Source organism: Vibrio sp. E150_011, from assembly GCF_053544015.1.
Map to the genome: position 1 here is coordinate 57,672 of NZ_JBHFOL010000007.1, position 115,343 is coordinate 173,014.

At 43.7% G+C, this 115,343-nt stretch carries 92 protein-coding genes and 3 pseudogenes (1 of these 95 only partly in view); 63 read left to right on the forward strand and 32 right to left on the reverse strand.

Translation table 11 applies throughout. The annotated features are described in order from the left end of the window. Positions 1-1,079, forward strand: the 3' portion of a protein-coding gene (locus ACE1OE_RS12645; protein ID WP_449211291.1) for a hybrid sensor histidine kinase/response regulator. 970 nt of this gene lie to the left of the window's left edge; 1,079 of the gene's 2,049 nt are visible here — the last part of the coding sequence; the start codon falls outside the window, past its left edge; its stop codon occupies positions 1,077-1,079. A gap of 250 nt (positions 1,080-1,329) precedes the next feature. On the opposite strand, the gene cqsA is transcribed toward ACE1OE_RS12645, so the two are convergent. The 3 genes from cqsA to clcA form a co-directional block, all read right to left on the reverse strand. Next, on the reverse strand, positions 1,330-2,511 hold the full coding sequence (cqsA, locus tag ACE1OE_RS12650; protein ID WP_449211292.1) for an alpha-hydroxyketone-type quorum-sensing autoinducer synthase: 1,182 nt from the start codon (positions 2,509-2,511) through the stop codon (positions 1,330-1,332). Between the two features lie 212 nt (positions 2,512-2,723). Further along, on the reverse strand, positions 2,724-3,692 hold the full coding sequence (locus ACE1OE_RS12655; RefSeq protein WP_372061259.1) for a TDT family transporter: 969 nt from the start codon (positions 3,690-3,692) through the stop codon (positions 2,724-2,726). Between the two features lie 111 nt (positions 3,693-3,803). Then, positions 3,804-5,204: a H(+)/Cl(-) exchange transporter ClcA gene (clcA, locus tag ACE1OE_RS12660; RefSeq protein WP_449211293.1), complete on the reverse strand. Its 1,401-nt coding sequence runs from the start codon at positions 5,202-5,204 to the stop codon at positions 3,804-3,806. Between the two features lie 528 nt (positions 5,205-5,732). On the opposite strand from clcA, the pseudogene ACE1OE_RS12665 reads away from it, so the two are divergent. Further along, positions 5,733-6,333, forward strand: a pseudogene (locus tag ACE1OE_RS12665) (CobW family GTP-binding protein); the annotation flags it as partial. Between the two features lie 68 nt (positions 6,334-6,401). Beyond that, a pseudogene (locus ACE1OE_RS12670) lies at positions 6,402-6,734 on the forward strand (GTP-binding protein); the annotation flags it as partial. A 148-nt stretch (positions 6,735-6,882) separates the two neighbouring features. On the opposite strand, the gene ACE1OE_RS12675 reads toward ACE1OE_RS12670, so the two are convergent. Further along, positions 6,883-7,830: a LysR family transcriptional regulator gene (locus ACE1OE_RS12675; protein WP_449211294.1), complete on the reverse strand. Its 948-nt coding sequence runs from the start codon at positions 7,828-7,830 to the stop codon at positions 6,883-6,885. Between the two features lie 332 nt (positions 7,831-8,162). On the opposite strand from ACE1OE_RS12675, the gene gltS reads away from it, so the two are divergent. The 10 genes from gltS (at position 8,163) to ACE1OE_RS12725 (ending at position 19,294) form a co-directional block, all read left to right on the forward strand. Continuing rightward, positions 8,163-9,389, forward strand: a complete 1,227-nt coding sequence (gltS, locus tag ACE1OE_RS12680) for a sodium/glutamate symporter (protein WP_372061264.1) — start codon at positions 8,163-8,165, stop codon at positions 9,387-9,389. Between the two features lie 81 nt (positions 9,390-9,470). Then, the gene (locus tag ACE1OE_RS12685; RefSeq protein WP_449211295.1) at positions 9,471-10,091 is read left to right on the forward strand and encodes a glutathione S-transferase N-terminal domain-containing protein; all 621 of its coding nucleotides are present in this window, start codon (positions 9,471-9,473) and stop codon (positions 10,089-10,091) included. Between the two features lie 184 nt (positions 10,092-10,275). After that, positions 10,276-10,962 (forward strand): type 1 glutamine amidotransferase domain-containing protein, encoded by a 687-nt coding sequence (locus ACE1OE_RS12690; RefSeq protein WP_449211296.1) that lies wholly within the window; start codon positions 10,276-10,278, stop codon positions 10,960-10,962. 402 nt (positions 10,963-11,364) lie between these two features. Further along, positions 11,365-13,002: a putative bifunctional diguanylate cyclase/phosphodiesterase gene (locus tag ACE1OE_RS12695; RefSeq protein ID WP_372061267.1), complete on the forward strand. Its 1,638-nt coding sequence runs from the start codon at positions 11,365-11,367 to the stop codon at positions 13,000-13,002. A 207-nt stretch (positions 13,003-13,209) separates the two neighbouring features. Then, entirely contained in the window at positions 13,210-13,629 is a 420-nt protein-coding gene (gene rbsD / locus ACE1OE_RS12700; protein ID WP_449211297.1) for a D-ribose pyranase, read from the forward strand. A 28-nt stretch (positions 13,630-13,657) separates the two neighbouring features. After that, positions 13,658-15,163, forward strand: a complete 1,506-nt coding sequence (gene rbsA, locus ACE1OE_RS12705) for a ribose ABC transporter ATP-binding protein RbsA (RefSeq protein WP_449211298.1) — start codon at positions 13,658-13,660, stop codon at positions 15,161-15,163. Further along, positions 15,160-16,140: a ribose ABC transporter permease gene (rbsC, locus tag ACE1OE_RS12710; protein WP_449211299.1), complete on the forward strand. Its 981-nt coding sequence runs from the start codon at positions 15,160-15,162 to the stop codon at positions 16,138-16,140. The genes rbsA and rbsC overlap by 4 nt, the downstream gene beginning before the upstream one ends. A gap of 137 nt (positions 16,141-16,277) precedes the next feature. Continuing rightward, complete coding sequence (gene rbsB / locus ACE1OE_RS12715) at positions 16,278-17,156, forward strand: ribose ABC transporter substrate-binding protein RbsB (RefSeq protein ID WP_102470296.1); 879 nt, start codon at positions 16,278-16,280, stop codon at positions 17,154-17,156. A gap of 197 nt (positions 17,157-17,353) precedes the next feature. Then, the gene (gene rbsK, locus ACE1OE_RS12720; protein ID WP_449211300.1) at positions 17,354-18,274 is read left to right on the forward strand and encodes a ribokinase; all 921 of its coding nucleotides are present in this window, start codon (positions 17,354-17,356) and stop codon (positions 18,272-18,274) included. An 18-nt stretch (positions 18,275-18,292) separates the two neighbouring features. Beyond that, a complete protein-coding gene (locus ACE1OE_RS12725; protein ID WP_449211301.1) occupies positions 18,293-19,294 on the forward strand; it encodes a substrate-binding domain-containing protein in 1,002 nt (333 codons plus the stop codon). 222 nt (positions 19,295-19,516) lie between these two features. Here the strand turns inward: ACE1OE_RS12725 and ACE1OE_RS12730 are convergent, their stop codons facing one another. Continuing rightward, positions 19,517-20,659, reverse strand: a complete 1,143-nt coding sequence (locus tag ACE1OE_RS12730) for an iron-containing alcohol dehydrogenase (protein WP_449211302.1) — start codon at positions 20,657-20,659, stop codon at positions 19,517-19,519. 128 nt (positions 20,660-20,787) lie between these two features. After that, positions 20,788-21,396 (reverse strand): hypothetical protein, encoded by a 609-nt coding sequence (locus tag ACE1OE_RS12735; RefSeq protein WP_449211303.1) that lies wholly within the window; start codon positions 21,394-21,396, stop codon positions 20,788-20,790. A 211-nt stretch (positions 21,397-21,607) separates the two neighbouring features. Here ACE1OE_RS12735 and ACE1OE_RS12740 point away from each other — a divergent pair, with 211 nt between their 5' ends. Further along, complete coding sequence (locus ACE1OE_RS12740; protein ID WP_449211304.1) at positions 21,608-22,549, forward strand: ParB/Srx family N-terminal domain-containing protein; 942 nt, start codon at positions 21,608-21,610, stop codon at positions 22,547-22,549. A 375-nt stretch (positions 22,550-22,924) separates the two neighbouring features. After that, a complete protein-coding gene (locus ACE1OE_RS12745) occupies positions 22,925-24,505 on the forward strand; it encodes a BCCT family transporter (protein ID WP_449211305.1) in 1,581 nt (526 codons plus the stop codon). A 196-nt stretch (positions 24,506-24,701) separates the two neighbouring features. On the opposite strand, the gene ACE1OE_RS12750 is transcribed toward ACE1OE_RS12745, so the two are convergent. The 3 genes from ACE1OE_RS12750 to ACE1OE_RS12760 form a co-directional block, all read right to left on the reverse strand. Continuing rightward, positions 24,702-25,265, reverse strand: coding sequence for a cytochrome b (locus ACE1OE_RS12750; protein WP_102470135.1), 564 nt, complete (start codon positions 25,263-25,265; stop codon positions 24,702-24,704). 422 nt (positions 25,266-25,687) lie between these two features. Then, a complete protein-coding gene (locus ACE1OE_RS12755) occupies positions 25,688-26,320 on the reverse strand; it encodes a response regulator (protein WP_102470136.1) in 633 nt (210 codons plus the stop codon). Beyond that, positions 26,317-27,696, reverse strand: coding sequence for a sensor histidine kinase (locus ACE1OE_RS12760; protein WP_449211306.1), 1,380 nt, complete (start codon positions 27,694-27,696; stop codon positions 26,317-26,319). The genes ACE1OE_RS12755 and ACE1OE_RS12760 overlap by 4 nt, the downstream gene beginning before the upstream one ends. A 683-nt stretch (positions 27,697-28,379) precedes the next feature. Here ACE1OE_RS12760 and ACE1OE_RS12765 point away from each other — a divergent pair. The 10 genes and pseudogenes from ACE1OE_RS12765 to ACE1OE_RS12810 form a co-directional block, all read left to right on the forward strand. Further along, a complete protein-coding gene (locus tag ACE1OE_RS12765) occupies positions 28,380-28,745 on the forward strand; it encodes an ATP synthase subunit I (protein WP_241903185.1) in 366 nt (121 codons plus the stop codon). Then, positions 28,745-29,515, forward strand: a complete 771-nt coding sequence (gene atpB / locus ACE1OE_RS12770; protein ID WP_372061288.1) for a F0F1 ATP synthase subunit A — start codon at positions 28,745-28,747, stop codon at positions 29,513-29,515. The genes ACE1OE_RS12765 and atpB overlap by 1 nt, the downstream gene beginning before the upstream one ends. A 61-nt stretch (positions 29,516-29,576) precedes the next feature. Continuing rightward, positions 29,577-29,813, forward strand: coding sequence for a F0F1 ATP synthase subunit C (gene atpE / locus ACE1OE_RS12775; RefSeq protein ID WP_005306237.1), 237 nt, complete (start codon positions 29,577-29,579; stop codon positions 29,811-29,813). A 42-nt stretch (positions 29,814-29,855) separates the two neighbouring features. Continuing rightward, positions 29,856-30,326 carry a F0F1 ATP synthase subunit B gene (locus tag ACE1OE_RS12780; RefSeq protein ID WP_102470140.1) on the forward strand — a complete coding sequence of 157 codons (471 nt, stop codon included), beginning with the start codon at positions 29,856-29,858 and terminating at the stop codon, positions 30,324-30,326. 11 nt (positions 30,327-30,337) lie between these two features. Then, complete coding sequence (locus ACE1OE_RS12785) at positions 30,338-30,880, forward strand: F0F1 ATP synthase subunit delta (RefSeq protein WP_102470141.1); 543 nt, start codon at positions 30,338-30,340, stop codon at positions 30,878-30,880. Positions 30,881-30,892: 12 nt separating this feature from the next. Beyond that, positions 30,893-32,431 (forward strand): F0F1 ATP synthase subunit alpha, encoded by a 1,539-nt coding sequence (gene atpA, locus ACE1OE_RS12790; RefSeq protein ID WP_102470142.1) that lies wholly within the window; start codon positions 30,893-30,895, stop codon positions 32,429-32,431. A gap of 26 nt (positions 32,432-32,457) precedes the next feature. After that, positions 32,458-33,312 carry a F0F1 ATP synthase subunit gamma gene (atpG, locus tag ACE1OE_RS12795; RefSeq protein ID WP_372061293.1) on the forward strand — a complete coding sequence of 285 codons (855 nt, stop codon included), beginning with the start codon at positions 32,458-32,460 and terminating at the stop codon, positions 33,310-33,312. Between the two features lie 20 nt (positions 33,313-33,332). Then, positions 33,333-34,718 (forward strand): F0F1 ATP synthase subunit beta, encoded by a 1,386-nt coding sequence (gene atpD, locus ACE1OE_RS12800; RefSeq protein WP_102470144.1) that lies wholly within the window; start codon positions 33,333-33,335, stop codon positions 34,716-34,718. Positions 34,719-34,730: 12 nt separating this feature from the next. Then, positions 34,731-35,174, forward strand: a complete 444-nt coding sequence (locus ACE1OE_RS12805) for a F0F1 ATP synthase subunit epsilon (RefSeq protein ID WP_102470145.1) — start codon at positions 34,731-34,733, stop codon at positions 35,172-35,174. Between the two features lie 593 nt (positions 35,175-35,767). Then, a pseudogene (locus tag ACE1OE_RS12810) lies at positions 35,768-38,098 on the forward strand (chitinase C-terminal domain-containing protein); the annotation flags it as partial. Positions 38,099-38,278: 180 nt separating this feature from the next. On the opposite strand, the gene glgC reads toward ACE1OE_RS12810, so the two are convergent. Beyond that, complete coding sequence (gene glgC, locus ACE1OE_RS12815; RefSeq protein ID WP_277869441.1) at positions 38,279-39,520, reverse strand: glucose-1-phosphate adenylyltransferase; 1,242 nt, start codon at positions 39,518-39,520, stop codon at positions 38,279-38,281. Between the two features lie 327 nt (positions 39,521-39,847). On the opposite strand from glgC, the gene ACE1OE_RS12820 reads away from it, so the two are divergent. Genes ACE1OE_RS12820 through ACE1OE_RS12840 form a run of 5 tightly spaced genes read left to right on the forward strand, consistent with a single transcriptional unit; the run spans position 39,848 to position 45,026 of the window. Further along, positions 39,848-40,591, forward strand: a complete 744-nt coding sequence (locus ACE1OE_RS12820) for an outer membrane lipoprotein-sorting protein (RefSeq protein ID WP_372061325.1) — start codon at positions 39,848-39,850, stop codon at positions 40,589-40,591. 31 nt (positions 40,592-40,622) lie between these two features. Beyond that, the gene (locus ACE1OE_RS12825; RefSeq protein ID WP_449211307.1) at positions 40,623-41,894 is read left to right on the forward strand and encodes an ABC transporter permease; all 1,272 of its coding nucleotides are present in this window, start codon (positions 40,623-40,625) and stop codon (positions 41,892-41,894) included. Next, positions 41,884-43,119 (forward strand): ABC transporter permease, encoded by a 1,236-nt coding sequence (locus ACE1OE_RS12830; RefSeq protein ID WP_449211308.1) that lies wholly within the window; start codon positions 41,884-41,886, stop codon positions 43,117-43,119. Before ACE1OE_RS12825 ends, ACE1OE_RS12830 begins: the two co-directional genes overlap by 11 nt. An 8-nt stretch (positions 43,120-43,127) precedes the next feature. Next, complete coding sequence (locus ACE1OE_RS12835; protein ID WP_449211309.1) at positions 43,128-43,820, forward strand: ABC transporter ATP-binding protein; 693 nt, start codon at positions 43,128-43,130, stop codon at positions 43,818-43,820. A 15-nt stretch (positions 43,821-43,835) separates the two neighbouring features. Beyond that, positions 43,836-45,026: a hypothetical protein gene (locus tag ACE1OE_RS12840; RefSeq protein WP_449211310.1), complete on the forward strand. Its 1,191-nt coding sequence runs from the start codon at positions 43,836-43,838 to the stop codon at positions 45,024-45,026. A 69-nt stretch (positions 45,027-45,095) separates the two neighbouring features. Here the strand turns inward: ACE1OE_RS12840 and idi are convergent, their stop codons facing one another. Continuing rightward, positions 45,096-45,641: an isopentenyl-diphosphate Delta-isomerase gene (idi, locus tag ACE1OE_RS12845; RefSeq protein ID WP_102470152.1), complete on the reverse strand. Its 546-nt coding sequence runs from the start codon at positions 45,639-45,641 to the stop codon at positions 45,096-45,098. A 271-nt stretch (positions 45,642-45,912) separates the two neighbouring features. Between idi and ACE1OE_RS12850 the strand changes: the two genes are divergently transcribed. Beyond that, positions 45,913-46,062, forward strand: coding sequence for a hypothetical protein (locus ACE1OE_RS12850; RefSeq protein WP_198593099.1), 150 nt, complete (start codon positions 45,913-45,915; stop codon positions 46,060-46,062). A gap of 119 nt (positions 46,063-46,181) precedes the next feature. Here ACE1OE_RS12850 and ACE1OE_RS12855 read toward each other — a convergent pair whose 3' ends face one another. The 6 genes from ACE1OE_RS12855 to ACE1OE_RS12880 form a co-directional block, all read right to left on the reverse strand. Beyond that, positions 46,182-47,372 (reverse strand): MFS transporter, encoded by a 1,191-nt coding sequence (locus ACE1OE_RS12855; protein WP_449211311.1) that lies wholly within the window; start codon positions 47,370-47,372, stop codon positions 46,182-46,184. A 113-nt stretch (positions 47,373-47,485) separates the two neighbouring features. Next, positions 47,486-48,001 carry a hypothetical protein gene (locus ACE1OE_RS12860; RefSeq protein ID WP_449211312.1) on the reverse strand — a complete coding sequence of 172 codons (516 nt, stop codon included), beginning with the start codon at positions 47,999-48,001 and terminating at the stop codon, positions 47,486-47,488. A 326-nt stretch (positions 48,002-48,327) separates the two neighbouring features. Next, entirely contained in the window at positions 48,328-49,593 is a 1,266-nt protein-coding gene (locus tag ACE1OE_RS12865; protein ID WP_449211313.1) for a quaternary amine ABC transporter ATP-binding protein, read from the reverse strand. After that, positions 49,593-50,486, reverse strand: coding sequence for an ABC transporter permease (locus tag ACE1OE_RS12870; protein WP_102470156.1), 894 nt, complete (start codon positions 50,484-50,486; stop codon positions 49,593-49,595). The genes ACE1OE_RS12865 and ACE1OE_RS12870 overlap by 1 nt, the downstream gene beginning before the upstream one ends. A gap of 449 nt (positions 50,487-50,935) precedes the next feature. Then, on the reverse strand, positions 50,936-51,946 hold the full coding sequence (locus ACE1OE_RS12875; RefSeq protein WP_449211314.1) for an ABC transporter substrate-binding protein: 1,011 nt from the start codon (positions 51,944-51,946) through the stop codon (positions 50,936-50,938). A 92-nt stretch (positions 51,947-52,038) separates the two neighbouring features. Continuing rightward, on the reverse strand, positions 52,039-52,920 hold the full coding sequence (locus ACE1OE_RS12880; protein WP_449211315.1) for a DMT family transporter: 882 nt from the start codon (positions 52,918-52,920) through the stop codon (positions 52,039-52,041). A gap of 91 nt (positions 52,921-53,011) precedes the next feature. Between ACE1OE_RS12880 and ACE1OE_RS12885 the strand changes: the two genes are divergently transcribed. Continuing rightward, on the forward strand, positions 53,012-53,890 hold the full coding sequence (locus ACE1OE_RS12885; RefSeq protein ID WP_372061307.1) for a LysR family transcriptional regulator: 879 nt from the start codon (positions 53,012-53,014) through the stop codon (positions 53,888-53,890). Positions 53,891-53,957: 67 nt separating this feature from the next. Here the strand turns inward: ACE1OE_RS12885 and ACE1OE_RS12890 are convergent, their stop codons facing one another. From ACE1OE_RS12890 to ACE1OE_RS12900, 3 genes are all read right to left on the reverse strand, one after another. Next, positions 53,958-54,854 carry a hypothetical protein gene (locus tag ACE1OE_RS12890; RefSeq protein WP_449211316.1) on the reverse strand — a complete coding sequence of 299 codons (897 nt, stop codon included), beginning with the start codon at positions 54,852-54,854 and terminating at the stop codon, positions 53,958-53,960. A 351-nt stretch (positions 54,855-55,205) separates the two neighbouring features. After that, positions 55,206-56,402 (reverse strand): porin, encoded by a 1,197-nt coding sequence (locus ACE1OE_RS12895; RefSeq protein WP_449211317.1) that lies wholly within the window; start codon positions 56,400-56,402, stop codon positions 55,206-55,208. A gap of 410 nt (positions 56,403-56,812) precedes the next feature. Next, complete coding sequence (locus ACE1OE_RS12900; RefSeq protein ID WP_449211318.1) at positions 56,813-58,048, reverse strand: porin; 1,236 nt, start codon at positions 58,046-58,048, stop codon at positions 56,813-56,815. Between the two features lie 577 nt (positions 58,049-58,625). On the opposite strand from ACE1OE_RS12900, the gene ACE1OE_RS12905 reads away from it, so the two are divergent. The 5 genes from ACE1OE_RS12905 (at position 58,626) to ACE1OE_RS12925 (ending at position 65,693) form a co-directional block, all read left to right on the forward strand. Next, positions 58,626-59,534, forward strand: coding sequence for an aldo/keto reductase (locus ACE1OE_RS12905; RefSeq protein ID WP_449211319.1), 909 nt, complete (start codon positions 58,626-58,628; stop codon positions 59,532-59,534). 552 nt (positions 59,535-60,086) lie between these two features. Then, positions 60,087-61,754 (forward strand): SgrR family transcriptional regulator, encoded by a 1,668-nt coding sequence (locus ACE1OE_RS12910; protein WP_449211320.1) that lies wholly within the window; start codon positions 60,087-60,089, stop codon positions 61,752-61,754. Between the two features lie 131 nt (positions 61,755-61,885). Continuing rightward, the gene (locus tag ACE1OE_RS12915; RefSeq protein ID WP_449211321.1) at positions 61,886-62,977 is read left to right on the forward strand and encodes a YcjF family protein; all 1,092 of its coding nucleotides are present in this window, start codon (positions 61,886-61,888) and stop codon (positions 62,975-62,977) included. Beyond that, positions 62,964-64,622, forward strand: coding sequence for a GTPase family protein (locus ACE1OE_RS12920; protein ID WP_449211322.1), 1,659 nt, complete (start codon positions 62,964-62,966; stop codon positions 64,620-64,622). The genes ACE1OE_RS12915 and ACE1OE_RS12920 overlap by 14 nt, the downstream gene beginning before the upstream one ends. Before the next feature lie 66 nt (positions 64,623-64,688). Next, positions 64,689-65,693, forward strand: a complete 1,005-nt coding sequence (locus ACE1OE_RS12925; protein WP_449211323.1) for a Gfo/Idh/MocA family protein — start codon at positions 64,689-64,691, stop codon at positions 65,691-65,693. A gap of 124 nt (positions 65,694-65,817) precedes the next feature. On the opposite strand, the gene ACE1OE_RS12930 is transcribed toward ACE1OE_RS12925, so the two are convergent. After that, on the reverse strand, positions 65,818-66,078 hold the full coding sequence (locus ACE1OE_RS12930) for a DNA polymerase III subunit epsilon (protein WP_102470168.1): 261 nt from the start codon (positions 66,076-66,078) through the stop codon (positions 65,818-65,820). Positions 66,079-66,526: 448 nt separating this feature from the next. Between ACE1OE_RS12930 and ACE1OE_RS12935 the strand changes: the two genes are divergently transcribed. Beyond that, positions 66,527-67,270 (forward strand): class I SAM-dependent DNA methyltransferase, encoded by a 744-nt coding sequence (locus ACE1OE_RS12935; RefSeq protein ID WP_449211324.1) that lies wholly within the window; start codon positions 66,527-66,529, stop codon positions 67,268-67,270. Positions 67,271-67,371: 101 nt separating this feature from the next. Here the strand turns inward: ACE1OE_RS12935 and ACE1OE_RS12940 are convergent, their stop codons facing one another. After that, on the reverse strand, positions 67,372-68,415 hold the full coding sequence (locus tag ACE1OE_RS12940; protein WP_449211325.1) for an NAD(P)H-dependent flavin oxidoreductase: 1,044 nt from the start codon (positions 68,413-68,415) through the stop codon (positions 67,372-67,374). Positions 68,416-68,785: 370 nt separating this feature from the next. On the opposite strand from ACE1OE_RS12940, the gene ACE1OE_RS12945 reads away from it, so the two are divergent. Together ACE1OE_RS12945 and ACE1OE_RS12950 are read left to right on the forward strand one after the other, a co-directional pair. Then, a complete protein-coding gene (locus tag ACE1OE_RS12945) occupies positions 68,786-70,249 on the forward strand; it encodes a hypothetical protein (protein WP_449211326.1) in 1,464 nt (487 codons plus the stop codon). A 187-nt stretch (positions 70,250-70,436) separates the two neighbouring features. Further along, entirely contained in the window at positions 70,437-70,598 is a 162-nt protein-coding gene (locus ACE1OE_RS12950) for a hypothetical protein (protein WP_157933726.1), read from the forward strand. A gap of 182 nt (positions 70,599-70,780) precedes the next feature. Here the strand turns inward: ACE1OE_RS12950 and ACE1OE_RS12955 are convergent, their stop codons facing one another. Beyond that, on the reverse strand, positions 70,781-71,182 hold the full coding sequence (locus ACE1OE_RS12955; RefSeq protein ID WP_372061368.1) for a DUF6515 family protein: 402 nt from the start codon (positions 71,180-71,182) through the stop codon (positions 70,781-70,783). A gap of 257 nt (positions 71,183-71,439) precedes the next feature. Here ACE1OE_RS12955 and ACE1OE_RS12960 point away from each other — a divergent pair, with 257 nt between their 5' ends. Next, the gene (locus ACE1OE_RS12960) at positions 71,440-72,120 is read left to right on the forward strand and encodes an SDR family oxidoreductase (RefSeq protein ID WP_449211327.1); all 681 of its coding nucleotides are present in this window, start codon (positions 71,440-71,442) and stop codon (positions 72,118-72,120) included. Between the two features lie 12 nt (positions 72,121-72,132). Here the strand turns inward: ACE1OE_RS12960 and ACE1OE_RS12965 are convergent, their stop codons facing one another. Beyond that, a complete protein-coding gene (locus ACE1OE_RS12965) occupies positions 72,133-72,849 on the reverse strand; it encodes a GntR family transcriptional regulator (protein ID WP_449211328.1) in 717 nt (238 codons plus the stop codon). Between the two features lie 183 nt (positions 72,850-73,032). Between ACE1OE_RS12965 and ACE1OE_RS12970 the strand changes: the two genes are divergently transcribed. Beyond that, complete coding sequence (locus tag ACE1OE_RS12970) at positions 73,033-73,464, forward strand: glycine zipper family protein (protein ID WP_372061365.1); 432 nt, start codon at positions 73,033-73,035, stop codon at positions 73,462-73,464. Positions 73,465-73,473: 9 nt separating this feature from the next. On the opposite strand, the gene ACE1OE_RS12975 is transcribed toward ACE1OE_RS12970, so the two are convergent. From ACE1OE_RS12975 to ACE1OE_RS12990, 4 genes are all read right to left on the reverse strand, one after another. Next, positions 73,474-74,253 (reverse strand): response regulator transcription factor, encoded by a 780-nt coding sequence (locus tag ACE1OE_RS12975; RefSeq protein ID WP_449211329.1) that lies wholly within the window; start codon positions 74,251-74,253, stop codon positions 73,474-73,476. A gap of 172 nt (positions 74,254-74,425) precedes the next feature. Then, positions 74,426-75,415 (reverse strand): efflux RND transporter periplasmic adaptor subunit, encoded by a 990-nt coding sequence (locus tag ACE1OE_RS12980; RefSeq protein ID WP_449211330.1) that lies wholly within the window; start codon positions 75,413-75,415, stop codon positions 74,426-74,428. After that, a complete protein-coding gene (locus ACE1OE_RS12985) occupies positions 75,412-75,924 on the reverse strand; it encodes a magnesium transporter (protein ID WP_102470177.1) in 513 nt (170 codons plus the stop codon). Before ACE1OE_RS12985 ends, ACE1OE_RS12980 begins: the two co-directional genes overlap by 4 nt. 183 nt (positions 75,925-76,107) lie before the next feature. Continuing rightward, positions 76,108-77,673, reverse strand: a complete 1,566-nt coding sequence (locus ACE1OE_RS12990; protein WP_102470178.1) for an arylsulfatase — start codon at positions 77,671-77,673, stop codon at positions 76,108-76,110. Between the two features lie 173 nt (positions 77,674-77,846). On the opposite strand from ACE1OE_RS12990, the gene ACE1OE_RS12995 reads away from it, so the two are divergent. Genes ACE1OE_RS12995 through ACE1OE_RS13025 form a run of 7 tightly spaced genes read left to right on the forward strand, consistent with a single transcriptional unit; the run spans position 77,847 to position 85,566 of the window. After that, complete coding sequence (locus ACE1OE_RS12995) at positions 77,847-78,833, forward strand: AAA family ATPase (RefSeq protein WP_372061363.1); 987 nt, start codon at positions 77,847-77,849, stop codon at positions 78,831-78,833. Between the two features lie 14 nt (positions 78,834-78,847). Then, on the forward strand, positions 78,848-79,810 hold the full coding sequence (locus ACE1OE_RS13000; protein ID WP_449211331.1) for a DUF58 domain-containing protein: 963 nt from the start codon (positions 78,848-78,850) through the stop codon (positions 79,808-79,810). Further along, a complete protein-coding gene (locus tag ACE1OE_RS13005) occupies positions 79,810-80,313 on the forward strand; it encodes a DUF4381 domain-containing protein (protein WP_449211332.1) in 504 nt (167 codons plus the stop codon). Before ACE1OE_RS13000 ends, ACE1OE_RS13005 begins: the two co-directional genes overlap by 1 nt. Next, positions 80,300-81,523 (forward strand): vWA domain-containing protein, encoded by a 1,224-nt coding sequence (locus ACE1OE_RS13010; protein ID WP_449211333.1) that lies wholly within the window; start codon positions 80,300-80,302, stop codon positions 81,521-81,523. Before ACE1OE_RS13005 ends, ACE1OE_RS13010 begins: the two co-directional genes overlap by 14 nt. Next, complete coding sequence (locus tag ACE1OE_RS13015; RefSeq protein WP_449211334.1) at positions 81,516-83,252, forward strand: vWA domain-containing protein; 1,737 nt, start codon at positions 81,516-81,518, stop codon at positions 83,250-83,252. Before ACE1OE_RS13010 ends, ACE1OE_RS13015 begins: the two co-directional genes overlap by 8 nt. Further along, positions 83,242-84,591 carry a BatD family protein gene (locus ACE1OE_RS13020; RefSeq protein WP_449211335.1) on the forward strand — a complete coding sequence of 450 codons (1,350 nt, stop codon included), beginning with the start codon at positions 83,242-83,244 and terminating at the stop codon, positions 84,589-84,591. Before ACE1OE_RS13015 ends, ACE1OE_RS13020 begins: the two co-directional genes overlap by 11 nt. A gap of 60 nt (positions 84,592-84,651) precedes the next feature. Further along, on the forward strand, positions 84,652-85,566 hold the full coding sequence (locus ACE1OE_RS13025) for a LysR family transcriptional regulator (RefSeq protein ID WP_449211336.1): 915 nt from the start codon (positions 84,652-84,654) through the stop codon (positions 85,564-85,566). 206 nt (positions 85,567-85,772) lie between these two features. Here ACE1OE_RS13025 and ACE1OE_RS13030 read toward each other — a convergent pair whose 3' ends face one another. Beyond that, the gene (locus tag ACE1OE_RS13030) at positions 85,773-86,558 is read right to left on the reverse strand and encodes a formylglycine-generating enzyme family protein (protein WP_449211387.1); all 786 of its coding nucleotides are present in this window, start codon (positions 86,556-86,558) and stop codon (positions 85,773-85,775) included. A 232-nt stretch (positions 86,559-86,790) separates the two neighbouring features. Here ACE1OE_RS13030 and ACE1OE_RS13035 point away from each other — a divergent pair, with 232 nt between their 5' ends. Both ACE1OE_RS13035 and ACE1OE_RS13040 read left to right on the forward strand, forming a co-directional pair. Next, on the forward strand, positions 86,791-88,143 hold the full coding sequence (locus tag ACE1OE_RS13035) for an anaerobic sulfatase maturase (protein WP_449211337.1): 1,353 nt from the start codon (positions 86,791-86,793) through the stop codon (positions 88,141-88,143). A gap of 8 nt (positions 88,144-88,151) precedes the next feature. Then, positions 88,152-89,213, forward strand: a complete 1,062-nt coding sequence (locus tag ACE1OE_RS13040) for a hypothetical protein (protein WP_449211338.1) — start codon at positions 88,152-88,154, stop codon at positions 89,211-89,213. An 80-nt stretch (positions 89,214-89,293) separates the two neighbouring features. On the opposite strand, the gene bcsG is transcribed toward ACE1OE_RS13040, so the two are convergent. Beyond that, the gene (gene bcsG, locus ACE1OE_RS13045; protein WP_449211339.1) at positions 89,294-90,910 is read right to left on the reverse strand and encodes a cellulose biosynthesis protein BcsG; all 1,617 of its coding nucleotides are present in this window, start codon (positions 90,908-90,910) and stop codon (positions 89,294-89,296) included. Positions 90,911-91,061: 151 nt separating this feature from the next. Then, entirely contained in the window at positions 91,062-92,489 is a 1,428-nt protein-coding gene (locus ACE1OE_RS13050) for a BcsE family c-di-GMP-binding protein (protein ID WP_449211340.1), read from the reverse strand. 277 nt (positions 92,490-92,766) lie between these two features. On the opposite strand from ACE1OE_RS13050, the gene ACE1OE_RS13055 reads away from it, so the two are divergent. Genes ACE1OE_RS13055 through ACE1OE_RS13075 form a run of 5 tightly spaced genes read left to right on the forward strand, consistent with a single transcriptional unit; the run spans position 92,767 to position 102,994 of the window. Next, positions 92,767-93,492, forward strand: a complete 726-nt coding sequence (locus tag ACE1OE_RS13055) for a cellulose synthase operon protein YhjQ/BcsQ (protein WP_449211341.1) — start codon at positions 92,767-92,769, stop codon at positions 93,490-93,492. A gap of 1 nt (position 93,493) precedes the next feature. Then, complete coding sequence (bcsA, locus tag ACE1OE_RS13060) at positions 93,494-96,040, forward strand: UDP-forming cellulose synthase catalytic subunit (protein ID WP_449211342.1); 2,547 nt, start codon at positions 93,494-93,496, stop codon at positions 96,038-96,040. 9 nt (positions 96,041-96,049) lie between these two features. Further along, positions 96,050-98,281, forward strand: coding sequence for a cellulose biosynthesis cyclic di-GMP-binding regulatory protein BcsB (gene bcsB / locus ACE1OE_RS13065; RefSeq protein ID WP_449211343.1), 2,232 nt, complete (start codon positions 96,050-96,052; stop codon positions 98,279-98,281). Then, entirely contained in the window at positions 98,274-99,401 is a 1,128-nt protein-coding gene (gene bcsZ, locus ACE1OE_RS13070) for a cellulose synthase complex periplasmic endoglucanase BcsZ (RefSeq protein WP_449211344.1), read from the forward strand. The genes bcsB and bcsZ overlap by 8 nt, the downstream gene beginning before the upstream one ends. Before the next feature lie 50 nt (positions 99,402-99,451). After that, positions 99,452-102,994 carry a cellulose synthase subunit BcsC-related outer membrane protein gene (locus ACE1OE_RS13075; RefSeq protein ID WP_449211345.1) on the forward strand — a complete coding sequence of 1,181 codons (3,543 nt, stop codon included), beginning with the start codon at positions 99,452-99,454 and terminating at the stop codon, positions 102,992-102,994. A gap of 96 nt (positions 102,995-103,090) precedes the next feature. Here the strand turns inward: ACE1OE_RS13075 and ACE1OE_RS13080 are convergent, their stop codons facing one another. Next, entirely contained in the window at positions 103,091-105,499 is a 2,409-nt protein-coding gene (locus ACE1OE_RS13080) for a metallophosphoesterase (protein WP_449211346.1), read from the reverse strand. A 246-nt stretch (positions 105,500-105,745) separates the two neighbouring features. Here ACE1OE_RS13080 and ACE1OE_RS13085 point away from each other — a divergent pair, with 246 nt between their 5' ends. From ACE1OE_RS13085 to ACE1OE_RS13115, 7 genes are all read left to right on the forward strand, one after another. Beyond that, complete coding sequence (locus tag ACE1OE_RS13085) at positions 105,746-106,270, forward strand: hypothetical protein (RefSeq protein ID WP_102470196.1); 525 nt, start codon at positions 105,746-105,748, stop codon at positions 106,268-106,270. A gap of 494 nt (positions 106,271-106,764) precedes the next feature. After that, complete coding sequence (locus ACE1OE_RS13090) at positions 106,765-107,718, forward strand: TerC/Alx family metal homeostasis membrane protein (RefSeq protein ID WP_449211347.1); 954 nt, start codon at positions 106,765-106,767, stop codon at positions 107,716-107,718. Between the two features lie 285 nt (positions 107,719-108,003). Beyond that, positions 108,004-108,195: a hypothetical protein gene (locus tag ACE1OE_RS13095; RefSeq protein ID WP_102470198.1), complete on the forward strand. Its 192-nt coding sequence runs from the start codon at positions 108,004-108,006 to the stop codon at positions 108,193-108,195. A gap of 497 nt (positions 108,196-108,692) precedes the next feature. Continuing rightward, entirely contained in the window at positions 108,693-109,922 is a 1,230-nt protein-coding gene (gene pepT / locus ACE1OE_RS13100) for a peptidase T (RefSeq protein WP_449211348.1), read from the forward strand. A 27-nt stretch (positions 109,923-109,949) separates the two neighbouring features. Further along, the gene (locus ACE1OE_RS13105) at positions 109,950-110,807 is read left to right on the forward strand and encodes a mechanosensitive ion channel family protein (RefSeq protein ID WP_449211349.1); all 858 of its coding nucleotides are present in this window, start codon (positions 109,950-109,952) and stop codon (positions 110,805-110,807) included. A 121-nt stretch (positions 110,808-110,928) separates the two neighbouring features. Next, positions 110,929-112,062 carry an efflux RND transporter periplasmic adaptor subunit gene (locus ACE1OE_RS13110; RefSeq protein WP_449211350.1) on the forward strand — a complete coding sequence of 378 codons (1,134 nt, stop codon included), beginning with the start codon at positions 110,929-110,931 and terminating at the stop codon, positions 112,060-112,062. Further along, positions 112,063-115,215: an efflux RND transporter permease subunit gene (locus ACE1OE_RS13115; RefSeq protein ID WP_449211351.1), complete on the forward strand. Its 3,153-nt coding sequence runs from the start codon at positions 112,063-112,065 to the stop codon at positions 115,213-115,215. Positions 115,216-115,343: the final 128 nt, after the last annotated feature.

Genomic DNA, 115,343 nt, shown 5'->3' on the forward strand with positions numbered 1-115,343 from the left:
ATAGAGGTGCTGAGCGATTTACCATCTCAATCCGCTCTAAAAAAACCGGTGATGGCTACAGTTTACTCGTTAAAGATACAGGGTTAGGTATTGAACCTGATCTGATTAAGAATATATTCGAAGATTTTTATACGACAGGAAAAAATGGCACATTTGGGCTTGGACTCTCTTTTTGCAAAAAAGTGATGACGTCATTTGGTGGTCAAATTAAGTGTCGTTCGATTCAAGGGAAGTGGACAGAGTTTGAACTTAAGTTTCCTTATTACGCTTCAAGTACCATTAATCATATTAAGCTTGATCTTATGAAATCAAAATCCCTTCTTTATATTGGTCAAGATAGCTCAATGATCAAAGAAAAGCTCAATACGATTGGTGCAAGCACCGATCTCAGTGTTAAAACGGTATCGATGGCAGAAGCATCGACGTATGAAGAACATCAATTTGAATATAACTTGATTATTATTGATGGTCGATTAGACCGGGATGGCTGGGCATTAATGTCACGCCTTGAAGGAAAACTCTCATTTACTGAGGCAAGAATCGCCTTTTTACATGATCCCCTTGACGTACGAAACTTGTACTTTCAACGCTACGTCACCATTGAACTGTTTGAGTGGCAAAAATTCTTTGATAACCCTAGTGCTTCATTAGACTATTTAATGTTTGATGCCTTTCGTGAAGTTGATGAAGTCCCTTCTTATAACGAAATTTCAAGTCAACGCACGGTTATGATTGTCGACGATAATCATTCTTTACGTTCTATTACCACAATTATGCTAGAGAAGCAGGGCTTACATGTACTGCAAGCTGAGAATGGGCAGGTCGCACTTGATAAGCTGGCAACGGAATCGGTGGATCTGATATTGATGGATATCGAAATGCCCGTTCTTGACGGCTTAAGTGCAACTAAAATTATTCGAGAATCTAACACCGCCTATGCCTCAGTACCCATCGTGGGTTACACGGGTGACAAAAGTGAAGAGACCATTGTAAAAATAAACGAATATGGCATGAATGACTATGTCGTAAAACCGACGCCTAAAGATGAGCTTATAGACAAAGTAGCGGCTTGGATTTAAATGCTACCCATTTCCCCTAGCGCCTTTCACGCTAGGGGCGTACGTAATCGTGTTAACGCTTTGTATGACGCGCTTTACACGTAGTCACTTATCTAGCAAGAGTGACATTACTAGGTGCTCATTGTGACCAAATGCCTATTAGTCACCAAACATCTATTAGGTTCCCAACATATATTAACTTCCCAACACATATTAACTACCAAGCACCTAACAGCTAACGAGTGCTTGATCGTTTCCTAGTATTTAATCGTTAATCAAAAACCAATTCGGGATTGTCCCATGCTTGCTGACAAACGTTGATTACACGATTTAATTCCTCAAGTGTATGCTCGGCATTAACAGAAAAGCGTAATATGTGCTTTCCATTTGGCGTTGCTGGTGGACAAAAGATTGAACCAAAAATGCCATGACTCTCAAAGAAGTTGCGTACTTTAAGCGTGTTCTGAGCATCACCAGTATCTAAACCAAAGATTTGCGATTCACTGCGAATATCAAACCCAATACTTCGTAAACGACGACCTAAGTATTCTGCATTGTCTTTTAAGGTTTTACGTCGTTGGTCAGCCGCAACAATGACCTCCAATGTCGTTTCTAAGCGTTTCATTTCATACGGCAGCATAGCCGAACTAAATATTGCCGGATAAGCGACCATAGGAATACAGTAGGCTGTTTTCTTGTTTGCCAGAATAGCGCCGGCTCGGTAAGAAAAGGTTTTCGCTAGGCTTGCTGTAATGAAATCTACATGTTCTGTTAATCCAAGCTCTGCGACCAGTCCTGCTCCTTTTGGTCCATGTGTGCCTAACGAGTGTGACTCGTCGACGACTAGTGCGCATTCGTGTTCGTAGGATATAGACACAAGGTCAACTAAAGGAGCAATCGTTCCTATCGTGCTGTAGATTGAGTCAACTAAGATGATGCCTGGGCCATTTCTCTTGATTTGTCTATTTAGATGACGAGTATTGTTGTGCATAAAAGGAAAGATTTTTGCGCCAGCTATACGCGCGCCTTCCCATAACGATGCGTGGGCAAAGAAATCGATGTACACATTTGTATCTTTATTGCATATCGCCTGAAGTAAATTAATGTTTGCAGTCCAACCCGATTGCGCGACCAAGCAACTCTCAAATCCGGTAAGTTGTGCGAGTTTTGTTTCAAATGCCGGTTTTTTATCACTACCAAGCAGAAAAACCCCCGACATTAATAGGCTTTCATCATTGTCTTGGATGGCTTGGATATGTGCATTTTTAATGGTTTCGTTACTGTTGAGACTTAGGTAATCGTTAGTTTGCATGACGACATCACCAGATTTCGGTTGCATACCACAGATAATTGGTTTTTTATCGGCATTCGAATGAATACGATCTTCAATGAAAAAATCATGCTTTTGAGTAATAAAATCAGGGAGAGCCTTTTTAATCTGAGTTAAGTGCATAACAGTATTCTCTGTGTAATTGAAATTATAAGTCGGCCGATGTATTTATTTATTGCCGATCAGAGAGTTGCTGTCACTAGCCAAATACTTATTATTTGGTGATGGTTGCAGAATGAGCTATAACTTATATTAATATGTTTATTTTGCTTATACCGATAGGGGGTCTAAGTGTTGCAAACCTTTTGTGCTTTCAGATGTTACTGATAAAAACATCACTTTCTGGCAGGGTATTTCAATTCTGGCCAATACATAAAAATAAAGCCAATACTTACCCAAATAACTGCAAATGTTGCAATGGTGAGTTCAAGAAAGCCAAAGTTGTGTAACCAGTGCCAATGAGGGTATTCGACCTCAAAAAACGAGGTGAGTCTGTGCATCGCAATTGAGCTAATGACGGATGGAAACGTGATTGCTGCAATAGAGGGTTGAAACTTAAGTCTCAAGAGTCGGAAGTAGCATAGGTAGATCATCAATGTCATCGTGATCGCGATACCTGCGAGTGCTCCCGTCAGTATGGGATCTGGCTCATCGAAGTTGATGAGGTAGGCGGACAATGTCAAATTAATGGGCGCCGCCATTATCGCGAGCGTAGGCCTTGCTCTCTTTTTTAGTACGCCTTCAAATACCAAACGATATAAGACAAGAGGAAGCATGAAGAAATAGATGCCAATGCAGATGCTAGCGATCGTTTCCGAATAAACCGTATGGCCAAACTGGGTTCCGGCCAACGAGCTACTTATTAATCCAACAGGATATAAGAACCAACTAGGGACGATGTTTGCTATCTTAAAATTACGTAACTGATAAAAGAAAAACAATAACGCTAGAGTAATATGTAACGTTAAAGCTGCGAACCAAAGTGGATAGGCAACAAGTGGTAATATTACGGCCAAATAATCACATAGTATTAATAATGCCATGCTCATTGGCGCCATTAAGCTACCGGTCAATGAATGTTTAATATCAGCCGAAAATATATGCTTGTTCAGGAGGTACTTTAATAAAACGGGGATGAGTAGAAAAGCCCCAATCGCAGCTAAAATGGGTTGAATTTGTTTACCAATACTAGGGAGGTACAGTGCCCATGCGTGCCCAAGGCCAATTATCCCAAGAGCCAATGAGGCCTGAGATGTTGGGACATTATGAAACTGAGTTAATCGTTTTACAGCGGTTATATCCATCGGCACTCAATCAGGTCTCTTGTTGTCATCCTTGTAAAAACTGCTTATGAGCTTTCGTCATATTAGCAGTCTAGCCGTCTGATTGTACCGTATTTTAGCTGTAAAAGCGCCTTAGTTTTCTTTGCTGGGTAGATCTTCTTGTTTTAGCTTTGTGTTCTTAAGTGTGCGATGTAATAACTGACTGTATATTGGTTGCCCACCCAGCATTTGCGCAACAATGGTGGCACCTAGAGCGGTGATAATCAGTGGCAAGATTAAGTGATAATTGTTAGTCATCTCGATAACCAATAAAATACCAGTAATGGGAGCGCGGACGGTCGCAGAGAAAAGGGCACCCATACCGGCAATAGCAAAGACGCCTGGTTCAATAGGCAAATCAGGAAAGATAAGTTTCGCCATTAAACCAAAGGCATAACCGAATGACGTACCGAGTGCGAGCATAGGGGCAAAAATACCACCTGGCGCGCCTGAACCAAAACAAATTAGAGTCGTGAGTACTCTGCCAATAAACAGAACAAAAAGAAATCCGGCACCAAAATCACCATTAGTGATATTAGGTATTAACCCAATGCCACCACCTGTGAGCTCGGGAATATATAAAAGCAATAAACCAAATGATCCGCCAATTAACGATCCTGTAATTAAAAATCGTTTTAAATCATTTTTGTGTAGTTTGGCAAAAAGATCTTGAAAAAGAGTAATTAATCGATTGAAGGCTACTCCAAAAACACCGAACAAGGCTCCTAATACAAGGAATAGCCAAAGGACTTGCATGCTGGGTGAGTCATATTGAGGCATCGTGATAACGGCATCTTGGCCATTGATGGTACGAAACACAATCGTTGCGGAAACCGCTGAAATAAGAACGGCTTTAATCGAGATTAATGAATACCTAAAGTGGGGCCGCATTTCTTCGACGACAAACATAATGCCAGCGAGTGGAGAGTTAAACGCAGCTGCAAGCCCGCCAGCAGCCCCTGAGGCAAGTAAAGTGTGTCGACTATCATCATCTTTGACGCGGAAAATATCCGTGACCATACGAGCGAGGTTTCCCCCCATTTGAACGGTTGGGCCTTCTCTACCAAGCACCATACCTGATCCGAGAGCGCCTAGCCCGCCAAAAAATTTCACCGGGAGCACCCGCCACCAGCGGACGGGTCTCATATTATCCATTGCACCTTCTATCTCTGGTATACCCGAGCCTGCGGCTTCTGGTGCAAATTTGTGTACAAGAAAATAGCCAACGAAGGCGAGGCATGCACTGATTAAAAATGCGGATGCCCACAGAGGGAGAACTGAGCCAATCTCGTCTTTTAGCCACTCTGTGCGAGTGTCGGTTACAAAATGAACGCCCAGTTCAAATAAGGTTCCGACAAGCCCGGCGAGAATGCCGACAATGCAAGACAAGAACAGAACTGAAATCGGTGTTTTGTCTCTAGAGAGAAATTGATTAATCGTTTCTTTGGGCACGCGTGCAAGTAACGATTGTTTAAATCTTTCTCTCTTAGTCATTGCGTGGTTGGCCTTTTGAGGATGTAAATTGATATGAGTATTGTTAAACAAAATTATACGAATTCTATGGGTTTACAACAGTGACAAGTTTGCAAAGTAGTATTGCAATATTAGTGAGGTCTTGGGGCACTGCAAGTTATTAGAAAAAAATCATCAAGAAAAAATCCGTTTTCCTTGTAATTAAGCCATTATGGTCCATAGTTAAATCGTAGGGTATGTATTCGACAAGCACGGAGGATTTGAACCCCTACGTACAATTTGGAAGTGAAGATTCACACATACTACCGCCTCGTAAATTATCTCAGCAGCTAGTTTTGCTTTGAGATTCGCAAACTCACGATTGAGTAACGAGGGTCAAGGCGCACGCAAAGTGCGCCTTTTGTCGTTTAAGGCATACTGCCTGTGCTGCTGAAAGAATGTGTGTTCTTTTTTGTTCAACGAACAACATAAGTTTCTACATTTTGCGATCTATGATGAATGGCAAATATGTTTATACTGATGGCATATTTTCGTTTTAATGGATTGATTATGTCTATACAACAAGTTCCTACCAATATCATCACTGGATTTCTTGGTGTAGGAAAAACGACGACGATTCTCAACTTGTTGAAGAATAAGCCAAAAAATGAACACTGGGCGGTTCTAGTCAATGAGTTTGGTGAAATCGGCATTGATGGTGCCCTAATGGCAGAAGGTGGGGCGTTGATCAAAGAGGTGCCTGGTGGTTGTATGTGTTGCATGGCCGGGGTGCCGATGTCGGTAGGGATCAACGCACTACTTCGGCAAAAGCCAGACCGTTTAATCATCGAGCCCACCGGATTGGGGCATCCCAAGCAGGTCATTAAAACATTAACCTCAGAACAGTATCAAAGTTATGTGGATTTGAGGGCAACAATCACGCTTGTCGACCCAAGATACTTATCCGACGATAAGTATCTGTCGAACAATAACTTCAATGATCAGCTTACCGCAGCTGACGTTGTCGTAGGCACTAAAGTTGACCAGTGCAGTGCCGAGGATGTCGACGTGTTTAATGATTGGGTGAGTGTTCAAGAACCGGCGGTGATTTTTCATCAGCTTATTAAGCACGGGCACCTACCGGTAGAGGTTTTGGACATTGAGCGCCGTTCCACAACGAGCTCGAAAGGCAATGTGGCAACGGTTATCCATGACGAACATGACCATAGTGATATGGACCCTGTTTTTGAACTGCCACCTCAACACGCATTCATTCGTAAAGAAAACAAAGGACAAGGTTATTATAGCTGTGGCTGGATCGTTGGTTCAGAGCATCTATTTGATTTTGACCAGTTGTTCTCTATGCTCAGTGATTTAACGGCGGAGAGGGTTAAAGCGGTCGTTAACACAAATAAAGGTTGCTACGCGTTTAATGTGTCCAACCGAATTGTCTCGGTAAATGAGATTTCACTGGAAGGATATGAATCTAGAATAGAGGTTATCGACAGCCAACTGCTTCCTTGGGGAGACCTAGAAAGCATATTATTGTCACTGTGTGGTCTAAAACCATAAGCGCCCAGAATACCATGTCGTTATTCGCGCGACATGGTATTCAAATGTCATGCATAGTGACTTTACGTCAGAGGTGGTCAGCCAAAGTCTACTAATTCAGCGCCTATTAACGCGACACTCGTTAACTGAAGGCTTATTATTGCATACCTCAACGGTACATAGACTTATAGTTGGGTACAAAAGCTTCCCAAAATGCGGGCTCGCCAATATGCTCTTGCACCGCTCGAATAAACGCACTGACGAGCAGTGTGTGTTTTCTATGTGGATACACAGCATAGATGCCAGTTTCTCTCGTTGATAACGCGTAATCAGTGAGTAGTGGTGTGAGGCCAAGCTCATCGATTGGCGCTTCTAGATTAAACAGATCAATGAGAGAGTAGCCTAACCCGTCTCGAATGGCGCTGACCATCGTTCTTACGTCGCTCACCTTGTAATTCCCCTGCATTTTATACGTCTTCATTGTATTGCCATACGGCTTGTCACTCATGCTGAAAGTATCGAGGCTGATATCACCATTGCTATAAATCACGGCAGGAAGTGCCAGTAATACTTCGGGAGAATCGGGCATCCCATGTTGTTCAATGAACTGGTGTGATGCGACCAATGCAAAATTGGTATTGGCAATTTTCCGCGCGATGAGGTTTGATTCGGTAAGTTTTCCAATGCGAAACGCGACATCAAAATGGTCAGCGATGATGTCAGCCCGTTTGTCATCGAGCAACAACGTAACCTTAACGTCGGGATACTGCTTCATGAACGTTGTAATTACAGGTTGAAGATATTGCTGACCAAAAAAGATGGCGGAGCTGATTCGAATAATGCCTTTGGGCTCAGATTGATAGGAATCGGCAATCCCTTGGATTTGTTGCAGTGTCTCTCTCAGCACATGTGCTTGCGCCAATATTTCTTCTCCAGCAGAAGTGAGTGAAAAAGAACGAGTCGAGCGGTTAAGCAATTGCACTCCAAGGTGGAGCTCTAGCTTTTTTATCTGTTTCGATAAGGCCGAATTATCCATATCGTGCAATGCCGCTGCCTTAGCAAATGAACCTTGCTGGACGACATCGACAAAAAGTTGCAGCTGATGAGAAATGGACATAGGAATCCCTTAACGTAACTAATTGATAGAGGCATATATATTACTGACCCTACAAAAGAATAGCCATTAATTGGTGAGTCGCACTATGTTTTGATAACAACGCAGGAACTGGGATTGAGTTAGGTAACGGCGTGTTAAATATGCTGATGCTTCGCAAATGTTCTTGCTTGATAACATCGCGGGTCGGCTAGTTTTAATTCGATGACAGTTGCCGGATGTGGACAAAGTGAAAGCGACTGATTAATACGAAATAAATATATAAAAATGGTTGGATAGGAGCGTGAATAAAGGCATGATATTTATTAACAAATGTCTAACAGGAAGTAAGATTTATGATTATTGAGAACGGTGTGATTCACATTGATTCGTTCATGGCTGTCACGATGGGGATTATCGTACTGTTTGTCGGTCGAAGACTGACACAAGTTATCGGTTTTTTAAAAGAATTTAGCATCCCAGAGCCTGTCTCTGGTGGTATTGTATTCTCTGTAGTGTTCGCACTGTTTCACATGGCCACTTCTATAGAAGTGAATTTTGATTTGATGGCGCGCGATCTATTACTGGTTTACTTTTTCACCACCATTGGTATTAATGCCAGCCTGGGTGATCTGATGAAAGGGGGCAAGCCACTTGTTATCCTGTTAGTCATCACAATAGGCTATATGTTGATTCAAAACATTACAGGTATTACTGTCGCAACCGCATTTGGGTTAGAACCTATTGCTGGCTTATTGAGTGGAACGGTTTCGCTGATCGGAGGACATGGGACCGCCATTGCTTGGGCGCCGAAAATCCAAGAGCAATTTGGGTTGGAAACCGCAATGGAAATTGGTATTGCCAGTGCGACGTTCGGTTTAATTCTTGCCAGTATCATGGGAGGGCCCATCGCTAAGTTTTTGATTAACCGGTATGACCTTAAGCCGTCCGAAGAAGAAGCCATGGATGTTGGCATATCTGATTCAGAGCCTAATACTAAGATCACGTCCTACGACTTCTTAGATGCTATGTTGGCGATACACACCTGTATCATTGTGGGTGTGCTTTTAAATGAGGGAGTTGAGCAATTAGGCCTTCAGTTGCCTTTGTTCGTGACGTGCTTGTTTGCTGGTATTATCTTATCCAATCTGGTGCCTCATAATTATCCTCGCCTTACTGGCACAAAGTGGCCAGCGAATAAGCCGTCAGTTGCGCTAATCGCCGATATTTCACTAGGGGCATTCTTAGCAATGTCGTTGATGAGCATGCAGCTATGGACGTTGGTTGATCTTGCTGGACCAATATTCGCTATCTTAGGCGCGCAATTTGTTATCGCAATTTTAGTTAACCTATTTATCATTTTTCCTGCGATGGGTAAGAACTATGATGCAGCGGTTATTTGTGCCGGATTTGGCGGGATCTCATTGGGTTCAACGCCAACAGCGATGGCAAATATGTCTGCGGTTGCCCAAAAATACGGAAACTCACATCAAGCGTTTATTGTCGTACCGTTGGTATGTGCGTTCTTTATTGATTTAGCGAATGCGTTCATTATTCCTTATTTTATGGGAATACTAAGTTAGGCATAACAGAATACGAATCTACAGGTGAATAAGGTTGTACTCACTTGCACGGCATTTATTACGCGAATAAAGGGAAAGGTCATGAAATTATATGGATCGGCGGTAACGATTAGTAGCAAGAGGCTTGAGATTTTTTTGAGCGAGATTGGTGTATCAGGCATTGAGCGTATAGAAATTAATGTTAGAGAAGGCGCCAATCTAACGGCAGAATATCAAGAAAAAAGCGTTAACGGTAAAGTCCCATTACTTGAGCTTGATGATGGCGTTTGCATCGCTGAGACCATCGCGATATGTCGATATTTCAATGACATTACGCCCAATGAGCTAAATCTGTTTGGCTCGACACCATTAGAGCAAGCTCAAATTGAAATGTGGAACCGGATTGTTGAGATTGATGGTATTCAAAATGCATTTCAAGCGTTTCGTAACACGTCAGGTTTATACAGTGACAGAGAAAACTGCGTGAAGGAGTGGGGGGTAGAAGCAAAACACCGCGTTGAGCTGTTTCTCCCCAAGTTGGATATGCAGCTTGGTAAGTCTGATTATGTTGCGACAACGCATTATTCGATAGCGGATATCAGTGCTTATATTTTGGTATTTGTAGCCAGCAAAGCCTTAGGGATTGGGGTTCTAGACTCATATTCGAATATCAGACGTTGGTATGAGGTTGTAACAGATCGAGCTGCGATACAAAGTAATTGAACCGCTAAAAATTAAGCGATTGAATGACATTGAGTAATAAAAAAGAAGCCTTTTGGCTTCTTTTTTTGTCGATGCTCTAACCTGATTTTGTTTGAATTATCACTTAAACTCGCTAAGTTTATAAGGTGGCTTTAAGACAAAATGAGTAAACGACAACGTGGGTATGCAAAGCAAAAGAATAGTAATGGTGATCACCTCCCAACAATACCTGGGGTATTCATCAACACCAACGGGTCTGTGGCTCGATCAATTCATTATTTCTTATTATACGCTGGTCGACCGCGGTGTTGCGGTCACCTTATGTTCTTTGAAAGGTGGTCAAGTGCCCATTGATCCACTTAGCGTTACCTTATTAGGTCAGGATTTAGGCTGTTCCCGTGATGAGGTGAAGCGTTTTGAAGACGATATACGCGTACAAGAAAGTCTAGCAGCCACACATTTATTAAGTCATATAGACCCTAAAGACTATTCTGCTGTCGTTGTTATGGGAGGATATGGAGGCTTGTGTGATTTATCCTGCGACCCTGACGCGGTTTCTTTATTAGATAACTTTTACAGCCAAGACAAACTAATTTGCACCGTAGGCCATGCCAGTGGGGTTTTGATTAATGTATCCGATCTAGAGGATCAACCTATTGTGGCAGGCAAGAACGTCACTGGATACAGTAATAAGGAAGAAATGAATACTGGAAGAGCAGAAATGGTGCCTTTTTTGGTCGAAGATGAGCTCATTCGTCGTGGGGCAAAATTCCATCAATCCAATGAGGGGGGAGCACATGTTGAAATGGACGGATTGTTGATTACTGGGCAAAATTCAGCAAGCTGTAAAGAGGCAACGTTGGCACTCTTGGGCAGACTCAATGAAGGATAAAATCTCTGATGTTGTATTCTGCTTCGCTCACCATATGCCTGCATATAGACGGATTTTTTATCCAACAAGCGCATACCGTCTACAAGAAAACAATGTCCTCATGTAAGGCTTAACGTACAAAACCTTAATCACAAAATGCAGCGGCTCCAACTTTAGCGAATCAAACTCTTCGTCGCTTAAGCTTTAATTACTCAAGAAGAAACGGATACTTATTGATATCAACTGGCTAATGTGAACGTTCAATTGGAATTATTCTTAGCTTGGTTGCTAATAATTAATATCGATATTTCAGTTTTTCGTCAAATTATTGTTGTTAAAGCTACAATAATTTGACGTTTCATTTGATGTTGATTCCATTAATATTTATGATGACTCGATTAATCTAATTGGGTTTCTTCTGCAGTGGATCACATATCGCCAAAATCGACACTTGAATTGCCATTCGACTTGATAGCGAGCGCAATGCAACATTGTGCGGCTGCGATATTGATTACCGACGTGAAAGCAAGCATCAAATATGCAAATAACCAGTTTTACGAACTAACGGGTTATTTGCCTGAAGAGGTTATTGATAAGAATCCTAATTTATTGAAATCAGGGAACACCGACCCTGATGTTTATCGTCAAATGTGGTCTCAACTGCGACAAGGTAAAGCTTGGTACGGCGAGCTTATTAATCGCAAGAAAAATGGCACATTGTTTATTGAAAAGGCTCAAATTAGTCCTTTTAGCTATGAAGGTGATACCTATTACATTGCGGTGAAGCGTGATATCACACTAGAAAAAAACATGACGGAAAAACTCAGTGATCTTGCCTATTTCGATGCGCTGACGCGGTTACCAAATCGCACGTCCTTTTTTGACCATCTGCAGTCTTTTCTTATCGACCCGTCCCAATCAACGGATTGCTATTCCTTGTTATTGATTGATCTTAATGAATTTAAGTCAATCAATGATAGTAAGGGGCATGATTATGGCGACTTGTTTTTGCAAACGGTGGCCCGACGCTTTAAAAATGTGATTGACGATGAAGGCATCGTAGCGCGACTAGGCGGAGACGAATTTGTTGTATTACTTCCTAATTGTGATGCTAACGTTGCCAGCGTCTTAGCCCAGCGGCTAATTGAAGCGATAGCCTACATCGAAATCGGTAACAAGTATGAGCGCGGTTCGGCCGCGATCGGTATCACGACGAATACATCAAGAACGATTCCGTCGAGCCTTTTATTAAAGCAAGCGGATCTTGCGATGTATCGTGCAAAGCAGTGTCAGGCGAATTGGCTGTGTTATACCGACCAAATGGGGGAGCAGTGGGGTCGAAAGAAAGCGCTCGCCAAACGACTTTCTGCCGCGATTGAGCAACATCGTTTGGAAGTGGGGTTCATACCTGTCGTTGACTTAGCCAACCACTCTGTAGTGAGCTATAAGAGTCGGCTAGATTGGCAAGATCAAGTCTTCGGGTTAGTCGATCGTTTCGAATTCATTCCCATAGCGGAAGAAAGCCAGTTGATTCGAAAACTGAATCTATTCACCATTGAACAAGCCTGTAAATACGCATCGGTTGGTGCGTTAAAGACAGTAGCAGTCAAGGTCTCGTCAAAGAACTTTGGTCATGGCGGGTTTGTTGATGAAGTTGTGCAAATTTTGCGTCGATATCATTTGCCCGGCCATTGCTTGATATTGGAGGTCTTTGAAGAGATGCTTTCTAAGAAGCGAAGCATTGATGAGCTGTATCAATTGGTTGATTACGGATGCCAAATCACCGTTGCCGATTTCGGGATGGGGCACATTTCGATCTCCGATCTCCGTGATCTTCCCATTCAAAAAATCAAAATCAGTGCGTTGTTGACCCAAGAGATTGCTGGCGATGAATCGGTAAAGCAAGTCGCAAAGGCTATCGTTGGTTTAGCCAATTTGCTCGACATCGAGACGATTGCCGAAGGCGTTGAGAACGAAAAACAATGGGCATCATTGAGTGCCATCGGCTGTCATTTTGCTTCAGGCAGTTATGTCTCCCGTCTAGTGCAACACGACGCTTAACCTCTAAATTATCCCCTAGATTACAGAATTTGAAACCATTCACGGAAATCGTATCGATACGTTTCGATGAAGTGACAACCATCACATTTCATTATTATCCTTCTCGAAATTTAAATTTCTGACGTTAGGATTATTCCATCGATACGTTTCGATGTAATGTGTTTTCGCATTATATCGACACCTTAAAATTACCTCACAGGTCGCATCATGAAAAAAAGTGCACTCATTAACTCAGAGCTTTCTTATATCGTTTCAACCTTGGGTCATACCGATGAAATGACCATTTGCGACGCGGGTTTGCCTATTCCTGACGACGTTCAGCGTATAGACCTGGCACTCACGTTAGGCATACCGTCTTTTCTCGATACGGTTCGGGTGTATTTATCGGAGGCTCAGATTGAAGGTGTACTACTGGCGGAAGAGTTCAAAACGGTTTCACCTGAATTGCATGATGCCTTGATGGAGATGATAACCAGCGAATCACAGGCGACGAATAAAACCATCGCTATACAGTATGTTTCGCATGAAGAATTCAAAGTAAGAACGCAGGCTTCGAAAGCGATTGTTCGCACTGGTGAATGCACACCGTATGCCAATGTTGTCTTTCAATCTGGCGTTGTTTTTTAAATAGCTTATGCGTGAGCAGGACTGTCCTATGTTGAAACCCATACTACAGCTGAGTGAAATTGAAAAAGCCTTTCCTGGCGTTAAAGCGCTTGATAAAGCGAGCCTTAACGTTTACCCAGGAAAAGTGATGGCGCTTCTTGGTGAAAATGGCGCTGGTAAATCGACCCTGATGAAAGTGCTGACCGGCATTTATTCAAAAGATGCTGGTGACTTGTACTACCAAGGAGCAGAAGCATCATTTGAAGGCCCAAGAGAGTCACAGCAGGCGGGTATTAGTATTATTCACCAAGAGTTAAATCTTATTCCGGAACTTACCATTGCGGAAAATATTTACCTTGGTAGGGAAAAAACGAATGCGTTTGGGCGCATCAAATGGCACGAGATGTACGCCGACGCCGATCAATTACTGGCACGTCTCAACGTAAAACATAGTGCCAAGACTCTGCTCGGTGAGCTTAGTCTTGGTGAGCAACAGATGGTTGAAATTGCGAAAGCTCTGTCATTTGAATCAAAAGTTATCATCATGGATGAGCCAACAGATGCGCTCACTGATACAGAAACGGCGTCATTATTTAACGTGATTAATGAGTTGCGAGCGCAAGGTTGCGGCATCGTTTACATTTCTCATCGATTAAAAGAAATTTTCGAGATCTGCGACGATATTACGGTACTAAGAGATGGCAAATTTATCGGTCAAACCGTCGTGGCAGAAACAAATGAAGACGCGTTAATTGAGATGATGGTTGGTCGAAAACTCGATGAACAATATCCACGCATTAACGCAACCCATGGCAAGCAAAGCCTGGAAGTGAGAGGAGTATCGGGTACTGGAGTACGTGATGTTAGCTTCCACGTTGATCAAGGCGAAATATTGGGTGTATCAGGCTTGATGGGAGCCGGACGAACCGAGTTGATGAAAATGATATACGGTGCCTTAAAACGTGACTCGGGTGACGTAGTACTTTACGGAAAATCAATCAACCCGATTAGTCCGCAAGAAGGCTTGGCCAATGGCATCGCTTATATCTCAGAAGATAGAAAGGGTGACGGTTTAGTACTTGGATTGTCGGTAAAAGACAACATGTCTTTGTGCACACTAGAGCAATTATCTAAAGGGTGGCAACTTCAACACGCTGATGAGGTCATCGCAGTGGAAGATTTCATTACGCTCTTCAACATTAAAACCCCAAGCCGCAATCAAATTATTGGTAACTTATCGGGTGGTAACCAGCAGAAAGTCGCGATAGCAAAGGGCTTAATGACGAAACCTAAGGTATTAATTCTGGATGAACCCACCAGAGGGGTGGATGTTGGGGCCAAAAAAGAAATTTATCAGCTAATTAATAAATTTAAGGCTGACGGCATGAGCATTATTTTGGTGTCCTCTGAGATGCCTGAAGTCCTTGGAATGAGTGATCGAATTATGGTCATGCATGAAGGACGGGTGAGTGGTGAATTTATGGCAGACGAAGCAGACCAAGAAAAATTACTGGCATGCGCTGTAGGTAAAAAAGTAAGCGAGGCAACAGCATGAGTAACAAAACGATGAGTGTAGCAACTGAGAAGAAAGCGAACGTCTTCAATAAAGAATGGCTGATTGAACAAAAGTCTCTAATAGCATTAATCTTTTTGATTGTTGTGGTGTCATTTTTAAACCCAAACTTTTTTACTGTCGATAATATTCTTAATATTCTGCGCCAGACATCGATCAACGCGATTATCGCTGTCGGTATGACGCTCGTCATTTTAACGGCTGGCATCGACCTGAGTGTTGGTTCGGTTTTGGCTCTATGTGGCGCTTTTGCGGCCAGTTTGATTGGCATGGAAATCCCAGTAATGGTTGCTGTGCCTACGGCCCTCGTGGCGGGCGCGGCACTTGGGGCAATCAGCGGGATTATTATCGCCAAAGGTAAGGTTCAAGCGTTTATCGCGACGTTAGTGACCATGACGCTATTACGCGGTGTCACCATGGTCTATACCGACGGCCGACCTATCTCAACGGGTTTTACTGAAACGGCGGACGCATTTGCTTGGTTTGGGACTGGTTACGCATTGGGTATTCCTGTTCCGGTTTGGTTAATGGTATTGGTGTTTGCTTCCGTGTGGTACCTGTTAAATCATACTCGCTTTGGTCGTTATATTTACGCACTTGGTGGCAACGAATCCGCAACGCGTCTATCGGGCATTGATGTCGATAAAGTGAAAATAGGCGTCTATGCCATTTGTGGTTTATTGGCGGCGCTTGCTGGGATCATCGTAACGTCAAGATTATCCTCGGCGCAACCAACAGCAGGTATGGGTTATGAATTGGATGCTATCGCTGCGGTGGTATTAGGCGGAACAAGCCTGATGGGTGGCCGTGGCCGAATTATGGGTACGTTGATTGGGGCGTTAATTATTGGCTTCTTGAACAACGCACTTAACTTACTGGACGTCTCATCTTATTACCAAATGATTGCTAAGGCAGTGGTCATTCTCCTTGCGGTATTGGTCGATAATAAAAACAAATAGAGTTTGTACCCCAACTTGAAGCCATTTATACGTGGCTTTAAGTTAAGAAATAGAAAATAGAAACAGAACATCGCCTCTGCTAAAGAGGTAAAAACTGATTAGAAATACCCCCTACACATAATATAAAGGAATAGACCATGAAAAAACTGGCAACGCTTATCTCAGCAGCTGTACTATCAGCTTCTATGTCTGCGACCGCAACGGCGCAAGATACGATGGCAATTGTGGTTTCAACATTGAATAACCCATTCTTCGTGACGATGAAAGATGGGGCAGAAGCGAAGGCCAAAGAACTTGGCTATAACCTTATCGTGTTGGACTCACAAAATGACCCGAGTAAAGAGCTTTCCAATGTGGAAGATTTGACGGTCCGTGGTGTAAAAGCAATTTTGATTAATCCTACGGATTCTGATGCTGTTTCTAACGCGATTCGGATGGCTAATCGCTCAAACATTCCAGTACTGACTCTAGACCGTGGTGCAAGCCGTGGTGACGTTGCAAGCCACATTGCTTCTGATAACGTTGTTGGTGGCGAAATGGCTGGCCATTTCATTATGGAAAAAGTGGGTGAAAAAGCAAAAGTTATCCAATTGGAAGGCATTGCGGGTACATCGGCTGCACGTGAACGTGGCGAAGGCTTTATGAATGCCGTTAAAGGTTCACAAATGGAATTATTAGCCAGTCAACCTGCTGATTTTGACCGTACAAAAGGTCTTAACGTTATGGAGAACTTGTTAGCAGCGAATCCTGATGTACAAGCGGTTTTCGCTCAAAATGATGAAATGGCATTAGGAGCATTACGCGCGGTTCAAGCCTCTGGTAAAGACATCATGATTGTTGGTTTTGATGGTACGGACGATGGTATTGCTGCCGTTAAACGTGGCAAGCTTGCCGCTACTGTGGCGCAACAACCTGATATGATTGGTGCTTTAGGTGTAGAAACAGCTGCGAAACTACTGAAAGGCGAAACAGTAGAAACGTATATCCCGGTACCTCTTAAAATTATCAACGAATAAAACGGGAAAAGTTGGTGGCGGATTAGAACTGTTAATGAGTTACCAACCGTTATGTTTAGTGCCCCTTTCTTATGGGATTGGGGCGCGATACTAAATCGTCATGACTAGATACATAATAATGAATAGATAAATCAGAGTATTTTGGAATGGATGGTTATTCCAAAGTTTTCTTATTCCTAGGTTACAAGGAACATCATATGAATAAACTCGTCGTATTGGGTAGTGTGAATGCTGACCACGTTTTACAGGTGCCTTCTTTTCCAAGACCTGGAGAAACGTTACATGGCCGTCGTTATCAGGTGATTCCCGGCGGCAAAGGAGCCAATCAAGCGGTCGCTGCAGCTCGATTGGGCGCTGATATTGGGTTTATCGCATGCGTCGGGGATGATCCGTTTGGTCTCAATATTAGACGTTCGTTTGAAGATGATGGGATTCATGTCGAAGGCGTAGAAATTGTGGCTGGGACACCAACGGGTATCGCGATGATTCAAGTCTCCGACAGTGGTGAAAACAGTATTTGTATTTCAGCGGAAGCGAATGCAAAGTTGATTAAGGAACGGGTTGAACAGCATAATAATCAAATTAAACACGCTAGCTATTTACTGACACAGCTAGAAACGCCTCTTGATGGTATTGAATATGCGGTAACCCTTGCCAAACAATCTAAAACGAATGTCATTCTTAATCCAGCACCAGCACGTGAATTACCGGACTCAATATTATCCTGCGTTGATGTGATCACGCCTAATGAAACAGAAGCGGAAATCCTGACGGGTATCACCGTATCGGATGATGAGTCGGCACAACAAGCCGCGAACGTTTTGCATCAAAAAGGGATTGAGATCGTCATGATCACGCTTGGTTCACAAGGCGTGTGGCTCAGTCAAAATGGGCGTGGAACACGAATCCCAGGCTATAACGTCGACGTGACAGATACGACGGCAGCGGGCGACACATTTAATGGGGCGTTCGTGACTGCGTTATTGCGTAATGAGAGCATAGAAGACGCGATTATGTTTGCGCACGCAGCCGCGGCAATATCTGTTACACGATTTGGCGCACAAACGTCAATCCCTACATTGGATGATGTCAATGCATTTATTCGGCAACAAGGTTAAGACAGAGAGCATTACGTAATGGCTACGATGAAGGATATTGCAAAACAGGCTGGCGTATCGACCTCAACGGTGAGCCATGTCATCAATAAAACACGCTTTGTAAGTGAAGAGATTTCAGACCGTGTTAATCAAGTTGCGAAAGAGCTTAATTATGCGCCCTCTGCGCTTGCTCGCAGTTTGAAAATGAATCGAACGAGAACAATAGGCATGCTAGTGACAACCTCGACGAATCCATTTTTTGGGGAAGTGGTCAAAGGGGTTGAGCGCAGCTGCTACCATGAAAATTACAATCTCATTCTGTGTAATACCGAAGGCGATACGGAAAGAATGCTGTCGTCCATTGATACGCTGATGCAAAAGCGTGTCGATGGATTGATCTTGATGTGCTCGACCTTGGAAGGGGAAAAGATTGATATCTTTGATAAGTACCCTTCGACACCAGTGGTTGTCATGGACTGGGGACCAATTCATTTTGAAAGTGATAAGATCCAAGACAACTCCTTTCTAGGGGGCTACCTTGCCACTAAGCATTTGATTGATTCTGGTCATACTGAGATTGGCTGTATCACTGGACCACTCGATCGCCACCAAGCGCAAATGCGTTTTGAAGGTTACAAAAAAGCCATCGAAGAAGCGAACATTGTCGAGAACCCAAACTGGATTGTTGAAGCTGACTTTGAATGTGAAGGTGGGGCGCAGGCATTGGATATCCTGATGGAGCGAGGTCCTTTACCTACATCTTTGTTTGTATGTAATGACATGATGGCGATGGGTGTGATTAATGTCGCTAATCAGCGAAATATATCGATCCCCGAGCAATTGTCGCTTATTGGGTACGATGATATTCACATCGCTAAATTTATGACACCAGCTTTGACTACAATTCATCAACCTAAATATCGCTTGGGTAAAGTTGCCGTGGAAACCTTACTTGATAAGATAGAAAAACGAGTACAACAAGCCGGTTTGATCCAACTAGAACCAACGCTAGTCGTCAGACAAAGCGTTAGAGCGCTTTGAAATTGAGCACTAAAGCGACGATGTACAATAAACCTAATATGTACAATGAGCCGATTAAGTGCAATAAATCGATTAAGTGCAATAAACCGGCAAACTACATTAAATCGACAACGTTATTTTTTGTGTAGAAAGAGTCTCTTGGTGTATTCCTATTAAAAAGGGCCAGATAAATCTGGCCCTTTTTTGATCCATCGCTAGTGGTCTGATTGCTCAGTTATTGAACTAGAGTGCTTTAACTAATATCTCACGCGCGACATCTAATGTGATGGCTTGATGTTCACCCAGTGCAAGGTAACCATTTTGTTTTAGCTTATCGACGATCTGATCAATTGCCTCTGATTTGTCTCCCGGGACTTCAGATAATACGGTGTCAACATTCAAGCTGATATAGAAGCTTTCAATGGCATCGATCGTTTCTTCAGCCAGTGTTGGTTTATCGGTAAGACCGAAGACATTACGGCCCATCTGCTCAAGTTTACCGCGTTTCGCTTCAATCTGGTTACGAAGTAGAGATGGCTGAACAATGGCCAAAGAACGAGCGTGGTCGACATGCCAAAGCGCGGTCAATTCATGACCAATCATATGTGTTGCCCAGTCTTGAGGCATACCCGCACCGATAAGACCATTAAGAGACTGATTGGCAGTCCACATTAGATTCTCACGCCAAGCATCATCTTGTTGACCAAATTCTTTTCCAAGTGTGAGCAAGTTTTTGAGTAATACTTCGGCGTAGCCGTCTTGCACCATATTGCCTGTAGGGAAAGTGATGTACTGTTCACAGACATGGACCCAAGCATCAACAAGCCCGTTGATAAGCTGCCTTTCTGGAAGTGTCTTCATTGCATTGGGATCAAGTACCGCAAATACAGGACGGACAGCGGGAGACATGAAGCCCAATTTTTCATTGGTGGCACGTTTAGTCACGACCGCGCCCATATTGGATTCAGAACCAGTGGCAGGAAGCGTTAGGATCGCGCCAAGTGGAATAGCGGTTTCGACCGTATATTTTCTCGTCACCAAATCCCAGCTGTCGCCGTCGTGCAGTGCCGCTGCAGCAATGTACTTAGAACCATCAATCACTGAACCGCCGCCAACGGCAAGAATAAAATCGACAGACTCAGACTTGGCTAATGCGATGGCTTTATCAAGAGTTTCTTTTGTTGGATTGGCTTCAACGCCGGAAAACTCGATCCAGCTGTGCTCGCTCAGGGCAGATACAACCTGATCATAAATACCATTGGTTTTAATGGAGCCGCCGCCATAGACAACAAGTGTTTTGGCTTGCTTTGGAATGCTGCTTGAAATTGTACTTATTTGACCTTGGCCAAAGTGAATTACCGTGGAGTTTGAGTAGCTAAATTTCATTGCGAAGTTTCCCTTATTTTCTACGTCGCTGATTGCGCATCCGTAGAGTGTATAGTCTAACCTCTTAACATAATGGGGGGCGATTAATCAGGGTTCAAGGGCAACCCTGATTATATGATTCAAACGCGCTAGTTACATTTGGCTGGTTTACCCGCGATTTGACGTTCTTGAAGAAGCTCTTGATGCAATGACGCCAACTGTGTTTTCGCGTCGTCAGCATTGTCAACGGAACTGCTTATTTGAACGAATTTATTGACAGCGACATCGACGCCTGAAGCGTTATTGCGGTCATAATCAATCAGTGCCTGCATCGCCACTCCCGCTTCTTGATAGGATTGTTGCGACGCTTTTTCTGCCGCAATTGCAGAGCGAAAAGCAGCATCATATTGGCATGACACGAGGGCATTCACTGAGGCATCGACATCGGGCCCAAAATCGAGCGTTGGTTTTGTTGGTTTTACGGTTTGTGCTGCTTGCTTTGCTTCTTCTTGTTGGTCCTTTGAATAACCATCAACAGCTCCAGCGGTTCCGCCAGCGAGTGCGCCCGCGGTCACGTTGCGACTTAATCGATAAGTGTCCACTTCACCGTCAACGATTAGATCGGTCAGCGCCCCTAACATGCCAGCTGAAACCGCGCCTACTGCCGCGCCTTCAGCTGCACCTTGCGTGGTGTTCGCACCACAGCCGTAAAGAAACGTAGATAAAAGGGTGAGCACGAAAACTGATTGTTTTCTCATTGTGGGATTCCTTGGTAAGTTATTGTTATTGAAGAAGTGTAGGACGAAATTTGAGTGATAACGTCAGTTTTAGATAAATAGGGTATATTTTTGTGACGTCATTCCGTTAAAAGGGGACATTATCATGTTCTAAACCGTCGCTTGACGTGGTAATTATTCTGTCATGTTATTGAATTAAGTTAATGATAAACAATGGTTATTGGAAATTATAATGTCAATATACTTTATGCGTGCACTGATGACGTTTGCTTTGTTTGCTATCCCAGCCGTCTACGCTGAAACAATATCTAAAGACGGGCAGCAAAATGCGCTGCAGGAAGGCCATGTCATCCAAGTCTCGTTGAGTGAGCTTCTACCGACACAACCCGCTATTGGCTATGATCAGGTGTTTTATAAACTTGGTCGGTTTGACCAAGACAAAAAAAAGCTATTTGATGAGATTTGCGATACCAACGGACAAGACGGACTCAAAAACTACGATGATCGGTCTACTGTGAATGACGCGAACTCTTTTGAATGTAAAGACCAAATTGGCTCCCATAAGAAAGACATGAAAACCATTGCTATCGCACCAAACGGATCTTATTACCTAACGGACGGGCACCATACATTTAACGTACTTTGGGACATACCAGAAGGCGGCGAAAACTTTAAGGTTTATGTGGTGATTGATAAAGATTATCGAGGCCTAACTTCCATGAGTGCATTTTGGGATGAGATGGTTAAAGATGGCAATACTTGGTTAAATGATAGCGCTGGCTATGCTATCGAGCCTCAGCAATTGCCGTCATCACTGGGAATGAATAACTTTGAGAATGATCGATATCGAGCGTTGATGTACTTCTCGCGAGATATCGCTTGGAATAAACCTAAGTTGCCGGTGCCATTTCTGGAATTCTATTGGACTAAAGAAATCCGTAATAACGTTGACCTCAGTGAGTTCGACCTCACGACTAAATCGGGTTATTCGCGTGCTATTATTCAAGTCAGTCACGCTATCTTAGCCGTTCGTACGGACGATGTCGGTGGCTCAGGGAAGACACCGACTCAAATGGGACAATTTACATCTTTTAGTCAAAAAGCGCTGGATAAAACCCTTAGAGCAGGAAAAGGGAAGGTCAGTTACATGCTTAACTATAAGAACGCATTTTAAACGTTAATCAATGAAATATTTTGAATGCGCACCTCCAATTGCTTGGGGCGTGTGCTTTTCATTTGTTTTTTAAAGGGGAGGATAGCGTATTGTGTTTTTTTTCCTGATATTTGTTAATTATATTAATAAGATCCACCTACTTTTCAGAGGCTATATTAGGTGGTGAAGAGATAGTTAGAACACGTAACAATATTTAGTCCTTAACGCTTGGTGTATTGGTGGGATTTTCGTCTAAAAAGTAACCAATTTGAACCATTTTACAACATGTGTTAGTATTTTTGCGAAATTAATCATTAGTGCTCTAACTAAAAAGGAGAGCGGTTTTGTTGTTTTACTATTTAAGTAAAACATGTAGGAAACGTATTAGTTGTATTTATGGATAAAGAAATAAAGAAATATAGTATCGAAACGACTGACTATCAGGTTGGTCAAGATAACATTCAAAAATGGGGGTTTGATATACACAACCCCGTCTTCGGCACCAGCGCTGCCCTCGTTATTCTCTGCTTACTGTCTCTCATGGTCGTTGAACCTTCAACGGCGCTGAAAACGCTTGATGCTGTTAAAAACGGTATTCTCAATAAATTTGACGCCTTCTTTATGTGGTCGGCAAACTTTTTTGTCTTATTCGCGACTGTGTTGTTACTTTCGCCGTTTGGTAAAATCCGCATTGGTGGTAAAACGGCAACGACCGATCACTCTACGATATCTTGGTTGGCGATGCTGTTCGCCGCAGGTATGGGTATTGGGCTGCTCTTTTGGGGTGTCGCCGAACCGACAGCCTACTTTACGGATTGGTTTGGAACGCCATTAAATGTCGAACCTAATACCGAGGCTGCGAAATCACTGGCGATGGGCGCGACGCTCTTCCATTGGGGGATTCATGGTTGGGCTATCTATGCCATTGTCGCATTGTCGTTAGCATTCTTTGCTTACAACAAAGGTCTTCCGCTGTCGATTCGCTCCGCGTTTTATCCGATATTTGGTGACCGAGCTTGGGGTTGGCTAGGGCATGTCATCGATATTATGGCAGTACTGGCAACCCTTTTTGGCTTGGCGACATCGCTTGGCCTTGGTGCACAACAAGCAACAAGTGGGATTAACTATGTATTCGGCCTTGATGGCGGAATCGGTATGCAGCTTGGTGTGATTGCCTTTGTCACCATGATTGCTGTTATGTCAGTGGTTCGAGGTATTGACGGGGGCGTGAAGGTATTGAGTAACGTCAATATGATCGTTGCGTTCCTGTTACTTGCTTTCGTTATTGCGGTTAGCTTTGATGTTGCTATTGCATCGTTATGGACGACAACGCTAGGTTATGTTGAGAATATTATTGCTTTGAGTAACCCTCACGGGCGTGATGATACCGTCTGGATGCACGGTTGGACAGTATTCTATTGGGCTTGGTGGATCTCATGGTCTCCGTTTGTAGGCATGTTTATCGCTCGTGTTTCAAAGGGACGTACCGTTCGTGAGTTTTTGTTAGCGGTTATCTTTATCCCGACGACAGTGACATTAATCTGGATGGCTGTCTTTGGCGGCATCGCGATTGATCAAGTGATGAATCATGTGGGTGAACTGGGGGCATCTGGGTTAACAGATATATCTTTGACGCTGTTCCATGTATATGACGCGTTACCATACGGCGCGATATTGTCTGTCATTTCGATTGTATTGATTTTGATTTTCTTTATTACGTCATCTGATTCCGGCTCGCTTGTCATCGACAGTATTACATCTGGTGGCAAAATTGATGCTCCAGTGCCACAACGAATCTTTTGGGCGTGTATTGAAGGTGCCATTGCTGGTGTCATGCTTTGGATTGGTGGTAAAGAAGCTCTGCAAGCATTGCAATCAGGTGTGGTGACAACGGCATTGCCATTTACGTTTGTCCTGTTACTAATGTGTGTGAGCTTGATAAAAGGTTTAAGAACGGAGCTTTCAGCGTATAAATAACTTGAACGTTCATTGTTAGGGCTCGAGCTAAATCACTTAATCAATCACATGATTAAGTGATGCTGAGCTTGGTTAGCTCCGCTTGAAAGTGTGTGCTAGCGACAAAAAGAAGGGGCCATTTGGCCCCTTCTTTTTGTCTAAATTTTGTCGTTTTATTTGTAGCGAGTGGCCGTACTGTTACCTATTTAGAGAACGATTAAGACAGTTTAGCGCCAAGCATTCGCCGTAATGTCCCATCTTTATCTACGACATGGTGTTTAACCGCGCCAACCACATGTAATATGATCGCACCAATTAAGGCGTACCCAACCCAATAGTGTGCACCATGAGCAATAGAATATAACCCTTCGTTTAGCGGAAGGACTTTCTTAGGGTTATCTGGATCGATATTTTTAGGTATTAATTCTAACCCAAAAAATTCGACGCCAAAGCCACCTAATGCTGAGTTGAGAAAGCCAGATATAGGCATGATAAGCGTACCCAAAATTAAAACCCAATGTACCGCATGGGCTAAGATATGCTCAATTTTGCTGTAGTGTCCGACAGGTGTTGGCCAGCCGTTTTTCATGCGCCAAACTACTCGGAGAAGTACAAACCCAAAGATCAATAATCCAAATGATTTGTGCCATGGGAACAAAGCAAAAGCTTTGTTTTCAACCATATAAACACCAATAGCAAGTAGCCCTATCATTGTTAAGCCCACTAACCAGTGTAGTAGCAGGGTCATCGGAGCGAATTGGCTTGCTGTGTCCTTTTTCATGTGAGTTACCTAAATATTGTAGAAAAATAATCCTATCAACATTAACCATAGGTTATCAATTAAGGGCCCACAAGAAACGACAGAGTTACAGTTAAATAGTGTTCATAAAGCCGGCGCAATGTTTATTCCTTTGTTATTGCATTTATTGCATTTATTGCATTTATTGCTCGGTTGGTCCGTGAGTAGACGTCCGATGCTTTGGATAACATTGAAGAGTCGAAGTCGACCGGGCCGGATGTAGAATCACGCTGTAGGGCCACCCAAGTGAACAAATATAAATAAAAAGGGCGCCTAGGCACCCTTCTTATTACAGACCCAATCGCCACCATAATTTCATTTGCGAAGGTAATTCACTTTGCGAAGAGAGTTGAATTATGGTGGCATTGAGTGCACAGCGTAAAATGAACACATCGACAATATCACTACTGAAGCATACTGGTGTATACCTGCTGGCCTAGGCTCGTTAACGTGTAGACACGGTTATCGCTCTTGGTGACTAAGCCGCAGTTAAGTAGTTGTCTGAGGTGAAAGTTGAATTTGGTGTGATCTTCAATACCTACAATTCTGCATAGGTCCATGAACTTTATCTTGTGGTGAATTTTGAGCTGACGAACCACCGCTCGACGAATAGGGTTGGAAAGGGCGCTAAATACTTGGTCACGAGACTCAACATCGTAAGTCTCTTTTGGTGAGCGTACGGCATGCACTCGTTTTAAGGTCACCGACAATGCTGACAAATTAAAAGGTTTTGTCAGAAATTCATCCGCGCCTTTCTTCATTGCGTCTACGGCGATATCCACGGTTGCAAAAGCGGTGGTTATGATCACACCGATATTAGGTTGAAAGCGTCGTAGTGTAATTAACGCATCGATGCCGGTCATACCGCTCATGACAACGTCGAATAAGGCTAAATCAAAAGGCTGTTCTTTAGCCAAGTCCAAAGCATCTTCTGCGCTTTCACAAGATTTAACGTCAAACCCTTCGGCCATCAATGCTTCTTCAAGTACTTCTCGTAGGTCTTTATCATCTTCGGCTAACAGTAATCGTAGTTTCATCTTTGGGCTCCTGGTAGTGTTAATTCAACGAGTAATCCAGGGCAAGCATTGGAAAACTGAATTGACCCGTTGTGTTGTGTTGCGGCTTGTTTAACTAAAGCGAGTCCCATTCCGGTACCTTGACCAATAGGTTTGGTTGTGTAAAAAGGTTGGGTTGCTTTACTGAGTGTTGCTGGTGTCATGCCGGTTCCCCAATCACGAACCTTAATGATCACCTTGTCTTTGTGTTGGATGGCGTAAACAGCCAACCTTTTATTTTGCGAACTGGCGTCAATTGCGTTAGAGATAAGATTAACCAACGCTTCTTCAAGTAATGCTTTGTCACCAGATACAAAAATGTTTTTAGAAGTATCAAGGTTGAGTTCGTAGCTGGTAAGTCGATATTGCAGTAGGTCAACTGCAGATAGAATCACTTCTTCAACCGCGATTTTCTCATGTGCGATTGGTCGTTGATGAGAATATCGCAATACCTCTTGGCTGATATGGGCTGCGCGTTCAAGGCCACGACGGATACGGCTCACATTTCGCTTGGTCGTTTCACTATCGTGTAAATTCTGCTCTAGCAAGTCACAACTCATTAGTGCGCTGCTGATTGGGGTCTTAATCTCGTGAGCAACGGCGGATGATAACTCACCTAACTCTTTAAGCTTTTGGTTTTGAAGAGACAGCGATAGGGCCTCTTCGATCTGTTGCTTTCTCTCAATATCAAATACTTTAAGTGCTTGCCATAAGGCTGCAAGGAGTGCGACAGCGCCAACACAACGAAATATCAACACCCAATGCCCAACGTGTTCAGACATGAGTCCACTTCCGATGCCATAGATAAAGAAAGCGATGCCGGATAAGAAGAAATAGCCGTGCTTGGGTATTTGTTTCTGAAGCATAATGCGTGAATATTGGATTAAGGCGCTACCCGCTACGGTGCTAGCAACAAATCCAAACACGATACGGGTAAAGTGTAGGAGGTCATCATAATAAGCGACGGGTTCGTAGTTTACGTACTGATAAATAAAATTCACAAAGTAAATGACAACGATCACGCCCCAACCTTGACGAATCGCTCGCGCATAAGGGCAGTCAATAATATCTAGCATTTTCCAGGCAAACAGATTAAGAGGTAAGAGAGCGATCAGGAGTTTGCCTATTAATAATAACTTTAAAGGACCTGTGATGATTGATTCTTGCTGGTAGATGACAAGGTAGAGTTCTGACCACTCATGAAAACCCAGTATCAAACCGGCGGCGCCAAGGTAAGGTAATACCCTTGCGATCCGAATTGTGCTTTTGGATGTATCTCTAAATAGAATAGAAAAATACAGAGTGATGAACGCTAGTCCGTAAACGAGATAAATTTTAAATACGAAGAGAGTGTTCATTGATGACATTTTTTATAAAAAGTGATGGTGCTGTTATAGCACCCATTGATGTGATCTTGATCACTGATAACTTACTTTCTATTTTTGGTTTTTAACGAAATTAGATGGGGATTTTAAAATACTCTATTTAAACATGTGCTTAGGGATTGATCGTGGTTTTTGAGTTAAGAGTAGTTCGTTGTGAAATGATTTTTTAGAGAGTTGATCGTTAAAATTGGTAATCAAAATAAATGATAATCACCCTTTTATTACCCGCGTACATAAACAGATAATAAAAGGGTGAGAATTAAATTTAACCTAAATGCTGTAAAGGTGAATTTAAATTATCATATTACACTAATTATATTTAACTACTTTTTGTAACGCCATTTTTAATGGAGGCACATCCTTGTGGTTTTGCTTTGTCTGTAAGGATTTTGCTTACGTGATAAATTTAAACCTTTCCCTATTTAAATTCAATAAATAGTAACCTTCAAAAATGGAATTATAAGTTACGCATGTTTTTAATTTTATTGATTTGAAGTTGTGTGTATATTTCCTCTCATTGGAAACACAAGGTGATTATGTTTTTCAATGTTTGGGAATAAAGTTATCAATTGGTAATATTTATTGTTAATTTTATTTATCATGCTAACAACTATTAAGGGTTAACTATGCAAGCTAATATGACTGGCGATGACATAATGTTAGCTGGGAAGAGGATATTATATAGTCAGTTAATAATAGGGTCGATATTTTTACTCTATGAGGTTTTCTTTAAAGACAAAGTAAACCTGGAGTCAGCGTTAACCGGTATGGTTATCGCGATAGTACCTTCATTAATTGGTATGATTTTCGCTTCATTTAAAGCTAAATATAGACCAAAACAAAGTCTGAATGACTTAATGCAATTGAGTCGAAATATTAAAATCATATATACAATAGTCATGTTTATTTTGACGTTTCGATTCATGGCATTGAGAAATGTGACGGTGTTAGCTGCTTATTGCATTACAGTGTTAGGGTTCTTTATCAGTCCTCTATTCAAAGATAAGCAGGAGAACTTTTAATGGAACATGTTCAATCAACACATGATTATATCGAACATCACTTAACCTTTTTGACAGTAGGTGAGGGATGGAGTGCAATCAATCTAGACTCTATGATTATGGTATGGTTGCTGGGATTGACCTTTATAATCGGCTTTCGCTATGCCGTTTCTAAAGGAACGAGTGGAGTACCTGGTCGATTCCAGTGTTTGGTAGAATTGGTGTTTGAGTTTGTTGAAGGTCTTGTAAAAGAAATCTTCCAAGCTCAAGATAAAATCATTGGCCCTCTGGCTTTAACGATATTTGTTTGGGTATTTTTAATGAATGCCATCGACCTTATACCTATTGATTTTATTCCGGCCTTTACTCGAGCAATCGGTGTGTCTCACTTTAGAGATCTGCCTTCTGCAGATGTGAATGTTGCTATGTCCATGGCATTGGGTGTTTTTATCTTAGTATTAGGGTATTCATTCAAATACAAAGGGGTAATAGGATTCTTTAAAGAATTAACAACGCAACCATTTTCTCATCCATTATTATATCCGGTTAACTTATTACTTGAGTTAATAACCTTGATATCTAAACCAATTTCCTTAGGGTTAAGATTGTTTGGGAATATGTATGCAGGTGAGATGATATTTCTACTTATTGCATTGATGCCTTGGTGGATGCAATGGGCACTGAGTGTTCCTTGGGCTCTATTCCACATATTGGTAGTTGTACTACAAGCGTTTGTTTTCATGGTTCTCACCATCGTCTATATGGGTATGGCGGTTGAAGAACATCATTAATTTTTAAATTTATTGGTATTTAATTACCACTTATTTGTTATTTTTATTGTTAGGAGTTGTTATGGATATTGTTAGTGCTGTTCTATACGTTGCAGGTGCACTATTAATCGGTCTTGGAGCTGCTGGTGCAGCAACAGGTATTGGTAACCTTGCGGGTAAATACTTAGAAGGTGTTGCTCGCCAGCCGGATCTTACGCCGATGTTGCGTACTCAATTCTTTATTATGATGGGTCTAGTTGATGCGGTACCAATGATTGGTGTTGGTATTGGTCTTTATATCATCTTCGCTGTTGCTTAATTCAGAGTCAGTATTTGAACTAATTAATTAGGTGAGGATGTTATGAACCTTAATGCAACCATGTTGGGTCAAGCAATCTCTTTCGTTATCTTTGTTTGGCTTTGTATGAAATATGTATGGCCACCATTGGTAATATTGCTTGATGAACGCCGAGAAGAAATCGCGGTAGGTCTTCGAAATACAGAAGCGGCGGCAAAAGAGTTGGAACTCTCTAAAGCGAACGGTGAATGTTTAATTGCGGAGGCGAGAGAAAAAGCCCAAGCCATTATTGATTTAGGTCAGCAACGCCAGAATTTATTGGTCGAGCAGGCTGCAGAAATGGCGAAGCAGGAAAAGAATCGAATAATCGCTGAAGGTCGAGCTGAAGTAGAGAATGAAAAAACTCGCCTACGCCAGGAACTAAAAGCAGAGATGGCTGATTTGGTGATTGAAAGCGCAAGTAAGCTTATTCGCAAGAATCTCGACTCAAAAAGTAACCGCGATCTTGTTGACCATATGATCAGCGAAATATAGAGGTAAGTCTTATGAACGATTTTACTTCTATTGCTCAACCGTACTCCAAAGCAGCATTTGACTTTGCTAAGCAAGAAGGACTCCTTGATGAGTGGGGACAAGCATTTGGGTTATTAAAGCTTGTCGCCAATCAACCTGCGGTGATGACTGTGATTGATGACCTTGAAGAGCAAGGCTCAGAGCAGGTGTTGTTAGATATGATCCTAACCACTTGTAATGAATGGCTAAGTCAATACGTGAAGAACTTTCTCAAAGTAATGGCAGAGAACAAGCGTCTGAAATTACTAGCGACCGTGATTACTGTGTTTTTTGAGCTCAAAGCAGAGCATGAAAAAACCATGGAAGTGACAGTTTATAGTGCAGAGGTTTTAGAGCTAACTCAGCTTGATGCGATGAAGCATGCTCTTGAGGCCAAATACGGTAAAGCGGTTCGAATCGCGCAAGAAATTGAGCCATCGCTAGTAGGCGGTGTTGTGATTAAAGCTGGTGAGCAGGTGTTAGATGGCAGTATTCACTCGTCTCTTAGCCGCCTCGCTATCAACCTACATACGTAGTAGGGGAAAAATATGCAATTAAATTCTAATGAAATAAGTGAACTGATCAGAGAGCGCATTGCCAATTTTGATATGGCAAGTGAAGCGAGAAATGAAGGCACCATCATTTCGGTCAGTGACGGTATTATTACCATTCACGGGCTTGCTGATGCCATGCAAGGTGAAATGATTGAGCTTCCGGACAATCGTTACGCGTTGGCACTTAACCTAGAACGTCACTCCGTTGGTGCGGTGGTTATGGGCCCTTATGCCGATTTGTGTGAAGGGATGAAGGTTCGAGGTACCGGTCGTATTTTAGAGGTACCGGTGGGCCCTGCATTGCTTGGTCGCGTTGTTAACACTCTAGGTCAGCCGATTGATGGTAAAGGTGACATTAAAGCTGAGCGTCATGATCCAGTAGAGGTCATCGCGCCGGGTGTTATCGAGCGTAAATCCGTGGACCAACCGATTCAGACCGGCTACAAAGCCGTTGATGCCATGGTACCCATTGGTCGTGGACAACGTGAATTGATTATCGGTGACCGCCAAACCGGTAAAACTGCAATGGCAATTGATGCCATCATCAACCAACGTTCGACTGGCGTGAAATGTATCTATGTGGCGATTGGTCAAAAAGCGTCCACTATTTCTAACGTGGTTCGTAAGCTGGAAGAGCATAACGCGCTAGAAAACACGATTGTCGTTGTCGCGTCAGCGTCAGAGTCAGCGGCTCTGCAATACCTTTCACCTTATTCAGGCTGCACGATGGGCGAGTACTTTCGTGACCGTGGTGAAGATGCACTGATTATCTACGATGACCTCTCTAAACAAGCGGTGGCGTACCGTCAGATCTCATTGCTGTTGAAGCGCCCACCGGGTCGAGAAGCCTTCCCTGGTGACGTGTTCTACCTTCACTCACGTCTATTAGAACGAGCTGCGCGAGTTAATCAAAGCTATGTCGAGCACTTTACTAATGGTGAAGTGAAGGGCAAAACCGGCTCACTGACTGCACTGCCTATTATTGAAACCCAAGCAGGGGATGTGTCTGCGTTTGTTCCTACCAATGTAATTTCAATTACAGATGGACAAATATTCTTGCAAACCCAGTTATTTAACTCAGGGTTGCGACCAGCGGTTGACCCAGGTATCTCGGTATCTCGAGTCGGTGGTGCTGCGCAAACCAAGATCATTAAGAAGCTGTCTGGTGGTATTCGTACTGCACTGGCCCAATACCGAGAGTTAGCCGCGTTTGCGCAGTTCTCGTCAGATCTTGATGAAACAACACGCAAGCAACTTAATCACGGTGAAAAAGTGACTGAGTTGATGAAACAAAAGCAATACGCACCTATGTCCGTTGCTGAGCAATCATTGGTTATTTTTGCTGCAGAGCAAGGCTACTTAGAAGACGTATCCATTAAGCAGGTTGCAGGGTTTGAAGAAGGGCTAATTGCCTTCGCTAAACAAACCGCACCCAAACTTATTGAAGAGATAGATCGTAGTGGTGATTACAACAAGGACATCGAGACTCAACTTCGAATTGTTCTTGAAGAGTTCTCCGCGCTGCAATCGTAATTCCATCAACGAAGTAGGAGTCAGCAATGGCAAATACCAAAGAGATACGCACCAAGATCTTGAGTATACAAAGTACTCAAAAGATAACGAGTGCGATGGAAATGGTGGCAGCAAGCAAAATGCGTAAGGTCCAGGACAATATGGAAGCGTCACGACCTTATGCACAGAACATGAGAAAAGTGATCAGTCATGTGTCATCAGGCACCTTGGAATACAGTCATCCGTATTTGCAAGAACGAGATGTAAAACGCGTGGCGTACATCATTATCTCTTCTGATCGCGGTCTTTGTGGCGGGCTTAATACCAATTTGTTTCGCAAAGTATTAGGTGAAATGCAGCAATGGCGACAACAAGGCGTTGAGGTGGACACGACACTGATTGGCTCGAAAGCAATTAGCTTTTTTCAAGCTTCCGGTCATGTCATTGCGCAAACCTCTGGGCTTGGTGACCACCCACAACTGAAAGATATGCTTGGTACCGTGCATGCCATGATGGAGCACTATTCAGAAGGGCAGATAGACCGACTTTATCTCGTCTATAGCCAGTTTGTGAATACCATGACGCAGCAACCTACGGTGACGCAACTTCTGCCGTTCCCAATGGAAGAAGAGAAAACAGAGACGCGCTGGGATTACATCTATGAACAAGCGCCGCGAGACATACTGGATCACTTGATGCTTCGTTATGTTGAGTCACTGGTTTATCAAGGTGTGGTAGAGAGCATCGCTTGTGAGCAGGCTGCACGGATGATTGCGATGAGGTCGGCGTCAGATAACGCGGTACAACTTATCGATGATTTGCAGCTGGTCTTTAACAAAGCGCGCCAAGCAGCCATCACACAAGAGCTCAGCGAAATTACCGCTGGTGCCCAAGCGGTGTAACAGAATTTAGAGGTTTGATTATGAGTATTGGCAAAATTGTCAAAGTTATCGGCGCGGTCGTTGATGTAGAGTTTGAACAAAACCACAGCCCGCGAGTTTACGACGCACTGAGATTGATTGGTGAAGAACACACGTCTTTGGTGTTAGAGGTTCAGCAACAAATGGGCGGCGGTATCGTTCGTTGTATCGCCATGGGTACGTCAGATGGCCTGAAACGCGGACTTAAAGTTGAAACGACGGGCAGTGCTATTACCGTTCCTGTGGGTGAGGAAACCCTTGGGCGTATTATGAACGTACTAGGTGAACCTATTGACGAATGCGGTCCCATCGGTGAAAAACAGAATTATGAGATTCACCGCAGTGCGCCAAGCTACGAAGAACAAGCGAACAGCAATGAGTTGCTAGAGACGGGCGTTAAGGTGATCGACCTAATTTGTCCTTTTGCTAAGGGCGGTAAGATCGGTCTCTTTGGTGGCGCGGGGGTTGGCAAAACAGTCAACATGATGGAGCTTATCAATAACATAGCGAAAGCGCACTCCGGGTTGTCTGTTTTTACAGGCGTAGGCGAACGTACTCGTGAGGGCAATGACTTTTATTATGAAATGAAAGATGCGGGCGTTCTCGATAAAGTTGCCATGGTGTACGGGCAAATGAATGAGCCTCCTGGTAACCGACTTCGTGTTGCGTTAACGGGTCTGACAATGGCAGAGCGCTTTCGTGATGAAGGTCGTGACGTACTGTTGTTTATTGATAATATCTACCGTTATACGCTGGCAGGAACGGAAGTGTCAGCTTTGCTTGGCCGTATGCCATCAGCCGTAGGTTATCAACCGACACTTGCAGAAGAAATGGGTGTACTTCAAGAGCGAATTACGTCTACCAAATCGGGTTCGATTACGTCTATTCAAGCCGTTTATGTTCCTGCTGATGACTTAACCGATCCATCACCTGCTACGACGTTTGCTCACTTGGATGCCACCGTTGTGTTGTCTCGTAACATCGCAGCATTGGGTCTGTACCCAGCGATCGATCCGTTGGATTCTACGTCTCGCCAACTTGACCCGCTTGTTGTTGGTCATGAACATTATGACATTGCCCAGTCAGTACAGAAAACGTTACAACGTTACAAAGAGCTTAAAGACATCATTGCGATCTTGGGAATGGACGAGTTGTCTGAAGAGGATAAACGTTTGGTGTCTCGTGCTCGTAAAGTAGAGCGTTTCTTGACACAACCGTATCACGTGGCAGAGGTGTTTACTGGTCAACCTGGTGTCTTTGTACCGTTAAAAGATACCTTAGCCGGATTCAAAGGTCTCTTAAATGGTCAATATGACGACATCCCAGAACAAGCATTTATGTATTGCGGTTCGATTGATGAAGTCTTAGAAAAAGCGAAGACGCTTTAGTGAGGTAGCACGATGGCAATTGGTGTTTCGCAACGAACCTTCCAGCTTAATGTCGTGAGCGCTGAAGGCACGTTATATTCTGGCCCCGCTCATGCTATTGCGGTGACGGGTGAAGATGGTGAGTTAGGTATCCGTCCGGGGCATTCGCCACTCATCAGCAAGATCAAACCCGGTGTGGCAAGGATCTTGGGTGACATAAAAGAATCAGAGACGATTTTATACGTGTCAGGCGGATTGATAGAAGTTCAGCCCGATGTGGTGACGGTACTTGCTGATACGGCATTGCATGGTAAAGAAATCGATAAGGCTAGGGCAGAGACCGCAAGGCGAGCCGCAGAAGAGAATATCAATAAATACACCGATGATATTAACTTTGCGCAAGCACAACTTGAACTAGCAAAAGCGTTAGCTCAGCTACGAGCGGTTGAACTGACGATGCAACAGCTACGTCGTTAATCGGTAACCACCACCGTTACTTCGTCACGCTAGCCGTTAACCAAAAACGTTAATGGTAGTTAAAAAATAAAGGCCTTATGCCTTCCTCGAAGAGTGAGGGCATAAGGTTTTTTTTCGATTTCATTTTGAGAATAGTTTTTGGTTAAGGATTAACGAGTAAGCATGCAGTGATTAACACGACCGCTCTCTTGGTATGAAGTGTCGGTGACAAAAGGTGGATAAAGAAGACAAACAGCATATTGTGCGGCCCTAGCGATGTGTTCTCGATGCAAAATAAGTGTGATGGAATTGCATTGAAATGGCATTTTATTGCGAGTCATTCTTGTTATTCAGTGAATAAAAATATCAATAAGGTTAAAAAAGAGACACTTTATTTTCTTCAGAGCTAAAGTGATGTTGTGATGTGAGCGTTATGTTATCAGGTTGTTTATCTCTATGTGTGGGTAAACCACCAATAACATCAGCATGACCAACTACTTATGGAGAAAATACAAATGGAATTCACTAATAGCCTTCAACGTACTAGAAAGTGGGGCAAAGTCAGCATGTTAGCGGCTATCTGCTCAACATCTTTCCACATGCAAGCGAATGCGGTGCCTGTAGTTCACTCAGAATGTCGACCAGACGGGCTCTACAAAACGACGGACATCGATGTGCCATATTGTACCGCTTACGATACCGAAGGGCGTGAAATTATGGGGGCGGATCACCCCAGACGTGTGATTGGGTACTTTACTAGTTGGCGTGCAGGGGATGATCCACAATCCTCTTATTTGGTGAATGATATTCCGTGGGAGCAATTGACTCATATTAACTATGCCTTTGTCAGTATTGGCTCTGATGGCAAAGTGAACGTAGGTGACGTGAATGACCCTAACAATGCGGCCGTTAATAAAGAATGGCCAGGCGTTGACGTTGACCCTGTGCTCGGTTTTAAAGGGCATTTCGGCGCACTTGCCACGGAGAAGAAGAAACATGGCGTAAAAACCCTTATCTCCATTGGTGGTTGGGCTGAGACAGGCGGTCACTTTGCTACGGATGGCAGCCGCGTGGCAGATGGTGGCTTCTATACTATGACCACCAATGCCGATGGCTCGATAAACCAGCAAGGTATTGAAACCTTTGCGACTTCAGCCGTAGAAATGATGCGAACCTACCAGTTTGATGGGCTGGACATCGATTATGAATACCCAACCTCCATGGCTGGGGCTGGCAACCCGGATGACGTTGCGTTTTCAGAATCTCGTCGTGCTTATTTGATGAACTCTTATCACGTACTGATGAAAGTGCTACGTGAAAAACTCGATGCAGCCAGTGCCCAAGATGGTACACATTATATGTTGACGATTGCCGCGCCATCTTCAGGGTATTTGCTTAGAGGGATGGAAACGATGGCCGTGACCAAGTACTTGGATTACGTCAACATCATGTCTTACGATTTACACGGTGCGTGGAATGATCACGTTGGTCATAATGCGGCCTTGTTTGACACAGGAAAAGACTCTGAATTGGCGCAATGGAACGTCTATGGTACAGCCGCATATGGAGGTATTGGCTACCTCAATACCGACTGGGCATACTATTATTTCCGTGGCTCGATGCCTGCGGGACGCATCAATATTGGTGTGCCTTATTATACACGTGGCTGGCAAAATGTGACGGGCGGAACGAACGGGCTTTGGGGGCGAGCACCTTTGCCTAATCAAGCCGAATGTGCTGCAGGTACAGGTGAAGGGGAGAAGAACAATTGTGGCTATGGGGCATTAGGCATTGACAACATGTGGCATGACAAGGATGCAAATGGGATAGAAATGGGCGCGGGCTCGAACCCAATGTGGCATGCGAAGAATTTAGAAAAAGGCATTATGGGCTCTTATGCCGCCGCCTACGGCCTTGATCCCGTTAATGACCCTGATGATGTCTTGTTTGGCAACTATACTCGCCACTATGACAGCGTCGCGGTTGCTCCGTGGTTATGGAATGCCGATAAAAATGTATTCCTCTCCACTGAAGACGTGGACTCCATTAATGCTAAGGCTAATTACGTCATCGATAAAGAAATTGGCGGGATTATGTTTTGGGAACTGGCGGGGGACTACAACTGTTACCTCTTTGACGTGAATGGTAACCGTGGTGCGATTGACCTAAGTGAACAAGCCTGTGCGACTGGCAACGGTGAATATCACATGGGTAACAGCATGACAAAAGCCATGTATGATAAGTTCCTGAGCGCCACTCCCTATGGAAATACTGTCGCAACCGGTGCGGTCCCGACCGAAGCGGTGGATATTTCAGTCGAGATTGGCGGCTTCAAAGTGGGGGACCAAAATTACCCAATTAACCCAAAAGTCACCTTTACCAATAACACCGGTAGTGATATCCCAGGCGGCACCGAGTTCCAATTTGATATTCCCGTCTCCGCTCCAGATAATGCCAAAGATCAATCGGGTGGCGGGCTTAAAGTCATTGCTTCAGGGCATACGCGCGCCGACAATATTGGCGGGCTAGACGGTCCAATGCATCGCGTCGCATTTACGCTGCCAAGTTGGAAAAGCTTACCAGCAGGTTCAGCCTATGAACTCGATATGGTGTACTACTTGCCGATCTCTGGGCCGGCGAATTATACCGTCAACGTAAATGGTGCAGAGTATGCTTTTGCATTTGAGCAACCTGACTTACCGATTGGTGATTTAACGATCGGTGGCGGTAATCCTGGTGATGGAAACGGTGGGACGCCCGGCACGTGTAGCTCTACTGGTGTCAATGCGTACCCTGATTTTCCGCAAACGGATTGGCAGGGCTTGCCTAGCCATGCAAGTGGCGGAGATCAAATGAGTTATAATGGTGTGATATACAAAGCTAAATGGTGGACAAACTCGATTCCTGGTAGCGATGGAAGTTGGGAAGAGGTCTGCGTACTTTAAATTGGCATGTCATGGATTGATATTGTCCGTAGTGCACTAGCATAGTGCATAAACCCGTCCTATCTGCAGAGTGTTTTCAGATAGGGCGGGTTCGTATCAGAGCTAGCAGGTTTAACTACGATGACAAGGCTCGTGTTTTATACGCCACTAAGTTGATTCGCTTATTGTCACCATGAGTAATTAGCTAAAAACATAGCTCTCCGGTATAACAACGACGCCTTTCTCCGAAATAGAGAACCTTGCTGCATCTTCGGTGTGATTAAAACCAATGACGGTATTATCAGGAATAATCACGTGTTTATCGATGATGCAATTTGCCACTCGGCAGTGTTCACCAACCGTTACACCATCAAATATAATGCTGTCCGCCACCGTAGCGCCGTCATTGATTCTCACATTGGAAGATAAGATAGAACGATGCACGGATCCCCCAGAATTCACCACACCATTGGAGATGATCGAGTTAATAAATATCCCTTCGTTACCCGTCACTGACGATACCGTTCTAGCTGGTGGTAATTGAGGCTCGTAGGTGCGTATTCCCCAGTTGTTTTGGTACAAGTTCATTGGGGGAACGGGTTCGAGTAGGTCCATATTAGCCTCATAAAATGAGTCGATAGTCCCTACATCACGCCAGTAGCTATCTTTCGCCACTCGTCCCACTTCTTCGCCAAAATGATAGGCGTAGACACCCAAACTATCGATAAGCTTAGGTATTAAATCATGCCCAAAGTCATGACTTGATGACTCTATTTCGGCATCGTCGTTTAACGCATCTTTTAAGGCTTTCATATTGAACACGTAGATGCCCATCGAAACGAGCGCCTTATTTGGGTCGTTTGGCATTGAGGCGGGATCAACGGGTTTCTCTTGGAAACTGACAACTTGTTGGTGGTGATTAGTTTCAATGACACCAAATGCAGAGGCGTCTTCTCTTGGAACATCCATACACGCAATGGTAAGCTCCGCTCCGGTTTCTTTGTGTGCTTCAACCATTGCGGCGTAGTCCATACGATAGATGTGGTCACCAGAGAGTACAACAACATATTCAGCATCACTTCGAGACAACAACCACATGTTGTGATAGATCGCATCCGCCGTCCCTTCGTACCATTTCCCACCTTTACGCATTTGAGGCGGAACGACGGTAATAAACTCTTTCAATTCGGGGTTAAAAATCGACCAACCGTCACGGATGTGTTTATGCAATGAATGAGACTTGTACTGTGTCAGCACCAATATCTGCCTTAAACCAGAGTGGAGGCAATTGGTTAAGGTGAAATCAATAATTCGATACTTACCACCAAAAGGCACTGCTGGTTTTGCTCGATCATCTGTTAAAGGGTAGAGACGCGAGCCTTTCCCTCCTGCGAGTACGATAGTAAGAACATCTTGCATGATAACTCTCCTTGTTTGGTGCAGAACTCTGGATTGGGGGGCGCACTGAAACTAATTTGTGGTCGAATCGACATTTTTAGTTGCCTTAATAGAGTTAATACAAGAATTACGCCAATAGGTAACGCTTTGAAAAATAGTAATAAGATGATTGGGCGCGTGTAATTTGCACCACATTAACTGCCTATTTAGGGCGCTTGCTCCATTCTGGTGCGCGGTGTAACTAAAAGACAATTAGGGACCCATATATGGAACGTTTGTGTTCCATATTGGTGAGATCACACTTATTACTCCCTGAAATTGTTATAGTTTATTTGTTATCATGAGATATTAAGGTCACAATTTATGAGATTGATGTCACTCATCGCGTCTATTGCACTATGCATAAGCAGTACAGTCACGCTTGCACAAACACCGACTGAGATTGTTGAAAAGTCTGATCAGTCTATGCGTGGTGAATCGAGTTATTCTGAATTAACGATGCGAATCATTAGGCCTAATTGGACGCGAAGCATGAGCATGAAAAGCTGGACCAAAGATAAATCGTTATCATTGGTTTTGGTTACCGCGCCTGCAAAAGATAAAGGCTCTGCATCATTAAAGCGAGATCGCGAAATGTGGAATTGGATCCCTAACATTGAGCGGGTGATAAAAATTGCACCTTCGATGCTTGGTCAATCTTGGATGGGATCGGATTTTACCAATGATGATTTGATCAATCAGTCGTCAATTGTCGTGGACTACTCTCATCAATTAGTTCGGGAAGATACCTTTGATGGCGTGAAGGTGTGGGTGATTGATGCAATAGCAAAGCCTGACGCACCAGTAGTCTGGAGTAAGGTGAGGTTGTGGGTGTCACAAGCAAATTTCCTGCAACGTAAAGCAGAATTTTATGATGAGTTTGATGAAAAGGTGAGTACCATGCAGAGTTTTGATGTGAGGCAGTTAGGTGGCCGAATGGTCGCGACTCGCATGGAAATGGCTCCAGCAGACAAACCGGGACAAAAAACTGAGATGATAACGCATGCCGCATTATTTGATTTTGCGATAGAAGATAGCTTCTTTTCTCAAAATCAAATGAAAGCCCTCCGAGACTAACCTGTTACTGACTTAAGTCGAGGGAATATTGATGTTGATAAAACTGGCATGGCGAAATTTATGGCGACAAAAGCGACGGACGATCTTAACGGCGTCTGCACTTGCACTCGCGTTAGTCCTGTCATTGTTAACAAGAAGCTTTCAAGAAGGGAGCTATAACACCAATATTGATAATACCGCTCGTTTTTATACCGGTTTAATTCAGCTACAGGCGACAGGTTATGCCGATAACCCAAGTATTGATGATCTATTGTCAGGTGATATCCATCAAATGAATCAACTTACGGCGATGCCGTCGATTGAGTTTGTCCTCCCGAGGCTTGAAAGTGTCGCATTAGCTGCCGCTGGCGATCGTTCGAAAGGCGTCATTGTGTTGGGGGTTGATCCTGTTCTAGAGAATAGGTATTCCGGGATCAGTAACAAGGTGTCGCAGGGGCAGTACCTAATATCGGAAGATGATCCCCTTACTATTTCATCAACATTGAACGCAATCCGTCATCCTGGGGTATTGATTGGTGAAGGGCTCGCGCACTATCTACGCCTTGGCATAGGGGATGAAATTGTGCTCTATGGACAGGGTTACCAAGGGCAGACTGCTGCAGGGCTTTACACTGTAAACGGACTTTTAAAATTCCCTGTAGCGAGCCTAGATAATCAATTGGTTTATATGCCTATTGGTCAGGCTCAAGCCTTGTATAGTACAGGCAACCAAGTAACGTCTTGGGTGCTCCACACCCACCGACTGAATGACGTCGATGAAGTGAAAGCGTCTTTGTCTTCTTACCTTGGTGAGAAAATAAGGGTTAGAGATTGGAAAGAGCTGTCGCCTGAGTTGGCGCAGCAGATCGCCTTAGATCGAGCGGGTGGCATTTTTCTCATTTACCTCTTATACGGTATCGTCGGCTTTGGTCTATTTGCCACGATTATGATGACAACGTTAGAACGCCAACGTGAATTTGGAGTCATGCTCGCGGCTGGTATGAGTCGAGCTCGATTGGTTGGACTGCTGTTTGTTGAATCCGCCTTTATTTGCGTATTAGGCATAAGCATAGGTATTACTATTGCCATACCAATGTTGAGTTATTTTTATTTTCATCCTATCGAGATAACGGGTCAAGCGGCCCAGGTGATGCTTGAATCTGGTTTTGAGCCTATTTTACCGGTTCACTTAGACCCTGACTTATTTGTTAATCAGGCGATTGCGGTGGCGGTAATACTGTTGGTTTGTCTTATCGGACCGACGTGGCGGATTTTACGAATGAACTTAGTGAGCGCACTAAAAGGAGGCACCCATGGTCATTAAGATGGCGTGGCGAAACCTTTGGCGCAATAAGCTAAGGACCAGCATTATGCTGGGAGCCATGATATTTGGCTTAACAGGTGTGGTGACCATGATAGGGTTTATGAATGGTCTTGTTGATAACATGATTCACAATGCAATTGCTTGGCAGACAAGCCATATCCAGATTCATAGTAAACAGTTTAATGATAATCCGGATATCAATGCTCATCTGCCGGGTTCAGAAGCGATCACCAACCAATTCAATAATGATCCACGAATCCTTAAATGGACATCTAGGTTTTTGGTTGACGGTATGATTGCTTCCCCACGAAGTACAAGAGGTGTGCGGATCGTCGGCGTGGACCCAACGATAGAAGCCAATTTTACGCCGATATCACAACATATTATTGAGGGAGCATGGTTAGATGATAGCGGTCGCCATCCTATCGTTGTATCGATGAAAACAGCCGAGCGTTTACAGCTGCGAATAGGTTCAAAAGTGGTGCTGACCTTTACAGACCCACAAGGTGAGGTGACGGGATCAGCATTTCGAGTTAACGGTATTTTTCAAACACCGTCCGTTAGTTACGATGAAGGCAACGTGTTGGTGCGAAAGTCAGATATCCAACACGTCGCCCAACTCAGCGACGTTCATGAATACTCGATTATGGTTGCCGCTACTTTAGGGGCTGATAGTCGTTCGATGGTCACCGATATCGTCACTGCTCTAAATATGAGGTTGCCATCGTCAACACAAGCGCGAGCTTGGTTCGACATACAACCATTGCTTGCTTCAATGATGAGTACGATGAAAATTAGCAATCAAGTGATGTTGATTGTATTTGTGGTCGCAATGGCATTTGGCATCATCAATATTATGCTGATGTCTGTGTTTGAGCGAACGCAAGAGTTTGGAGTCTTGATGGCGGTTGGTATGCAAAAGCAAAAGATCTTTTCACTTATCATGCTTGAGACCCTATTTCTAGGAAGCGTTGGAGCCGCACTGGGGATTGCGAGCAGTATTACGTTAATGACTATTTTGGGCATTACAGGTATTGAGCTTGGGGCAAGTTCAGAAGGGTTAGGTGCTTATGGTATTGATTCGTTACTTTACCCACAGGTCAGTTACGAGCAGTACCTGATGGTATTTGTGACCGTATTAATGGCATCAATCTTCTCTGCTTTATATCCCGCGCAACAAATTTTGAAGCAGCGCCCAGTTGAGGCGATGGCTGAAAGGCACTAAAGGAAACCATGACAATAACACTAAGCAAATTGACTAAAACCTATAACGCCAACGGTGAATTCCCTGTGTACGCGGTTCAAGGGTTAACGCTTTCGATTGCCGAAGGGGAGTTTGTGGCCATTATGGGGCCATCTGGATCGGGCAAGACGACAATACTCAATATGCTAGGGGGCATAGATCAACCAACCTCTGGACAAATTGTCATCGATGGGCTTGATATCGCCACATTGTCAGAGAAAGAACGCATTGCCTTTCGACGCAACCATATTGGTTTCATATTTCAAGATTACAGTTTATTGCCCGTATTAACGGCGTTGGAAAATGTCGAGTTTGTGATGCAATTACAGGGCATAACTGAGGATAAGTGTCGTGAACGAGCAGAGACTTTATTAGATCAGGTTGGATTATCCACGCAAAAACACAAAAGACCGACCAAGATGTCGGGTGGACAACAACAACGGGTTGCCGTAGCGAGAGCGCTGGCATCTCAACCTCGTTTCGTTATGGCGGATGAACCTACTGCGAATTTAGATGCACAAAGTACCTCTGAACTACTTGATATCATGCAGCAATTGAATGAAGTAGAGGGGACCACCTTCATTTTTTCAACGCATGACCCTCGCGTGATAAAAAGAGCAAAGCGCGTCATCGTTTTTGAAGACGGAAAACTGGTCTCTGATACACCACAAGTCGAGCAGTAGAGTACCGAATTAACTATGTTGAAAAAAGTCGTAACACTCATTTTTATTGTTGGCGCGGCATGTTATATGGTGAAGGTGAAAGCCGAAATACCGGGATTAATACCTGAAAAAAGTTGGGATCTTAATGGTTACGTAAAATATATGGCAACCGGTAGTATTCCCGATCATGGCGCTAACTCATTAGATAACCTCATTCACCAGCGATTTAACTATGAATATCGGTTTTCATCGTCACTGCGATTTAATGCAGGTATGCGCAATCGTGCATTGTTTGGTGATAGTTTGTCGCTGCCTTACTATTCAGAAGTGGCGGAATTAGACACGGGTTATTTTGATCTATCCCGTAATGTTATCGATAACGACCACCTTATTGTGAATAGCCAGTTCGATCGACTGTATTTAGATTGGCAAGGCGAGCAATGGAATGCTCGCGTCGGACGCTCTCGTATAAATTGGGCAATGAATACCGTCTGGAACCCAAATGACCTGTTCAACTCGTATTCAATTTATGATTTTGATTACGAGGAACGTCCTGGCACCGATGCAATATCAATAAGCCGAAAACTGGGTTTTGCCAGCAGCTTTGACGTAGTTTATAGCCCGAACAAAGACAGTGATCTTCAGCGTTATTCGGCACGATACTTGTTCAATTACAATGGTTGGGATGCGCAGACGCTCGTGGGTCGTTCGGGGCTCGATAATGTGCTAGGTGCGGGGTTTGCTGGCGATATTAATGGTGCGAGTTTGCGCGGTGAGTTGACTTGGTTTGATCCGTGGTCACAAGGAGAAGGGGGGGCTCAAGAAAACGACAACGCGACGTTAGTCTCTAGCCTGGAAACAGATTTCAGTTTTAGCGGTCAACGAAATTGGATGCTCCGTGCATCGGTGCTGTATATCAGTGAGCCTCAAGAAGCCTTGGATGCGGAAGCCTATCTGACACTGCCATTGACAGCAAAAACCCTGAGTTTCACTCGCTATACGGGATATGCCGATGTCAGTTTTGATTTATCCGCGTTAAATCGCTTTACTGCGTCAGGGAGTTATTATGAAGACGGATCGTATTTTGTTGGTTTGTCGAACAGCTATTCACTTGCCAATGATTGGCAATTACTGACCGTACTTCAGCGTTTTGATGGTAGCACGCAAAGTTTGTTTGGACAGACGCCGTCTACGCTGCTGTACGCCAATATCAAATGGTCTTTTTAATCCCCATGGTTTTATCGGTATTCAATTGAGGTACAACAGAGGAGCATCGTTGAAGTGATGAGTGGTGACTCATTGGTTCGATTGATGAAGATGTCGTTTTATTTTTTCGAAGACCAACGGAAACCAAGCCGTAAAATCACTGCGCTGGTTTGCTAAATGTGCGTCTACCTGTGACTCTGACCACCACTGGCATTGTGATGCTTCGTCTGGATTGAGTTTGGTTGCGACATCATCGATGTGAGCAATAACGACATGATCCAGTTCATTTTCAGTGAGGCCATTCGAAAATTTAGCGCAATAGCTTATATGTCCAATGTCTTCCAGTTCCAACGTTGCATCAATGCCCATCTCTTCAACTAAACGTCGTGTTGACGCGGCGATGATCGATTCTTCTGGGCGAGGGTGAGAGCAACAGGTGTTGGTCCAGAGTCCTGCGCTGTGATATTTGTTTAGGGCGCGTTTTTGAAGTAGGTACTCAAACCCATTAGCAGTTTTTCGGTACAGCATGACGGAAAATGCCAAATGCCTCAGGCCTAGACGGTGAGTATTCAGTTTTTCTTCTACACCAATTTGGTTACCCAATCGGTCTACAATGACCACTATATCGTCATACATATTGTTTGCCTTACTGCTACTGGAAGTGTGCAAAGCTCCAAGCTTTGATTACTCATTAAGTCTAACTCACTTCGTTCCTTTCGCGAGCGAGGCGACTATACCATGACCAAAATATATATCACGGTGTAAATAAGAAATACTTGCATGCTAAGCCTAAGACGCTGTATCGACGTGATGAAAGGGCGTATTAAACTTTAGTCGTAATCTGTTGATTTTATTTGGTTTGAGTCTATTGTTATTTATGAGACCCAACAATAAAAAGGAAGTGAATATGGATGTAGTGGTGAAGCTAACTAACGGACAGTTTGGTGTGTTGGAAGATTGTGAGCGTCTTGACGTTGAAGGCCAGTTGGTAGAATGTTGGGTTGAAGAAAAAGAGGGCTTTGAGCTACAAAGCGGTATGGTTGAGTTTGTTGTTTAACCATTGATTTTATCATTTATGCTTGCTTTGACGCAGTCGAACAGAATGCAATAAAAACGCCTAACATAGTTTATGTTAGGCGTTTTTATTTAAGCGGGTGTCACGTTGGGTATCATCGGCTATGCATTTTTCATCGAGTTATTGAGTTTTACTGAAAAATTCAGTATCAACAATAATCCTATCGGGAATAGCGATGCAAACAGCATCCATGTCCATCCTTGTGAAAATAATACGATACCAGCACCTAATGATCCTGCCGCCTGAAAGGTAGTGATGGAGAAATCGTTGATCGCTTGAACTTTAAACCGCTCGTGTGGGCGATAAGTTTGCGGCAAAAGTGTGGTTCCGCCAATAAACAGAAAGTTCCAGCCAACGCCTAATGCGACGAGCGCCCACCAATAGTGGTGGACGGAGTGACCGATTAGACCAATAGCAATACATCCGAGCAAGATAATACTGCCCAATGTAATCAGTTTATAAAGTCCGATTCGTTTAATGATAAAGGGAGTGATGAGCGAAGGGAGATACATCGCCATGACATGACTTTGAATGACCCATTTTGCATTTTGGATATCATGTCCATGCTCCGACATGGCAAGTGGGGTGGCGGTCATCAAAAACGCCATTACGGCGTACGCGGTTAAGCCGGATCCAATCGCGAGCCATAACAAAGGTTGACGAAATAATTGATGGACAGGCCTGACGATACCGGAATTATTGCTTACTTCTGGAATTTGGAGGGGCTTCATTCCTAGAGCAATGACCATCGCACCAATCAGTTCCAATACCCCCATCGCCATGTATGCGTTGGCGTAAGCAGAGTCAAATACACCAATCAGTTGACCCCAGTTTAGTAATTCTGGTCCTACCCAAGCCGCCGCAATACCACCAACTAAGACCAAGCTGATCACAGAGGCATGTTGAGTCGCGTTGTCGCAACTCTCAATAGCGGCAAATCGATACTGCCCGACATACGACAGTTGTGTTCCTAGGATAAAAGTACTGAATGCGAACCCCCAGAAATTGCCTAGCTCAATCGTCCAACTCGCAAAAAACGCCGCCAAGCTACTAATGAGTGCAGCGATAATGAATGCTTTTTTCCTGCCAAGAAGGTGCTGAATTTTTGCCGCTGGGAAAACGTTGAGTGACACACCAAGGATGAGGGTCGTGACAGGAAGCGTGGCGTAAGCAGGGGAATCATGTAACGTCGCACCAATAATGCCGCCAAGAAATACATTTAGTGCACCAACGGATAAAACGAACGGCTGTACGCAGGCGAGTAACCAAGCATTCCATGGCAGGTTCTTCATTTAAACGATCCAAGTAAAAGAAAATAGAGGCTTTGACTGTTGTACAAGAAATGGTGAGGAAAAGAAAGAAGTGCATTGAGGGAGCAATGCACTTCTCTTGACACTATATTGGTTTACGCTTGGCTTTGTAGCTCGGCTTTTGCTTGTTGCTGTGCGAGAAACTTAGCAATGACTGTTACGCCAGCAATGTACATTGCGCCACCTAGCAGGCCAACCGCCATCCAAGAGAAACCGTGCTCAACAACATGGTCTTTGTGCAGAATACACATGACCACATAAGTAAAAGTGATGTAGCTAAACGCGAAGTGCGCCACAGGACCTAAGCCAATAGTAATCAGTACCACACCACCGACATAGATATAAAACGCGTTTATACCGCCAACAAATGGGGCTAACGTGCCTAACACGGTAGGGATTAGCATACCCATCGCAATACCGGTGATGCCTGCTGCGAAGATGTTTTTAAGCTTACTAAGGTCGAACTTGGCTTCAAAGAAAAAGATGAGCGCTAGGAAGGCTGGCCACTTATCGTGAATACCTAGCTCTTGTAAAATAGCGGTACCCGCGACAATCCAAAGTGTAAGAAGCACAGTTTTTGTTATGTGTATGGAGTTGAATACTTGATTCATGTTGTTGTTCTCTGTAGGGCGTTAAGTTAAACGGATTGGGCGCGGATTTTATAGATTGTCGCGAGCAGGGTCACTATTAAAATTGTGGTAAGTGCCTGATTAATTGGAGTTAGATACCAACAACTATGAATTTAATTCATTGATGTTCAATTAATGCTCAGACGCATTGGTCGCAGTGATAGTGAGTGGAATTAAGGCTTGATGATTGAATTATATGTTTGTAAGAAGATAATATTTTATCGGGAAATATTATCTTTCTTGGGTTTGTTTGAGTGAATGTCTGCCCTCAATGACAGCGTTAAGATGTCGATGAGGGCAGTACGCAGCTAGGCTGCGCTATTCTTTACTGGAGGCGTTTTTTCGCTATCGGACTCAGGTTTTGATTCTGGGTCTGATTCTGATGGCGATGTGTCACTAAGGACATCTGCAAGCGTAGATTTAGATAGGTGACCCTGTAACTCGCCATTGTCATCCACAACAGGCAATGGATGGTCACTGTCTAGCGTTTCTGGTATCACGGCTTCAAGTAGTGCATCACTTTGCACGGCTGGAACATCGTCGAGCATCTGAGCCGGGATTTCTTTGTGGTAATCCTTTTTCTCAACTTGATCGAGTGCTTCTTGAGTAATCACGCCTTGATAGCCATCATCATTGACGACATAGCCAAAGTCTTCAGAAGAGCGGCGCATCTGTGCAATCGCTTCACCTAACGTCTCGGCAGTAATACGCGAGATTGGTGGCTGCATGACCGTTTCAACCGTCAGTGCACGCGCTCTGTTGACGTCTTTAACGAACGCTTCAACGTAATCGTCGGCTGGGTTCAGTAAGATGTCTACAGGCTTGTCTTGTTGGACGACCATACCATCGCGAAGAATAGCGATGCGATCGCCGATACGAAGCGCTTCATCCAAATCGTGAGTAATAAAGATAATGGTCTTGTGAAGCTTCTCTTGAAGCTCAATCAACTGATCTTGCATTTCACTACGAATGAGCGGATCAAGGGCTGAAAACGCTTCATCCATCAATAAAATATCAGCGTCAGTGCACAAGGCTCGAGCTAATCCGACACGTTGTTGTTGCCCGCCTGATAGCTGGCTTGGGTATTGCTTTTCATAGCCTTCAAGGCCTACGGTTTGTATCCATTCGTTGGCTTTTTTGAAGCGCTCTTCTTTGCTCAAGCCTTGAATCTGCAAACCGTAAGCGACGTTGTCCAATACCGTTTTGTGGGGGAGTAGGCCAAATCGTTGAAAGACCATCGACATCTTGTTACGTCTAAAGTCCTGAAGCCCTTTCTTAGATAGCTTCATTACATCAGATCCATCGACAATGATCTCGCCTTCAGAAGGCTCAATTAGGCGATTGAAATGACGAATCATGGTCGATTTACCAGAGCCTGAAAGCCCCATGATGACAAATATCTCACCAGGATAAATATCAAGATTGATATTTTGCAGGCCAAGCGTGTGACCGGTTCGCGCCAAAAGGTCGTCTTTGCTCTCACCGTCTTTAACGGCTTGTATATAAGATTTGTGTTTTGGGCCAAAGATCTTGTACAGATTTCTAATCTGAATAATAGGTTGAGGTTGAGTCATTAGTCTCGTCCTCCTAGATGTGCCTGCGTGCGCTTAGCATAGCTTTGCGAGACGCGGTCGAAAATGATAGCCAGCGCGACAATGGCCAAACCATTGAGTAGGCCGAGCGTGAAGTATTGGTTTGTGATTGACTTAAGAACCGGTTGCCCCAGTCCTTTTACGCCAATCATAGAGGCAATCACTACCATGGCAAGAGCCATCATAATGGTTTGGTTAATACCTGCCATAATGTTGGGCATTGCTAGCGGTACTTGAACACCAAATAAGCGTTGCATCGGGCTGGCACCAAAAGCAGTAGAGGCTTCTAGCACTTCTTTATCGACTAATCGGATGCCTAAGTCGGTTAAACGAATGACAGGAGGAATCGCATAAATTACCACGGCGATTACGCCTGGAATTTTACCGATACCTAGCAGCATCACGACTGGAATGAGATACACAAATGCAGGCATCGTCTGCATAATGTCTAATATCGGTGTGATGATGGCTCGTGCTTTTTTGGACTGCGCCATGATTATCCCAGTCGGTATCCCGAGGGCAATGGCGACAAAGGTTGAGACGAGAATAATACTCATGGTTCGCATGGTATTGTCCCACATACCAAAGAAGCCAATCAAAAAGAAAGCAACAGCCACAGAGAGGGTGAGTTTCCACGACCGACTTGCAACGTAAGCTAGGCCGGCGAGAATACCAATGATTAACCACCAAGGGCTAGTGAGAAGTAGCTTCTCAAACCATATGAGAAAGCTAAGTAACGGGTCGAATAAGGATTCAATCATGTCTCCGTATTCTCTTGAGAATTCTCGGTATGCGCCATCAAGTGTTTTGCGTATATCGAGCAATTGTTTTCTATCGAGTTGAGGAATTTCACTCAACCAGCTGGCATCGAACATCTGTCACTCCTTGACCACTTATGCCACTATTTATTGCCGTATTTTCTTTAGCACCAATGTTTGTTGATACTGGATAAGTCGGATACCTATCTGCGGCTCAATAGTAAAAATGTCGTTCTGTTTCGCGTCTTATCTTCTATTTCCATTGACCACCCCATATGACACTAACCGATTCACTTACCACTAAGTCATTCATTTGCGGCAAGCTTATTTGCTAGCATCGTACGAATTGATGGGGCATTGCACTGTACTGTTGAAGAGTGAACACTATTCCAAAAACGACCATAGTTGTTGTCGTTGTAAAGTTGTATCAGTAAATAAAATGCGCCATCTAACGTAAACGTTAAGCAAAATGTTTTTGTGCTTAGCTAAATGGCGGAGAAATAAGACAGCGATCGTTATGACCGCTGTCTATTTGCGATTGAACGTCGTTAAAGACGAATGGCGATTTATAGTTTATCGATGGCCATTTGTACTTTTGTTGCGACGTCAGCGGGCAACCACGCTGCCCATGTGTCTTTGTATTCTTTCATGAAATGTTCAGCGGCATATTCACCATCGGCTTGCTCGTCTTCCATCCAAGCAAGTAAACCGTTCATTTGCGCGTTAGTAAATTCACGTTTATCAAAATACGCCATCGCGTCAGGTGAATTTTTAGCAAATGCTGTCGTAACCACAGTTTCTACAACAGAAGGTGGATACATCGTTGGTTTTGGATCTAAACAGTCTTCGCTAGTGATGCAGTCTTTGAATTGTGTGGCGTCAATACCACTACCAAAATCGACTTTAACCATTTTATATTTACCCAGTACCGCGGTCGGTGCCCAGTAATAGCCAAACCATGCTTCTTCGCGCTCATAGGCTTTGGCAATTGAACCAGATAAGCCCGCACCTGACCCTGGATCGATAACGTCAAAACCAGCTTCTTCTAGGTTGAGTGCCGTAAATAGGTTACCCGCCGAAATTTGGCAGTTCCAACCCGCTGGGCAAGAATAAAAGGCCGACTTGGATGGGTCTTCTGGGTGTTCAAATTGCTTGGCATTTGCAATAACGCCTTTGATGGTGGCAAGTGAAGGGTCTTTTTCTACCATATAAGCTGGCACCCAAAAGCCTTCTTCTCCGCCATCAGACAGCGTCGTACCCGCGTATTCAATGCGTCCTTCTTTTACACCGGCATCGAGTGCTTCACGCATTGAGTTACTCCAGAACTCAGGTGCAATGTCAGGTTGACCTTTGGATATCATGGATGCGCCAGTGGGCATGGTATCGCCCGGTACTAACTCAGCTGGACAGTCGTAACCATGCTCGAGAATGAATTTGTCGATATTGGCAATGAGGGTTGCCGAGTTCCAGTTCATATCAGCGATAGTAACAGGGGCGCATTCGCTAGCAGAGACAGTTTGGAGGGAGGTAGCTAAAAAAAGAGAAGAGAACAGCAATTTCCTTGCAAGGTATTTCATAGTGATTTTCCATATCAGGGTTCACTATTAAGTATATGGAATGTTAAAAAATATTACAAACCACATTCCTGTTCTGTTAATACACAGATCACTTATCCGTCAATTAATGCTGATGAATTATGCGACTTGTTGCGCTTTTTTTCATGCTTAGTCAGCCAGATGATAGGAATAACGATCATAAGCGTACCAACGGCCATGAAGATATCGGGCATTTCGTCGAACCAAAGTAACCCAACTACGACGGCACCGATCAACCCGCTGTATTCTGCGCTGGCAATTTTATTGCTGTCTACCGAGCGATAGGTCAATACGCACGTGGCTGCGTAAATCAATATAAATAAACTTGACGCCGCTGCTGTCGGGAATGCGTTCCAATCCCAAGTTTCACCCTCTAGATAGACTAAGCACAGCGAAACGGGAATACCGACAAGGTTAGTCACGAACAAGGTGTGAACAACCGATTGGTGCTTGGGTAGTTTTCGTATTAGTAGGTTATTGATAGCAATGCTCAGCGCAACGACAAGCGCGGCGAGTGCTGCAAAGTCGATTTGGTCGGGTCTAATAATGACTAATACACCGGCGAACCCCATTACTGCGGCAGCAATGGTTTGTGACGACAGTTTTTCTTTAAAGAATAGCGAGGCCAATGGCAACATCATCAGCGGGGCGGCGTAAAAAATAGCGTTCGCTGTGGCCAGTGGCATAGCAGAAATAGCGTATACCATGAAGATGGCGCCAAACAGCCAAACGTGTGCTCTGACCGCGTGCCATTTAATGCCTTCAGTGAGATTTTTAGGTTTACTGAGCAAAAATAGCGGTAATAGAATGAGCACGGCCGAAAGCTGACGAAACAACACGAATTGAAAAACAGCCACGTCATTCCCTACGCTTTTAATCAGCGCATCCGACAAGATTGCTATTTGGTTTCCGAAGACAAGCAATAACATTGCGGTGCCGACTGACATGCTTTTCATTTTGTTCTCCTTTGCTACTTTACGAGAGCATAGTGATGTCATAGGATGAAGTTAAGTGATAAATATTTACTTAGTATGAGATATTTAGATAATGAAGCTCCCTCCCTTACGCTCCGTTCATTATTTTGAATCAGTGGCGCGCAATCTAAGCTTTTCGAAAGCTGCCGATGAACTCAATGTCACTCAAAGTGCCATCAGTCATCAGATTCGTTTACTTGAAGATTATTTAGGTGAGCCCTTGTTTTTGAGACAGGGTCGAAAGCTCTCGCTGACAGAAACCGGAGAGCAGTATCTCGAAGAGGTGAATCCCGCGATCGCCTCTATTGCCAAAGCGAGTCAGCGGATAAGAGAAGGAGAGCAGGGGACGATAAGACTCGCTCTGTACAGTTCACTGGCGGTCAAATGGTTGATCCCACGATTGTCTGAATTTAAGCGTTTGTATCCGGAAATAGAATTGACACTCAACATGGTTGCCGAAGACCCCGATTTATCGGATGCCACCGGCGATTGCTTTATTACGGTAGAACAACCTGCGCGCAACTACGTTGCTGAGCCACTTTACAACGAAGTCCTTTATCCCGTGTGCAGTCAAAAGATTTGGAAAGAGATCCATGACCAGCCGTTTCCTGACGCACTTTGGAACTACCCGATTTTGTCGACCGATTCTGTTTTGCACGAAAGAGGCAAAGATTGGCATAAATGGTGTGAAGCGGGTGGTTTTGAATTACCGCATGGTCTTGATATGCAACATTTTAGCCATATGTTATTGGCGGTAGAAGCCGCCAAATACGACCAAGGAATTGCCTTTGCCAATGGTTATATGATGACCGACAAAGATCTTCAAGATTTGGTTGTGGTGCCTTCTCATGGTCTAGACACGGGTGATCATTTCTATTTCGTGTATAAGAAAAGTCGAGCAAGACAGGTTGAGATCAAAAAATTGGCCAATTGGCTCCAGCAACAGTGTTAACCACCATATGGTGGCCGTCTCCACACAAAGGAGACGACGAAAGGTTTAACTGCCTGCCCCGGCTTCACTAAGCCGGTTCTTCGATCAAGCTTGTGCTATGAAGAAGCTCAGTTACCTTATTGATCGAAAATTGATTATCGACGGCGAGCGTGAAATCGCAGAGTCCAACTTTCAATATTAAATTATTGAGCTCAGGAAAGTGTGCATGGGGAGTGATGGAGACGCTTTCAATCAAATCAAGGCGAATAAAGGTGTGACCAAATTTGTAGTTGGTGTCTTTGACATCAATGATGTGTTTTCCCTGATTGGCAATGATAAGGTCAACGCCGTCGGTCATGATCATAGAGCGCAATAACTTGTGTTGAGTGAAATTATGGTAAAGATCCATCAAACTGCTTCGTTTACGATCGGTGAGTAGTTTTTCACTTTGGTACGCCAAAATATGTAAAGGCTCAAGTATTTGTTCTGTACCACAGTAGAAGCTATAGGTGACTTTATCCGTCAAGGATTGATCATTGCTATTGGCAGGGATCGGGTACGTGTTTCTAGGTGAAACAATTTCCCGTAACAGTTTAATGACGCTGCTGGCGACATCTTGCGACACCAAATTATATTTGATGACCATTTCACCTTGGATTGATTGTAATCCAATAAAGTTATCGAGTAAGTCACCGCCATGGGTGAGGAATAGCACGTCGGTGTACCACATCTTATCGGCATGGATGCGCTCACCGTCGATTTTCAAATGTAGAATGAACTCTTTTTGAATAATCACCACTTCAGGATACAGCAACATACCCGGCTTCATATTTCTTCGTTCTTGATGTACAGGAATTTTGAAGCTGTAGAGTGCACCTTCAAAGAAGTGCTGTTGCTCGAAGAACTGAGGCGGAATGTCTTGTTCAGACTTAATTTCGACCAACCAAGGGCCAAATTGGTCATACTCTTTTTTTAGGTCGTACATACCTTACCTTCCTTGTTGTCTATTCTTTAATCAATACAACTCTATGTAAAATAATAGCACTTTGTTGTGATCTTACTCGAAAGACGGCTGATCGTGCTCTGTTGATATGCATTCGGTGACCGACAAAGTAGGAGACGTTGAATGAGGAGAGACAGCGTAGGCTGAAGACGCTTTAAAGGCGGTAGCCACCTGTGAAAGGCCTTCAAAAATGATGGAAGAGCAGCAATATACCGCTCTTCCAACATGAATTGAGACAAGAGGGCGCTGTTAATACCAACAACATGCGATATCACAACCGCAGCTTTTCGTCATATTACGAACCGCATGGCATTAACAAAGCGCTAGAAGGCGTTAAAAGAAAACAGCTGCGCCCAAGAATACGTGTACATTTTGCCCATAATAATCGTGGGTGCCGCCTGCAACCCAGTTGGTTGAATCATTGAGAGTCACCGCATCTGCGTAGGACTCTAGATAGATTTCGCCCCAAGGAACAGGTGCCCAGGCGCTACCAATGTTAAACATTGACGTCTTGGTTCCAATCGCGTTTGTGTCATTGTTTCGCTCAATACCAAATTCATACCCGCCATAGACGCGAACAGAGTCGGTGACATAAACATTTGCTCCAAGGCCAACGTTATCGGTGGTGGTGTTGAATGGTGTGCCACTTGAACCGTTGCGGGCTTCAAAACGCTCAAATCGTGCGGATAGTGACGCCGCACCCTCACAGAAATGATGCTCGATACCCAGCGCAAACTGTTTGATATTGGCATCTTTTAGAATGATATCTTGAGATATGTCTCCGAGCAGATCGATGACACTTCCCGATATATTATCGGCTTGGTTGTATGCGGCGACGAAATACGTTCCCCAAGCATTGGTATATGCGGTTGCCGCCCCAAACCCACTATCAATGGTAATTTCGTCACTGACCGCAGGCAGAAATGCACCAAAGTTTAAACGGTTACCAAAGCCAATATGGTCTTCAGAACGTTTGGCTTGGTATTGAAGCCCAATATAAAAGTTGTCGGTTTCTTTCTTCCACACTAACGTATTTTTAGTGCGACGGCTGCCAAGTTGATCCGACTGCATCATATTCAAACCGCCCGCCCAGTAGGAGTAATACCCAATGTCTGACTTCACATAAGGGCTTTCTTGTCGACCAATCGTAATCTCGCCAAGGTTTGTATGACCAAAGCCGACATAAGTTTGGCGCTGTGCAAGTGCGATCTCCGATTCGTCGGATTGCGTACCAAAGTTGACGTCCCACTCAAGCTTCACGATGGCTCGATAGTCGCCTAGAGTGTGAACCACATCGAAGCCCATCCAAGAACCGGGATCTTCAACATACAGATTGCCAGATTCATAACCAATAGCGTCGGCGCTGCCCATTGGCGATTCAGGGTCGTAATGGTAGCTGCTCATCTGAGCGGCAATGGCACCATACATGGTAAGTTCTGTATTGTTATCGCTGTAAAGCTCCACTGCAGTGGAAGAAAAAGTTGCCAAAGTCAGCAAGGAAAGGGCGTGAGAAAAATTTAAATGTTTCATATTTTTGTACTTATATTAGGTAATTAAAAGCTAGTGTTTGTTTGAAATACTAGCGACTGCTTTATTAATTAGATAATACTTTGATTATTGATATGTATAATGGTTGTTAATGAACTAAGTTATCGTAATAATCAACATTTATCGCAAGCAGTCTATTGATAAATAGTCTTTTTATTCATGAGGGTTATCACAATTTATTTTTTTATAAGTTTTTATGCATTCGATAATTTGTGGGTAATGAAGTTGTTCTATTGATAGATTTAATTGATGCAAGCGTGGGGCGGGTTGTAGAGTTGTTTAAGAGAGCACAACACGATATTTTAATAATTGAGGTTGTTGATTAGATGTAAAAAAGCCCTTAAGAAAATTTAAGGGCTAGGGTAATAACGGGGACATTATCTATATAAGACTTAGAAAAAAACGGCTGCACCGAGGAAGAAGTTAGTCCCTTTTGATTGTGTATCACCTGGCAAATTTGTTTCATAGTTGAAGTTGTCGTTAAGTTGGACATCATCATAATAGCTTTCTAGGTATACTTCGCCCCAAGGTACTGGCGCCCACCCGAAACCAACGTTATAGATATTTACTTCTGATTTGGTATTTCCAGTCAGCTCGTTGATTTCTTTAGCCCATTCATAACTACCATATATACGCATTGTTTCGGTAAAGTAGAAGTTCGCGCCTAATCCCAAGTTATCTGTTTTGCTATCGAAAAGTGGTGAATTACTGCCATCTTTAGCCTCAAAATGTTCATATCTGCCTGATACTGATACGGCACCTTCCATGAAGTGGTGTTCTATGGCTACAGCGTATTGTTGCACTTTTGCATCGTTCGCAGTGCCCGTTACACTTCCTAGGATATCAATGAAATCGCCGTTGATATTGTTAGCTTGATTATATGCAGCAGAAACATAAGTACCAAAATCGAAGGTGTACGCGATTGCCCCCCCAAAGCCATCATCTATCGAGATTTTTGAACGATCTTGTAATTCATTGTTATTATCGAGAGTGCCCCCTACGATAAATGATCCAAAGTTGAGACCATTACCAAATGAGATTTGGTCAACATCCCTTTTAGCTTGGTACTGTAATCCGACATACAAGTTGTCAAAATCATTTTGCCATACAACGGTGTTTGGAGCACGTCGACTACCTAATTCATCGGACTGCATCATATTCAAGCCACCAGCCCAATACGAATAGTAACCTTTGTCAGTTTTCATATAAGGACTTTCTTGGCGACCAATGGTCACAGAACCAAAGTCTTCGTGACCGAAGCCAGCGTACACTTGTCGAGCAGTAAGCGCCTCTAGACTATCTCCATAGCCATTGAGATCAGTTTGTGTCCCAAAGTTTACATCAAACGCAATTTTTGCAATCCCAGAGTATTTTCCAGCAGTATGCTTGATATCAAAACCAAAATATGACCCCGGATCTTCGATGAATGTTGAATCACTATTTAATCCATAAGCTTGAGGTGAACCCATTGGTGTTGATTTGTCGTAATCGTATGAGCTTACTTGTGCAGCGATTGCGCCATACATAGTTAATTCGGTGCCCTCGTCATTATAAAGTTCAATAGCATTGGCATGCGAAGCTGCAAAAATAGTGATGGCGAGTGTAGAAAGTTTAAACAGACCTTTCATATTATTATTTCCTTTTAATTGTTATCCATTTTTTAGGTTTTATACCCCATTTAAAAATAGAAATTATTTTTAAAATACCACTATTGGGGGACAGGTTTACGTAGTTGTTATATTTAGCGCTTGTATTTACTTCTTGTTATTAATGACTTCATCATTTGGTTACAGTGTAAAATATTTCATCCAAACAGGTGTTTAATCTAAGTCACATAAATTGGACCGATGAATTGATAACTATTTAAAGTGTCAATAGTTAAGCGGGGTGAACTGCCAAGAAATTCGATTGATGTTAATTGGATGTTTTGTGGTATTTGGTCTTGTTGATTGTTTTTGGTTATTGATTGGGTTTGTGAATGATAAAAAAATATCACACGTTGTGATTGGATCTGGCCATTGTCTGGGTGGGGCGAACGGCGATGTGTGATTTTTATAAAGAGAGGGTTGGTTAGGGATTTTTAGGTTTTATTAGGCTGGGTTTTTATGAAAATCGGTATGTCGCTTCCCGAATGGCGCGATTACTCATTGAGAGGTGAATGAAAGCAGCATAGGATGTCGTTAGTCTAATATAAGGAGAGAACCCATGGTTTCGAAAATAACATCCGCGCCAAGTGGTCCAGAGTTATCTGAACTGGTTCAGGGGTATTGGCGACTAGCCGATTGGGGGATGACCCCGCAAGAACGACTGACTTTCTTAAAGCAACATATCGCGCTTGGGGTGACAACGGTTGACCATGCTGATATTTACGGAAACTATGAATGTGAGCAATTGTTTGGCGAAGCGTTAGCGCTAGATAGCCAAGTACGTGATGAGATTCAAATCATCACCAAATGCGATATTCAGTTGTGTAGTGAGAAATTCCCAGACAGAAAAATCAATCACTACGACACAAGTGCAAAGCATATTTATGAATCGGTAGACAATTCGCTGCAGCGGTTGGGTATTAATGAGATTGATGTCCTTTTGATTCATCGCCCCGACGCCTTAATGGACGCGGATGAAGTAGCGGGTGCATTCACTGAATTGCACAAGGTCGGTAAAGTTAAGCATTTTGGTGTCTCTAACTTCTCGCCGCGTCAGTTTGACTTACTTCAGTCTCGCTTAAGTAAGCCGCTTGTTACCAATCAAGTGGAAATCAATCCGCTGAATATAGAAGTGGCTCACGACGGCACCCTAGATCAATTGCAACAACTTCGTGTTTCACCAATGGCTTGGTCAACGTTAGCGGGTGGTGAAATCTTCTCTGGCCAGTCTGAGCAGGCACAGCGAGTCCGTGGTGAACTGGAGGCGATTCGCCAAGAGGTAGGAGTAAGCTCTATTGATCAGGTAATTTATGCTTGGGTGAAGCGTCTTCCTTCTAAGCCTTTACCTATCATAGGCTCTGGAAAAATAGATCGAGTCAAAGCGGCGGTTGATGCTCTCGACATTGAGTTAAGTCGCGAGCAGTGGTACCGAGTATGGGCGGCATCTAAAGGACACGGAGTGCCATAGTCTAAGTTAAAAATCGCACTTTCGGAGACTAGATAATCGCGCCTTTGTTATTACGGGGCCGCACTAGAAGTACTTCACCTGTTAGCATTAGAGTTGGTGTCAGAAAGTCTTGCCGACTCTAATAGCTACGGTTTTGATCAAAACGCAGCACGATTGATGCAATATCTGAAGTGCTGTCACACCATCTGACCCTCAATACCAAGAATATTTAGTGAAGAGAAAATACAAAAGGTTAGCTCGTAACTCTTGGAATGAATTTTCTTCGACTGCTGTGGCGGTCGCATAGTCCCCCCCTAATCTATATTCCAGAAAATACCTCACTGATGGGTCCTGCATGGTTCACCCCCCTGAACTTAAGCTGAGAGACATGAGTGTGCGTGAAGATTGCTTCATGATAATAACCTTTGTAGTTAATGTGATGGCGTTATCAGGGTAAGAGGGATGAAAGTAAAAGTAGAAGCCTGTTATTTCGGTGTTGCATCTTTTATATTGTCTCTTAAAGTCAGCCTTAAGAAGTGCTGAGTTGACGGTTAAATATGGATAGGAACTGAGATGAGCTCGATAGCGACAACAATTCACTTTCAGAGACTGAAGCAATTGGAAGCCCGATTTGGGCTAGAGCGAGTGGTCGTCGATAAGGCTTTGTTAGCTGAAGTATTAGTCTGTTCAAATCGAAACGTCGCTAACATAATGAAAAGCCTATCTGCTTTGTTATGGGTTGAATGGAAACCGGGGCTGGGACGTGGGAATAAATCGACGCTGATGATCATGCACTCGTTTGAAACACTCCTTATCGATAGACTGCAACTTATGATTACGACTGGGGGGTTGAGTGAGGCTTGCCAATTTGCTGAACGGTTTCATTTTCAACATGTATTCAAACGTAATCTGCCAGAGTGGTTAAAGCTCTATTCAGATGATATCGATCGGCCCGATGAGTTGGTGGCGTTGGTTTCATACTCGTTGCCATCATGTCATCCACGTACGATGACTAACCTTAATGCGGGTCTTTATGTGAATGCGATGTTCGATACGCTCATTCAATTTGATTCAACCACCCATTCCTTCGTTCCACATCTTGCTCATGAGTTTCACGAAACTGAAACCGGGTTCGCGTTTCGAATTCGACCTGATGTGTATTTTCATAATGGCGAATTGTTGACACCTGAACATGTTGAGCATCATCTCAAAAGGCTTCAGAGCAAAGCATCATTAAACGCATCAGCGTTTAGCGGTATGAAACACGTCCGAGTGAATAAAAGGTGGGTTGAGGTCGAACTTTTGCATCAAAGCCCACTTTTATTACATGCATTGGCCGATATCCATAGCAGTGTGTATTTAGATAATATGTCGGAACCTAGTTTTCCTTTTGGTACCGGGAGCTACCGTTGGGAAACCCGAGCCCACGAGCGCTGGTCATTAGTCAAAAATGACCGTTATTTTGGTACCCATGGCATCCTAAAACGCGCGCAATTTTGGACGGTTGATGATAGTAACCGCGAACAATGCGGCCATGTTATTGAATATGACGGGGCGCATGTAGACCTACAGCAAGACGGTGCCAATAACCTGATAACACATTCAAAATTAACCGGCTGCCAAGCACTATGTATTCACTCGACGCTGGCATTTGAAATTCGTGAGCGATTGGCCAAAGTCGTCACCCAAGGCATTGCAACGCAGACGCCAGAACGTTCATTGTGCGGAACATTATTTGGTGATGATCATGTTTATCCTGCCATTGTTGCTGCCGACAAACATCAGTCATTGCAAGGAGCGCAAGAGACATCGTTAGCGGGGCAAGAGATCTCATATTGGGCTCATCAAGCTGAATCACTAAGTGGTATTCTTGATTCGCTGCGCGACGCCGGCGTGCAACTGGTGGCGGTTAACGATCGAAATAACGCCATGATATGGCTGAATGATTACCTATTTGGTCAAGATAGACTGCTGGATCAGTATTATTGGTTACTGGGTAGTGAGGTCGCACAATACCTTCTTCCCAGTGTATTACGAAACCAATGGATGGATGAGGTTCTGTATTCAGATAATTTAGCGCAATTATTTAAAGAAATTGAAAATCAGTGCAAGCAAAAGCGTTTCATCGTTCCATTAGGTGAAATATCCATCGCTTTTAAAGCGCATCCATCTTTAAGGGGGCATAGCGTTGATTCTATTGGGTTAATGCGGCTTTCTGGATTATGGTTAGATAAGCGCTAAAAATATAGCGTAGGTGCGCCATTGCCTTTCTCCATCGGCTTGCAAGGGACACGTGCAAGTGGAGTGGGTTGCGTCCAGAGACTCGGTGAGGCTCTTGGGTAAGAGTATGTTTTACTTTTTATTGGATGACTATGTTCGAGCAAATCAAAGGCTTCATTAACCCAAGTAAAAACCCTGATCTCACATCCGCACATGAGTATCAGCGCCAGCATCTGCCAACTCTTTGGCTTTTAGGTAAAACAGGTGCTGGCAAGTCGTCATTTATTCAAGCGATCACGGGCTTGTCATCCGTTGAGGTGGGTAACGGTTTTGCGCCATGTACGATGACCTCTAAAAGCTATCAATTTCCGCAAGATAAACCGGTAATGCGCTTTTTGGATACCAGAGGGGTGGGCGAGAGCAATTATGACCCGGCGTTGGACATAGCCGAAATTGGAAAGTCAGCGCATGCATTGGTGGTTGTGATGAGGGTTGACGATCCAGAGCAGTCTGCGTTGTTATCGGCCTTAAAATCGATAAAGAAAAACATGGACCATCTGCTTGTGGTCCATAGTGGTGTCCTATTGTGTAGCGAGCAAGACCGCACGAGACAAAAAACGTTTAATAACCATCAAATCCAACAGGTATGGGGGAGTAACTTTGATTCTATCGGTGTTGACTTTGAAGCCCCTAATGGGTCCGTCTATCAGTATGAGCAATTAATTGAAAAACTGAGTGTCATGCTTCCTGTTGTTGGCATGATGGTAGCGGATAAAGAACATGAAACCGTTGAGCAGGCTAACTATGACCAGGTTGAAAAGGAAGTGCTTTGGTATGCCGGAAGTGCGTCAGCCAGCGATCTTGTTCCGGCTGTTGGTTTGGTGTCAGTGCCAGCCATTCAAGCCAAGATGTTGCACAGTTTAGCGAATCAATATGGCGTTGAGTGGAACAAACGCACGTTTAGTGAGCTTATCGGTACACTTGGCGGCAGTTTTGCGTTGCAATATGGTGTTAAATTGGGGGCAAGGCAACTTATCAAGCTTATCCCCGTTTACGGACAAACCGTCGGCTCTGTTGCTGCAGCTGCGGTCAGCTTTGCAACCACCTATGGCCTAGGTCGCGCGGCCTGCTTTTACTTTTATCATAAGAGTAAGGGTGAAGACGTGTCGAATGACGCGATGCAGGCGATCTATAAAGAGGCACTTAAAAAAGGTAAGGCGGCATCCGGTTATGAAAAAGATTAAGAGTTTTTATCGTTTACTCTCTGAACTGTCAGGTGGTCGTTGGGGCATTGTCGTGATGTCTGCCGTATTACCAATCGTTATTATGATGGGCTTTGGGTTAGTGTTGGCGTTTAAATATGGCTATATATTGGAACTGGCGATTGCGATCTTGGTGAGTACTTTGATCGTCACACTTCCTCTTTATGTGCTTAGTGTTTCGTCAAGCAAGCCTGACACCGGCAAGCAAGCTAAACAGGAAAACCAAAAAGGAGAAGCCGAGACTAATAATGAAAGCGGCGGTGCTGAAATTGAGGATGGGCTCGTAAAAGCCTCTGAAGATTGGTCTCAACAAGAGCGGGTTATTTGGAACGCTGCAAAAAAGTATACGCGAGAGTGTTTACAAGACGACGTACAATGGCGTGACATCGACACCGTAGGCCTTGATGTATTGGCGTTTATTGCTCAGAGATTTGATAAAAAAACACTAAATTTTTCGATTCCCGAAGGGTTAAAGTTGCTTGAAGAGGTGAGTCGTCGGTATCAACTTGTGGTGAATGACAACATCCCCGGAATTGAATATCTCAAGATTTCTTACATTCGAGCGGGTTATGAAGCCTACGACAAATATGGGGAGTTAGGCCAGAAAATAGTGAAAGCGGCAATCTGGGCAAACCACGCGAAAAACCTGTATTACAATCCGTTAAAAGTCGTGTCTGACCTCAGTAGAGAGCAAGCCACCTCATCGATGACACGAGGGGTGGTTGATGATATGCAAGCGATGTCGAAGCAAGCCTTGCTCGACGAGATAGCCGCCGTTGCCATCGACTTGTACAGTGGTAGGTTCAGCTTTGATGAAGAGGATTTACAAGTATCAGATGCTTATGAACTGGATGAGCAACGATTCGCACCAGAGCTGGAGCCGATTAGAATTGTGATGGTAGGGCAAACGGGGTCAGGTAAGTCATCATTGGTCAATCTGTTGAAAAATGAACTAGTGGCGGAGGTGGATGCGTTGCCGTCTACCGACACATCAACGACATACCGTGCTTTGGTGGATGATATTGATGTTAGATTGGTTGATTTACAAGGCCTAGACGGTAAAGACAAAACGGAACAAAACATGCTGCATGAAATGATTGAAGCCGATTTAGTGCTTTGGGTCTTAAAGGCCAACCAGTCAGCACGTCAATTGGATAGTCAGTTAAACGAACGCTTTGAGCAATTTTATGTCGAACAAAAAAACGTCTCTCGTAAAAAGCCAGTGGTTGTCTGCGTCGTGAACCAAGTTGATAACTTAAAACCAATTGGTGAGTGGCAACCACCGTATGCCCTTGATAATCCGACGACCACAAAGGCAACCATTATTTCTCAGGCACTGGCGTATAACCAAGCCTTGTTAAACGCTGATCTGGCTTTGCCTTTGTCTATTTCTCCCGAGAAAGCACACTTCGGCGTCGAGACACTTAAACTGACATTAAGGTCAGAAATTTCTGAGGCCAACAATGTGCAGCGAAATCGACAACGAATGGAAGCCATGAAAAGAGGCGTAGCGGTTAAAAAACAATTAGGTCGAGCCATTAAAGTCGGCCGAAAACTTGCGCCGAAGGCTTTAAAAGTAGCGAGTCCTAAGTTAGCTGAGATGACCATTAAAAAAGTGATTAAGTAAGCCTTTAAATAATCACTTAAATACGCAATAAGACGCCACTAAACCGTGGGGCAAGGAGCGACACATTTGAATAAGAAACTACGTTGGGGAATTGCAGGTTTGGGCAATATTGCCCATCGATTCGTCAAAGACTTAACCCGTCACGTCGATAATGCTGAACTTTATGCCGTGGCTGCACGTGACGAGGAGCGGGCTTCTAGCTTCTCGAACCAATACGGATGTACTGTTTCGTATGGTTCATACTTAGAGCTTGCAGGCGATGCCAATGTAGATGCGGTCTACATTGCAACCATCCACCCATTTCATAAAGACCTCGTTGAGCTGTTTTTAAGCAAAGGTAAGCATGTCTTAGTTGAAAAACCGGCATTTACCAACGTAAAAGATTGGGATGCAATGACCGCGTTGGCGAATGACAAAGGCGTTTTGCTAGCTGAAGCAATGAAGACGGTGGCGTTTCCTGCGTATCAAATGATGAAGCAGTTTATTCACGATAATAAAATCAGCATTGATTCAATCGAGGCTTCGTTTGGCAACTGGCATGAATTCGACGGAAATTGGCATTTGTTTAATCCGGACTTATCCGGTGGCGCGACGTTGGATGTCGGTGTCTATGGCTTATGGTTGTATGCGGACTTATGCCAACTGACGAACTCAATGCTTTCACGTCCACGTGCTGAATACACTAATGATAATAGTCAAAGTGAAGTGGATGAGAACGTAACGTTTATCTTTGAGGGGGACATGGCCGGTACAATTGGTGCGTCGATTACTCGAGACCTGAAACGCGAAGCGGTTATTCTGGGCACTGAGCTTGAGATTATTATTCATGGAAAATGGTGGAACCCGACGACAATAGACATCACCTATAAAGGCGAGTTTCATCAGATTAATATGCCGGTACGTGGTGGAGGTTTTGAGTATGAGATCGAACATATTTCGTCTGTACTACTAAGCCATAAGCGCCATTCTGACATCATGCGTCATGAAACAAGCCGCCAGGTGATTGATATGTTAGAACAGTCTTTGGTCGAAAATGGCTATGATTACTTGGCGAATCCATACGTTCGGTAATCAATTGGGCCTGGTAGTCGTACAGTCGATGGCTTACCGGACGGAAAAGGGTAGGCTTAATATGCGATGTACCACGGTGTTATATGGTGTGTCGTACATTAAGCCTCGAAGCAATAAATCGGGATTATTGGTCGTTTTCGTCGTTCGTAAACGAGGCTTCAATCCGTTTTAGTTCTTCTTTTTCTTTGAGCTGCTTTTCTTCTTGGTTAGCAAGCTTTCTTCGGTTGAGCTCTTTTCGCTCAGACTTGCTCAAAAACTTAACGGCCTTTTTCGTCGTCAGCGCATAAGCAATGACATCTTCGCCTTTTTCTCTGCGCTCTGCTACGCGTTGAGAAAAGCGTTCATCATCGCGTGCTTTTCTTTCCGCTGCGGTTAATTTACTCATTATTTATCCTCATCAGTTTTCATAGCAGAACTCTACCATGATCAGTCAAACAAATGAGAGTAGTTGCACATTCATAAAGCTGATGACGGTATAGTAACATGAAACCTGGGCGACACCCCACCCTATATGGGATGACGGCGTTTGGATAGGCGGTGTTTTATTCGAAATGGAGGTTTTCTATACGAAGGTAAGACTTCGCAGTCGGTAGTGTTTATTGCACCTAAGCTGACCGATGGTGGCCGGTGCAATTAGGATAAATCTTACAAGCGTGACTCGACGAGCTATGCGTCATTTAAATCTCAGAGCCCTTATTCAATAAGGCCTTACAGGATATTCAGTTGGCGTGTGTCGATTGTGATGGTAACGGAATCGATAATATCTTAGCGAAAGTCATAAATTCGTATACGATGCGCCACCCTAAAAAACTCTCCTATACGATCTGCCGACTATGTCTATTAACGCGCTTTATACCGACCTCTCAAGTTATTATGATTTGATGTGTGCTGATATTGATTATCATGCCCAAAGTTACAGTGTGCGACGCTTACATCAGATATTTGGTAACGGTGGTACGACCCATCTAGACCTCGCGTGTGGAACCGGTCCGCACGTTCGTCATTTTATTGATTTTGGTTATCAAAGTAGTGGACTCGATATTAACCAACCTATGCTAGACATGGCCATGATGCGTTGCCCAGAGGCTGAGTTTTCTTTACAAGACATGGCTAATTTTGAGCTTGCGGAGCCTGTCGATCTCATTACCTGTTTTCTTTATTCCATTCATTATAATGGTGGCCTCCGCCAGCTTGAAGCGTGTATTGATCATGCCTTTAATGCACTAAAAAAAGGCGGTATGTTTTGTTTTAATGTGGTGGACTGCCTTAAGATTGACAACCATTCGTTTGTGACACACACCACTTACCATGAAGGGAGTGCGTTGACTTTTCGTTCTGGCTGGCAGTATCGCGGGCAAGGGGAACAGCAATCATTATTGCTCAGCATCGAAAAAACCAGCGAGCAAAAAACACAGGTCTGGCATGATGAGCACCCGATGGTCGCATTGACTATTGAAGAGCTGCTTTCGTTATTGAAACGACGCTTTGACGTTCATGTTTTTGAGCACGACTATGAAAAAATTGTGCCTTGGGACTTACATTCAGGTAATGCTTTGATCGTCTGTGTTAAGGCATAGAACAACCGATATACCGATATTCGAAGTAAATACAAAATAACGTTCAAAGCAGGATAAGATTCAAAAAACACCTTGTTATGGAACAATACGATTGTGCGGCATTATGGTTGCCCCATAAGTCGATCAATGATGACTTGCGCTGAAACCTCGGCGCATCCTGCTGTATTTTCGCCACACCAAAGCGGTGAAAAATCACTTAATGACTTCTTCTCTGCTGAGGCGCGCAACAAGCCCATCTCCAAGGACGCGTACGGAAAGGTTGGCGCATTCTCATTAATGTATCCAAGTCGTTCCATTGCTCGGTTGACGATACCGCGGGCAGGGCGCCCAGTGAAAATATTGGTCAGAGCGGTATGTCGGTTTCTCGCGCCGTTTTTTATGGCAGCGCGGTGAAGGTCAGAGGTGGTGGCTTCCGAACACAGCAAAAACACAGTGCCCACCTGAACAGCCTGCGCCCCAAGAGCAAGCGCGTTCTCCATATCCTTTTGATCAGTAATTCCTCCCGCCGCAATGACGGGTATATTAACGTTAGCGATGACATTGGGCAGTAGTATCGACAGGTAAGCTTGGCTTGCGAGCTCCTTCGTTAAAAACATCCCTCTATGACCACCTGCCTCCAAGCCTTGCACAATAATGGCATCTGCGCCATTTTGTTCTAACCACTGCGCTTCTTTAACGGTGGTGGCGGTTGAGATAATACGCGTGCCCCAACTTTTTATTCGGTTTATGAATGTTTTGTCAGGAAGGCCAAAATGAAAACTAATGATCTCAGGGACAAACGGCTCAATGGCATCGGCAATATCGTGGTTGAATGGCATTCGATTTGCGTTCTTCGGGATGGTGTCTTTATCGATATTCAATTCCGCTAAAAACGGACTCAAAGTCTGTTGCCAGTGTTGATGCTGACTCACATCGTATTGAGGCATGTCATGACAAAAAAAGTTGAGATTATAAGGACGAGATGTGGCAGCTCTGATCGTTTTAATCTCAGTAACAATAGCCTCTATACCCAACATACCACAGGGAATTGAACCTAGGCCACCGGCCTTATTTACCGCTATGGCGAGGGCATTATTTTGTACTCCCGCCATTGGTGCTTGAATAATAGGAAAGCGGCTGCCCAGTAACTCGTGAATATTTTGCATGAATTAATGCCTTTCTGCTGACGTGTATTTAGTGTTGGGAGTGGCGTTAATTTGAACGGATATGATAAAAACCATTAAATTAGAGTATTTGCACTATTACTACCCATTAGCTTAGAATAACGAGTTGTGTTTGGCGAGTATTTCGGTAGACCGGTATTTTCCTTCTCGAGAGAGCCGATTTCGAAATAAGTGTAAGTAAAAGCGCAAAATTACAACGACATGCCATAATTACTATCATAGTGAACAATAACTTACTAAACGAGTGAGTGAACCAATAATATGTATACAAAATGATTAAACAATACACGAGTACAGTGAGAAAAAGCCACATAGAGTGTTCTGCAGTTAGAGTGATGAAGGGTTTATAGGTATGCGTAAGAAAATACAGTGGATAGGCATCATTCCTTCTTTTTTGATATTTGGTTGCAGTAGCTATATTCCGCCAGAAGAGCGTCAAGCAGCTCGCGACGATATCAATACCGCGTCTTCTGAGATAATCAGCAAGCTTGAAAAAGACCACACTGAAATCTCCACACAATTAGCGGACTCGGTCGGTTATGCAACGATCAGTATGTCGGGTGTCAAAGTGCCTGTGATAGGTGGTGGTTCTGGTGTGGGTGCCATTTATAGCAGCGTCGACGATAACGTAACCTATATTAATGTTGACCGCTACGATGTTGGTGCGGGTCTAGCGTTAGGGAACTATGAAGCATTAGCCATATTTGATAATAAAGAAGACCTAGAAAAGTATCGTAAAGGGGTATGGCATGTATCGGTTGGAGCGGAATTAAGCTACGGTGAAAGCCGCTCTAGTGCCGCCACGACTTTGATCGGTACCGATGATTCTGATGTCCCGATTTATTTGCTGTCGAGCTCTGGTGGCGCGGCGATAGGCAGTGCGAGGTTAATATCAAGCTCTGTTAACTATGACCTTACCGAAACGGGCGTGGGTGATATTAGTATTGCCAACAAGGATCAAGATGTTGCAGACGGGACAACCGCACCGAAAAAATGGGATCGAGCGTTACCATTCTTCGCTCAAGAGGTTATTGATAAAGGGTATTCTCTGCCTAAGCCGTATGGCATCAGTCTTATCTATACCAATACCTTCCAGTACATGGACATTACGGATTTGAACGTCGGGATTAATGGATCCAAACAATATCCAATTGAGTTCGTGTCATTTGATAACAACAGTAATAGCACGCAATCTCCTCAGCTTAAATTGGATGCGTGGTTATTCCCATTTATGAACGTGTTTGGAGCTGTGGGTAAAATTAGTGGGACCGCTGATATTGGGATACAGATTAGTGGTGATGACCTGATTGATCAAACTGGTGCTGATTGTACCGGGCCGATTATCGGCAGACCACCTCAATGTATATTTCAAGGCAGAGAAATTGGTGGCGTAGCAAAGGCCACGCTTGATGGCACTAACTATACGTTAGGAACCATATTAGCGACGGGCTGGAATGACTATTTTGTTACTTTACCTGTCTCATTTACTTATGCTGATATGCGTAAGAATGATGCGGAAGGCTTAATCCTAAATGTATCGCCGCGAGTCGGTAAAGTGTTCCCTACCGTGGGATCACAATCGGTAGCTGTTTATACGGGCGCAACATACTTAGATAGTACGCTGACATTAACCGGCACCTATACTTACGAGGGTGTTGGTATTGACTATAAGGTGAAACAAAGCAACATCGACAAGTGGACAGGCTTAGTCGGCGCCAACTACAACTTTAACCGAGACTGGTCACTTATGATGGAGTACGGTTGGAAGAGTGACAGAAAACGCCAGTTTATATCGGCATTGAATCGTCGCTTTTAATCAGCACAAAGATACCTTGCAACCAAAAGGCCCAAATATGGGCCTTTTTCTATGGCGGATTAGCTTTTCTAATAAGCGAGGATGAATTTATTTAGTAAATTAATTACCAAATAATATTTGACCTATATCACAAAAGGAGTAAAATTTGACCTGTTCTTGAAATCAAATTACATAAAGCAGGCAAAAAATGAACTCAGCACTTCTATCAACACTGAACAACGATCAAAACACTGAAGTAAAAGAAACCCCAGCTCAAATGTCAACACTGGCAGAAATCGCGTCTCTAGCGACCATGTTTTTAGCAACATCTGCAGTCGTATTGTTACTTAGCCTGACTTGGGTGCTGTAACGACTCACGTTTTCAGGGACATGAAACAGCGATGCTTTGCAATGTGATTGCTCGAGTGTCGCGAGTCCTCCCTTTTTTATCTTTATCTTTATCTTTATCTTTCAGCAGATCTCCCCCCTCAAGTACTCGACTCTATAAAGAGCATGCGGTTTGAATGGTTAGTCTTTTCAAATAGCATCGTACTAGGGTCTAACAACGACAAATCTTCCTTGCCCTGTGGGTAAAAACCAATCTCCTCTCGATACAAAATATTGTTGCCCTTTTTTGTTTACTGCTGTCGCGCCTTCAGGCAACCGCTTGATCACCTGACCCAATCGGTAACGACGTTTATTCGGCTTCTCAACAACCACGTAGTGATCGTTTCTTTCTTCATAGTATTGCCCATTGATTAAAGCATAGGAAACGCCAGCAATGGCAAGAAATATCGCTGAATCGGGTAGGCGATGCCGGTCATAATGATGAACCACATGCACTTCTTTTTTGTGGTGCTTATGGTGTTTATGTTTTTTCCATGGATCCGCAACGCTCTCAAATGACAGCAATAGTATTGATACGAACGCGATGTTTTTAATGGCGTGATTCATAATGCACTCACCTATGCTTATTAGGTATTAGGTATTAGGTAATAGTGTGGTTGAGTGGCTTTGTAAGATAGTGAGCGAGACGTCAGTAAACGGTTGGGATTTGAATGAGGGTGAATGGTATCGGTGTAAGTCATTCCCTCGGTTGATTGATCAGAGATTAAGAGAAAGCCACGCGCAGTGTACGAACAGTAAACGCCCATTTGACACTGTCTGAGGTTATACTGTGGCCTTACGGTTTATACAAAATAGGGATACCAATGAAAAAAAGAATCTTAGTCACCGGTGCGACAAGTGGAATTGGTTATGCTTTGGCGATAGAGCTTTGTGCGAAAGGTCACGAGGTTGTCGCGACTGGCAGGAACATGAAGAAGCTCGATGAATTACATGCTGCGACTGGTTGTCATACGATCGCAGCTGACCTGGGCGTAGTTGACGAGGCGTTGGCTATGTTTGAAGCGGCATCGCAACATTTGGGTGGTTTAGATGTGCTGATTAATAATGCAGGGATGATCTCACGTAAGTGCTCTATAGAAGAATTTACTTTAGAGGAATACGACGAACAATATGCGATAAACCTCAGAGCCCCTTCGCTGTTATGCCGTGAGGCGTTAAAAGTCATGAAACCTCAGCAACACGGACAAATTATTAATGTAATAAGCACCGTGGCGAAACGAGCAAATGCGACAATGAGTATTTATACTGCGATGAAACAAGGGCTTGCCGGTTTTAGTGCTATTTTGATGAAAGAGGCCCAGCCTCATGGCATTAAGGTGACTTCCTTGTTTCCAGGTGGCACGGATACAAACTTTCGCGAAGCCGACCGTCCAGAGTATATGAACCCGGTAAGCGTCGCGAAAACGATAGCTCAGTTACTAGAATTGCCCGCCGACTTGGTGATGCATGAAATGACTTTCCGACCGCCCGTTGAGTTAGAATAACGATATTAACTGTTATGCCATTATATTACTGTTTATACACACCTCTGTGTGTTCTCGGTGGTCTGATGGCAATACAGTGAGTAACGTTACTGTCATTCTTTCTAAAAAGGTGGCCATCAGTTCACCATAATTCGACACATCGTTTTCTGCGATCGAACGAACGATGATGTCTAGTTCATAGGTCGGAAACAGTACCGCGCATTGAGTCGGCTGTTGAAGAAAAAAGTGGTGAAAATAACGTCTTAGATTCAAGATTACCGTATTAAAAAAAGTATCTATAATTTTTGCTGCACTTGTATCATGCAGCAAGAAAAGTATGGCAATAAAATTGTCTTCAATAATAGTTAAACTCGGCAATTGCTCATTACTTTGGTTTAATTCTTGATTTAATTTAATAAAGTGAAAAAGTAATCTTACGGATTTTTCTTCGGAAATTTTTTGGTGGCCATTCTGCTGGTTATAACATTGCCTTTGAAAGTGATACGTCAAGTAATCCATTAATGCTTCCAACTCGAGCTTTGTTAAAGGATTAACGTAGGTGCCCACGTTTGGTTGATAATGTATAAACCCAATAGATGCTAGCTCTTGTGTAGCCTCGCGAATTGGAGAAAGTCCTATTTGATAGCGTTGGGATAATTCATTAATAATAAATTTTTGATTGGGCTCGATAGTTTGATCAAGAATGTCTTGTACTATAAGTTCCATTGCTTTTTGTTTAGTCGTCTTCAACTGTTACTACCGATTATTGAATGTCTGCTGATATTGTCCATATCATGCCGGCGAAAAATACAGTAAAACTACTGAATAAAATTGGAATATTATGTTGTTAAGCAGTAATTCTACGGTACGGGTTTATATTCCATTCATACATAATTGTTTATAACTATAAATGAACGTGTGAAGACTCCCTTTATGAACAAATACTTAGTGATAACAATGTTAATGGCAACCTCTTCTTATTCGGTTGCTGAAGGCACCGGTGGTGATATTATAGACCCATCATCAAAACTAATATTTTCCTACAAAAATGTAACGCAAGATGTCGCACAACAAGAGTTAACGCACTGCCAAGGTCTTGCCAACACAACACAAGAGGAAGTAACCAGCAATAAAGGGTCAGGTGCTCGAGGGTTGTTGAAAGGTGCGGCGACAGGGGCTGCTGTTGGTGCTATTTCAGGCGGCAGTGGTTCTGATGGCGCTAAAGTAGGCGCCGCTGGTGGCTTAATCGTTGGTAGAGTTCGTGGCAACAACCAACAGTCTTCTCAACAAAAAACAAATTTGGATAACTACAAAACGGTTATGCGTAATTGTATGGTGAACCGCCAGTATGTGGCGTTAAACTGATCTGAAACGTTAATGCCCAATACCAAAGCCATTCCGAAGGGCAAATTGAATAAGTTCTGCATGGCTTTTTAGTCTTAGTACGTCGATCATTCGGTATTTATGAGATTCGATTGTACGTGGGCTTAAGAATAATGCATCGGCACATTGCTTAGCACTGTAACCCTTGGCCAATAACTCTAATACCGAGCATTGCTTTTTACTTAATAAAAGCAATTTTTCGCTATCGTTGATGGCCGTTTCAGCCCCTTTGTTTAAGCTGCGTGCGATGATAGAGTGTTGCCAATAACAAAGCCAAGTATCTGAGATGATCTTTAATCGTCTGAAGTCTTTGTCACTCAACCCATTAGCGGGCTCTCCAAACTGAGTAAATGCCAGCGCTCCCCACACCTCCCCAAACAGCTCCAATCGAATAATGCCATGCCAACGTCCTCCTTGAGAGTAGAGTAATTTTAACGGTGTAATAGGCGATGTTCTCAGGGCTTGATGGTCGAAGCTTTGCCAGATGGACTTCGATTTTAAAAGGTCTATGTAGTTAATGTAGTTACCACTTGCAAAAAGGACTTTATCTAACATTAGATCAGGTGTTTTTGCCACTGACATTGTTCGCTCATCGTTCAACAGCAGCATCGAGTTAGGAAACAATGTCAGCCGATCCAGCTGGAACCAATCAAGAACCTGTCTGGCGACAACATCAAAGGTATCTTCAAAATGAACGGGTTGGCTTCCTGACAATGCGACGGATTGACTCATTAACAAAGTTTCAAAGCTCTCGCTTGATTGAGATGTCATAAGCGATCTCTTGTGACGACGTGATATGATTTAAGCTAACGCTAACAAATGGTTATTGTCAACAATGTGATGAAAACTATCCTTGTCTTCATTCCGTTAAAGCCCCAAGATGGCAGTCAATCACTTGTAGTAACCGCTCTCTTGGGGGACATAGGCGACCTATGATCGACGCTTACATGGCGTTTAAATAAGACTTGTAAGAGTGAAGTCGAACCGTTGCAGCGCCAATGACATCGATGAAACCAAAAAATGCGTGCGGCTTGGTTGCGGCGATCCATGCTGATCCGGTAGCACCTATAGGAATCACCTTTCCGTCTGGTTCGATTATTTCAAGTACCACCGTTCGTCCATGCGTACTTGTATTAGCACCGACGTGTTGACGTACGCTTTGTGGGCCTTGAAGCGGTGAAATTGATGACTCTCCCGTTCCTGCGGTAAAGCTATGCACGCGTGCTCTAAAGACTTCGCCTGGATACGCATCGACATAAAACTCAGCAAACTGACCAGGCTTCACATAACGAAAGGTCTGGTCTGGGATGCGCATTTCTAAGAATTTACGCGACGTATCATAGATATGCATATTACCCACTCGACTTCCGTCTGCCACGTTGACGACCGCGACTTGACCGTCAAAGGGCGCTCGTACCGTTTTACGCTCTTGTTCAAATTGAACGCGATCGTAGTCGGCATGTAGAGAAGTGAGAGTGGATTCTGAGATTCTTAGTTGTGAGTGATAGTTTTCTACATCGCGTTCTTTAAAGATTTCTGGCGATGTTTTCGCGCGATGTAAATCACGCTTCATTTGCGCTATTGATTCTTCTTGGGTAACGATCGATGCTCGTATTTTCTCGAGGTCGGCATACGATGTCGTGTCTATTAGCGTGTAAATGACATCGCCTTTTTTAACCACTTGGTTATGGTCGACGTGTATTTTGTCAATCTGTTCGCGCAACAAAGGGGATAGTACAGAATGTGGCGCTTTGATTGTAGAAGAGTACGTTAGGTCTACCGGTGCCCAAAGACGGGATAATACCCCCAAGATAATGAGAATAAACGCACCGCCTGAGACAATCCAAAACCCGCTTTTTAGCGTCCATTTAATGGCTCCTGTCGAAACAAGGATCCACATGATAAGGATGTAAGGGATCATGACTTCTTTCATGACTTGGCCTCCGAGCTTTCGATGTGGTTGTTGAACGCTGAGGTAGTCGATGATGACCCTCGGCTGTTTCCAATCACTCGACTGATGGAAGCACCAATGTGTTCCCAATTGGCAAAGGCGATGATGATGGCCAGTACCCACCACGCTTTGTGCACAAATAGCCCACACAGGGAGAGGGCAAACACGAGCTGGATGTGAGAACTCTTCTTCTCATGCGCCTTATGCACAGCGACTTCATGAACTCGCCAAAGTAGATAGATAACAAAAGCGGCAAGCGCAATGGTCACAGAAAACAAATAGCCACTAAAATACTCTGAATTAAAGATCATCATCATGGCGTCATTAGGTGTATTGGTAAAAGAGCCCATATCAACGTCTTTTGAGTTGATCGTGCCCATTGGCGCTAACAGGTAAGCACCTAGAAACATGGTTAGCATAAATACTGTGAATTTAATCAGTACCTTGGCGATCACCATGATTATACGCATAATATTTTTTATCGCGTTCATAGTTGTCTCTATTTTTAATTGAATAATGGTCACTGTATTAACCATTTATTGCTATCTGAGGGATATCGTATTGTCCACTTCACGATGTTCACTCGATATAGTTAACCTGATTACAGCGAAGCGCTCGCTAAAAAGCCGCTAACAGGGTTAGCGGCTCAGACATAGGTGTATCAATACACTAACTTACTTAAGAACTTGTTGGCTAACTTGTTCCAATTGTTGGAGTTTGCCTTGAAGCATGTAAGTATTTTGGTTGAAGTTACCTGGGTTTAGCACTTGGCTATTTTGCATTGGGTAACCTGGCAACGTTGCCATGAAGTCTTGAACTTTGCCGCCTACTGGTACAAACAACCACATGTTGTCAGCCATCCAACGTAGGTACATACCTGATTCATGAGGTGCTTTCTCAAATGGGTCAGCACGTAGATGTACTACTTGAGGCCAGTTAGTTTGGAAGCGAACTGCATCAACAATGTTACCTTCTAGGACAGCAAATGAGATTTTGAAGTCGTTCCAACGTACGGCGTTCAATTCAGCATTAGCAGAGAAGTACAGCATTGAATCACGAGGACCTTCTTCCGTTTTACCTTCAAAGAAAGGTAGGAAGTTGTAGCCATCTAAGTGTACACGCCAGTTTTTGTTGTTGTACGTAGCACCTTTATCCGACGCTAGCTTCTCAACCACTTTGTCATCACCTGCCGCTGCTAAAAGCGTTGGAATCCAATCTTGGTGAGCCATGATGTCGTTAATCTTAGAACCTGGTTCAATGACACCAGGCCAGCGAACGAGTTGAGGTACACGCATACCGCCTTCGAATGTTGTTCCTTTCTCACCGTGGAATGGCGTTGCGCCGCCATCTGGCCAAGAAACCGTTTCAGCACCGTTATCAGTAGAGTAAATAACGATGGTGTTGTCAGCGATGCCTAGGTCATCAAGTTTATCAAGCAAGATACCAACGTGGTCATCGTGCTCTAGCATGCCATCTGCGTAGATACTGATGCCAGATTTACCTTGGTATTTTTCTTGTAAGCGCGTCCAAACGTGCATACGAGTGGTGTTGTGCCAAATGAAGAATGGTTTGTCAGCTTTCACTGCTTTTTCCATAAAGGCTAAAGACTCTTCTAGGAATTCCTCATCGGCATTTTCCATACGCTTACGCGTCATTGGTCCAGTATCTTCAATCTTGCCATCGGCAGTAGATTTGATTACACCACGAGGGCCAAAGTTCTTACGGAACTCAGGGTCTTTCGGGTAGTAGTATGTCTCTGGCTCTTCTTCCGCGTTCAGGTGATAAAGGTTGCCAAAAAATTGATCAAAACCGTGGTTGGTTGGCAAGTGTTTGTCTTGGTCACCCATATGGTTTTTACCAAACTGGGCTGTCATGTAGCCTTGCTCTTTTAGCAAGTCTGCGATGGTTGGCGCCCAATCAGGAATACCGTGGTCAGAGCCAGGCATACCGATCGTCAATAGGCCGGTACGGAAAGGTTCTTGACCCGTCAAAAATGCAGCACGACCTGCAGTACAAGATTGCTGACCATAGTGGTCAGTGAACAATGCACCTTCGTTTGCGATACGGTCGATGTTCGGTGTTTGATAGCCCATCATGCCATTGTTATAAGCGCTGATATTGTAGATGCCAATATCATCACCCCAGATAGCTAGAATATTTGGTTGCTCTGCGGCAACTGCTGCGCCAGAAGCAGCAAGTAAGCCTACTCCAATAGCTGCTTTATTAATACGGGTCGTCATAGGGACTCCAATTGTTTTTTTGTGATTGGAAATTAAGACGTTATTTGTGTGGAACGTCCTGTTGGCGACTAAACTAATCTTAATATTTGCAAGCGTCAGTTTATAGTGACTATAACCAAAGGTTATGAGCCGCTTAGGTATTATCAGAACACTCCAATTCGATGAGATAACACATGAATCCAGCACAACAGAAAATCGGCGAACTTATCACCCGTATTGAGCAAGATGTCGTGGGTCAACACCACGTTGTGAAGGCTTTAGTGCTGGGGCTGCTAACGAATGGACACATATTATTAGAAGGATTGCCGGGGACAGCGAAAACACGTTCGGTAAAAGCGTTAGCGAATACGCTAAATGCAGATTTTGGTCGTATTCAATTTACGCCAGATCTATTACCTTCAGATGTGACGGGTACCGAAATTTATCAAGAATTTGAAGGCAAGCCTCAACTCACATTTCAGCGTGGTCCCATTTTCAATAACATCGTGTTAGCGGATGAAATTAACCGCGCTCCGGCTAAGGTTCAGGCAGCGTTGCTAGAGGCCATGGCGGAGTCAACGGTCACTGTTGGTGAACAAACGCACGTTCTTCCTGAGCTATTTATGGTCCTTGCGACCCAAAACCCAGTGGAACAAGAGGGAACGTATCCATTACCAGAAGCACAAATGGACCGTTTCATCATGAAAGTGGATGTGGACTACCCAGAAGACGATGCTGAGTTAGCGATTATTCGACTCGTCAGGGCTGAAGAAGAACAAACCTGCAAGCCAGATCTTGATGATGGACAAGCATTGACCATTGACCCGGCCGTTATCCTTCAAGCCCGTCGCGAGCTTCCAAGTATTGTTGTCTCCGAACTTGTGGAGCGATACATTGTCGCGCTGGTGATGGCGACGAGAAAACCAGAGCGATACGCAGACACTAAATTAGCTGATTGGATTGCGGTTGGCGCCAGCCCAAGAGCATCAATCGCGCTCGACAAATGCGCACGAGCCAATGCGTGGCTAGAAGGGCGGGATTATGTTCTTCCTGATGACGTCAGAGCAATGGCCTCTATGGTTTTAGGGCACCGCTTTAGCTTGTCTTATGATGCGTTAGCCGATGGAATTACCCACCAAACGGTTGTGGACACGTTGCTTGATTCTGTCGAAATTGGCTAAAAGGGGCGTTCAATATGATGATCCCACCAACCCCGCCAGTACCACAGAGCATCGACGCAAGAATCCACTGTGATTATGCACAACTCGTGCGCTTGCAGTCACAGTCTCAATCCTTCCACTTGTTGCCAAACCTGAAAGCGGGCAGTGCCTTATCGGGACGGCATCATTCCCTTTTTCGGGGACGAGGGTTGAATTTCGAAGAGTTGCGCCATTACCAACTGGGTGATGATATTCGGAATTTGGACTGGAAAGTGACCATGCGAACCGGTAAACCTCATGTGCGTACGTACACGGAGGAGAAAGACCGCGACGTCATGATCGTTGTCGATCAACGTAGTGCCATGTTTTTTTCGTCGGTTGAAGTGATGAAGTCGGTCGTTGCAGCGGAAATCGCCGCGTTATGCGCATGGCGCGTGCTCAAAGACAGCGATCGGGTAGGTTTTTTGATTGCCGATCATCGTGCGTTGAGTTGGAGCAAATCGAAGCGTTCACAAAATGATGTTCTTGCTCAACTGAAAAAGCTGGCGAAAGCAAACCAAGAACTGAATGTGTCGACTGTGGATCAAAATGGCACCAGTTTTGACGATATCGTTCAATTATTGCTTCGCTTAAAGTTGAGGTCTACCACGCTTATTATTATCAGTGATTGGAGTGATGCTAGCGAGCAAAATCTGTCTCACTTGACCCGAATGCAGCAGCATAACGATGTGCTCGCGATCATGGTTTCAGACCATTTAGAGCAACAACTTCCCAGCGGCATGTCTGAACATGGTTGGGTCATGGGAAATGGGCAGCAGCAACTCAGTATTCAAAATGAGTCGATGTTGGCTTCTGTGAACCGTCAGCTCACTCTCAATATAGAATCTAAACGTGAGCAGCTTTCGAAACTGATGCGCCGGAATCGTATTCCTCTTGTGGAAGTCGATACGTCAGGCACACATTTGGCGCAGTTTAAGAAAATGATAGGGGGTAGTTGATGACTGAACATCGGCCTCCCAGTACGTACATTTTACGCGAACTTATTGATATCGATGTACCAGTGCCCGTGAGCTGGGTACCTCAAACAGTAGGATGGAAAATAGTCGCCGCTTTACTGTTTGCGCTTCTAATGTGGGCGGGGTATCGCTGGATAAATCGCTGGTGGAACAATCGTTATCGAAACGAAGCCATTCATGAGTTGGTTCGTATTAACTTGAGCAGTTCTCTCGCAGAATACCACCTCTTTTTAGTGACGAAAACGGTGTTGCGCTACTTAGATTCAAGATTAGCTAACGCTTTTGGGCAGCAGTTCTTATGCGCTTTAGACGACTTTGGCTCATCTAAGACGAGGCCACTGTCGACCGAACTCGGTGTGGCTTGGATGGATAGCTTAGTCACCCCAAATTTTGAATTATCTCTCGAACAGAAACAAGCATTGGTAACAGAGTTAACCTTATGGATTAAGCATCATCAGTCCGGAGGTGATCATGTCGTTAGCTAGTTTTGGATTGCTTAACATCGAAGTCGGTAATATGCAGCTCAGTAGTTTGGAGTTTGTTCACCCGATGTGGTTGCTGGCTCTGCCATTGCCATGGCTTATTTATAAATTAATTCCTGCGTACCGTACAAAGAAGCAAGCCACAAAAGTCCCGTTTTTTAGCGTGTTAGTTGAAGCTATTGGTGAGCCGCCTAGTGATGGTGCACATCAATTAAAAGCACGCTGGTGGCAGCGCTTTGTGTTAATCAGCGCTTGGCTTTTAGTGATTTTGGCACTGACGAAACCGATGGTGTTGGGTGAACCACAAACACGCGAACGCTATGGACGAGATATTATGGTCGTACTTGACCTTTCTGGCTCAATGGCAGAGAAAGACTTTGTTTCTTCAAGTGGTAAGAGTGTCAATCGCCTTGATGCGGCCAAACAAGTGCTTAATGAGTTTGTTGATCAACGAGAAAGCGATCGGTTAGGCATGATCTTGTTTGGTGACGCCGCATTTGTTCAGGCCCCTTTTACCGCTGACCATACAGTTTGGAAAGCATTGCTATCAGAAACTGAGGTGGCGATGGCTGGCCCGAGTACGTTACTTGGTGATGCTATTGGTTTAGCTATCAAAATGTTTGAGATTCAAGCCCCCGGATCTAACGCGGCAGAGCATAATGCTAGGGAGAAAGTGGTCATCGTGCTGACTGATGGCAATGATACCGGTAGTTTTGTTGCTCCAATTGACGCGGCTAAGGTTGCCGCCGTCAAAGGTGTCCGTATTCACATGATAGCAATGGGCAATCCACAAACGGTGGGAGAACAAGCGCTGGATATGGACACCATCAATCGAGTCGCAAGTGAAACGGGTGGGGAATCGTTTGAGGCGCTCGATCGTGATGCTTTACTGCGGGCATATCAAGTCATCTCTGATCTCGAACCCACGCTGTACGAAAGTACGACTTATCGTCCTAAGCAGAGCATTCATCATTATTTGGTGTCACTGGTTATTATTATTGTTTTGTTGGCATTCGTTATTGCTAGCGTTCTACGTGTGTTGACGAAAAAGGCAACATCGCGCGTTACACCTAATGCAGTAATAGGAGCAAATGCGGTAATAGGAGCTAATACTCGGGTAGAAGATGCACTAGCAGGAATGAGTACATCTGCAGGAGCGAGTACGCCTGTCGCTGATAGTACGAATGATCAGTCGGAGAAGAGTCATGATTGATATTCATTGGTTAGAACAATTCATCGCCCAGTTTCATTTTATTCGACCGATATGGCTAATCGCGTTTGTCCCTATGTTCGTGGTGTTTTACTTACGCTGGAAATGGGAATCCTCATCGAACGACAATAGTTTTTTGCCGGCTCATCTGGAGAAAGCGCTCACCATTCAATCACAAGGGTGGAAAAACCAGCTGCCTTTGAAAATGTTGATACTTGGAGTCAGTTTATTGATTGTCGTGGCATCGGGGCCAACATGGCAACGTGAAGCGTCGCCTTTTGGTGAGGACAAAGCATCACTTGTTATTGTACTGGACGTTAGCGAAAGTATGCTACAACAGGACATTGCACCTAATCGGCTTGAGCGAGCGAAACAGAAAATTCAAGATTTATTGGACGCTCGACACGGTGGTCGAACCGGACTTATTGTTTACGCAGGTTCGGCTCATATAGCGATGCCTACCACTCAGGATAATCGAGTGTTTGCCCCATTTCTGTCTGCGATCAGTCCTGAAATCATGCCTGTAGCGGGAAAATCGGCAGAGCAAACTCTGCCATTGATTCAGCAACAACTGGATGGTCAACCAGGGAGTTCAGTGTTGCTGATCTCTGATGGCGCAACCCCAGGTGCCGTCAGTGCCTTTGAACATGCATTTTCTCAATCTCCGACACAACTTCTAACCTTAGCTATGGGAAATCGTGACGTTGTCACTCAAAGCCCTTTGGACCTCAATTCATTGCAACAACTGGCAAGCAGTGCGAACGGACAAGCCCTTGAAGCCACCATTGATGACCAAGACATCAAGGCTTTAACACGTTATATCGACACTCACATGGAGATGAATGGTGAGTCAGCGATGCCGTGGAAAGATATGGGCTATGGATTATTGGTTCCCATTGCATTGATGTTGTTACTTTGGTTTAGAAAAGGTTGGTTAGTGCAATGGTGTTTGGTCATGACGTTTGCATTACCTGCAATGAAGCCGACTAGTGCATGGGCGGATGATGAGAGGGCTCTGAATGGTCAACAAAGTGCGCAGCTCGAAGCCAATTCTCAAGGTAATACAGAACAAATGGACACGATATTACCGAAGAAAACACTAGGGGATTCCGCGTATCAGTGGTGGATGGACTTGTGGTTTACACCCGATCAACAAGGACAAAGGTTGTTCGATGAGCAAAGGTACTTAGAGGCAGCACAGCATTACACTGACCCCAAGTATAAGGGCGTAGCTTATTATTACGCGATGGAGTACCCATTGGCCCATAGTGAGTTTCTCAAAATGGACAGTGACCTTGGTGATTATTATGCCGCCTCTGCGCTTGCTCGTCAGAGAGAATACATCGCTGCGCGAAACATGTTGCGCGCCATTTTGGAATCCGACTCGTTGTCGGATTATTTAAAGCCAGAGGTTCAGCAAAACTTATCGGTGATTGAGGGCATCATTGGTGAAATTAATCGGGTAAGTGAAAGCCAAACCAACACAACAGAAAGCATGGAAGAGTCAATTGAGCTTGGTGATAACCCTCAAACAGCGGAAGGCGCAGAAGAAATTACGAATCAGGAGTTGATGAAAAAGGAAACTCTCAACGCCAATGAGATCCTGGGAAGCGAAGCCTTGGCCGACAAGTGGTTAAAACGTGTCGAAGCAGACCCTAAGCAATTTCTGCGTGCTAAATTTCAGATTCAATACCTAAATCAGCAAGCAATAGGAGCGAAAAATGAATCTTAAGTCGTTACTATTCTCACTAGTCATCGTTTTTTATTCTTTTGTTCATGCTTCTGCATTCGCGAGCGTTTCAGTCACTAAAAGTAATAATACAGGCACGACGAATCCTGTTGCTGAAATGTCAGTATGGCTAGGTTCTGATAGAGAGGAAAAAGACCCTACCTTCACAACCAATGAACAAGTGGTATTGTCAATAGAAGTGGCCACACCTCGTTGGTTTAGCGGTGGTACCCGAATTGGCAGCATAGAGGTTCCCAATTTGATTGCCATGCAACGCAATCCAATGGGAATTAATGGTACTGAGCGAAGAAATGGTCAGACATGGTCAACACAACGTTGGGAAGTGACCTTGTACCCACAAGCCTCTGGAAAGCTAGTAATACCACCAATAGCGGTGAAGGTGCAGGTATCAACAGAGAATAAAGGCAGTGTACCGATTACCTTTTATACTAAACCGATGTCGTTTGATGTCCATATGCCAAGTGGTCACCTGTCATCACAACAGGCATGGTTGTCAGCGTCTGATATGACACTTGAACAACACTGGGAATTATCGAATACCGAGCTTAAAGCTGGCGATACGATCACACGAACTGTGACGTTAAATGCGAGTGATACCTTGTCTATCCTCATGCCTAATCTTATTCATAATGTCGCCAGTGAGCGCTATCAGACTTATTCGAAACCACCGGTGTTAACCGACACGCACGAGCGAGGCGATTACGCGGCTGAGCGTATAGAACAATCGACCTATGTGTTGCAAAATGGTGGTGAGGTCATTTTACCTCCTATTGAAATCAAATGGTGGAACACGGACAAGGAAGTGTTAGAAACGGTGATGCTCGAAGGGAAGGTCATTCATGTTGACCACACCTTTGCATCGTTTATGAGCAGCTATCAACAGGCTATCATTCGCCTAATGATAGCCTTGATGGTAATCATTATATCCAGCGTGTTTATTTACCAACGTGTTCGTAAGAATAGTTTGCCAGAGGTTGTGTCTATGCTTTTGGCGTTGAAAATGAGCCGTTTTGCAAGAGTGCGCCTGTTGACGTACCGACGTCTGCGAAATAAACAAGGAAAGGTTGAGTTATCACTCGTATCTAAAGAAAAAGAGTGGCTGGAACGGTCTCGAAAATGGCAAAATGGCAGTGAAAATAAACGCTTATATTTCCGAGTTTGGCGAAAGATCAACGCAAATCAAACAAGTAAACATAATGAGCCAAGGACATCTGCGTTTGGTGCCTTCATGGCTTGGCTTATTCCACCAGCATTGTCATTTCCGAATAAGCCACGGTTAAAAGACCCTAAAGTTGGTCTATCGGAAGACAAACGAAACTGAACAAGATACTAAATTTGACAACCACCACATTGCAATAGAGTGGCGTGGTTATGGATGGCTATGAAAAATACAGAACTGAATCTTATTCCTATTTTTGTCGCAATTTATGAAGAAAGCAATCTCACTAAAGCCGCTAATAGAATGGATATTAGCCAACCAGCAGTAAGCAAAGCTTTAGCAAAACTGCGTGATATTTACGACGATCCTTTGTTCCACCGAACCGCTTCTGGTGTGGAACCGACTCCGTTCGCCAGCGATATTTATCCGGCACTGGCGGCAGCATTGAAGAACTACACGTCGACCCTGTCGGCATCAAGAGGATTTAATCCGAAGAAATCGAAACGCATTTTTTCAATTGCTAGTGTGTCTCCGGCAAGCTTTAACCTTATACCCAATGTCATGAAGCTTATTAGTGCGGTAGCTCCGGATATCTTTTTAGAGGTCCACTTACTGTTTACGGAAGATTATGAATCCGACCTACGTTTACAGCGGTACGATCTCATCATCGATATGACTCCTAAAGGCAGGACGTCACTAAAATATGAGCGTCTTTATAATGAGTATTTACAAGTCGTGTGCAGTCAAGACCATCCACGGATTGGGGATACTATTGATATCAAAGAATTTTTAAATGAAGAACATGTTGTTGTATCACGTTGGCATACTCGACGCAGTTTGCTCGAAGTGGGTGACTTTGATGAGCTTCATAATAGGCGAGTTGTGTATCGCGCGGCCGGTGCAGTAGAAATGTTACCAGTCATTCAAGAAACTGAATATATTGGTATTCTTCCAGAAGCAACGATTGAGGAGTTTTCGTCAAAATACAACGTTAAGGGCATACCTTTACCGTTTGAGTTACCGGACGTCGGGCTTTGTATGATTTGGCACCCTAGCCGAACCAACGAAAGTGGGCACAGGTGGCTACGTAACAAATTTAGAAAAGCAGCAAAAATGAGAAAAAATAGAGACAGTTAATGTACCTTAAAAACAATAACTTAAAGCATAAAGCATAAAGCATAAAGCATGAAGTAAGGTGAACAGTCACGAACGCTAGTCACTCACAGGCAAATGCACGTAATGAAAGATTAAATAGTGAATACACAACCTTTGTTGCCTTGGATGACTGTTATTGTTCCAATAAATAAGGTGCTCATGCTCGAGATGGGCACCTTATTACCGTTTTAATCGCTATCTTTTGCAAGACGTAATCCAATGTCTGACATGATGATCGATTGACTGGCGAAATCGCGTTTAAAGTTCTCAGAATCCTTTTCTGGATAGGAAAAGCTGCCGCCGCGTAGAGATTTATGGGCGAGTTTTATATCCGTATCCTGTGCATTGTTGGGGTTATCTGTTGGGCCGTAACGATAAAACGTATCATCAAACGCATCCATGACAAATTCACCCACGTTGCCAGTCATGTCGTATAACCCAAGTTCATTAGGCGCTTTTAATCCAACTGGGTGGGCTTGATTTTTTGAGTTCCCCGCGTACCACGCGACGTCTTCAATATTGTTTGAGCCGCTATAAAGGTAACCTTGACTTAGATTGCCACCACTGGCTGCAAACTCCCATTCCGCTTCAGTAGGCAGCCGATATTCTTCGCCAGTCAGTTCGTTTAAGCGTTGGATAAAATAATTGGCTTGTTGCCAACTGAGATTGTTGACGGGGATTTGATCGCCTGCAAAATAGCTCATTGATGAACCCATGACGGATTCGAACAATGCTTGAGTCACTTCAAATTTTGAAATATAGAAGCTATTGACGGAAACCGTTCTTGATGGTTGCTCTGCTTTTGATGCGTTTTCTTGGTCTGAACCCATGGTAAACGCGCCGCCTTCGACTAAAACGAGGTCATCGTTAATTTGCTGTGCGATAGGATGCGTTGTTTGTGTCCCACACCCTGCTAACACAAGCGTTAAGGTCAGTGCGCAGTACTTGCTTAGTGTCGATTTGGTCCGTTTCAGTGGATTGAATCTTGATTGACATTGCTCATGCTGACCTAAAGGTATTTGACCCAATGTAACTTGATGTTGCTGTGTTTTATTTGAAGCCGCCATCACAGAATGTTCTCCAGTCTTTGTGGACACACAGAGTATCGGGTTTGGTCATTCCATTTGGTTATAAAGGGTATAACGAGCAAATGGAAGTGCTCAGAATTATGATGGTGACTACTCATTAATTTCAGGTGTTTTTAGTATGCATATCAGTCAAGGCCCTCAGTTTAACGGCAAAGCATCGAAGCGTTTACATGCAATGGCTAAGCCAATTGGCGCAGCATGTAATATCGACTGTACTTACTGTTATTACTTAAGCAAACAGGACTTGCTGGAATACAAAAAAGGATGCTCTCCGAGGATGGACGATGAGACGTTAGAAACGTACATTCGCCAGTACATCGAAGGTCAAAATACACCTGAAATTATATTCTCGTGGCAAGGCGGTGAGCCGACCATGTTGGGGTTAGATTATTTTGAAAAAATTGTTGGATTACAGGCAAAGTATCAACCGCAAGGCATCATTATTTCTAACGACTTACAAACGAATGGCACACTACTGAACGATGACTGGTGCGAATTTTTAGCTAAGCATCAGTTCTTGGTTGGTCTGAGCATAGATGGGCCAGAACTGCTGCATAATACTTATCGCACCAATCGAGCTGGACGCGGTACATTCCGACAGGTTATGAACGCCGTTGAGTTACTTCACAAACATAACGTGAAGTTTGCAACATTAACCTGTGTAAATAACTTAACCAGTCAGAACCCTCTTGAGGTATACCGCTTCTTGCGAGATGTCGTTAAATCGCCGCAAATGCAGTTTATTCCAATTGTTGAACAAAAAACATTCCGTACTACCGCACCACAGACTTGGGATGCTAACGACCAATTAAAGCAAGGGGATAAGCGACTGATCCCAGGACACAAAGATTCAGTTGTAGAGCCTTGGTGTGTCTCTGATCACGCGTGGGGCAATTTTCTTATTGCTGTGTTTAATGAATGGATTCAACACGATATTGGTAAGGTGTTTGTTCAATATTTTGAAGCAAGCGTCGAAACGTGGACAGGACGTCCTAACCCATTGTGCACACTGAATGAATTGTGCGGCAAGGGGTTAGCGATGGAACCAAATGGCGACGTCTATGCATGTGACCATTATGTGTATCCAGAATATAAAGCTGGCAATATTCATCATCAGAAGTTGGATGATATGGCTTACAGCCCGACCCAGCAAAAATTTGGGTTCGCGAAGTCACGAACATTAACCAGTCAGTGCCAAACCTGTGACTATAAGTTTGCTTGTCATGGGGAATGCCCCAAAAATCGATTTATCCGAACAAAATCTGGCGAGCCGGGCTTAAATTATTTATGCGCTGGTTGGCATAAATTCTTTGCTCATGCGGATAAGGCATTGGCCTACATTTTGCGCGCGGCAGGGCACCCAGTTGTACATGGTAAGTTCAACGATGAAGTGTTGAAGAAACAGCGATTAGATGCCTTGTCAGCTCGTACCCATAGCAGCCCAGTTATTTCATACAGTACTAAGCTTTAGGATTGAAAATGATGAATAAATCGCTATCTACTACCGCTCGTTCAGTGGCCTCTGTCGCCATTTTGTCGGCGACCATCGCTTCAACCGCATTTTTTCCTGCGTCTGGCTTTGCTGCGGAAATGGGTTCTGCGGACTCAAACAATCCGCCAGTAACGACGAGCATCGAACAACAGCTTAGCCAATTGTCTTATACCGCGCAAAACGTTAATGAGTCACCAGAAGTACGTGCCAATGCCTTGAGGGAGTTAGCGAATTACCCAAGTCAGAATGCACTTGTTGCCGTTGCTAGAGGGCTAAAAGACTCTGAGTTTGTCGTACGAGAAGCGGCTATTGTTGGCGCAGAACCCTATCCACTTGAACATCGCTGGCGTATGGTTGCACCGCTATTGAATGATGCACACGAATCGGTTCGAACAACCGCTGCCGCCAGTTTGGTTCGAGATTATGATAACGTAACACCGGAACAACAAAAGCAACTTGAACTGCCAATCGCGGAGTTAAAAGATTACTTAGGCGGCAAAAGTGATTTTGCCTCTCAGCTTCTGCTTGCTGATGTCCTTCGTTGGAACAATGAATGGTCAATGGCCGATAAGAAGTATCAAACACTGCTTATCAAACATTCAGATAATCCACAGATATGGCTTAATATCGCCGATAACTACCGTGCACAAAATCAAGATCAACTTGCGATTGAAACCTTAGATACCGCGATAGATGTTAATCCAGATACGGCGTCTCTGCATTACTCAAAATCATTGACATTGGTTCGCATGGAGCAAAAAGAAAAGGCCGCAAGCGAAATAGAAAAAGCCGCAAAGCTTGCCAAGGACAACAGTTATTACTGGTATTTAAACGGTGTCTTGCAAGAGCCACTTGATGTCGATAAATCGACTCAGTCATTTGAAAAAGCTTACCTGATTTCCGGTGCGCCAGAACAACTATACGCCGTCTGTGATATTTATGTGCGTTATGGTAATGACAATGCAAGTCAATGCTTAGATGAGCTCGGAAAAATCGCACCAGCGTATGTTATTGAAGAATTAAAGGCTAAGTTGGTTACCAAAGGGTAAGTTTAATTAATACACAAGAAAAACCCCAATAGTCAAATCGTTGGCTATTGGGGTTTTTCTTGTGCAGTGTGGTTTGAGCATTACTGTTTGTACTGAGTCCACGATTTAGCGTCAAAACTATAAAATTGCTGTCCGTTGATTTCTAGCATGGTGGTACCCGAGTTTTGTGATACTACAGGGGTCTCAGGCAAACCAGAAACAAGTGATGTCAATGTTGTCGTATCCCCGTCGTATACACCACTAGAGGCAACATTAGCAATAAAATCGGAAAGCGCTAAAAAGCTAACAGGCGCAGTTACTTCCACTTGTTTTTTATTATCTAATGCGGCGTCACCAAAGAACTTAACTCCAACCGGAATGGAGGTAATCGCTTTGGTCGGAATTTCGCGCATTCCTGATATTTGCATTCGATCCCCACGAACAGCGGCACCATGCTCTGGCAGAATGACCACCATAATGTTTCGACCACTCGCGTCAAGATTGTTGAAAAACTGCAATAAATCGTCAAGCAGTATTGATTGCTGCCTTTTATAGGTCACTAAGCGAGAGCCCGACTGGCCAACAACACGATTCCCATCGTGGATGCTAATTGTGTTGTAGAGGCTGACCGTAGGTTTAGTGTGCTCGATTTCACTCCATGTTTTCAAAACCTCTTTATCCCGATATATCTTAGTACCGTCAAAGGCGTACTGAGAGGGCTGTAATGCATCAATATCTACTGCAGCAGTAAACGGACCTATATTGCTGGCAATATGCTTGTTGAAACCATCAAACTTACCGTCGTGATTCATCAATATTTCTTTTTCAAAACCTAAGCGATGAAGTTGGTCGAACAACGAGCATTGTTTCGTGAGAGTGCTGTCAAAAAGCTTAGCATGATCTTGTTGTCCACAATTCGCACGCAACACGCGCAAAACCGCTGGGCCACTGTAGGATGTTGCAGAATTAAAGTTTTTAAAGACAATATCGAGTTGGTCAAATAGGGGGTGGTCTTTATTGCCGCTGTACTCCAAGTCATCCCATGCCAAAGAGCAGATATTAATAAACAAGATATCGTAGTTTGGTTTGTGATTTTCAATCGTAGACAGTGTTGATGTTAGATTTTGTTGTTGGTCAAAAAAGTTAGATACGTAGCGATTTAAGCCTTCAGAAGACGTGTCGACCTCAGCGTTGATATCGTTCATCTGGGTAGGCTTGGTTACTTGTGTTGAAGGGGGTTGCATGTCATTTACGGCAGCGCTTGGTGCTGACGAGGTTTGCCAAAAGTAAGAGGGCATTGATGACACGATCATTGCGACGACAACAAACGTAGATAACCGGAAAACTTGGTTGAGGTAAAGGTAACCTACAATGCTAAGCGCGAGAAGAAGAACAAAGTCGAATGATATAAAGTCGGTGGCCAATGCAAGTAAGTAACTACGATCAAATTGACTAACCAGCGCCCATTGACTTGTAAGGCGCTCTATTGGTGGCAGGAATGAGTCATGGTGTAACAGCAGCAAGGCTATAATAGCTGCGAAGAAATGACGCATTCGGTTTAACCATTTATTCCCTATCGGGATCATGACAAAGGCTAAAAAAGCAAAATTGTAGGTTGGGTCGAAGCCAAGAGTGTCATCCCAGAATAGCATTACTTTTATGGAAAAGTAGATGGTCCACCAGCCAAGGTACCAGGTGTGAAGGCGAGAATTTTTCATAATCAGAACTTAGTTTTTTTTAGGTATCTAGGACGTTTAAAAAGAAAGTTAAACAACGCGTGGAATAACTTAAATAATGTTGGCACAAGGAAACTAATCGCCACCCCAAAACAGGTAAAGAATAGAGCGACAATAAAAAAATCATTAATGTTCATAGACTATCCCAAGTCACCTTCTTTGCTGTTTTTGTTTTAGGCTCAGACAAAGGTTCAGGTGTGGGGTAATCATTTGATGACCGGCTTGAACTTGTTGTGCTGAGTGGCGCTAATCTATGTGTGATTTTATCTGGTTCTACAAACGTATTGATTTCAATAAAAAGATCATTGATGGACAGGCTAAACACGTTGGTCAATGCCTGAGAAACTTCGTAAAGTCTAAGCGAACTAAAGAAGATGAAGAATTTACCATCATGCGTTGCCGCGATATCCCCTTTACGTTTTAATTGGCAGTAACTTATCACTTCATCCATTAAGACCGAAGAGAACGGTATCAATTCAACCAATGCAAATTCTAGTTGAGAGTCTTTGATCGTTTCAACGACGTCTAATGTGGTGCGGCTAAAAGTGTCGAAGGATTGAATTCCTGACATTGAAAGTGGACTTTGGAAGTATTTCGATAGCGAATCAAATGATAGGGAACCTTCATCCATGGTGGTATGTGAAGCTAAACGAATTTGGTCGAACAGGATAGAGTCAGTTCGATCGTGTTCTACAATCGCTTGCGCTCCTGCACTTAATAACATGTGGAAGTCGTTATACCGAATACAAGGGACAGACTCTTTTACAATGACTTTAAGGTTACGGCCATATTTTTGTTTGAAAGAAAAAACGTGTTTAGAGACGCGGGAGATATCATGGAATCCTCGACAATTAAAGACAACAACGGCTTCCTGTGAGCGATCAAGCTCGTCAGCAACATTCTGTGAAAAAGAGAAAGAATGAAAATTATGTGCTGCGACAAATGAAGAAGACGCTGCGGACTCTTCAATAAATGTAGGTAAGAATTCATTTTGTATGTAATCAGAGTTAGATTGATTTAATTTGAACACTTTATTACCAAGAGAGATATTGCCTGCACGGTAACTGATCATCTTTGAGTATATATCATCTTGAAGGTGGGTAATATTGCCAATATAATAGGTTGGAGATGAAATAAAAGGAAATAAAATATTTCGAATGTAAGAATCATCTGAATTAACAATGATAACGGTAATCTGAATAAATAATGAAAAGCTATGCGTAATTATTAACTCTAGCTCTTTGCTTGTTAACTCATTTTGATCGAGAAGAACGACGACATGTTGGTCATTACGTACCGTTACTCGGGATAAATCAATCAAAAAGTCAGAGGTAACTAACGTATCATGTGATAAGTAAATGTCTGAAAACATGTCATTTAAAGCACTTTTTATTCGAGATGTCTTTTCAGGATTTTGATTAAGGCTAGGCAGTATTGATTCTTTGTTTAAGTTAGATAGCAGTAGCGAAAATCGATTAACAAATAAGGGTATTTGAAACTGTTTAATTGCAAGTGAGTGCATGTCTTCCCATGAATCGATGCCGATAACTTGTTGAATCATTGTAAATTGCTACCTAAAGGGATGTCGTCTTGTTAAAAACAGTGTACTATGCAGCATCCTTATTAACAAATATATTCAGAGTGTAAATGTCTAAGGCGTTATCAGATGTTTCGCAAGTTTTTAAATCATATGGATTGAAATGCGATTCTTATAAAGATCTAGAAAAAGATTATGAATTACAAATGACGTATCAAAAATGGCAGCTTTTGGTACACAAAAAGACTAACGACAGTGTGACGGCGACAAGTGAGAAGCTTGTTAGTGCGAACGACTAACCGTGGCTTTAATCTCAGTTCAATCGGTAAATAGTGGTGCGGGAGCCAACACCGTGGCGGCAAATATGGCGGCTGCGTACACGTCTCGTGGAAAAAAGGTTGTTCTGATTGAATTAGACAATCGAAATGTTTTAGGGTGTTGGTTCGGTAAACATACCCTTGATGATGACGGGTGGGCGAATGCGCATTCAAATGGAAAGTCGTGGAAAGATGCGATCTTCATGAGCCCTGGAGGGACATGTTTTATACCGTTTGGAGATGCTCATCTAGACATTGAAATAATGATTAATGTTCTAAGTAAAATGTGCCAAACCGCTTCATTAAAATTTGATTACATTATTGTACTACTCCCAAATAATCTTAAAATCGAAGATTATGGTGTCAGTGTTGACCTAGCTTTGAAGGTTGTTAATCCTACACCGCTATCAGTTACGATGCTTTCTAAACTGCTCAACAACAACCCCGCTACGGAAAATACTCGATTTGTCCTGAACGCTTGTCGTCATGACGTTGGCTTGTCCCGGGAGCTAGTTTTAGTTCTAGAAAAGATGCTAGGAGATAAACTGTTATCGTCTTACCTATACTTTGACATTGCAGTACAAGAGACATTTGCGGAGCTGTCCAATGTAATCGTTTCTGCTCTCTATTCCCAAAGCCATATTGAATTTAAACAATTGGCGACGGTGACCCTATCGTACTTGGAACAAAAGCAACAGCAGGGTCGTTAAGATGAATGTCGTTAAATTATTCATTTCGCCGTCTCTGTATCGAGACTTTTCGAATTCCATAAATACCCCGGAATACTCCCTTAGCACTCGTCATTTTTTCTTATTCATACTGTATTTGCTTACCAGAGCCTTTCTTCGTCATCCGTTAGATTTGAAGGCATGGAACCATTATTTTCCACAAATTGAGTTTGATCACTTCTCGTATGGCGATAATATTCGAATTGTCATTCAACTGCTTTGGATCTGCTTAGTAAAGCAAAATTTCCATTTAGATAGTTGGTTGTTGGTTCGTCATTTATGTTTTTTAAAATCGATGCTTCGATACGGCGCGCAGTGGTTCCGTAAGATTAGTTCTATAGCGGTCAGTTCTTTGGATTCAAAGCTTGAAGATGTAGGTTCAGAAAAATACTCCAATAGGATCCTCCCGGATCCGCTTCTGTATGGTATTTTATTCGTCCTAACGCTGCTCTGTTTAACCGTTCCATTCTCAATTGCTGCACAGGCGTTCTTTGTTGGTGCGTTAGCGTTAGTCGCGTTTTCAATTCGAGGAGTGGAAGGTAGACTGCCAAACTTACTCCTCATTGTACTCTCCCTGATTGCGTCATGTCGTTATATTTGGTGGCGCTATACGTCAACGATTAACTGGGATAAAGACCTCGACCTAATATTGGGCCTAATACTACTAATGGCTGAAACCTATTCGTGGTTGGTGCTCCTTCTCAGCTACTTTCAGTCTATTTGGCCACTTAACAGGAAACCCGTGTTACTGCCAGAGTCAGTGAAGAAGTGGCCATCTATTGATCTCTATATTCCCACCTTCAATGAAGAGTTAGAGGTAGTTCGAGCAACTGTCTTAGCCGCAAGTACAATCGACTGGCCAAAAAACAAACTTAACATCTATATCCTCGACGATGGCAAAAGAGATGATTTTCAAGCCTTTGCTGAGCAGGTTGGCGTTGGCTATATAAGGAGGCCAACAAACGAACATGCGAAAGCTGGGAATTTAAACTACGCATTGAAACACACCAATGGTGAGTACGTTGCAATCTTTGATTGCGACCATATCCCCACGCGAGTTTTTTTTCAGGTGACGATTGGAGCATTTCTCAAAGACGATAAGCTGGCATTGGTTCAAACACCCCATCATTTTTTCTCTCCTGATCCCTTTGAGCGCAACTTATCAAACTTCAGGAAGCTTCCCAACGAAGGCAATCTATTTTATGGATTGATTCAAGATGGTAACGACATGTGGGACGCGACTTTCTTTTGTGGATCCTGTGCAATTTTACGGCGCGGTGCACTTGAGGAAATTGGTGGTGTTGCCGTCGAAACGGTGACTGAAGATGCGCATACCGCGTTAAAGTTGCATCGGTTGGGCTATCGCAGTGCTTACTTGAAAGAACCAATATCCGCTGGACTTGCGACCGATAGTTTGTCGGCGCATATCGGTCAACGGATTCGCTGGGCACGAGGGATGGCGCAAATATTCAGGGTCGATAACCCGCTATTAGGGCGAGGTCTAAAGTGGCAACAAAGATTATGTTACCTCAATGGAATGATGCATTTTTTAAGTGGAATCCCACGGTTGATTTTCATGGTAGCCCCTCTTGCTTTCTTGTTGTTCGATGCATACATAATCTATGCTCCGGCATTGGCTATCGTCCTATTTGTATTACCACATATGTTTCATGCCAGTTTAACCAACTCGAGGATCCAAGGTAAATATCGTCATTCATTTTGGGGAGAGGTATATGAAACGGTTTTAGCTTGGTACATTGCAATCCCAACCACAATTGCGTTAATTGCGCCTAACAAAGGTTCATTTAATGTGACGGAGAAGGGGGGGCTAATACAAAATAGCTTTTTTGACTGGAATATTAGTAAACCGATTATAGCGTTGCTGATACTCAATTTATTGGGGTTTGCCGTTGGTATTCATAGGTTGTTCGACTATGAATTTACCGAAACAGCTACGGTTTTAGTCAACCTATTTTGGACGCTCTATAACCTGTTCGTACTTGGGGTCGCGCTTGCTGTATCGGCGGAAGAAAAACAAGTCCGTCAGACTCATCGAATTGAAGTGGATTATGCGATTTCATTTACGACGACTGATGGCCATCATTACCCCGCACAACTTAAAGATTTTTCGTTTGGAGGGCTGGGCTTTGAAATTCACTCAGAAATAGTGCTGCGGCAAGGTGATAAAGTCAATGTGGCGTTGCAACGCTACGGTATTACGGAATCATTTCTGTGTGAAATTAAGTTTTGTCAAAATGGAACGGTTGGCGCCGAGTTAATGCCGATGACATTGGAAAAAGAAAAACGTTTTATACAATGTACTTTTGCGCGGTCGGACACATGGTCTAAGTGGCAAAAATCGTACGAAGAAGACAAACCTTGGCAGAGTTTAAAGAATATGTGTTTAGTCAGTGTCATGGGTTTTAGAAAAATGGTGGATTACAGCCCTAGAATATTCCAATTGATATATTCAAGGTTAGAAGCACTGGTTTTATTCGGGCTGACTTTCAGGCCTCGATGGGTGTATTAGGAAATGATAATGAGAATGATAAGGACGCTATCGATATTATCGCTGGCAATGATATCCACGGCGTTTGCCGCTGAGTTCAACGAGAAAGTGAACCCTAATATGAGTCTCGAATATACATTCGAAGACATTACAGGTGAGTCTTCTATACAGCTAAAAGGCAATCAAAGCACGGCTTATTTAGGGTTTGGTTCGCGTCTTGATCAAGTGATTACAGGCGGAAACCTTCGGTTAGAGTTTTTGCCATCGCCAGCATTGCGTGCATCCGTATCGCACGTACGAGTGTTTCTTAATAATGAACTGATGGATGTCGTTGAATTTAACAACGCTTCAACGACTAAAAAAGAGATGAAGCAGATTGCCCTTGATGGGCGTTTTTTCAAAAATTATAATCAAATTAAGTTCGAACTTATTGGCCGTATTGATGCTCAATGTAGCGATGGGAGCGATCCTGCGCTTTGGTGGGAATTGAGCTCAGCAAGCTCGATCCAACTTGATGTACAACCATTAGAAATAGCGAATGAGCTTAGTTTGTTACCGGCCCCATTTTTTGATACTCGTGATTTCCACGATGTGTCCATTCCTATGGTCGTACCGCGTGATTTTTCGCTTTCCGGCGTACATTCAGTATCGGTAGTTGCCAACTACTTTGCTAGCCACGTTAAATGGCGTGACATTACTTTTCCAGTTTATGATGATCAATTACCGGACAGGCATGCAATAGTGTTTGCCTCGAACAAAAATAGGCCGCTATTTTTAAAAGACCTGCCTGAAATAACGCGTCCTACCATTCAAATGGTAAGCCATCCCAGGAATCCCCACATTAAGCTGTTGCTCGTGTTGGGCGCTAACGAACAACAGCTGTCTATGGCGGCTAAAGGACTTGCCGCAAGCAATCAATTGATGTCAGGTGAAGTGGCGTATGTGCACGAGCTAAAAAACTTGAAAGCACGGCAGCCATATGATGCGCCCAATTGGCTTCCGACGAACAGAGCTGTCAGGTTGTCTGAGTTGGTTGAGGGGGACTACCAGTTAGAAAGCCAAGGGGTGAACTTATCACCTATTAAAGTTGACTTTACTTTGCCACCTGATTTGTTTACTTGGAACGCGAAGTCGATTCCGATGAAGTTAAATTACCGACATTCTCCTCCTCAAGAGGGGACCAGTAGTTCAAAGTTGAGCGTCGCGGTTAATGAACGATTCGTTAAAGCATTTTCTTTGGATAGCGGGGAAACCAGCAAGGAGCAACGAGTATGGCGAATTCCAGTATTAGGTAGTGAATCATTTTCTGCGCATGAATCGTTAAACGTTCCTGGATTTAAAGCGGCGACCCAAAACACGTTAGGCTTCACTTTTCAATTGGCTCAAAGCACGGCTGCGGAATGTGAAGGAAGCTCTACGTCGATCCAGTATGCCGCCATTGATGGAAATTCGAGCGTCGATTTTTCTGGATTTCCTCACTACATCCAAATGCCAAACAACCAAGTATTTGCTTCATCTGGGTTTCCGTATTCAAGAATGGCAGACCTGTCTGAAACCGCTATCGTCATGTCAGGAGAACCCAGCCCTAAAGAAGTTGAACTATTACTTGATACGGTTGGTTTCATCACCAAAAAGACAGGGTTGCCCGCTTATCAATATAAGTTGATCGATTCGTGGGATACCGCGGTTCTAAATGACAAAGATGTTTTGGTACTAGGCGTTCAGTCTGCAACTCGCTTTGGCTTAAACTCCGATTCTCTTGCTTATGTTAACTCCTCTGAAGACGGACAATTTATGACCGCGACACTCTCATCTGATGAGGGGGCTTTGAATGGGTTTGGAAAACTAGCAGGACGGGCACCAACCGTATCGGCGCACTTGTCGACGCGAGGCGAGTTTGCATCAATGGCAAGCTTTGAGTCACCTATTTCTGCTTTGCGAACCGTCACGGTGTTGTCGGCAAGGAACGAGCAGTCGATTCCGTTGTTGCAATCTGCGTTGAATAAAAACAGTGCTGAATTGGCTGGCTCTGCGGTCGCAATTACCAAGTATGATATCAATAGTTATCAGATTGGTAGCCAGTACTTTGTAGGTTCATTGCCTTTGTTTGACCTTGTGTGGTATCACTTTTCAGATAGACCCGTGATTATGGTCATCGTTGCGTTATTGTTGGTACTTGGCTTCACTTTGTTGATGTGGCGAGTATTGAAGCGCTATGCATCGCGTCGATTAAAGCACTCTTTAGGACACAACGATGAATAAGATCGTCATTTATCTATCTTTGCTGCTCTCTTGTTACTCAGTGTCAGCAGAGCACGACCTGTCTTGGTCAGATTTTAAAGAAGTGTACATTATAGATAATGGTCGGGTTATCGATGGATCTGACCCTCGAAGTATCACAACGTCTGAGGGCCAGTCTTACGCCTTATTTTTTGCTTTGGTTGAAAATGACCGAGCAACATTTGATCTTGTGTACGAGTGGACGCGCCACCATTTAGCCGGTGGCGATCTAACGGCGCGATTACCCTCTTGGTTATGGGGTAAGGGGAATAACGGCTATGAGATTCTAGATACCAACTCCGCTTCCGACTCGGATTTGTGGATAGCTTACACATTACTCGAGGCTGGGAGGCTATGGAAAAGCGACTATTATCAAAATGTAGGTTATTTACTAGCGCAAAGAATCTTAGCTGAAGAGACAATAAGCTTGGTTCCGGGCGTGCGACAACTTGTCCCTGGAAAATACGGATTTGAAGTGGATAAAGCCGTTAAGTTGAATCCAAGTTACGTTCCTATGCCGTTGCTTGCCAAGTTTGTGCACTCATCGACTGATAAGCGTTGGACAGAGTTGTGGAGCGGTTCGAGAGAACTTCTTTTACGCTCTCAAGTATTTGGTGTGAGTCCTGATTGGATACTCTACGACGGTCAAGATTATTACTTTGATAATGAGACTGATGATCAGGGTAGTTACAATGCGATTCGCACCTATATGTGGGCAGGTATGATGCCTAGAACCATGGAAAGTCGAGAGCAGCTACTCAAGACATTGCAGCCGTTTGTTAACCAAATACGAACAGAACAGTCGATACCGTTGACAACCTTTGCGCAATCAGGAAAAAGTCGCGGTAGTGCTCCGGTGGGCTTTACTGCTGCTATGATACCGCTTCTTGTGGCGAATGAAGACGACGAACTTGCCCAGATATTTGCTACTAAAACAAAGCAACAGTTACAGACAAAGCGTGATGATGAATACTATAACAATGTGCTAGCGTGGTTTGGCATGAGTTGGTACAACAAGCGATTCCGGTTTGATGACCATGGTGAGCTTATTCTCCCTTGGGCAAACTCTGAGGCACTGACTCCTGAGGTAAATGAGCAGTGAGGAGGATTCCTTTTACGTCAAATTGCTACGCGATCGCTTTGTGCTACTCAGTGGCAGTCAATGCCACGACTCATACACCCGCAGTTTATTATCAATCTGCACCAAACTGGCTGGAAAATCAGATAGTCATAGGGGAGCTTAAGAAGGATGAAGATTTAGTTTTTTCTGCCGTCGAGCGTTGGCTTGCTATTGCACCTACGGACCCTCAGGCACTTTTTGCCAAGGGACGCTGGTTGATTCGAAACAATCAGACTGAGTTGGCATATCCGTTGCTCGAGCAGGTAAGTAAAAGTGGTGATAAAGACATTCAGCAAGCCTTTCGCAACTACATCGACGTTAATGAGCAGAGAAAAACGGAATACAATCAAATCATGTTGCTCCAAAAAGGAGGGCAGTATGATAAGGCTCTAGCGGGATTTGTGGCGCTTTTTGGGGACCAACGGCCTGACGTTAATTATGAGCTTGAATACTTGGATCTTCTTTCTACGTTTCCCGATCGTGCAGACGAAGCACTAGAAGGATATAAGGCGTTAGATGACGCTTTTCCACAAGTTGGAGAGATCCGGATTAGGCTTGCGCGACATCTAGCTCGATATTACGACAGCGAAAAAGCCATCGAAATTTATTCCTCTTTGGCAAATGATTCACAGTTAGGGGTCTTTGCAAGCAGTCTTTGGTTAACCGAGTTGGAATCCCAGCCGCTTTCAAAGCAATGGTTTGCGACCTATGAGCGAGTTGCGAGTTATCACCCTGATGATCTTGCTCTTCAACAGCGCTATGAGACAGCAAAAAGTCGATGGCTGCATGAAAAAGAGTTACGAAAAGATCCGTTGTACCGGAAAAAGCGCAAGGCTTTACAGGAGGTAGGGCGTGGGAAATTTACATGGTCTGGGTACGACACGTTAATAGCGTCAAACCGAAAGTGGCCAAACGACCCTTTGACACTCAGTTCACTTGCTAAACACGAATATCGACGTGGTAATTATACGGCGTCATTGGAGTATATTCGACGAGCACGTCAAAGTGATGATAACCCTGACTTAAGCAATTACTACAACGCTGAAGAGCGAACTATTTTATACTGGCAAGCCATTGATATTGCGCGTAGTGCTATCGTCCGTCAAAATTTTACTAAGGCTGAAGCTGAACTTGACAAAGCGTTGAGCATTGATAAACGTATTGCGTTAGGTTACGTGATGAAAGGTCAGGTTCTACGGTCTCAAAGCAATATACAGTCCGCGCACCAGTGGGCTATTAAGGCAAAGGATATTGAGCCCCTGAGTACCAGCGCTCTTGAACTGTGGGTGGAAACTCGCTATCCAAGTCAAGGTAACGAAGGACAATTGCAAGCGTTGTCTGAACTTAACGCCGAGCAACGCCATGTACTGAAGTCTTTTACAGCACGTGTCGAGCATTCAGTGGTACTTGATAGATTGCGACAGGATAAAGAAGCGCCCTCAGAGTTGGTGTCCTCCTCCATATTTCAACACGTTATGAACAGTAATGCTGATCTGCCTTGGTTAAAAAAAGAGATTGCTGATGAATTAGTGATACTGAATCAATACGAATCAGCTGATTATATGATGCGCACTGCTTATATTGAATTTCAAGATCCTGAACACACGCACGCCTATAGTCTGTTCTTAGTGTCAAACAATCGATGGGCTGAAGCGTATGGTATTGTCACAGAAAACCAACTCAATGGATTAACGTCATCAGAACAAGCGACGTTCACAAGAATTAAACTGGAATATCATCGCCAGATGATACAAAGGCTATCTGATGATAAGAACGCCTCAGACGTTTTACTTGAAGTAGACCGGTATATTCAGTCGGTGGCTAAAACAGATGAGCCTATCGCTACCGTTCTATGGTCGGAGTTTGGTTACCCAGAAAAAGCGAACGATTTAATCGCTGAAATTGATATTAACGACTTACAAGATTACGAGTTGCTGCTCTATTCTCAGGTTGTGTATCAAATGAATAATCCTGATATACATCGCCTTGTTTATCAAGAAACAAAAGAACGAAAAATCAATGCCAAAATCGTTATGGATCGTGAAAAAGCCTTGAAAGCCGATCAGTCTCTTGTTGAGCACGATGTGAATCAAGCGATAGATGCCTATGTCGAACTCATTGGTGATGAGTTTCCATTGGGAGCGGATCGTTATTTAAATACCGTTGAACATTCTCCTGAAAACGCAGAAAAATTGCTTGAAGCCTCTGCTAATCATGTGTTTCAACTTGATAAAGAAGACTTCATTGCCGCGATGGTAGTGGCTATAAGGCTAAGAAATCAATCCTATATTAACTTTTTTAATAATCATCGTTCTCAATTTGCGTTAACGGGTTTTGACTACTGGCGTTTGCAGGAAGAGGCGGTTGATGCTAACGATGAGGGGCTGGTTGAACAATTCGCTACCACCGGTTTATTACTCGATGATCAAGAAAGAAGTGAGTCGCCAACAACCCGCAGTGTCAAAACGGCGTACCGTGAAGCTGATGACAATTGGATGACTAACGATCTCATAGCAACGCTAGATGAATTACGTAACAAAAATCAATCTTATGTTATGTTCGGCACCGAATTTAACTCGGTACCAAATGGCGCTACATTTTTAACTGTTCCTGTTGAGTTGAGTTTGGCGATACCTGATTGGAATGGGCATTTGAAGTTACGGACAGATAGTGTCTACCTTGATAGTGGAACACTCACGTACTATGACGAAAATGTGACGTTTGAGCGTAGCCGAGTCGGTCAAGCATTCTCCATTGGGTGGGAAGCCGAGCATTGGCGTGCGGATATCGGTACGACGCCGATAGGCTTTAGGCTTAATGATTGGGTAGGAGGAGTAGAAGGAACAACATCACTAGGGGATGTATCTATTCGCGGTAGTGTGAGTAAACGCCCAGTGACCTCAAGCCTGATCTCATACTCCGGTTTAGAGGTTGCAGATAGACGAGGGAATGTAACAGAGTTTGGTGGAGTGACGCGCACCGGGAGTACGATTAGTTTATCGTGGAATGATGGTCGACCATATGGTTTTTGGGGCTACGGTGAATACCATCAACTAACCGGTGTTAATGTTGCCGATAATGATCGTTTATCTGGGATGGCTGGTGGGTATTATAACGTCATTAATACCAATGATAATTCGCTATCGATCGGTAGCTCAATGTTCTATATGGGGTATGACAAGAATCTAAGTGAAGTAGTAATAGGGCACGGAAATTATTATAGTCCGCAATCGTACTTTTCGTTATCAGTTCCAGTGTCGTATTATCGACGTGTCAATTATGATTGGACCTACGGTGCGAGAGCGTCGGTTTCTCTATCCAATGCTAGTTTTGACGCACCTTATCAGTTAGAAGGTAACCCATCAACAAGCTCTGGGGTTAGCAGTGCTGTTCAATTGTACACAGAATATAAAATATCTGACCACTGGACATTTGTCGGCTATCTTTCTCAGCAATTTTCAAGTGATTATCAACCAAGCCTGTTTAACCTATATTTTAAGTACAATTTTGACTCCGTTTGGGAAAAAGCAAAATTACAACCCGACCCATTAAGGTTGTATTCTAATTATTACTAACTTGGTTACTTGGTTACTGAGCGTTTGGAGCACGAGTATCCATTTAATGGCCTCTGATAAAGAGAGGCCATGGTTAGTTTTATAAGAAATTACGGTTTAATTAATTGTTTTTGACTTCATAAATTTAGCGCGTTGCTTTATCCATTTGTGAGCCCAATCTTCAGGTGCATTTTGGTAAAATCGTTCAACCGTTTGGTTTAGTTCACGCATTGTTGGTATGAACTCAAGCTGATTTGATACATCGCCCATTCTAGCCACTTCAACATCGCTAAAAGGTCGAGGCGCATAAAGTAACGCGTTTATATACACTGGTTGAGCTTCATTTTTTTGGTATTCTGTATCCGTAAATAAACGCATGTTTTGCTTATCCATTGCCCATTTAATCCCTTCACCTGCACTGTATCTCATCGTCGCAATGAACTGACCGTTCGAATATAGTTTGTAAACTACATCACCAGCGTCCGACGTATAAAACACCAAAGCAATACGGTGCCATGTATTCGCTTCAAATATACCGGCGTATTGAGAGTAAAGCCCGAGTTGATTATCTTCGTTTAGATATATTTCAACCTTGTTATTGAGGCTATTCGCATCAAGGATTGCCCGAAAATTGTTACTACTATCATCAGGCCAGAGAGCGTCAAAAACGAGTGTATAGTTTGAGACAAGGTTTTGGTTTGAAAAGTCGCCATTTGAATCGTGTTGTGTTTGTAAGTGCAACTCTCCGTTGGTGTCGGCAACAAGTGCATCAAGCTTTATGACGTTGCCCACACTGCCATCAGGAAGCTGAGGGATGTTTAAAGACTCTGTAGTGCCACATGACAACAGCGATGATTCACAAGTGGCATCTGTTTCGTCTTTGAGTTGAAGCTTAAGAGACGATAGTTGACTCTGTTCCGCAAGGAAAATGTTATCAGTGTCATTGAAATTCCATATCGTCGTAGCATTGATTAAGTCATTGTTACAGCTATAAAGCTCGTCATCGGAATCAATAAAAAGGCAGCTTGCAGTGCGGGTTCTGGCGTAAGCATCATAGATTTGCCATGCTTCTGCAATTAGAACGGCATCGCTTGGGTCATAATACAAGGCGTTAAAAAAATATTCTGGATTCCACGCTGCTGACTTAAACAAGCCAACATTATAAATAGCGGTATCGACTAGGTCATCTAACGGAGGACCATTATATTGAAGTGTTTCATTGGCATCAGCCATTAACTTTAGGTTTGCACCAGACACTTCGACTTTGTAAAGCGCGGTGAAACCAGGTGTATTAGAAGGTTGTCGCTCAATAGGGTACGAGCGATGAAAATGCTCTTGGGTTAATGAGCCAGGCGCCCAAATTTCACTGTCTTCAATTTCGTTTTCATTCAGGAGGCTAGCGTCGATTGCGAAGTGTGTTTGTGTTTCAGGGTTTGTATACGACAGCATCCCTTTAAAGAGTAATTCTCGCATTTGTGTACGATTGAGCTGATTTTTTGAAACGGCGATTTCAGTGTGAGCATCTGGGGCGTATCGACCGAGTATCGTGTCTATTTTTGCCTGAGTGTTTTCGTCCGTTAATGACGTGGTTTCAATATCAGTACTTTTGATTGGTTTAGCAAAGGACGCTGATTTATCGGCTAGGTCAAATACAATTTCGATGTCTGTATATCCCTTGGCGTTAAAGTCAGGCAACACGACAGTGGTATTATTAATGAGCTCTGAATCAGGCGTGGCATGAGAGTGTCCTCCCAAAATAAGGTCTATACCATCAACGTAGGTTGCTAAAGCTTTATCCGTACCAAAGCCTAGGTGACTCAACATAATCATATAGTCGACGTCTTGTGCGTAATCACGGATAAGCTGTCTTGCTCTGTCATTCCAATCCCAACGCATTTTAAAGTCGGGAATAAAATCAGTTTCGGGTGTGATTTCTTGGTCGAGCTCGTTCCATGGGCCAGAGGTCATGCCAAACAAACCAATTTTTACGCACCCTACTTGTGCGATGGCAAAATCAATGCCATCAAAGCCGCTCGGATCTGTCCCGTAGTATTCGGTATTGGAGGCAAGCACGGTTGCGATGTCGTCTTTAGAATACTTGATTAATTGTTCCGGTCCCCAAGCAAAATCATGATTGCCAATAACGCGGTAATCAAACGCCATGGCTTGAGTCGCTTCTAATGTAGCATCCCCGAAAGACAGCTGTTCAGCGACTGACCCTTTTTCGTAATCATCCCCGCCATTTGTGAATAACGTATGAGGGTTTTCTTTCAACGCCTGTGTATGCGCTGCTTTTATTTTGCTGTAATATTTTTCGTTAAACCCAAAATGCCCATGAAGGTCTGCAACATGAATAATTCGTATGGTTTGTTTTGTCGCTAAAACGTCGCATTCAGGGCCAACCATTTTGACTGGCGCAGGATTAATAATATCTCCAAGGGAGACGGTATCGTCACTATTACAACCCGTGAGTGACAGGGCTATTAATAAACAACTTAAAGCAAGATAATATTGAGATATGGGCATGGATTTTAACAAAGGTAGCAAAGATTTTAACAGTATATCATGTAGTTAGTTTTCCAAGCACGAATTAACTCGCAATCCTTAGAAAATCTCAATGGTAACTGATTTGTATTAATGAAATGTAATGGTTGCCATAGAATAATATAGAGATGAGACGCTCATAAAGGTGTTTATGAGCCTTTGTAGGTAACGCGAATAGAATAGATGGTAGCGATGTTTATTAGAATAATAGTACTAGGACTATGTTGTGTGTTTTCCAACGTTGTTACTGCTAACTGGGTTGAGAGCTTTGTAGGCGGTCATATTGACCTGGTATCGCGTGAAGACCTAGGTGCATTATCAGACATATATGATTGTGGTGAGACGGAAGGGCAATATTATTGTGGTTTTGATCTGGATTACCGAGGCGTCCCTATGGACGCTAAGGTATCAGTCAATGATGACGAAATTAGCCGTGTAGAATTAATAGCATTGATGACGCCATATCATTATACGAGAATTCCGTTCAGCTTAAGAGTTGACGGATTCGAACTTGTAGAAGTCTTAATTGGTGAACAACGGTTCAATGTGGCGGAAGAGCTCGCAAAGCACTCTGCAGCAGAAACGGATAAGAAACTGGTTGAATTTTTGAACTTATCTCCCATTTCTGTTTCTAAAGTATTTACCTGGGTCAGAAAAAATGAGATTCAGGATAGGTTGGCTACAGAAACAGTCTGTATGAAAAGTGACAAAGAGCAGATTTCGCTCGTATGGATGTCCAATCCATCTTTTTAACGGTGTCACACAATAGTATTACGGTTGTCATTTCTCTGTTACATAGAGTCAGTAACTTAGAATGCGTAGAGTAAAGAAGGAATTAACCATGAAAAAAATGAGACGTGCTCGACTTCATCGTTGTCGTATTCAGTATTGGAAAGAAACCAATCAAAAAACAACAGATAAAGAAAAAGCATAAACAATAAAAAGTAATGTTCCACCCGCAAACCAGCAATCTGAAATTGCTGGTTTTTCCATTTTTAGCGTCCGCTAAAATCCGTTAAAAAACGATAGACACAGCAATATTTCAGGATTACAATCCGCTCGTTTTGGGGAGTAGTCACCTAAATTATTTGTCGTCATCTCGTTAAGCAAAGCTTATCCGGCAAATAAGAACACCTAGTGTGTTTTGACGAGACCAACGCAATCAAAGTCTCAGTACGTGTGTACTGGGGTATTTATTGGTTTGCGGAAGGTCGATTCTTACTCACGTCCTTCCGCTTGGAGGACTTATGCCCTTATCTATCTACCTTTCTTTTCTCGTATTAACGCTCGGCTTAGTGGCGTTAGATATCTATCAAACCCGTGGTGGCCTTATTACCATTCGCAAAGCGGCGATATGGAGCGGTTTCTGGTTTTTACTTGCTTTTGTGTTCGCAGCATCGATCTATTTCTTTTGGGATGTCTATGCCCCTGATAGTGATTACAGCGCAAGAAAAGCAACAGTGGCGTTCTTGACGGGGTATCTGCTCGAAAAATCGCTCAGCATCGATAATCTGTTTGTGTTTGCGATCATTTTCCATCAATACGCTGTTCCCGAGCATTTGAGGCCGAGAGCGCTGTTGTGGGGGGTCATTGGCGCGTTGATATTAAGAGCCATCATGATTGGCGTTGGTGCTCAGTTGCTTGCACAGTTCCACTGGGTGATGTATCTCTTTGCAGCGTTCTTGATCTGGACGGGTATTCAGCTCGCGAGAGACAAGGGTGAAGATGAAATTAACCCGTTGCCTGAGCGCGTTATTCGTCGATTATTTACGGTATCCGATGATTATCGAAGTAATCGATTATCGGTCATAGAGAATGGAAAGCGTATCTTTACGCCTATGTTTATTGTTATTGGCGTCATCGCCTTCATGGATGTGTTGTTCGCTCTTGACTCTATTCCGGCCATTTTCGCGGTGACTAGAGAGCCATTTCTAGTGTTGGCGGCAAATGTATTTGCTTTATTGGGGCTTAGGTCGTTGTATTTTGTTTTGGAGGGCATGATGAATCGATTTGTCTATCTAAAACCTGCGTTGTCGTTCATGATGGTGTTCATTGGGATTAAGATGGTATTGGTTGGAACCGCATGGGCGATACCTACCTGGGTTTCACTCAGCGTGATTCTTATTACCATGTTTATTGCTACTTTCGCCTCTTTATATCACGAGCGGAATGCTTTACTTGTAATTGATAAGAAAAGGTAACGTTAGCGTGTTGACTCAGCGAACTATTTCTGAATAGTTTATGCGCAACCATTCGTTAACAAATGGATTTGTTAACGTGCTTTGGTGCAACGTTATCCACAAAAATCGTGAAATATTGAATAGTCATGCATTGATATTGAATGCTTTTAATGTGGGTTTGTTAAAGGTTCGTTTCATTAGAAAAACTTATCTGAATATCAAAAAATAGTCATTTTTTTAAGCGCGTATTGTTGCCTATTATTGCTCCAACAACGACGAAAAACGAATTTGTAAAGAGAGGCAATCATGGCACAAGCAATGAATATCGAAACCATCGCTCTAGCACCCTCTATGGATAAGAAAGCCTACGCGGTTAACATCAAAGGATTGATTGCACACTTGCTAGATATTATGTTCGGTAAAGGTGAAGTTCAAAACACGTACTACACTAACGAGCTGTCTGGACATATGCAGAGAGACATCGGTCTTAACCGATAAACGATGCAGTTTAAAGTGAATATTAAGAAGGGGCATTGACGAAAGTTGATGCCCCTTTTTGTATCTAAGTACCTGGGTAATTAAGAATCGGTGTTGCAGTCCCTTGCTTCACAGAGGCTGCGTTTAGTTGTGTAAACCACCGTCTCTTTGTGCTTGTCTAATTAATTCTTTTCTTTTTTGCTCAGCATCGGATTGCTTTCCCGCAGTGCTAGTGTTTCGACCTAACTCTTTAGGCGAAAATACATAATATTTATTAGTCATCATCATGTCTCTCTCGATCAAACGATTATCTGAATTACCGTAGGTTAAGACGATTATTGTCATTTTCAGATTAGAGTACATCAACCTAATGGCCTTTATTTAAGGCGTAGGGCATAGGTGGATATCGAATTAAAGCAATTAACCGGAAGTGATCTAAAGCTGATTTAACTCAACGTCTTGTCATGTCTAACCCGTATGATGGATGACGTTTAAACAATATGACTAGGTGAACTACAATGGCAAATCTTATCGACCGATTTCTTCAATACGTCACATTTGATACACAATCTGACTCGTCAAACGGTTGTTGTCCAAGTACCAAAGGACAAAGGCAATTTGCAGACGTTTTGAAAGCGGAGCTCATCGCCCTTGGTTTATCTAATGTATCTTTAGATGACAACGGTTATCTTATGGCGACATTGCCGGGCAATGTAAAAGGTGACATTCCAGCTATTGGTTTTATTGCTCACATGGATACCGCGCCAGATGCTTCAGGAAAGGACGTTAGCCCTCAAATCGTAGAAAACTACGTAGGCGGGGATATAGCATTGGGTAGGGGCGACGAAGTGCTTTCTCCAATTCAATACCCTGATCTTCACCTGTTACATGGTCATGACATTATTACCACCGATGGAACGACATTACTCGGCGCAGATAATAAGGCAGGAATCGCCGAGATCATTACTGCGATGGCGTATTTAATCGCGCACCCTGAGATCCCACATGGCGATATTCAAATTGGGTTCACCCCAGATGAAGAAATAGGACGTGGTGCTAACCTATTCAATGTTGAAAAGTTTGGTGCGCAGTGGGCGTACACCGTTGATGGGGGCCCAGTAGGTGAATTAGAGTATGAAAACTTTAACGCTGCTGCTGCGACGGTCGAGTTTACTGGGGTGAGCGTGCATCCAGGAACCGCCAAAGGCAAGATGGTGAATGCCATGACACTTGCTTCTCGTTTTCAGGCAGATATGCCTGAAAACGAAACACCTGAAAGTACAGAAGGGTACGAAGGTTTTTATCATTTAGGCTCTGCCGATCTATCGGTGGCAAAGTCGACGCTTCGTTATATTCTTCGTGATTTTGACTCTGACGGATTGGAGCGCAGAAAGGCCTACTTACAAGATAAAGTCGATTCATTTGATCTCGGCTCTAAACGGGCGAAAGTCACGTTAACCTTAGTGGATAACTATTCCAATATGCATGAAATGGTGGCACCTCACCCTCATATCATTGAGCTTGCGGAGAAAGCGATGTTGGCGTGTGATGTGACGCCTAATATTAAACCTATCCGCGGTGGTACTGATGGAGCAAGGTTGTCATTTATGGGGTTACCATGTCCGAATATCTTTACTGGTGGTTATAATTTTCATGGTATTCATGAATTTATTACTATTCAAGGAATGGAATCAGCGGTAAAAGTGATTGTGCAAATTGCGAAAGAGACAGCAATTCGGTATCGTTAAGCCAAACCTTTACTGATATAGGCACTCATGGAAGACACGGAAAAAATAATCACGTATTTAACGGACAATAAACTGCTACTGAGTGCCTTAGTCCTGTTCCTAATACTTATTATTCGTCGGGTCACCCTAGGGGCGATCCGTGGTGACGTCGCGTTTATTTCAGAGGACCAGCGTAAGTGGATGTCTCGAACCAAGAATGGTTCATTTGCACTTATCATGCTGATGTTTTTCTTAATCTGGAAATCTGAAATTAGCGAGTTTGCTTTATCGGTTACCGCAATCGCGGTGGCTATTGTTGTGGCATCCAAAGAAATCATCCTGTGTTTCACAGGTTCGATCCAAAGAGCGAGCTCTCGATCTTTTCGAATCGGTGACTGGATTGAAGTGGGTAAGACCAGTGGTGAGGTTATTGAACATAACCTGATGGCGACTGTGGTCCAAGAGATTGATTTATACCATGGGCATTACCATTTCACGGGTAAAACCATCACAATGCCGAACAGTATGTTCTTCACATATCCGGTGAAGAATCTAAATTTCATGAAACGCTACGTTTATCACCACTTTTCTATTGTTGTGCCTGGCTTCGATAATTTATTCCCTCTAGTTCCAGAACTCGTTACTCAAATAGAAAATCATAGCGAAGGGTTTATTGATGTCGCGCGCCGGTATAATGGTGTTATTGAAAAACATGCGGGTGTTGATCTACCAGGTTCAGAGCCTCATGTTTATTTAACGAGTGGTGCGACTGGAGAACAAATAGTCAACGTCATGATTTTTTGTCCAACCGAATTAGCGACACATTTGGAACAAGAGATTCGAGCGGATTTTATGATGATATATTCTGCTGCTTTTCCAAAAGGCAAAATCGAAAAAGTTCAATAAAACATAGCGTTATATTTTGAAACACTTTCATGTGGTCAATTGATTTTCCTCGGACATTCACATGACTTTTAGTTAGATACTGTGGCTTGCCTGTTCCAACTAAAAGATAATCGGTGTTTCAATGCCTAACAAAATAATCGCTTTAAGTTTAATCACAACCGCTTTATTAGCGGGCTGTGGAGATAAGAGTACTAAACAAGCTGGTGGTCAATTACCCCTTGTTCAAGCACAAGAAGTAACGGTCATACAGCATCAACAAAGTAAGTCTTACATCGGCCGTATGGATGCGGTCGAAGATACGTCTATTACTGCTCAAGTATCAGGGTACTTAAAAGAAAGGCATTTCTTTGAAGGCCAAATTGTCGAAAAAGGTCAGTTACTGTATTCCATCGAGCCTTCATCATTTGAAGCTCAAGTGGCCAGTGCCAACGCGATGGTTTCTGAAGCAGAATCCTCTCTAAAAAAAGCGGAACTTGATTTCGCTCGTGGTCAGAACTTAGTTAAATCCAACAATATTTCTCAAGCGGAATTCGACGCGCTAACCGCATCACTAATGAGCGCCCGAGCTCAATTGTTAGCGGGCAAAGCTCAGCTAAAAGTGTCAGAAGTGAATCTATCTTACACTGAGATTCGAGCGCCGTTTACTGGACGTATTTCGGACAGTAAAGTCAGTACGGGTGATTTACTATCCCCGTCTTCTGGTGTGTTGACGACGTTAGTGAGTATGGATCCAATGTACGCAGCGTTTAGTATTAGTGAGCGTGAACGCTTGGCGCTTGGAATGGACCAAATTGAAGGTAACGGAGCTGATGAGTCTGATGGGGTAGCGGTCAATATTATCCTTGAAGATGGTCGAGTGTTTGACCACCAAGGTACGTTAGATTTCTTGGGTAACCGCATTAATCTCAATACCGGTACGTTAGCGATGCGTGCAGTAGTCGATAACCCGGATCAACGCTTGCTTCCATGTCAACACGTACGCATTGAGTTGATGGAAAAACAGCCAATAGAAGTTGTCACCGTACCAAGACGATCGGTACAAACTGATCTTGAAGGTCACTTTGTGATGATCATGACCGCCGGGGATGTTGCCGAGCGCCGTAACGTAGCGTTAGGGCCACAAGTTGATACTGGCGTGATCATCAAAGCGGGTTTGAGCTCGAGTGATGTCGTCATTACACAGGGGTTACAGCGTGTTAGGAATGGAGTTCCTGTACGAGTTGAACAACCGGACGCTGCAGACCAAGGTGCCTAAATGTTAAGTCGTTTCTTTATTCAAAGACCAAAGTTCGCTTTGGTTATATCCATTATACTGACGCTTGCAGGGGCTATCTCTTTAACCGCCCTCCCTGTTGCTGAGTATCCAAAAATTAGCCCTCCTTCTGTCAGTGTGACCGCGTACTACACGGGGGCAAGTGCAGAAGTCGTTGAAGAGGCCATTGCTGACCCAATAGAAACATCAGTCAATGGTGTTGAAGATATGATTTATATGTCTTCAAAAAGTGCCAATGACGGTTCGTATTCATTGAATGTCACTTTTGATATCGGCACTGACCCAGATATGGCTCAGGTCAATGTTCAGAACCGTGTATCGCAAATCGAATCGAAACTTCCACAAGAAGTTCGCATGGTGGGCGTGACGGTTAAGAAGCGATCGCCTGATCTGCTTATGGTATTGAACTTTTACTCCCCCGATGGCACTTACGACGACAAATTCCTGATTAACTACGTGAACCTGAATATTAAAGATCAGCTTGCACGTGTTAAGGGTATCAGTGAAGTCGGCGTTATTGGTGGTGGTGAATACTCAATGCGTGTCTGGCTTGACCCAGATAAGCTTGCCAACCTCAAAATGACAACGTCGGATGTCTATTCAGCGCTTGGTGAACAAAATGTTCAGGTAGCCGCGGGTCGTGTGGGGGCGGCACCTTATGCCGACCCTCAGGAAGTGCAATTTAACTTAGTAACGAAAGGCCGTTTAGAAAGCGTTAATGAGTTCGAAAATGTGGTTCTTCGCGCTAATACAGACGGTTCGTCGGTTTACCTTAAAGACGTAGCACGTGTTGAATTGGGTAAAAAGTTTTACGACGGGACGGGAGAGTTCAGAGGCCAAGATGCGTCTATCGTGACGTTGTCACTGCAATCTGACGCGAATGCGTTAGAAAGTGGTCAAGCCGTGATGGATATGCTCGAGAGGTTGAGTGTTAACTTCCCTGAGGGTATGTCGTATGAAACTAGCTATGACACAACGCTATTCGTCGCTGAGTCGATTAAAGGGGTAGTGGTGACCTTGATTCAGGCAATCTTGCTTGTTATCGCGGTGACGTATCTATTCTTGGGTAGTGCAAGGGCAACCTTGATTCCTGTTGTCGCAATACCGGTTTCATTAATTGGTACGTTTGCCATCATGAACCTGACAGGTTTTACCATTAATACGGTGACCTTGTTTGGCTTGATTTTGGCGATCGGTATTGTGGTTGATGACGCCATTTTGGTGATTGAAAACGTCGACACGATTATGAAGCGTGATCCAAGCCTATCACCACGTAAAGCAACACTGATGGCGATGAAAGAAGTAACGGGTCCCATTGTTACGTCAACATTAGTATTACTCGCGGTGTTTATTCCGGTTACCTTGCTTCCAGGTATCACCGGGATTATGTATCGCCAGTTCGCATTAACGATTTGTATTTCCGTTATTATTTCATCGATTAACGCATTAACCTTGTCGCCAGCATTATGTTCACTGGTGTTAAAGCAAGGTGGTGGTAATACTGCGCGTTGGTTCCAAACCTTTAATAAAGGACTGGAGCGCATTACCTTGAAGTACGGAAAAATGGCTGGCTTCTTAGTTAAGAAAGCTATTTTGCTGATTGGGTTCTTCGCTGTGGCGATAACGGCGGTAACGTTCTTGGCAAAATCAACGTCAACAGCTTTCGTTCCACAGGAAGATAAAGGTATCTTGCTGGTTAATGTTCAGCTGCCAGACTCTGCTTCTTTGTCTAGGACGACAGAAACCACATCAGAGCTGATGGAATTGGTCGAGCAAGAGCCAGGAATTGATGGTGTTACCGTCGCCAATGGCTACGCATTCATGACAGGCGCTGCTGCCTCGAATGGCGCGTCTATGTTTATTAAACTCAAAAGCTGGGACGAGCGAAATAACCTCGAAGGTGACCATTCTGCGAATGCTATTGCTGCCCGTATTAACGGCAAATCAGCTCAGCAGATCCCGGGAGCGGTCGTCTTTGCCATGGGGCCACCCGCGGTTCCGGGAATGGGATCGGCGTCAGGCTTTGAATTTGTACTTGAAGATACGCTAGGGCGAAGCCGCACTGACTTAGCGAACGTCATGCAAGAAGTCATTCAAGAGGCCAATAAACAACCTGAGATTGCTTACACATTTAGTACCTTCCGTGCCAATGTTCCCCATTACCATGTAGATATTGATAGAGAGAAAGCACAGCAACTGGGCATCCCTTTATCATCAATATTTCAAACGCTACAGGGTAACTTAGGCTCGCTGTATGTGAACGACTTTACTATGTTCGGTAAGAACTTCCGAGTGACACTACAAGCGGATGCTGAATATCGAAGTAGTATGGATGACTTACAGTTGTTCCATGTTCGCTCTGATAAGGGAGAGATGATCCCGCTCAGTACGCTAGTTAGTTATGAAACGGTGTTCGAGCCAGACGTTGCATGGCGTTACAACATGTACCGAAGTGCGGTGATTCAAGGTCAACCTGCAGAAGGGTATTCAAGTGGAGACGCACTGGTCGCAATGGAGCGTGTCGCTGCCAATGTTCTTCCTATGGGGTATCAGCATGAATGGACCGGTATGGCGTATCAGGAGATTTTAGCTGGCAACCAAGCGATTTATGCATTTGCGTTGGCACTGATCTTTATCTACCTGTTCATGGTTGCTCAGTATGAGAGTTGGTCAATTCCGCTGGCGATTATACTTGTGGTACCAGTGGCGACATTGGGCTCGTTTATAGCGTTGACCTTAGCTGGTATGCCTTTGAACCTTTATGCACAAATAGGTCTCGTGCTACTAATCGCCCTCGCAGCAAAAAATGCCATTCTGATTGTAGAATTCGCAAAAAATGAACGAGAAGACAAAGATGTACCAATCGATGATGCGGCAGTCCGCGGTGGAATACTGCGTTTCCGTGCGGTGAACATGACGTCTTGGTCATTTATTTTGGGGATAGTACCTTTGGTGTTCGCTTCAGGAGCTGGCCATGTGAGTCAAAACTCCTTGGGTGTTTCCCTTATTGGTGGACTGCTTTGTGTGTTGTTGGCTGGTACGCTACTTATTCCAGGCTTTTACGCAATAATTCAAAGACGTAGAGAGAAGCTAAGGGGTGGGAGCACGAAATTAATCCCGTTAGATGATGATTAAGTTAACCGCTTTATTACCACTTAATCTGTTTTGATCAAAATGCCTCGTAGATAATCTACGAGGCATTTTTGTGTATGGCTTTGTATTCTCAGGTAGACAATTGCTTACTTTGGGGTATTGCCAGCTAC

Coding starts and splice junctions, on each gene's coding strand:
- ACE1OE_RS12945 (WP_449211326.1), top strand. CDS start 68,786: ATGCGTAAGAAAATACAGTGGATAGGCATCATTCCTTCTTTTTTGATA.
- ACE1OE_RS13020 (WP_449211335.1), top strand. CDS start 83,242: ATGAATCTTAAGTCGTTACTATTCTCACTAGTCATCGTTTTTTATTCT.
- ACE1OE_RS12940 (WP_449211325.1), bottom strand. CDS start 68,415: ATGCAAAATATTCACGAGTTACTGGGCAGCCGCTTTCCTATTATTCAA.
- ACE1OE_RS13080 (WP_449211346.1), bottom strand. CDS start 105,499: ATGCCCATATCTCAATATTATCTTGCTTTAAGTTGTTTATTAATAGCC.
- bcsG (WP_449211339.1), bottom strand. CDS start 90,910: ATGAAAAATTCTCGCCTTCACACCTGGTACCTTGGCTGGTGGACCATC.
- ACE1OE_RS12885 (WP_372061307.1), top strand. CDS start 53,012: ATGAAGCTCCCTCCCTTACGCTCCGTTCATTATTTTGAATCAGTGGCG.
- ACE1OE_RS13000 (WP_449211331.1), top strand. CDS start 78,848: ATGATGATCCCACCAACCCCGCCAGTACCACAGAGCATCGACGCAAGA.
- ACE1OE_RS12990 (WP_102470178.1), bottom strand. CDS start 77,673: ATGACGACCCGTATTAATAAAGCAGCTATTGGAGTAGGCTTACTTGCT.
- ACE1OE_RS12935 (WP_449211324.1), top strand. CDS start 66,527: ATGTCTATTAACGCGCTTTATACCGACCTCTCAAGTTATTATGATTTG.
- ACE1OE_RS12865 (WP_449211313.1), bottom strand. CDS start 49,593: ATGACTCAACCTCAACCTATTATTCAGATTAGAAATCTGTACAAGATC.
- ACE1OE_RS12895 (WP_449211317.1), bottom strand. CDS start 56,402: ATGAAACATTTAAATTTTTCTCACGCCCTTTCCTTGCTGACTTTGGCA.
- ACE1OE_RS13095 (WP_102470198.1), top strand. CDS start 108,004: ATGGCACAAGCAATGAATATCGAAACCATCGCTCTAGCACCCTCTATG.
- ACE1OE_RS12995 (WP_372061363.1), top strand. CDS start 77,847: ATGAATCCAGCACAACAGAAAATCGGCGAACTTATCACCCGTATTGAG.
- ACE1OE_RS12860 (WP_449211312.1), bottom strand. CDS start 48,001: ATGAATCAAGTATTCAACTCCATACACATAACAAAAACTGTGCTTCTT.
- ACE1OE_RS13115 (WP_449211351.1), top strand. CDS start 112,063: ATGTTAAGTCGTTTCTTTATTCAAAGACCAAAGTTCGCTTTGGTTATA.
- ACE1OE_RS12760 (WP_449211306.1), bottom strand. CDS start 27,696: ATGAACACTCTCTTCGTATTTAAAATTTATCTCGTTTACGGACTAGCG.
- ACE1OE_RS12835 (WP_449211309.1), top strand. CDS start 43,128: ATGACAATAACACTAAGCAAATTGACTAAAACCTATAACGCCAACGGT.
- ACE1OE_RS12870 (WP_102470156.1), bottom strand. CDS start 50,486: ATGTTCGATGCCAGCTGGTTGAGTGAAATTCCTCAACTCGATAGAAAA.
- ACE1OE_RS12740 (WP_449211304.1), top strand. CDS start 21,608: ATGTCAATATACTTTATGCGTGCACTGATGACGTTTGCTTTGTTTGCT.
- ACE1OE_RS12900 (WP_449211318.1), bottom strand. CDS start 58,048: ATGAAAGGTCTGTTTAAACTTTCTACACTCGCCATCACTATTTTTGCA.
- ACE1OE_RS12785 (WP_102470141.1), top strand. CDS start 30,338: ATGAACGATTTTACTTCTATTGCTCAACCGTACTCCAAAGCAGCATTT.
- ACE1OE_RS12985 (WP_102470177.1), bottom strand. CDS start 75,924: ATGAACGCGATAAAAAATATTATGCGTATAATCATGGTGATCGCCAAG.
- ACE1OE_RS12850 (WP_198593099.1), top strand. CDS start 45,913: ATGGATGTAGTGGTGAAGCTAACTAACGGACAGTTTGGTGTGTTGGAA.
- ACE1OE_RS12890 (WP_449211316.1), bottom strand. CDS start 54,854: ATGTACGACCTAAAAAAAGAGTATGACCAATTTGGCCCTTGGTTGGTC.
- ACE1OE_RS12910 (WP_449211320.1), top strand. CDS start 60,087: ATGAGCTCGATAGCGACAACAATTCACTTTCAGAGACTGAAGCAATTG.
- atpD (WP_102470144.1), top strand. CDS start 33,333: ATGAGTATTGGCAAAATTGTCAAAGTTATCGGCGCGGTCGTTGATGTA.
- bcsZ (WP_449211344.1), top strand. CDS start 98,274: ATGAATAAGATCGTCATTTATCTATCTTTGCTGCTCTCTTGTTACTCA.
- ACE1OE_RS12975 (WP_449211329.1), bottom strand. CDS start 74,253: ATGACATCTCAATCAAGCGAGAGCTTTGAAACTTTGTTAATGAGTCAA.
- ACE1OE_RS12735 (WP_449211303.1), bottom strand. CDS start 21,396: ATGAGAAAACAATCAGTTTTCGTGCTCACCCTTTTATCTACGTTTCTT.
- idi (WP_102470152.1), bottom strand. CDS start 45,641: ATGTATGACGATATAGTGGTCATTGTAGACCGATTGGGTAACCAAATT.
- rbsA (WP_449211298.1), top strand. CDS start 13,658: ATGTTGAAACCCATACTACAGCTGAGTGAAATTGAAAAAGCCTTTCCT.
- ACE1OE_RS13110 (WP_449211350.1), top strand. CDS start 110,929: ATGCCTAACAAAATAATCGCTTTAAGTTTAATCACAACCGCTTTATTA.
- ACE1OE_RS12950 (WP_157933726.1), top strand. CDS start 70,437: ATGAACTCAGCACTTCTATCAACACTGAACAACGATCAAAACACTGAA.
- ACE1OE_RS12820 (WP_372061325.1), top strand. CDS start 39,848: ATGTCACTCATCGCGTCTATTGCACTATGCATAAGCAGTACAGTCACG.
- pepT (WP_449211348.1), top strand. CDS start 108,693: ATGGCAAATCTTATCGACCGATTTCTTCAATACGTCACATTTGATACA.
- ACE1OE_RS12755 (WP_102470136.1), bottom strand. CDS start 26,320: ATGAAACTACGATTACTGTTAGCCGAAGATGATAAAGACCTACGAGAA.
- ACE1OE_RS13090 (WP_449211347.1), top strand. CDS start 106,765: ATGCCCTTATCTATCTACCTTTCTTTTCTCGTATTAACGCTCGGCTTA.
- ACE1OE_RS12730 (WP_449211302.1), bottom strand. CDS start 20,659: ATGAAATTTAGCTACTCAAACTCCACGGTAATTCACTTTGGCCAAGGT.
- clcA (WP_449211293.1), bottom strand. CDS start 5,204: ATGACTAAGAGAGAAAGATTTAAACAATCGTTACTTGCACGCGTGCCC.
- ACE1OE_RS12970 (WP_372061365.1), top strand. CDS start 73,033: ATGAACAAATACTTAGTGATAACAATGTTAATGGCAACCTCTTCTTAT.
- ACE1OE_RS12765 (WP_241903185.1), top strand. CDS start 28,380: ATGTTAGCTGGGAAGAGGATATTATATAGTCAGTTAATAATAGGGTCG.
- atpA (WP_102470142.1), top strand. CDS start 30,893: ATGCAATTAAATTCTAATGAAATAAGTGAACTGATCAGAGAGCGCATT.
- ACE1OE_RS13010 (WP_449211333.1), top strand. CDS start 80,300: ATGTCGTTAGCTAGTTTTGGATTGCTTAACATCGAAGTCGGTAATATG.
- ACE1OE_RS13005 (WP_449211332.1), top strand. CDS start 79,810: ATGACTGAACATCGGCCTCCCAGTACGTACATTTTACGCGAACTTATT.
- atpE (WP_005306237.1), top strand. CDS start 29,577: ATGGATATTGTTAGTGCTGTTCTATACGTTGCAGGTGCACTATTAATC.
- ACE1OE_RS12840 (WP_449211310.1), top strand. CDS start 43,836: ATGTTGAAAAAAGTCGTAACACTCATTTTTATTGTTGGCGCGGCATGT.
- ACE1OE_RS12725 (WP_449211301.1), top strand. CDS start 18,293: ATGGCTACGATGAAGGATATTGCAAAACAGGCTGGCGTATCGACCTCA.
- gltS (WP_372061264.1), top strand. CDS start 8,163: ATGATTATTGAGAACGGTGTGATTCACATTGATTCGTTCATGGCTGTC.
- ACE1OE_RS12750 (WP_102470135.1), bottom strand. CDS start 25,265: ATGAAAAAGGACACAGCAAGCCAATTCGCTCCGATGACCCTGCTACTA.
- ACE1OE_RS12920 (WP_449211322.1), top strand. CDS start 62,964: ATGAAAAAGATTAAGAGTTTTTATCGTTTACTCTCTGAACTGTCAGGT.
- ACE1OE_RS13035 (WP_449211337.1), top strand. CDS start 86,791: ATGCATATCAGTCAAGGCCCTCAGTTTAACGGCAAAGCATCGAAGCGT.
- rbsK (WP_449211300.1), top strand. CDS start 17,354: ATGAATAAACTCGTCGTATTGGGTAGTGTGAATGCTGACCACGTTTTA.
- bcsA (WP_449211342.1), top strand. CDS start 93,494: ATGAATGTCGTTAAATTATTCATTTCGCCGTCTCTGTATCGAGACTTT.
- atpG (WP_372061293.1), top strand. CDS start 32,458: ATGGCAAATACCAAAGAGATACGCACCAAGATCTTGAGTATACAAAGT.
- ACE1OE_RS12955 (WP_372061368.1), bottom strand. CDS start 71,182: ATGAATCACGCCATTAAAAACATCGCGTTCGTATCAATACTATTGCTG.
- rbsC (WP_449211299.1), top strand. CDS start 15,160: ATGAGTAACAAAACGATGAGTGTAGCAACTGAGAAGAAAGCGAACGTC.
- ACE1OE_RS13050 (WP_449211340.1), bottom strand. CDS start 92,489: ATGATTCAACAAGTTATCGGCATCGATTCATGGGAAGACATGCACTCA.
- ACE1OE_RS12905 (WP_449211319.1), top strand. CDS start 58,626: ATGGTTTCGAAAATAACATCCGCGCCAAGTGGTCCAGAGTTATCTGAA.
- ACE1OE_RS12745 (WP_449211305.1), top strand. CDS start 22,925: ATGGATAAAGAAATAAAGAAATATAGTATCGAAACGACTGACTATCAG.
- ACE1OE_RS13040 (WP_449211338.1), top strand. CDS start 88,152: ATGATGAATAAATCGCTATCTACTACCGCTCGTTCAGTGGCCTCTGTC.
- cqsA (WP_449211292.1), bottom strand. CDS start 2,511: ATGCACTTAACTCAGATTAAAAAGGCTCTCCCTGATTTTATTACTCAA.
- ACE1OE_RS12980 (WP_449211330.1), bottom strand. CDS start 75,415: ATGAAAGAAGTCATGATCCCTTACATCCTTATCATGTGGATCCTTGTT.
- ACE1OE_RS12960 (WP_449211327.1), top strand. CDS start 71,440: ATGAAAAAAAGAATCTTAGTCACCGGTGCGACAAGTGGAATTGGTTAT.
- ACE1OE_RS13015 (WP_449211334.1), top strand. CDS start 81,516: ATGATTGATATTCATTGGTTAGAACAATTCATCGCCCAGTTTCATTTT.
- bcsB (WP_449211343.1), top strand. CDS start 96,050: ATGAGAATGATAAGGACGCTATCGATATTATCGCTGGCAATGATATCC.
- ACE1OE_RS12690 (WP_449211296.1), top strand. CDS start 10,276: ATGGTGATCACCTCCCAACAATACCTGGGGTATTCATCAACACCAACG.
- ACE1OE_RS12930 (WP_102470168.1), bottom strand. CDS start 66,078: ATGAGTAAATTAACCGCAGCGGAAAGAAAAGCACGCGATGATGAACGC.
- ACE1OE_RS12825 (WP_449211307.1), top strand. CDS start 40,623: ATGTTGATAAAACTGGCATGGCGAAATTTATGGCGACAAAAGCGACGG.
- ACE1OE_RS12805 (WP_102470145.1), top strand. CDS start 34,731: ATGGCAATTGGTGTTTCGCAACGAACCTTCCAGCTTAATGTCGTGAGC.
- ACE1OE_RS12780 (WP_102470140.1), top strand. CDS start 29,856: ATGAACCTTAATGCAACCATGTTGGGTCAAGCAATCTCTTTCGTTATC.
- ACE1OE_RS12655 (WP_372061259.1), bottom strand. CDS start 3,692: ATGGATATAACCGCTGTAAAACGATTAACTCAGTTTCATAATGTCCCA.
- ACE1OE_RS12830 (WP_449211308.1), top strand. CDS start 41,884: ATGGTCATTAAGATGGCGTGGCGAAACCTTTGGCGCAATAAGCTAAGG.
- ACE1OE_RS12875 (WP_449211314.1), bottom strand. CDS start 51,946: ATGAAATACCTTGCAAGGAAATTGCTGTTCTCTTCTCTTTTTTTAGCT.
- ACE1OE_RS13025 (WP_449211336.1), top strand. CDS start 84,652: ATGAAAAATACAGAACTGAATCTTATTCCTATTTTTGTCGCAATTTAT.
- rbsD (WP_449211297.1), top strand. CDS start 13,210: ATGAAAAAAAGTGCACTCATTAACTCAGAGCTTTCTTATATCGTTTCA.
- ACE1OE_RS12675 (WP_449211294.1), bottom strand. CDS start 7,830: ATGTCCATTTCTCATCAGCTGCAACTTTTTGTCGATGTCGTCCAGCAA.
- ACE1OE_RS13105 (WP_449211349.1), top strand. CDS start 109,950: ATGGAAGACACGGAAAAAATAATCACGTATTTAACGGACAATAAACTG.
- ACE1OE_RS12685 (WP_449211295.1), top strand. CDS start 9,471: ATGAAATTATATGGATCGGCGGTAACGATTAGTAGCAAGAGGCTTGAG.
- rbsB (WP_102470296.1), top strand. CDS start 16,278: ATGAAAAAACTGGCAACGCTTATCTCAGCAGCTGTACTATCAGCTTCT.
- ACE1OE_RS12855 (WP_449211311.1), bottom strand. CDS start 47,372: ATGAAGAACCTGCCATGGAATGCTTGGTTACTCGCCTGCGTACAGCCG.
- ACE1OE_RS12915 (WP_449211321.1), top strand. CDS start 61,886: ATGTTCGAGCAAATCAAAGGCTTCATTAACCCAAGTAAAAACCCTGAT.
- atpB (WP_372061288.1), top strand. CDS start 28,745: ATGGAACATGTTCAATCAACACATGATTATATCGAACATCACTTAACC.
- ACE1OE_RS12880 (WP_449211315.1), bottom strand. CDS start 52,920: ATGAAAAGCATGTCAGTCGGCACCGCAATGTTATTGCTTGTCTTCGGA.